Annotated in this window: 79 protein-coding genes, 1 tRNA gene and 2 pseudogenes (2 of these 82 only partly in view); 42 read left to right on the forward strand and 40 right to left on the reverse strand. The window is 72.5% G+C overall.

The window, feature by feature from the left end; all coding sequences use genetic code 11:
- The 6 genes from IPQ09_27445 to IPQ09_27470 all read right to left on the reverse strand — a co-directional run.
- On the reverse strand, window positions 1–436 hold the start of the coding sequence (locus IPQ09_27445) for an SUMF1/EgtB/PvdO family nonheme iron enzyme (GenBank protein ID MBL0197883.1). It extends 1733 nt beyond the left edge of the window; 436 of the gene's 2169 nt are visible here — the first part of the coding sequence; its start codon is at window positions 434–436; the stop codon falls past the left edge of the window.
- Between the two features lie 67 nt (window positions 437–503).
- Entirely contained in the window at window positions 504–2177 is a 1674-nt protein-coding gene (locus tag IPQ09_27450; GenBank protein MBL0197884.1) for a PQQ-dependent sugar dehydrogenase, read from the reverse strand.
- A gap of 129 nt (window positions 2178–2306) precedes the next feature.
- Window positions 2307–4583 carry a TonB-dependent receptor gene (locus tag IPQ09_27455; protein MBL0197885.1) on the reverse strand — a complete coding sequence of 759 codons (2277 nt, stop codon included), beginning with the start codon at window positions 4581–4583 and terminating at the stop codon, window positions 2307–2309.
- 20 nt (window positions 4584–4603) lie between these two features.
- Entirely contained in the window at window positions 4604–5992 is a 1389-nt protein-coding gene (locus IPQ09_27460; protein ID MBL0197886.1) for an HTTM domain-containing protein, read from the reverse strand.
- Window positions 5993–6080: 88 nt separating this feature from the next.
- Window positions 6081–7388: a hypothetical protein gene (locus tag IPQ09_27465; GenBank protein ID MBL0197887.1), complete on the reverse strand. Its 1308-nt coding sequence runs from the start codon at window positions 7386–7388 to the stop codon at window positions 6081–6083.
- Between the two features lie 121 nt (window positions 7389–7509).
- Entirely contained in the window at window positions 7510–9036 is a 1527-nt protein-coding gene (locus IPQ09_27470; protein MBL0197888.1) for a hypothetical protein, read from the reverse strand.
- A 244-nt stretch (window positions 9037–9280) separates the two neighbouring features.
- Here IPQ09_27470 and IPQ09_27475 point away from each other — a divergent pair.
- A tRNA-Phe gene (locus IPQ09_27475) sits at window positions 9281–9353 on the forward strand.
- A 198-nt stretch (window positions 9354–9551) separates the two neighbouring features.
- On the opposite strand, the gene IPQ09_27480 is transcribed toward IPQ09_27475, so the two are convergent.
- On the reverse strand, window positions 9552–11315 hold the full coding sequence (locus IPQ09_27480; protein MBL0197889.1) for a DUF2330 domain-containing protein: 1764 nt from the start codon (window positions 11313–11315) through the stop codon (window positions 9552–9554).
- Window positions 11316–12078: 763 nt separating this feature from the next.
- Here IPQ09_27480 and IPQ09_27485 point away from each other — a divergent pair.
- From IPQ09_27485 to IPQ09_27495, 3 genes are all read left to right on the forward strand, one after another.
- Window positions 12079–12891, forward strand: coding sequence for a hypothetical protein (locus IPQ09_27485; GenBank protein MBL0197890.1), 813 nt, complete (start codon window positions 12079–12081; stop codon window positions 12889–12891).
- Window positions 12892–13302: 411 nt separating this feature from the next.
- Window positions 13303–14793 carry a hypothetical protein gene (locus tag IPQ09_27490; protein MBL0197891.1) on the forward strand — a complete coding sequence of 497 codons (1491 nt, stop codon included), beginning with the start codon at window positions 13303–13305 and terminating at the stop codon, window positions 14791–14793.
- 58 nt (window positions 14794–14851) lie between these two features.
- Window positions 14852–15253 (forward strand): DUF3592 domain-containing protein, encoded by a 402-nt coding sequence (locus IPQ09_27495; protein MBL0197892.1) that lies wholly within the window; start codon window positions 14852–14854, stop codon window positions 15251–15253.
- 152 nt (window positions 15254–15405) lie between these two features.
- On the opposite strand, the gene hppD is transcribed toward IPQ09_27495, so the two are convergent.
- Window positions 15406–16452 carry a 4-hydroxyphenylpyruvate dioxygenase gene (hppD, locus tag IPQ09_27500; protein ID MBL0197893.1) on the reverse strand — a complete coding sequence of 349 codons (1047 nt, stop codon included), beginning with the start codon at window positions 16450–16452 and terminating at the stop codon, window positions 15406–15408.
- Window positions 16453–16457: 5 nt separating this feature from the next.
- Window positions 16458–17567 carry a homogentisate 1,2-dioxygenase gene (locus IPQ09_27505; protein ID MBL0197894.1) on the reverse strand — a complete coding sequence of 370 codons (1110 nt, stop codon included), beginning with the start codon at window positions 17565–17567 and terminating at the stop codon, window positions 16458–16460.
- A 117-nt stretch (window positions 17568–17684) separates the two neighbouring features.
- On the opposite strand from IPQ09_27505, the gene IPQ09_27510 reads away from it, so the two are divergent.
- Window positions 17685–18626 carry a LysR family transcriptional regulator gene (locus IPQ09_27510; GenBank protein ID MBL0197895.1) on the forward strand — a complete coding sequence of 314 codons (942 nt, stop codon included), beginning with the start codon at window positions 17685–17687 and terminating at the stop codon, window positions 18624–18626.
- On the opposite strand, the gene IPQ09_27515 is transcribed toward IPQ09_27510, so the two are convergent.
- The 3 genes from IPQ09_27515 to IPQ09_27525 form a co-directional block, all read right to left on the reverse strand.
- Complete coding sequence (locus IPQ09_27515; protein ID MBL0197896.1) at window positions 18601–19524, reverse strand: alpha/beta fold hydrolase; 924 nt, start codon at window positions 19522–19524, stop codon at window positions 18601–18603. The two genes, IPQ09_27510 and IPQ09_27515, sit on opposite strands and share 26 nt — an antisense overlap.
- Entirely contained in the window at window positions 19521–20852 is a 1332-nt protein-coding gene (locus IPQ09_27520; protein ID MBL0197897.1) for a hypothetical protein, read from the reverse strand. Before IPQ09_27520 ends, IPQ09_27515 begins: the two co-directional genes overlap by 4 nt.
- Window positions 20853–20979: 127 nt before the next feature.
- Complete coding sequence (locus IPQ09_27525; protein ID MBL0197898.1) at window positions 20980–21936, reverse strand: class I SAM-dependent methyltransferase; 957 nt, start codon at window positions 21934–21936, stop codon at window positions 20980–20982.
- A gap of 116 nt (window positions 21937–22052) precedes the next feature.
- Between IPQ09_27525 and IPQ09_27530 the strand changes: the two genes are divergently transcribed.
- The 4 genes from IPQ09_27530 to IPQ09_27545 all read left to right on the forward strand — a co-directional run bounded on the left by IPQ09_27530 (window position 22053) and on the right by IPQ09_27545 (window position 32186).
- Complete coding sequence (locus IPQ09_27530; GenBank protein MBL0197899.1) at window positions 22053–25316, forward strand: PD-(D/E)XK nuclease family protein; 3264 nt, start codon at window positions 22053–22055, stop codon at window positions 25314–25316.
- A 13-nt stretch (window positions 25317–25329) separates the two neighbouring features.
- Window positions 25330–28845 (forward strand): UvrD-helicase domain-containing protein, encoded by a 3516-nt coding sequence (locus IPQ09_27535; protein ID MBL0197900.1) that lies wholly within the window; start codon window positions 25330–25332, stop codon window positions 28843–28845.
- A 63-nt stretch (window positions 28846–28908) separates the two neighbouring features.
- Entirely contained in the window at window positions 28909–31110 is a 2202-nt protein-coding gene (locus IPQ09_27540; GenBank protein MBL0197901.1) for a Zn-dependent oligopeptidase, read from the forward strand.
- Window positions 31107–32186, forward strand: coding sequence for a DUF2330 domain-containing protein (locus IPQ09_27545; protein ID MBL0197902.1), 1080 nt, complete (start codon window positions 31107–31109; stop codon window positions 32184–32186). Before IPQ09_27540 ends, IPQ09_27545 begins: the two co-directional genes overlap by 4 nt.
- Window positions 32187–32207: 21 nt before the next feature.
- Here the strand turns inward: IPQ09_27545 and IPQ09_27550 are convergent, their stop codons facing one another.
- From IPQ09_27550 to IPQ09_27560, 3 genes are all read right to left on the reverse strand, one after another.
- Window positions 32208–33947 (reverse strand): hypothetical protein, encoded by a 1740-nt coding sequence (locus IPQ09_27550; GenBank protein MBL0197903.1) that lies wholly within the window; start codon window positions 33945–33947, stop codon window positions 32208–32210.
- Between the two features lie 69 nt (window positions 33948–34016).
- Window positions 34017–35888 (reverse strand): serine/threonine protein kinase, encoded by a 1872-nt coding sequence (locus IPQ09_27555; GenBank protein ID MBL0197904.1) that lies wholly within the window; start codon window positions 35886–35888, stop codon window positions 34017–34019.
- 98 nt (window positions 35889–35986) lie between these two features.
- Window positions 35987–36952: a hypothetical protein gene (locus IPQ09_27560; protein MBL0197905.1), complete on the reverse strand. Its 966-nt coding sequence runs from the start codon at window positions 36950–36952 to the stop codon at window positions 35987–35989.
- A 129-nt stretch (window positions 36953–37081) separates the two neighbouring features.
- On the opposite strand from IPQ09_27560, the gene IPQ09_27565 reads away from it, so the two are divergent.
- Both IPQ09_27565 and IPQ09_27570 read left to right on the forward strand, forming a co-directional pair.
- The gene (locus tag IPQ09_27565) at window positions 37082–40153 is read left to right on the forward strand and encodes an Hsp70 family protein (GenBank protein ID MBL0197906.1); all 3072 of its coding nucleotides are present in this window, start codon (window positions 37082–37084) and stop codon (window positions 40151–40153) included.
- A gap of 6 nt (window positions 40154–40159) precedes the next feature.
- The gene (locus IPQ09_27570; GenBank protein MBL0197907.1) at window positions 40160–40723 is read left to right on the forward strand and encodes a DnaJ domain-containing protein; all 564 of its coding nucleotides are present in this window, start codon (window positions 40160–40162) and stop codon (window positions 40721–40723) included.
- 48 nt (window positions 40724–40771) lie between these two features.
- Here the strand turns inward: IPQ09_27570 and IPQ09_27575 are convergent, their stop codons facing one another.
- The gene (locus IPQ09_27575; GenBank protein ID MBL0197908.1) at window positions 40772–42550 is read right to left on the reverse strand and encodes a serine/threonine protein kinase; all 1779 of its coding nucleotides are present in this window, start codon (window positions 42548–42550) and stop codon (window positions 40772–40774) included.
- Window positions 42551–42834: 284 nt separating this feature from the next.
- Between IPQ09_27575 and IPQ09_27580 the strand changes: the two genes are divergently transcribed.
- Window positions 42835–43323 (forward strand): CD225/dispanin family protein, encoded by a 489-nt coding sequence (locus tag IPQ09_27580; protein ID MBL0197909.1) that lies wholly within the window; start codon window positions 42835–42837, stop codon window positions 43321–43323.
- A gap of 83 nt (window positions 43324–43406) precedes the next feature.
- On the opposite strand, the gene IPQ09_27585 is transcribed toward IPQ09_27580, so the two are convergent.
- Complete coding sequence (locus tag IPQ09_27585; GenBank protein ID MBL0197910.1) at window positions 43407–44084, reverse strand: hypothetical protein; 678 nt, start codon at window positions 44082–44084, stop codon at window positions 43407–43409.
- A 207-nt stretch (window positions 44085–44291) separates the two neighbouring features.
- The gene (locus tag IPQ09_27590) at window positions 44292–44912 is read right to left on the reverse strand and encodes a hypothetical protein (protein MBL0197911.1); all 621 of its coding nucleotides are present in this window, start codon (window positions 44910–44912) and stop codon (window positions 44292–44294) included.
- 334 nt (window positions 44913–45246) lie between these two features.
- On the opposite strand from IPQ09_27590, the gene IPQ09_27595 reads away from it, so the two are divergent.
- Window positions 45247–46824: a protein kinase gene (locus IPQ09_27595; protein MBL0197912.1), complete on the forward strand. Its 1578-nt coding sequence runs from the start codon at window positions 45247–45249 to the stop codon at window positions 46822–46824.
- Window positions 46825–47035: 211 nt separating this feature from the next.
- Here IPQ09_27595 and IPQ09_27600 read toward each other — a convergent pair whose 3' ends face one another.
- The 6 genes from IPQ09_27600 to IPQ09_27625 all read right to left on the reverse strand — a co-directional run bounded on the left by IPQ09_27600 (window position 47036) and on the right by IPQ09_27625 (window position 56338).
- Complete coding sequence (locus IPQ09_27600; GenBank protein MBL0197913.1) at window positions 47036–47905, reverse strand: Uma2 family endonuclease; 870 nt, start codon at window positions 47903–47905, stop codon at window positions 47036–47038.
- 574 nt (window positions 47906–48479) lie between these two features.
- Window positions 48480–49172, reverse strand: a complete 693-nt coding sequence (locus IPQ09_27605; protein ID MBL0197914.1) for an SDR family NAD(P)-dependent oxidoreductase — start codon at window positions 49170–49172, stop codon at window positions 48480–48482.
- A 64-nt stretch (window positions 49173–49236) separates the two neighbouring features.
- Window positions 49237–49434: a hypothetical protein gene (locus IPQ09_27610; protein ID MBL0197915.1), complete on the reverse strand. Its 198-nt coding sequence runs from the start codon at window positions 49432–49434 to the stop codon at window positions 49237–49239.
- A 70-nt stretch (window positions 49435–49504) separates the two neighbouring features.
- A complete protein-coding gene (locus tag IPQ09_27615) occupies window positions 49505–52432 on the reverse strand; it encodes a hypothetical protein (protein ID MBL0197916.1) in 2928 nt (975 codons plus the stop codon).
- Window positions 52429–55392, reverse strand: a complete 2964-nt coding sequence (glnE, locus tag IPQ09_27620) for a bifunctional [glutamate--ammonia ligase]-adenylyl-L-tyrosine phosphorylase/[glutamate--ammonia-ligase] adenylyltransferase (GenBank protein MBL0197917.1) — start codon at window positions 55390–55392, stop codon at window positions 52429–52431. Before glnE ends, IPQ09_27615 begins: the two co-directional genes overlap by 4 nt.
- A gap of 76 nt (window positions 55393–55468) precedes the next feature.
- A complete protein-coding gene (locus IPQ09_27625; GenBank protein MBL0197918.1) occupies window positions 55469–56338 on the reverse strand; it encodes a radical SAM protein in 870 nt (289 codons plus the stop codon).
- Window positions 56339–56494: 156 nt separating this feature from the next.
- Between IPQ09_27625 and msrB the strand changes: the two genes are divergently transcribed.
- Window positions 56495–56908, forward strand: coding sequence for a peptide-methionine (R)-S-oxide reductase MsrB (gene msrB / locus IPQ09_27630; protein ID MBL0197919.1), 414 nt, complete (start codon window positions 56495–56497; stop codon window positions 56906–56908).
- Window positions 56909–57139: 231 nt separating this feature from the next.
- Here the strand turns inward: msrB and IPQ09_27635 are convergent, their stop codons facing one another.
- The gene (locus IPQ09_27635; GenBank protein ID MBL0197920.1) at window positions 57140–57982 is read right to left on the reverse strand and encodes a carbon-nitrogen hydrolase family protein; all 843 of its coding nucleotides are present in this window, start codon (window positions 57980–57982) and stop codon (window positions 57140–57142) included.
- 94 nt (window positions 57983–58076) lie between these two features.
- Between IPQ09_27635 and IPQ09_27640 the strand changes: the two genes are divergently transcribed.
- The 3 genes from IPQ09_27640 to IPQ09_27650 all read left to right on the forward strand — a co-directional run bounded on the left by IPQ09_27640 (window position 58077) and on the right by IPQ09_27650 (window position 61088).
- The gene (locus IPQ09_27640; protein MBL0197921.1) at window positions 58077–58523 is read left to right on the forward strand and encodes a hypothetical protein; all 447 of its coding nucleotides are present in this window, start codon (window positions 58077–58079) and stop codon (window positions 58521–58523) included.
- 86 nt (window positions 58524–58609) lie between these two features.
- The gene (locus IPQ09_27645; GenBank protein ID MBL0197922.1) at window positions 58610–59887 is read left to right on the forward strand and encodes an MFS transporter; all 1278 of its coding nucleotides are present in this window, start codon (window positions 58610–58612) and stop codon (window positions 59885–59887) included.
- 10 nt (window positions 59888–59897) lie between these two features.
- Entirely contained in the window at window positions 59898–61088 is a 1191-nt protein-coding gene (locus IPQ09_27650) for a matrixin family metalloprotease (GenBank protein ID MBL0197923.1), read from the forward strand.
- Between the two features lie 50 nt (window positions 61089–61138).
- On the opposite strand, the gene IPQ09_27655 is transcribed toward IPQ09_27650, so the two are convergent.
- The 4 genes from IPQ09_27655 to IPQ09_27670 form a co-directional block, all read right to left on the reverse strand.
- Entirely contained in the window at window positions 61139–62227 is a 1089-nt protein-coding gene (locus IPQ09_27655; protein ID MBL0197924.1) for a hypothetical protein, read from the reverse strand.
- 35 nt (window positions 62228–62262) lie between these two features.
- Window positions 62263–64170, reverse strand: a complete 1908-nt coding sequence (locus IPQ09_27660) for a carboxypeptidase regulatory-like domain-containing protein (GenBank protein MBL0197925.1) — start codon at window positions 64168–64170, stop codon at window positions 62263–62265.
- 85 nt (window positions 64171–64255) lie between these two features.
- Window positions 64256–66052, reverse strand: a complete 1797-nt coding sequence (locus IPQ09_27665; GenBank protein MBL0197926.1) for a long-chain fatty acid--CoA ligase — start codon at window positions 66050–66052, stop codon at window positions 64256–64258.
- A 106-nt stretch (window positions 66053–66158) separates the two neighbouring features.
- On the reverse strand, window positions 66159–66632 hold the full coding sequence (locus tag IPQ09_27670) for a hypothetical protein (protein ID MBL0197927.1): 474 nt from the start codon (window positions 66630–66632) through the stop codon (window positions 66159–66161).
- Window positions 66633–66765: 133 nt separating this feature from the next.
- Here IPQ09_27670 and miaB point away from each other — a divergent pair, with 133 nt between their 5' ends.
- Both miaB and IPQ09_27680 read left to right on the forward strand, forming a co-directional pair.
- A complete protein-coding gene (gene miaB / locus IPQ09_27675) occupies window positions 66766–68250 on the forward strand; it encodes a tRNA (N6-isopentenyl adenosine(37)-C2)-methylthiotransferase MiaB (GenBank protein MBL0197928.1) in 1485 nt (494 codons plus the stop codon).
- Window positions 68247–68774 (forward strand): gamma carbonic anhydrase family protein, encoded by a 528-nt coding sequence (locus tag IPQ09_27680; GenBank protein MBL0197929.1) that lies wholly within the window; start codon window positions 68247–68249, stop codon window positions 68772–68774. Before miaB ends, IPQ09_27680 begins: the two co-directional genes overlap by 4 nt.
- Window positions 68775–68803: 29 nt before the next feature.
- On the opposite strand, the gene IPQ09_27685 is transcribed toward IPQ09_27680, so the two are convergent.
- Together IPQ09_27685 and IPQ09_27690 are read right to left on the reverse strand one after the other, a co-directional pair.
- The gene (locus IPQ09_27685) at window positions 68804–70066 is read right to left on the reverse strand and encodes a serine/threonine protein kinase (GenBank protein MBL0197930.1); all 1263 of its coding nucleotides are present in this window, start codon (window positions 70064–70066) and stop codon (window positions 68804–68806) included.
- A gap of 111 nt (window positions 70067–70177) precedes the next feature.
- Window positions 70178–70801: a sigma-70 family RNA polymerase sigma factor gene (locus IPQ09_27690; protein ID MBL0197931.1), complete on the reverse strand. Its 624-nt coding sequence runs from the start codon at window positions 70799–70801 to the stop codon at window positions 70178–70180.
- 231 nt (window positions 70802–71032) lie between these two features.
- Here IPQ09_27690 and IPQ09_27695 point away from each other — a divergent pair, with 231 nt between their 5' ends.
- Both IPQ09_27695 and IPQ09_27700 read left to right on the forward strand, forming a co-directional pair.
- Window positions 71033–71584 carry an excisionase family DNA-binding protein gene (locus IPQ09_27695; GenBank protein MBL0197932.1) on the forward strand — a complete coding sequence of 184 codons (552 nt, stop codon included), beginning with the start codon at window positions 71033–71035 and terminating at the stop codon, window positions 71582–71584.
- Window positions 71585–71739: 155 nt separating this feature from the next.
- Window positions 71740–71958 (forward strand): annotated as a pseudogene (locus IPQ09_27700) (DUF255 domain-containing protein).
- A gap of 182 nt (window positions 71959–72140) precedes the next feature.
- On the opposite strand, the gene coaBC reads toward IPQ09_27700, so the two are convergent.
- Complete coding sequence (gene coaBC, locus IPQ09_27705) at window positions 72141–73373, reverse strand: bifunctional phosphopantothenoylcysteine decarboxylase/phosphopantothenate--cysteine ligase CoaBC (GenBank protein ID MBL0197933.1); 1233 nt, start codon at window positions 73371–73373, stop codon at window positions 72141–72143.
- A 23-nt stretch (window positions 73374–73396) separates the two neighbouring features.
- On the opposite strand from coaBC, the gene IPQ09_27710 reads away from it, so the two are divergent.
- Window positions 73397–74185 (forward strand): hypothetical protein, encoded by a 789-nt coding sequence (locus IPQ09_27710; protein MBL0197934.1) that lies wholly within the window; start codon window positions 73397–73399, stop codon window positions 74183–74185.
- Window positions 74186–74455: 270 nt separating this feature from the next.
- Window positions 74456–75274 carry an acyltransferase family protein gene (locus tag IPQ09_27715; GenBank protein MBL0197935.1) on the forward strand — a complete coding sequence of 273 codons (819 nt, stop codon included), beginning with the start codon at window positions 74456–74458 and terminating at the stop codon, window positions 75272–75274.
- A gap of 83 nt (window positions 75275–75357) precedes the next feature.
- Here the strand turns inward: IPQ09_27715 and IPQ09_27720 are convergent, their stop codons facing one another.
- Entirely contained in the window at window positions 75358–76989 is a 1632-nt protein-coding gene (locus IPQ09_27720) for a VanW family protein (protein MBL0197936.1), read from the reverse strand.
- A 139-nt stretch (window positions 76990–77128) separates the two neighbouring features.
- Here IPQ09_27720 and ychF point away from each other — a divergent pair.
- Window positions 77129–78236: pseudogene (gene ychF / locus IPQ09_27725) on the forward strand (redox-regulated ATPase YchF).
- Window positions 78237–78249: 13 nt separating this feature from the next.
- Here the strand turns inward: ychF and IPQ09_27730 are convergent.
- Window positions 78250–79320: a peroxiredoxin family protein gene (locus IPQ09_27730; protein ID MBL0197937.1), complete on the reverse strand. Its 1071-nt coding sequence runs from the start codon at window positions 79318–79320 to the stop codon at window positions 78250–78252.
- 620 nt (window positions 79321–79940) lie between these two features.
- A complete protein-coding gene (locus IPQ09_27735) occupies window positions 79941–81905 on the reverse strand; it encodes an ATP-dependent DNA helicase RecQ (GenBank protein MBL0197938.1) in 1965 nt (654 codons plus the stop codon).
- A 201-nt stretch (window positions 81906–82106) separates the two neighbouring features.
- On the opposite strand from IPQ09_27735, the gene IPQ09_27740 reads away from it, so the two are divergent.
- The 15 genes from IPQ09_27740 (at window position 82107) to IPQ09_27810 (ending at window position 105855) form a co-directional block, all read left to right on the forward strand.
- Complete coding sequence (locus IPQ09_27740) at window positions 82107–84191, forward strand: hypothetical protein (protein MBL0197939.1); 2085 nt, start codon at window positions 82107–82109, stop codon at window positions 84189–84191.
- The gene (locus tag IPQ09_27745) at window positions 84191–85078 is read left to right on the forward strand and encodes an SPFH domain-containing protein (GenBank protein ID MBL0197940.1); all 888 of its coding nucleotides are present in this window, start codon (window positions 84191–84193) and stop codon (window positions 85076–85078) included. The genes IPQ09_27740 and IPQ09_27745 overlap by 1 nt, the downstream gene beginning before the upstream one ends.
- Entirely contained in the window at window positions 85075–85986 is a 912-nt protein-coding gene (locus IPQ09_27750; protein ID MBL0197941.1) for an SPFH domain-containing protein, read from the forward strand. Before IPQ09_27745 ends, IPQ09_27750 begins: the two co-directional genes overlap by 4 nt.
- 112 nt (window positions 85987–86098) lie before the next feature.
- A complete protein-coding gene (locus IPQ09_27755) occupies window positions 86099–86632 on the forward strand; it encodes a formate dehydrogenase subunit gamma (GenBank protein ID MBL0197942.1) in 534 nt (177 codons plus the stop codon).
- On the forward strand, window positions 86629–88245 hold the full coding sequence (locus tag IPQ09_27760; protein ID MBL0197943.1) for a formate dehydrogenase: 1617 nt from the start codon (window positions 86629–86631) through the stop codon (window positions 88243–88245). Before IPQ09_27755 ends, IPQ09_27760 begins: the two co-directional genes overlap by 4 nt.
- Window positions 88233–91112 carry a formate dehydrogenase subunit alpha gene (gene fdhF, locus IPQ09_27765; protein MBL0197944.1) on the forward strand — a complete coding sequence of 960 codons (2880 nt, stop codon included), beginning with the start codon at window positions 88233–88235 and terminating at the stop codon, window positions 91110–91112. Before IPQ09_27760 ends, fdhF begins: the two co-directional genes overlap by 13 nt.
- A 70-nt stretch (window positions 91113–91182) precedes the next feature.
- Window positions 91183–91452, forward strand: coding sequence for a formate dehydrogenase subunit delta (locus tag IPQ09_27770; GenBank protein MBL0197945.1), 270 nt, complete (start codon window positions 91183–91185; stop codon window positions 91450–91452).
- On the forward strand, window positions 91449–92270 hold the full coding sequence (gene fdhD / locus IPQ09_27775; GenBank protein ID MBL0197946.1) for a formate dehydrogenase accessory sulfurtransferase FdhD: 822 nt from the start codon (window positions 91449–91451) through the stop codon (window positions 92268–92270). The genes IPQ09_27770 and fdhD overlap by 4 nt, the downstream gene beginning before the upstream one ends.
- Window positions 92271–92407: 137 nt before the next feature.
- Complete coding sequence (locus tag IPQ09_27780; protein ID MBL0197947.1) at window positions 92408–98719, forward strand: hypothetical protein; 6312 nt, start codon at window positions 92408–92410, stop codon at window positions 98717–98719.
- A 64-nt stretch (window positions 98720–98783) separates the two neighbouring features.
- Window positions 98784–101456: a serine/threonine protein kinase gene (locus IPQ09_27785; GenBank protein MBL0197948.1), complete on the forward strand. Its 2673-nt coding sequence runs from the start codon at window positions 98784–98786 to the stop codon at window positions 101454–101456.
- Window positions 101457–101799: 343 nt separating this feature from the next.
- Window positions 101800–102015 (forward strand): hypothetical protein, encoded by a 216-nt coding sequence (locus IPQ09_27790; protein ID MBL0197949.1) that lies wholly within the window; start codon window positions 101800–101802, stop codon window positions 102013–102015.
- 210 nt (window positions 102016–102225) lie between these two features.
- On the forward strand, window positions 102226–102843 hold the full coding sequence (locus IPQ09_27795) for an RNA polymerase sigma factor (protein MBL0197950.1): 618 nt from the start codon (window positions 102226–102228) through the stop codon (window positions 102841–102843).
- Window positions 102840–104024, forward strand: coding sequence for a hypothetical protein (locus IPQ09_27800; GenBank protein MBL0197951.1), 1185 nt, complete (start codon window positions 102840–102842; stop codon window positions 104022–104024). Before IPQ09_27795 ends, IPQ09_27800 begins: the two co-directional genes overlap by 4 nt.
- 26 nt (window positions 104025–104050) lie before the next feature.
- Window positions 104051–105232, forward strand: coding sequence for a hypothetical protein (locus IPQ09_27805; protein ID MBL0197952.1), 1182 nt, complete (start codon window positions 104051–104053; stop codon window positions 105230–105232).
- On the forward strand, window positions 105229–105855 hold the full coding sequence (locus IPQ09_27810; GenBank protein ID MBL0197953.1) for a hypothetical protein: 627 nt from the start codon (window positions 105229–105231) through the stop codon (window positions 105853–105855). Before IPQ09_27805 ends, IPQ09_27810 begins: the two co-directional genes overlap by 4 nt.
- A 473-nt stretch (window positions 105856–106328) precedes the next feature.
- On the opposite strand, the gene IPQ09_27815 is transcribed toward IPQ09_27810, so the two are convergent.
- Window positions 106329–106556 (reverse strand): hypothetical protein, encoded by a 228-nt coding sequence (locus IPQ09_27815; GenBank protein MBL0197954.1) that lies wholly within the window; start codon window positions 106554–106556, stop codon window positions 106329–106331.
- Window positions 106557–107090: 534 nt separating this feature from the next.
- Between IPQ09_27815 and IPQ09_27820 the strand changes: the two genes are divergently transcribed.
- The gene (locus IPQ09_27820; GenBank protein ID MBL0197955.1) at window positions 107091–107273 is read left to right on the forward strand and encodes a hypothetical protein; all 183 of its coding nucleotides are present in this window, start codon (window positions 107091–107093) and stop codon (window positions 107271–107273) included.
- Between the two features lie 229 nt (window positions 107274–107502).
- Here the strand turns inward: IPQ09_27820 and IPQ09_27825 are convergent, their stop codons facing one another.
- The 3 genes from IPQ09_27825 to ettA all read right to left on the reverse strand — a co-directional run bounded on the left by IPQ09_27825 (window position 107503) and on the right by ettA (window position 112300).
- Window positions 107503–109428 (reverse strand): hypothetical protein, encoded by a 1926-nt coding sequence (locus tag IPQ09_27825; GenBank protein ID MBL0197956.1) that lies wholly within the window; start codon window positions 109426–109428, stop codon window positions 107503–107505.
- Window positions 109425–110540 carry a 3-phosphoserine/phosphohydroxythreonine transaminase gene (serC, locus tag IPQ09_27830; GenBank protein MBL0197957.1) on the reverse strand — a complete coding sequence of 372 codons (1116 nt, stop codon included), beginning with the start codon at window positions 110538–110540 and terminating at the stop codon, window positions 109425–109427. The genes IPQ09_27825 and serC overlap by 4 nt, the downstream gene beginning before the upstream one ends.
- A gap of 89 nt (window positions 110541–110629) precedes the next feature.
- A complete protein-coding gene (gene ettA / locus IPQ09_27835) occupies window positions 110630–112300 on the reverse strand; it encodes an energy-dependent translational throttle protein EttA (GenBank protein ID MBL0197958.1) in 1671 nt (556 codons plus the stop codon).
- Window positions 112301–112417: 117 nt separating this feature from the next.
- On the opposite strand from ettA, the gene IPQ09_27840 reads away from it, so the two are divergent.
- Window positions 112418–113566, forward strand: coding sequence for a hypothetical protein (locus IPQ09_27840; protein ID MBL0197959.1), 1149 nt, complete (start codon window positions 112418–112420; stop codon window positions 113564–113566).
- Between the two features lie 147 nt (window positions 113567–113713).
- On the opposite strand, the gene IPQ09_27845 is transcribed toward IPQ09_27840, so the two are convergent.
- Window positions 113714–114232 carry a group 1 truncated hemoglobin gene (locus IPQ09_27845; protein ID MBL0197960.1) on the reverse strand — a complete coding sequence of 173 codons (519 nt, stop codon included), beginning with the start codon at window positions 114230–114232 and terminating at the stop codon, window positions 113714–113716.
- A gap of 125 nt (window positions 114233–114357) precedes the next feature.
- Between IPQ09_27845 and IPQ09_27850 the strand changes: the two genes are divergently transcribed.
- A protein-coding gene (locus IPQ09_27850; protein ID MBL0197961.1) for a hypothetical protein crosses the window boundary here: on the forward strand, window positions 114358–115343 show its 5' end (the start). It continues 2122 nt past the right edge of the window; the window shows 986 of its 3108 coding nt (coding positions 1–986); the start codon lies at window positions 114358–114360; the stop codon falls past the right edge of the window.

Consider the following 115343-nt stretch of genomic DNA (forward strand, 5'->3'; position numbering starts at 1 on the left):
CGGGGCCGAGGAGGACGACGGCGTCGAGCAGCCCTCGCGGCTCGATGTCGTCATGCAGCTCGCGGTGCAGGACCGCCTCGAGGGTCTCGCCGTCGAGCCACTCGAGCACCATGTAGGGCACCTCGTCGCCCTGCGGCAGCGCGAGCGTGCCGATGTCGCGGGCCTGCACGATCGCGGTCGAGCGTTCGGACAGCTCGGCGAGCAGCGCGCCTTCGCGGACGAAGTCGTCGAGGAGTTGCTGGCGACGAGCCGGAGGGACGTCACCGAGCGCCTTGAACACCTTGATCGCCACCGGACGCTTCCACACCTGGTGGGTCGCGCGGTACACCACGGCGAAGCCGCCCTCGCCCACGACGGACTCGACGATGTACTTGTCCGCGAGGGTGGTCCCGACGAGGGAGAGCGGATCGAGCTGCATAGGTTCGCTAGGACTCATGGGCGTTGCGCGCGGTGGCGCGATGACCTCCGCTCTACGCACCTATGCGCAGTGCGGTTTCGGGAAATCAGCGCCGGCGACGACGCCGGACCACGGCGGCGCTGAACAGGGCGCCGAGCCCGAACGCCGCGACCGCCGCGCGGGCGCCCAACGCGGGCGCGCCGACGGTCTCGCAGCCGCACCCGCTCGTGTCCTTGGCGGCGGCCTGGCCGGCGTCGGCCCCGCCCGCGTCAGCGAGCGGTCCGGGGCCGCTTCCGCCATCGCAGCAGCCGCCGTCAGCCCCCGCGCCGCTGTCGACCACGCCGCCGTCGGACCCGCCGTCGAGGCGCCCGCCGTCGGGCCCGGCGTCGACACCGCCGTCGGAGCCGGCGTCTGCGCCAGGGACGACGCAGTCGGAGGCCGGCGCGGGCGTCTTCGGGTAGACGCGCACGACGCGGCTCACCGTGGGCGCGCTCGCGTAGAGCACGACGTAGAGCGCGCCGTCCGGCCCCTCGAGCATGTCGGTCGGCCCCTGCCCGGCCGCGCCGTCGAGCGTGAGGAAGACCTCGCGCGAGCCCGCGACGAGACCGTCACGACCCGGGGTGACGCCCATGGAGTAGACCTCGCGGGACAGGTAGTCGGCGAAGAAGTACTTCCCTCGCCAGGCCGGCGGGAAGCGACAGGAGTCGACGATGCGGCCGCCGGTGACGCTGCCGTTCGCGTTCGCCGGCAGGTGCCCGTAGGCGTGCGCGGGCTCGACGCAGCCGCCGGGGTTGGGCGTGAGCTCCGTGCACTTCGCGGCCGTCCACGGCCCCGCGCCCCCCGCGACCTCGCCCTCGATGAACGGCCACCCGAAGTGCTGCCCGGGCCGCGTCACGACGTCGATCTCCTCGAAAGAGGTCTCCCCAACGTCGCCGACCCACACGAAGTTGGTCTTCGGATCGGTCCAGATCCGGAACGGGTTGCGGAAGCCCATCGCGAAGATGTCCTTGCGCACCGGCTCGGTCGTCGTAGGCATGGTGGTCACCCCGTTCACGACCTCGCACACCCCCGACGAGAAGGGCTTGCCGGACACGGAGCCCGTGGTGGCGACCCAAGGATTCGAGGGCGGGATGGCGCCATCGAGCGCGACCCGGAGGATCTTGCCGTTCGCCACGTTGAACGAGGTCGAGCGCAGGTTGCGGTGGAGGCGCGTCGCGGGGATGTTCTCGTTGCAGCCGTTGTCGCCGACGCCCACGTAGAGGAACCCGTCGGACCCGAACGACAGGCCCCCACCGTCGTGGTTGGCGGGCGCCGTAATGTCCCGAATGAGCACGCGCTCGCTCGCCGGATCGACCGTGTCGTCGGCGTCGTTCAGCCGAAACGACGAGACGTTGATGCGGTTCTCGACGGAGCCGCCCGCCGCGTCGGTGCGCGTCCAATAGACGATGATGCGCCGGCTCGTCGCGAAGTCGGGCTGCACCGCGAGGCCGATGAAGCCCTGCTCCGAGGTCGTGGTGACCGGGAAGCTGTAGAGCTGACGTATCGACCCGTCGTTCTCGCGGATCTTGAGGGCGCCCACCTTCTGGGCGATGAGCATGCGCCCGTCCGGCAAGAAGCGGATCGCCGTGATGAGCGACGTATCGGTGCTCACATAGTCGGTGAGGTCGAACAGGTTCGCCGGATCACCCGCCGCGAGGGTGTCTCCTGCGGCAGCCGACGCGACGACCGGCAGGGCGGTGAGAGCGGCGCCAACGAGGAATCCGATCGTGTGCTTTCGCATGGCCGGAGCCTACCACGCGTCCGCGCGAGCCGCGCGCGCCTCCGCCGCCACGGACGCGCCTCCTGTCCCCGACCTCTGACGCGGCCGCCCTCGCGCCGAATCGCCAGGCGTCACGCTGCATGCTAATTCCTAGAACGTCGCCTTGGCCCCTATCTGCACCCAGCGCGGCGCGTTCGGCCGGGCTCCGTAGGGGCGACGGCCGACGATGTTGTGGACGTCGGCCAGGTTCCTCACGTTCGCGTAGATGCGGAGCCACCGCAGCGGGGCAACGTAGGCGCCGACGTCGGCCCAGAGCTGCTCGTCGGTCGCGACGGTCTGGTCGATGGGCTCGGTGCCGGCGATCTCTCGCATCTTGGCCACGTAGTTGACCGACGCGTTGAGGCCCGCGCGCGCGTGCTCCACGCCGACGGCGAGGTTCCACTGGTGCCGGGGGATGTACGGCACCTGGTCGCCCGCCCGCACCGCGCCGTAGATGGGATCCTGCGAGGTGAACGCGCTCCGGAACTCGCCATAGGTGAGGGTGTACGAGGCGGTGAAGGGCACCTTCACGGGGCCGGCGGGCACTTCGTACGTGCCGAAGGTCTCGAGCCCGTAGACGTGCGCCTTCCCGGCGTCGAACTGGCGATCGAGCTGCGCGTCGACGCACCCGCTCGCCATGCTGCACACGTCAGTCAAGTTTGAGTAATTATTGAAGAATCCGATGGCCTCCACGCGCGCTTTTCCGCGCGTGAGCCGGGCACCGGCTTCGTAGTTCACGCTGTACTCCGGGCTCACCTCGCGGCCGCTCCCGGGGGGCGGCGGGCTGAAGCCGCGATACACGCCGCCCAGCAGGCCGAGGTGCTGGGTGAGCGCGTAGTAGGCGCCCACGCCGGGCATGAGCGCGCCAACGAAGCCGTTCTTGGCGGTGCCCGTGAGGTAGTCCTCCGCGCGCGACGCGACAAACTCGGCGCGCACCCCCGGGGTCACCGTCAGGCGCCGAAACGTGAGCGCGTCCGATAGGTGCACCGCGAGCGCGTAGGTGCGGGCGAAGTTGCGAGTGGTCGTGAGCTCGCGCTCGCCCGCGGAGACGAGCTGCCCGCCCTCCATCAAGTAGCCCTGCTCGAGGTGCACGCGGTTCACCTCGTCGTAGTGCAGGCGCGCGCCAGCCTCGATCGCGTGCCCTACGGGGCCGGTGTTGGCGGTCGTCGTCAGCACCGACTGCACTCCCTCGCTCACGAAGCGGCGCTGGTTCGGGCCGATGTACAGGGTGTCGGCGCCGGCGCCGCTCGAGTCGACGTCGCCGCGGAGCACCGCGAAATAGCCCACGTTCGCCGGATCGTTCGGGCTCGCGAGCACGTCGGCCACCGCCGCGCGACCGAGGCGATTGAGCTTCGTCCACGACCGCGTGTAGTCGAAGCGGTAGGCGCTCGTCTTCAGCGTGTACGAGGTCTCCGCCCCCTCCATCGTGTGGGTGAGCACGACGCCCGTGCGGTGGTTCTTCATCTGGTCGAGCGCGCTCGCGGCGTACCGGCGCAGCGGATCGGCCCGAAAATCGGCGTCGCTCTGCCCGACGTAGGTCTCGTTCGAGACCTCGTCGCCGTACGAGAGCTTCACCTGGAAGCGGTGTTTGGTGTCGGCCCGTGGGTCGAGCACGTACCCGGCCTTGACCATCCAGTCGTTGCGCGACGAGCCGGTGTCTGCGCCGCTCGGGAGGCGCGCGAAGCCCGTGTTCTGGAGGCGCACTCCCTCCACGAGGAAGCCCCACTGCTCCGTGCCGGTGCCGAAGTGGACGTGCGCCTTGCCGTAGCCGTACGCGCCCAAAGCGAGGTCGGCCGTGCCGGTGGTGTGCGTGGGCGTCTGGCGGGTCAGAAAATCGATGGCGCCGCCCACGGTCTGCGGGCCGTAGGCGATGGCCGACGGGCCCTTGACGACGCGGATCTGGGTCATGCGCGCCATGAGCGGGAAGTAGTACGCCGCGGGCGCGGAGTAGGGCGCGGGCCCGAAGAGCACCCCGTCCTCCATCAGCGTGAGCTTCTTGCTGCGGTCGGGGTTCGAGCCGCGAATGCCGATGTTCGGGCGGAGGCCGACGCCGTCCTCCCCGCGCATGGTCACGCCCGGCACCTGCAAGAGGGCCGCGGTCGGATCGTCGTAGGCGAAACGCTCGAGCTGCTTCTTGCCGAGCACCTGCACCGAGCCGGGCGTGCGGGCGAGCGTGTTCCCGAGCACGACGACGTCCTCGGCGCGCGGAGGCGCGGGCGCGGGTGGCGGCGGCGAGGCGGCGGCGGCGGCGGGGGGTGAGGTGACCGGCAGCGGATCGGCCGCCAAGGCGGGCGGAGCCACCGTGAGACCCACGACGAAAGCGAGCGCGGCGAGCGGGCGCCCGTGGAGCGCGTGGAGCGCGTGGAGAGAGCGGAGGCGACGGGTCATGGGAGGCTCCGAGGGCCCTTTCAGAGCACGGGGCGAATGGGCGGGGGCGGCCCCGGCGGCGAAGGCGCGATCCAGCGGGCGGGCGCGAGGCCGTCGCGCACGGTGAGCAGATCGACCGCGGGGTCCACGAGCGCGGCGCCACGCCGCGCGTTCAGCGACGAGAGCGCCTCGACGCGCACCTCGACCGGCCCTTCCCGGAGCGCGAAGTCCTCGCCGATGCTGTGCGCGAGCTGCAGGATGAGATCCGGCTGCCCGGACATCTCGTTCTCTTGGTAGGGGGTCAGGTACCTGCGCGGGCTCACGTGCCACACCTTTCCGGTGGCCTTGCTCTTCACGAGGAACGTGGTCGAGCCGCCCTTCGCGCGCACCATCACCCGCCACGAGAAGCGCATGCCCTGCTCGTGCCAGAGGACGTTGCCGCCGTAGAGGAACGTGCGGAGCGGCATCGCGACCTGGAAGACGCAGTACGCGAGCCCGAGACCGAGGGCGAGCCGCTGGACTGTCGTGACGCGCGCGGGCGACTCCCCCGGAGTGGAGACCGCGACGGGAGGCGCGGGCGGCGCGAGGCGGGCCCGCGCGCGCACCCAGCTCACCATGTCGCGTGGCCACGACGGAGGAAAGAACACGAGCGCCGAGGCGGTCATGATCACGGGAAACATCCCGATGTCGAAGAGCGCGCGCGTGAGCGTGTGGAACGTGAGCACGACGAGGAACGCCCACGGCCGCGTGCGCTTCATCGAGAGCCAGAGCACGATCGTGGCGTCGTAAAGGAAGCCCGCCCAGCTCATGGCGAGCGGGACCCCCGGCAGCGTGAAGAGCCGCCCGAGCGCGGGCAGATCGGTGCTCGCGCCGAGCCAGATGCCCAGCGGCTGGCCGTGCACGAGCCAATCGGGTTGCGCCTTCGCGATCGACGCGAACACGTACACCACAGCGATCTGCGTGCGGAAGAGCGCGAGCCACGCGAGCGCCACCTGCGGCCGCGCCGGGCCGTTCGCGCGTCGACGGAGCCGCTGTCCGAGCCACGCGTCGACCGAGTAGGCCCGGCCCGCGGGCGACGCCGCGAAGAGCCACGCGAGCAGCGCCGCGAGGTAATAGTGGTTCAGGTACGTGGAGACGTCGATGAGCTGGATGTAGGTGAGCCCGAGCGCGAAGAGCGGCGCGGTCACGCGGTAGGCGAGCCCCGCCGCCATCGCGAGGCCGAGGGCCGAGAGCCCCCAGAAGAGCGCGTGCATGTGCCCACGCGAGAGCGGTTCGACCCACTCGAAGCCCCAATAATGGAAGCGATATCGAGGAGATACAAGGAGCTCGTCCACCCAGCCGTAGGCGAGGAAGCGCTGCATCGAGACGCCCAACGCGACCCCGAAGAGCACGCGGTACGCGGCGAGCCACGCGGCGTCGACCGGGCGCATCAGCGCGGCCTCGAGCCGGGCGAGGCCCCCACCGACGCCGGGCGAGGCGTGGTGACGGGCGAGCGAGGGAGCGGCGTGGAGCGCGGCCTCAGTCCGTGTCACTGGCGGCGCTCGCGGGCAGCTTGAGGTTGAGGGAGCTCGCCGAGCCGAAGAAGTTGGTCTTCAGGAGGTTCGCGAGCGGGCGGACTTTCAAGTAGAAATCGACGAACTGCGCCTCGGTGGCCTGCTGAAACGGGGGGAAGGCGTCGGCCGCGGCGAGCGCCGTCGCGAAGTGGGCGGCGAGGTCTCGCGCGAGACCGGGGTCGCCCACCGCGACGAGCCAGTCGTCGAAGCCGAGCCCCTCGCCCTCGGGACCGCAGCCCATGAACAGGCTCCGGAACCCGCGCAGGTTCGCGCGAACGTTCTCGACGTCGAGCCGCGCGAACGGGCTCTCGGGGATGGGCGGCGCGGTCTGGAAGCCGGCGTAGCTGCCGAGCTTGAGGTCCTTCACCTGTAGCTCGGGGTAGAGCAGCGACCAGGCGACCACGTTCAGCGCCTCTTGCTCGCTGCCGTAGCCGTCCGCCGCGAGCAGCTTCGCCTTGAAGCTCTCGCCCGTTGGGGTCCACACGGCGTGCAGCGCGGCGGCCCGCGTCGACACGTCGCGCGCGACGGCGACGGCGTAGTCGCCCTTGGCCTTCGCGAGCGCGTCCGGCGACAGCGCGGCCCACGCCGCAGCGCCCGTGGAGGAGGGGGTGCACGAGGTGTCGCGCCCGGGGTAGTGCAGCGCGTATTCGATCGCGAAGAGGCCTCGCGCGCTCGGGAACACGAGGTCGAAGCCTTGCGCGTAGCCTCGCCCCGCGATCTGGGTCTCCACCTGGCACCGGCTCGTGTCCGGCCACGGGTGGACGTACGCCCGCAGTCCGCGCCCATGGTATTTGTCGGTGACCTTCTCGGCGACGGGCCCGAACTGAAAGAGCTCGACCCCCGACCACGCGGCCATGGCCTGTCGGTAGGCGAGTTGCGCGAGCGCGCGGCTCTCGGAGGTGGCGTCCTTGGCGTCAGACGCGACCGTGAGGCTCAGCACGTGCGCGGCGTTCGCGAACGTGCACGCGTGCCACGCTGCGCAGTCGGCCGCGGCGCCGAGGAGCGCACGCTTCGAGAACGGCGCCGTCGTCGCCGGGCGCGCGCCGCACGCGAGCGGCCCCACGGGGAGCGCCGCGGCGTCCGGCGTGAGGCCGGCGTCGATGGGCGGCGGCAGCTCCGGCGTGGCTTGGGCTCCCCGCTTCGAGATCCCCGGGCGCGGGTCTTCGGTCGTGTGGCACGCGGCGAGCCCCGCGAGCCCCGCGAGGTGAAGCGCGCCCACGACGGCGAGCGTCCGAGACGCGCGCGCCGCGAGGCGGTGGCGGAGGGAGGTCATGGGGCGGTGGCTCACGGTGCCTGCGTCTCTTCGTTCGTTCGCGCCTCGTCGTCAACCGCGTCGTCAACCGCGTCGTCGGTGGCGGACGACCCCGACGACCAGGTTCTGCGGGATCGACCCGTCAGTTGCCGACCTTGAGCGTCACGAGCAGCGCCGCGTCGTTCACGGTGCTCGCAGTCGCCGCGAGGCGCTTCTTGTCTGGGGAGAGCGCCACCTTGAAGAACGGCGCCGCGTGCGTGTACTGGAGCTTGCCGCCGGTGCCGAAGGCCGTGTCCAGCGCGCCGTTCTTCGTGAAGACGAAGACGCTGGCGAAGTCGTCGTAGCAGCCCACCTGCACCGTGCGATCGTCGGCGAGGACCACGAGATCCCGGCCATTGTCGCGGAACTTGCGCGCGCCCTTTCCGGCGGCCGGGTCCTTCTCGCTCTGCACGGCGAGCGCGCCGAGCTTGCCATACGACGGATCCAGGTTATCGCGCAGCAACCCGAACGACACGAGGTCGTTCTCGAGCGTGGGGGTGTCGAGGTTCGACGCGCCGTAGCCGGTCGTCACATAGCGGCCGCCCGACTGCTTGATGACGCCGTACGCTTCCGCCGAGCCGCCCGAGGCCTGGAAAGGGTTGAACTTGGTCTGGCCCGGCGACGTCGTGCCGAAGCCAAAGGTCGCGTCGGGCGTGCCGTCGGCCTTCAGCCGAAGGAGCGCTACGCTCACGCCCGTCCCCGCGCCGAAGTCCGTGTAGCCTGCACTTAGAATCGTCCCGTCGGGCTCGACCATGCCGCGGCGGGCGTTGTCCGCGAGCGCCTTCCCGTCCACGTCGGCCGAGGTGGGCTTCCCGCCGTTGAAGGCCGGGTCGTTCGACAGATCGCTCGCGAGCAGGCGGGCCACCCAGCGGTCGGCGTCGGTGCGCTGCACGCCCGCGGCCACCACCGCGGGCGGCCCGGAGGCGAACACGACGATCTTCTCCGCGGCGCCGGAGCTGTCGAGCGCGAGCCCCCACGACCCGTACGCGGGCGTCGCGCCGGCGACCGGCCAGTTCGGGAAGTCGGCGTCCTCCCATCCAAACACGAGCGCGCGAGGCGCGCCGAACGAGTACACCCCGCCCGCGTCCTTCGTGAGCTTGGCGAGCCAGACCTTGCCGCCCGAGACGGCGTGCACGACGAAGCTGCCGTCCTTCAGCGCCAAGAGGTCGTACGACGTCTCGTCGCCGGGGATGGCCACGGTGACGACGCCGTTGGTGCCGAACGTGGGGTCGGGCCGGTTGGTGGTCTTGTCGATGCGCCACACGGCGAGCTGGCGGTCGCCCGCCACCAAGGTCGCGCCCGAGACATAGAGGTGGCCATCGGCGCCCCACACGAGGCCGTACGGGTTCAGCGCGCCCGTGAGCGGCTGCGACGACTCGGCGGCGATGGGCGCGGGAGGCGGCGCCGCGTCCGGTGGAGGGGCGCCATCGGGCGGCGAGGCATCGGCGGTCGAGGAGCCCGTGGATGACGTCGTGGTCGTCGCGGTCGCGCTCGGCGCCGCGTCGGGCGCCCCCGCGTCGGCCGGAGCCCCGGCCGTGTCGCCGCACGCGAGGAGACTCAGAGGGCCAGCGCCCAGGGCCACGAGGGCGAGCGCGAGGCCAGAGAGCGCGCGTGAAGTTGAGGTGTTCATCGTCCTGAAACGTCCTTCTGGGCGGATGCCCGTCTGCCAAGACGGTTGTAGCTTATCGATGCCGCCAATGAAAGTCGCTTTCAACAACGAGCCTAATCTTTTCCGATCCTGCCTCGGCTCAGGCGCCCGTCGCCGCCGCGGACGCCTCGCCGAAAAGAGCCGTAACATCGCGCGCGCGCGTCGCTCTTGACATTCGGGCCGCGTCAGGCGAGAGAAGCGTTCGTGACTCGCGGCGACGCGCGTCGCCCAGGTAGCTCAGTTGGTAGAGCAGGGGATTGAAAATCCCCGTGTCGGCGGTTCGATTCCGTCCCTGGGCACTTCTCGGAGCAGCCCGGCATCTCGCCTCCGGCGGCAGCGGCCCGAACTGACGATTCACCCTCCGTCGAGGCTCACGAGCCGTAGCCCGTCACGGGCGGGACACGAGCTTCCCCGACAACACCGGTCTGGTGCTCCCGTCGCGCGAGAGCCCAGCCGGCCCCACCCTCCGCATCTCGGTCCCTGAACCGCCGAGCCCCTCAGACCTTTCGGCGCGCCCGGCGCCGCCCGCGCCACGCCACGAACGCGACGAAGGGCCACGCGAGGGTCCCGCCCGAGCCCACGGCCGAGCCCACGTCGCACCCTCCGCAGCCCTGCTTCTTCGGCGCGTTGGCGTCGGCCGAGGGGCCGCCAGCGTCCACGGCAGGGCTCCCCGCGTCGACCGCCGGGACCGGCGTGGGCCCCGGAGCGCTTGAGCCGCTCGGCCCCACCCCCGACACGAGGGCGCCCGCCGCCGCGACCCCGAGCTCCGGCGCGTCGCTGCGAAGGAAAGATGCAAGTTGCATGTTTCGGGGTGCGAACGCGAGCCCCTGCGCGGGCTTTGGGCGCGTGTCGCCTTCGATCCCCGCGGGGGGGCCTCCCCAGCGACCGCGGACGGGGTTCGCGCAGGCGATGGGGCCGGTCCACGGGTGACGGACGGCGTAGCGAGCCTGGAAGTTGTTGGCGTAGTCGCTCGGGCGCGAGCGCTCCTCGAGCTTTCCGTTGGTCCCCATGAACTCGCGTCCACCCATGATGGCGGGCGCCGCGCGGAACACGAGGTCTTCGCCGAGCGACTCCTTCGTATACCGAGCGTGGAGGCGCGTGATCACGAAGCCGCTCGGCATGAAGCGCGGCCCACGCATAGGCCCTCCGGGCCGCCGCGGGCTCGGCGTCGCGCCCGGGCTGGGCTTGCCAGGGAGCGCGCCGGGCCGCGTGGGTGGAGGCGGCACGGGCGCGATCGGGCCATCGGAGTCGGCCGGGGCGAGGGCGTCGGCGCCCAACGTCGCGAGCTCGTTGTAGGTGAGCGCCGGCAGCGGGCACGGATCGCAGGTGGACGCGTCCCACGAGTACTCGGTGACGACGGCCCGCGGGTTCTTCTCGAGCGTCCGGTCGAAGAGCGCCGTGTAGAACGAGCCGAAGGACGACTTCGCGTTCTCCGCGACGTCGAGGTTGGTGGGGATGGTGACGTTCGGGTAGTTCGCGACCTCGTAGCGGGTGTTCTTCGCGAGCACGTGAACGATGAGGTCCTGAGGGCCGTTCGCGTTCATCAAGCCGAGGCGCACGGGGAGCGCGAACTTGTCGGAGTCGTAGTGAAACCGAAGGGGCGAGAGGTTCGCCATGCCGCGCTCGAACTTCACCTTCGTGGCGTCGACCTTCGCGACGAAGAACTTGCTGCCCTGCTGCACATAGGGGCGGAAGTAGGGCTCTGCGCCCGGGGGGATCGAGTACTTCTCGCGCCGCAGCCACATGTCGAGCCCGCCCGCGTCCTTCGCCGACAGAATGACGATCTCGTATTCGCCCACCATGAACTGGGCCTCCACGGTGACGCCGAGATCCGCCGAGCGGCGCGGCCCCGCCGCCGCCGGGGGCGCGGGTCTCGGCATTCCCCGGGCGCGCTCCTCGTGGCGCATGCGATCGACCTCGCACGGATCGCGCTCCCAGTATTCGACGAGCCTTGGCGCCGCGAGCTTGTCGAGCTTGTCGAAGATCTCCTTCGGGAGAGTCTTGACGTTCTCCTTCTGGAGAATGACGGGGACGGGGACGACGAGCGCGAAGTTCTCCGCGGGCCCTTCGTAGTTGTTCTGCATCGAGAGCACGGTCCGCGTGCCCTCGCGCATGAGGGCGACCTGCGTCGCGTTGTTGAAGAGCTTCGCGTCGGCCCCGCCGACGTAGAACCCGCAGAACGCGTCAGCGTCCTTCGGGAGCGCGAGCGTCGCGAGCGCGACCAGCGCGGCGGCGGCACATGGGACGGAAGGCTTCTTCATCGGGGCTCCAATCGGCGGAGACGAGCGCCTCCGCGCGACGATTGGACGACGGGACGCGGCCCAGCGCAAGGGGCCAGCGCGCTCGAAATTTCGCAGCCCGTTGATCTACTCCCGTCGGTCCGTCGCCGCCGCATCCCGACCTCCTTCGTTGCGCTCCTGCGGTGCGCGCTCACAAAGAGAACGAGGCTCCGCGCGCTCCTCGGACGCGGCGGGTCGCGCGCACGACGGCAGGCCTCGGTCCGTGAATCGACGAGCCCGGACACTTCATGAGGTCTCCGCGCGAGCCGCCCGGTCCTCTTGCGGCAGCGCGTACTGCGCGCGTCGGTCCTGCGGAGTACGGACAGAACGCTTCGGTCCTGCGGTGCGGAGCGCGAGCCGTTCGCGGCGGCCTCGGGTGCCCGTCGCGCGAACCCATCTCGACCGTCCGCGGGCCGAGGGGAGCCGTAGACGCAGCTCGCCAGGAGAGCACGGGCAGGCAACGCGCGCTCAAGGTAGTGCAGCCCTCGCGGGACGACGACGCGGCGCGCGCGCACGAGGCGAAGGCCGGCGGCGGGGCGGACGCGCGGGTGGACGCGTGCGCGTTCAGGGTGAACCCGCTCGGGGGCACCTCCGAACCGCGAAGAACCCGCCAAGCTTGCGGAAGCCGGCGCTGATCGGCTTGGCACGGCCCTCGCTAGAGGCATCGCGTTCACCGCCGGGCACCGCCGATCGTCATTCCGACGTGGGGGGCCGCGGAGCTCGACAGGATCCCGGAGGACTCAACATGAAGACCCTGACCGCCGCCGCCGCTGTTTCGTTGCTCGCCCTGCTCGCCTCCGCGTGTTCCTTGAGCACGGAAGACGAGCTCACCGCCGACGAAGAGTCGGCCACGGTCTCGTCTGCGCTCGACACCGGGATGAGCGCGTCCGAGCTGGAGAACCTCACCTCCGCCGACGCCTCGCTCGCCGCGCGTTCGCTCGCGGCCGGCGAGACGAAGGACTGCAAGACCCGAACGCTGGACGCCGAGAAGCCCAACGTCGTGCACGTGAAGCTGACCCACTGCTCCGGGCGCTTCGGCCGGCGCGTCGTCGACGGGGACATCACGGTCACGTTCACGGCGAACGCCGATGGCTCTCTCCACGCGGAGCACGTCAGCGACAGCCTCACCATCGACGGGCGCCCCGCGACCCGCGTGGTCTCGGCAGACATCACGTTCACGGCCGAGGGGCGACGCGTCGTGCGCCGCGCCACGAAGACGGGGACGAACGCCCGCGGCCACGCCTTCACGCGGAGGTCCGAGGAGGTCGTCTTGGTCGACCGCGCGAGCCGCTGCCGCACCATCAACGGGGCCGGCGTCGCGAACTTCGAGAGCGGCCGGATCGTCGAGTCCAAGATCACCGACCTCCGCCTCTGCGAGGACGCGGCGGGCGTCGACCTCTGCCCGACCGGCGTGGTCGCGCACAGCAACGCCTCCGCGAACAAGCAGGTGACGCAACGCTTCGACGGCTCCTCCACCGCGCAGGTGGAGATCGTGCGTCCGAAGGGCAATGAGACCCGCACCTGGTCGCTCGACTGCGCTCCGCTCGCCGCGCAGTAGGAGCCTACCACGCGGCGCTGGCGGAGATCGCGGTAGTCGAGCCCATCCCCACGATCCCCACGGCTTCGCCGCCCGGGCCGGGGTCCACTTCGGCTCGGTGATCCTCGGCGAGGACCCGCCGTCGGGCGAGCCGCGGGGCGCCAAGCCGCTCGAGGTCGAAGGGGCACGAGGCTCCCTGAGCGGTGCGCGCGTCGGACGACCCCTCCGTCGGGCGAAGCAGCCGATCGAGTCGCCGCGTCGTGCGCCGCTCGCGCGCGAGTCCACGCACCCGCGTGCGGCGTGCGCGGAGGTCCACGACGTCGAATCGACACCTCCGCGCGCCCGGTTCGAGCGGCCGTTCCCGGGACTCGGCGCCGCGGCGGCGCTCCCGCCCGGCTTGCCAGCGAGCGTGCCTCGGACTAACCTCTCAAGATGACGGTGGTGCAGGGTCGTGGGCTCTCGGCTCGCTTGCTGGCGGTGGCGCTGCTCGCCTCCCCCACCGCCTGCGGTGGCTCCACGGAGCAGCCCACGCCCTTTCAGCCGGCCGGTGCGCTCGATCCCGAGCTCGCTGCCCTCGGCCTGGACATCGGGGCCGACGAGCTCGTCGGGGATGAAGCCGCGAGCGAGGCCGAGCACGACGCGCTCGCTTGGCCCGAGGGCTCGGAGCCTCAAGAGGAAGGCTCATCCCCTGACGACTTGCTGGACACCGCGCCGCTCGACCCGAACATTCCAGACGAGCTCCCGGCGCCCCCGCCGGACCTAGGGCAGGAGTCGGGCCCGGGCTTTCAGTCACTGGGGCTCCTCGATGCCCCGATCGGCGCGGGCCGCACGTGGTGGAGTCGCGCGTACTCCTGCGCGCGAAACCCCCTCCGCGCGGCGTGCGTGTGCCGAGGGTCGCTCTACAACTGCCAATTCCCGAACAACCAACCCGGCCGCAATCGGTACTTGCCCCCCGCGGCCATTCGCGCGCTGCGCGCTGTGACCGGACCGAAGGCTCGCGTCGAGATCATCGAGAAGGTCGGGAAGTGGGGAGTCGAGACCGACACCCCCATCTACGACGGCGCGGGTCATGCAAGAGGCAGAGTGTTCGGCGCCTGCTACTCCTTCGCGGGCGGAGAGGTCCGCAAGGACGAGCGCGGGCACCCGTGCGTGAAGGTGAATTTCGGCCAGCTCAAGGTCATGCAGGTCGACGGCTCGAGCGAGCGGCGCCAGTACGTCTATGCGTTCGACGTGACCATCTCGCCCTCGCCGCGCCCGGGGAACGCCGGCGGGTCCTCATGGATCCCGGCCGCGAGCATCCGCGAGAGCGCCTTCCAGCGGTACGACACGCCGCCCCGCGGGAGCCCATCGTTCGCCACCACCGAGTACGTCGTGAAGTCGGCGAGCGACTACGGGTGCACGCAAGACGGCTACGACTCGACGCGTTGCCTGCCCCCGTGGGCGCAGCTCAAGATTCGCCCTCGAAGTGGGCCCCTCGTGAGCGAGAAGGCGCGCGACTACATGCTGCGCGACGGCAACACTCTGAACCTCGCCTACCAGACGCCGCTCCTCGGCGGCGCCGCCACCGACACCTTCCTGGTCGCGCCCTCCTCGCTCGCTTTTCAGCGCGTTCGGAGCATCGATCCCGATCGTCGCACGTTGCTCCGCATCTCGCTCTTCGAGCTGAACGGGGTGCGCCCGGTGCGGACCATGATCTTCGTCTTCGGGCGCGTCGAGGGTCGCTACGGATGGGTGGCCGCCGAAGCGCTGAAGAGGGGCCGCGTGGCGGCGAGCGCGCTGTGCGCCGGCCGGTCGAACGGCGCCGCGTGTGATCTCGCGGGGACCGGATGGATCACCTGCCGCGACCAACGAATCGTGGGAGCCCAGGCTTGCACGGCTGGCCAGCGGTGTGTCGTCACGTCGGGTATTTCGCAGTGCCGATGATCGAGATGTGCCGCTGTCCCAGGGCTCTCGCCGGGGCGCTTAGCGCCAGCGAGGCCAGGTGAGTGACTTCCACGGGGTGGTGGTCGTGGGCCGGCTCGTCATGGGTCTCGGCGTCGTCGTGGGCGCGCTCTTGCAGCGCCGCGCGATGCGGCGCCGCCCCGCCGAAGGCACCGTGGTGGAGCTCAAGCAGGGCCCGCGCGAGCTGGGTGACAGCCGCCACAGCGGCGGCCTCGCGCCGGTGATCGAGTTCCAGCCGTCCGAGGGCGGGCCGTCCCGCCGCTTCGTGGGCGTGTACTCCACGCCCCCCGCCTACTCGGTGGGCCAGAAGGTGAAGGTTCGCTACGAGCCGACGGATCCCGAGCGCGCGTTCGTCGACTACGGGCTGCTCGGCGTGCTCGGCCCCGCGGCCATCTTCTTCGCGGTCGGTCTCGGCCTCATGGCGCTGGCGTACGCCGACTGAGGGATCCCACCGGAGCGAGCGCGTCGCCCGCGTCACTGCGCGGCGATGGACGGCTCGATCCGTGGCAGAGTCCTCGCGCTCGAGCGGGGGCAGCGCCCACCCCCACGAGTGCCCATTTCGATACTTCGTATTCGCTCTTGCGCCGACGCGGGTCAGATCACGCCGCGACGCTCTTGATCGCGCTCGATCGAGCGGAACAGCGCGCCGAAGTTGCCCTCGCCGAACGACAGGTGGTTCTCCCGCTGGATGAGCTCGAAGAAGATCGGGCCGACGCAGTTCTTCGTGAAGATTTGGAGGAGGTATCCCTCGGGGTCCCCGTCGATGAGCACGTTGTGCGCGCGGATGCGCTCGGGGTTCTCGCGGACGCCGGGCACGCGGGCGAAGGCGTTCTCGTAGTACGAGTCGTCGATGTCGAGGGTCGGCACGGCGCCGTCGATGCGATCGAGCGTGGAGAGGAGATCGTTCGACAGCAAGGCGATGTGCTGGATGCCCGCGCCGCGATACTCCTTCAGGTATTCGGCGATCTGCCCCGTGCCGCCCTTGTCCTCGTTGATGGGGATACAGAACGAGCCGTCGGGAGACCGGAGCGCGAAGGAGTAGAGGCCCGTCTTGTTTCCCTTGATGTCGAAGCTCCGCACGTGCGTGAAGCCGAACACCTCCTCGTAGAACTTCGCCCACGTGGCGAGCTCACCCTTCGCCACGTTGTTCGTGAGGTGGTCGAAGCATAGGAGGCCCCGATCCGGCACCAAGGTCGGGCGCTCGACGGCCGGGCACTCGCGCATCACCGCGCTCTCGCGCCCGGCCGCGACGAAGTAGATGAGGCTGTCGCCCACGCCGTGCACCGCGGGCGCGTCGATCGCCCTCGCGGCGCGCCCCGTGTAAGGCCGCGCGCCCCGGGCCCTCGCCTCCGAGAACGCCTGAGCCGGATCGTCCACGGCGAAGCCGAGCGCGCTCACGCAGGGGCCGTGCGCTGCGCGGAACTCCGCCGCGTGGGTATCGGGCTCGTCGTTCACCAGGAAGGTGGCGGAGCCCTGGGTGTAGACGTCGAGCGCGCGCGACGCGTGGCGGCGCGTGTGGGAGAAGCCAAGCGCGCCGAGCAGGGCGCGGAGCTCGGGCTCGCTGCCGCAGAGCTCGGCGAAGGCGAGCCCCCGCAAGCCGACGGGGTTCTTCGCGGCGTTGGCGGGGCCCGCCTGGTCGATCGTGCTCACTTCGTGTGCTCCTGTCGCGTCCAGCTCTGGTGGTAATCAGGAATGCTCGCGGTCTCGGCCGCGGCGGTGACGGCGAGGGGCCGGCGCGTGTCGATCATGACCGCCTGCTCGTTCGTGCGGGTCTTGCCCTTCGCCGCGGACACGGCGCCAGGCTGCGGGCCGTGGTGGATGCCCTGCGGGTGGAAAGTGACCATGCCCGGGCTGACGCCCGCGCGGCTGAAGAAGTCCCCGTCGTGGTAGAAGAGCACCTCGTCGTAGTCGATGTTGGAGTGATAGAAGGGCACTCGCAGCGCGCCTTCGTCGCCTGTCTCGAGGCCCCGCGGCAGGAAGGTGCAGATCACCACGTTGGGGGTCACGAACGTGGCGTGGGCGCTCGGCGGGAGGTGGTAGCGCTCGGAGAGCACGGGCCGGATGTCGCGCACGTTGAGCCGATAGGGGTAGAGATCCCCCTTCCAGCCCACGACGTTGAGCGGATCGAAGGGATACGTGATGGTCGACAAGCGGCCGGCGCGTTGAACGACCACGCGGTAGGTGCCGTCGGGGCGGGCCTCCGCGGGGCTCGGGACGTCGAGCACGTCGAGGTCGAAGAGGGCGTGCTGCCCGAGGAGCCCTCGCTCGGGGATCTTTACCTCGTCGGTGGACTCGATGACGAGGAACGTGGAGGGGGCGCTCGGCTCGAGGGCGTACGTCACGCCGCGCGGGAGCACCACGTAGTCGCCCTTCTCGTAGGCGAGCGGGCCGAAGTCGGTGCGGAGGGTGCCCGCGCCCGCGTGGACGAAGAGCACCTCGTCGGCGTCGGCGTTCCGGAAGAGATCCGCCATCGGCCGCGACAGCCGCGCCATGTGGAGCGTGACGTCCGCGTTGGTGAGGAACGGCACGCGCGCCGTGGGCCAGGCGGCGCCGTCGACGAGCCCGGGAAGCTCGGTCGCGGCGATCGCGCGGGGGCGCAGATCGCCCTCGAGCGAGGTCCACTCGACCGGAGGCCGGGTGCGGTAGAGGTGCGACGAGCGACCCGAGAAGCCCCCGCGCGCGTATTCTTCTTCGACCGTCCCCGCGGGGAGGTCGACATGGGCTTGGCGGGTCGTGCGGCCTCGTACGTAGTGCATACCCCCCGGGGTACGACCGCGCGCAGGTCCGCGAAAGTTCAACGTTCCGAACGTCTTCATCGAATTTTTCGAAGGACCGGGGGCGGGCGGGGGCACGCCGTGCCACACTGCGTGGCGATGCTGTTCACGCTCGACGCGCTCGAGGTGCTCGACGCCATCGACCGCCACAAGGGTTTCAGCGGCGCCGCAGCCGAGCTGCACCGGGCCCAGTCGGCCGTGTCGTACTCGGTCAAGCAGCTCGAAGAGGGCCTCGGCCTTCGGCTGTTCGACCGCTCCGGTCACCGAGCGGTGCTCACGGCCGCCGGGCGCGCCGTGCTCGAAGAGGGGCGCGGGCTCCTCACCCACGCGCGGCGCATCGAGTCGCTCGCCTCGCAGCTGCACGAGACCTGGGAGCCGCGGCTCGAGGTGGTGGTCGACGGCATCCTGCCGATCGATCCCGTGCTGAGCGCCCTCCGTCGCATGGCCGACGACGCCGTGCCTACCCACGTCCAGATCCGCGTCGAGTTCCTCGGGGGTGTCCAGGACCGCTTCGAGCGCGATCGCGCCGATCTGATGCTGGTGAAGGACTATCTGCGTTCCGACGCGCTCGTCGAGCACGCGCTCGCCGAGGTCGAGGTGGTGCTGGTGGCGTCGCGTTCGCATGCCCTCGCCGCGCTCGGCCCCAGCGGGAGCGTGGGGCCCGCCCCCGCCTCCGCGGGGACCGGCGAAGCGCGCGGCGTGTCCCTCACCGAGCTGCAGCGTCACGTGGAGCTCACCGTGCACGACTCGAGCGAGTCCCATCGCCTCGGGGACACGCGGATCTTCGGAGGCCCGCGCGTCTTCTACCTGAGCGATTTCGCGATGAAGCTCCGCGCGATCGAGCTCGGCCTCGGCTTCGGCTGGATGCCCCTCTATCTCGTGCGCGACGCCCTGCGCGCGGGTTCGCTCGTGGTCGTGCCGTACGAGGGCGGGGCGCGCTACACGTTCCAGCCCGTGCTCGTGCACCCCCGCGAGAGGCCGCTCGGGCGCGCGGGGCAGACCTTCCTCGCGCGGCTCAAGGAGGCGGCGCAGAGCCGCTGAGCGCGCGCGGCTCGTCGACGGATTCGTCGCTCTCGCCGGCCCCGTCGGCACGCTCGGTCGTCGCGCCGACGTCCACACGCTCGACGCCGCCAGGGGCCGCCTCGTGGCGAAGAAACGCGACGATGTGCGCGGCGACGCTGCGAGAGAACAGAATGCCGAAGTGACCGAGGTTCGCGACCTCGACGTCTTCCCCGCCCCGCGCCGCGAGCGCCGAGGTGAGCTTCGGGTGCACGACGTTGTCGTGGCTCGAGTAGACGCTGAGCACGGGCACCGGCGCGCGTGAGGCCTCGTGCTCCCGCACGAGCGCGGACCCCGCGCGCAGGTCCCTGCCCGCCGCGCCGAGGATCGGTCCGCGGAAGACGACGCCGCCGTGGGGGCTCGCGACGGTGACGCAGCGCCGCACGTGGGCGGGATCTTGCCGCAAGAGCTCCAGCGCGACGAGTCCTCCCAGGCTGTGGCACACGAGGTCGACCTTGGCCGCGCCGGTCTCCTCTCGGACGCGCGCGCAGAAGCGCGCGAGGCGCGCCGCGTTGTCTTTCACGCTCGCGAGGAACGGGTAGTTGATGCCGAAGAGCGGCCCGAGCCCCGCCGCGCTCAATGTACGTGCAAGATACACAAAATCGACGCGGTTCTGAAAGTACCCGTGGACAAACACGACCGGCACGCCGTCGCGCGCGCCGCCCATGCGCCTGCCCACGAGGTAGAAGAGCGGGAGCCACGGCTGCACGAGCGCGACGCACACGAGCTCGTAGAAGAGGCTCCGCGCCGCGGTCCCGAGCGGGCGGGGCTCGGCGTGTGGCGTCATCAGCGCGAACGTGACGCCGAGGTAGGCGAACGCGCCGAGGGTGAAGGCCGCGACGACACCGGCGAGGACGAGGAGGACGGTGGCCGTGCTCACGGGCGCACCTCCAGCTCCAGGCGCGTCATGCGCCGCGCGCCGTCGAAGGCGAGCGTCGCGCGCTCCCCTCGTGCGAGCGAGAGCCCTCCAACGACGGTGACCCCGCCGCTCCGCAGGACGTACGTGTGCGCGCCCTCGCCGACGGTGGCGGCGACCTCGTCTCGACCGAGCCGGAGCGTGCGCGTCGCGCGCGGCTCGTCGGAGCCCACCGGGGTCAGCGAGAGCGTGCCGGGCGCGGCCGACGAGGCGCGGACCTCGGGGGTCGCGGCGGCGGCCTCGGGCGCGCGCCGGACGCGATCCACGTCGCCACGGGTGGGCTCGTCGGGGAGGAAGAGCGCGACCTCGGTCGGGGCCGGCGCGTCGGTGCCCGCGACGAGCACGGCGTCATTCAGGACGATGCCCCGTGAGCGATCGAGCGCAGGTGTGGCCAAGACGCGGGCCCCGAACAGGTGCACCCGCAGCACCGCGGTGTCCGGCGGGAGGAACCGCGCGAACCCGCGCGGGCGCGCGTGATCGTGGCCCCACAGGATCGCGATCCGGCGCGGCCCGCCGGGCGCCGCGTCTTGGAGAGCGCGCAGGCAGTGTAGCTCCCGGAGCCGGAGGACCTCGTCGCTCGCGCCGTCGCCGCCCCCGACGAGCGCCTCGCGCACCTTCGATGACATGTCGCACGGCAGGACCCGCTGCCCCGTCGCGCGGGCCGCGAGCACGATGTCCAGCACGTCGCGCTCGTAGCCGAACTTCCACGCCGTGTAGTCGTGCGCGGCGTGCGCGCGCGCGAGGCGATCGAGCGCCCCAAGGTCGCCGCGCTCGAGGAACGCGCGGAGATCCGCGCCGTCGGCGCGCTGGGCGTCCTCAGCGAGGCCACCCCATCGACCGTCCGCCACGAGGTGCTCCAGGGCCACGTCGGTCAGTCGAGTGGGGCGCCTCACGAGCGCCCGGAACGCGCGCACCTGCGCGCCCGAGTCGTGGTGGGTGCCGACGAGCACGTAGGCGTCGCGCGCCCCCGCGCGGGCCAGCCACGCGTCGAGCCAGCCCCGGATCGCGGCTTCCCCCGCGATGGCGTAGTCGAGGCGCGCGAGGGAGCGGCTCGCTAGCGCATCGAGGCTGACCTCGGTGCCACCGTCGGGGGCGCCGGAGACGTCGCGGAGGGTGCACGACGAGATGAGCGCGCGCTGCGCCTCGAGCGTCCGCGGCAGCGCGGGCCACGCGAGCGGGGGCGCCGCGTCGAGCCGCGACGCCGCGTCGATCCCCTCGGCGAGCGCGGACGAGGCGTCGAGGGTCGGGCCTCGTGGGTCGGAGCGGCACGCGCCAGCGAACGCGAACGCCAACGCCAACGCCAACGCCAACGCGAAGCCACACGAAGCGCGCTCCCGCGCCGCGGTCGATGTCGACGCTCCGCGCGAACGCCGGGGACTCACGGCCCGGGTGGCGGCGCCGAGCTCGCCGCGGCGAAGGTCACGCCGGCTTCCGCGCGACGAAATAGAGCTTGTGCGCGAGCAGATCGCGCCGATCCTTGTAGGCCGTGTAGCTCGGGTGCACCGGGGGCAGCGGGTGCGTGTCGGGATCACAGCCGCGCGGGTACCGCCGGTCGACCTCGAGCAGCTCGAACCCCGCCTCGGTCGCGGCGTCGAGGTACGCCGAGGCGCGGAGACGGTTCTGGTAGAGCATGTCGGCGTTGACGAGGTTCCAGGTGCGCTCGTCGAAGCGGAGGTAGTGCCACGAGGTGAGCGAGGCGTCGCTGTGGCTGAAGTGGTCGCTCATGTCCACCTTCGAGACGAAGAGCCCGCCCGGGCGCAGCACGCGCGAGAGCTCCGCGAAGATCGACCGGATCTCCGGGAGCGGAACGTGCTCCAGGGTGAGGCTGCTCGTCACGCAGTCGACCGACCCCGCGGGGAGCCCCGTGCGCCGCGCGTCGGCCGGGGCGCGGTAGTCGATGCCGAGCTCGCGCAAGGCTCCATCGACCTCGAACTCGCTCACCGCAAACGACGTGGGGAGGCGGCCGAGGCTGAGCGCCCCGGCGCAAGGAAAATCGGACGGCGGCGCGGCGACGAACGAGCGCAGGCGCGTGAGCGCGTGATGGACGAGCTCCGGCCGCACGAAGCGGTTCAGGTCGACGAGGGTCTGCCGCCCGACCCCGGCGGCGCGAAGGAACAGCCCCATGCCCAGGTCCCACCCCGCGCCGAACTCGAAGAAATGGGCCGTCGCGAGGTCCATCGTGGGAGCGTGACGGCCGAGCGCCGCGAGGTGCTCGCAGCCGATCTGGAAGCGCCCGAGCAGCTCCTTGTCGGGGAACGGGAGCGAGCGCGTCACGTAGCGCTGGAGCGCGTAGCGCACGTCGGGGCCACCGGGCACCCGCGAGAGCACCTGCGCCACGGCCGCGCGCGCGGCCCACTTGGGGAGGGGGAATGCCATCGCTCGCGAGCGTACCTCGGTTCGTCGCCGCGCGGCGGACTCTGCGCGCCGACCCTCCGCCCCGGTCCGCGCCAGTTCTCGACGAGAGGGCGCGGTGCGATGGTAGCGTGCCCGCCGTGAGCCCGGTCGACAGCGCCCTCCGTCCCGAGCACGACCGCCGGCTCGTGATCTCTCCGTCCGCGAAGGCCCGGCTCGAGCTCGCGCGCGACGCGCTGCTCGAGCTGCCCGCGTCTGCGGAGGCCGTCATCGTCGCGAGCAGCCTCGAGGCCGCGAACCACCTCGCGCGGGCGGTCGCGCTGCGGCGCTCTGCGACGTACGGCACCACCCGCACGACCGTGTCGCTCTACGTGGGCGCGCTCGCGCGGAGGGGGCTCGCGAGCGCGGGTCGGGTCGCGGCCTCGCGGCTCACGCTCGAGGCGGTGGCCACGCGCCTCGCGCAGTCGCGCCCGCGCGGAGCCGATCTCGGGCGGTTCGCGCCCGTCGCGGGCACGCCAGGCTTCGCTCGCGCGCTCGCCCAGACGCTCGACGAGCTACGGCGCGAGGGGCTCGTCCCCGCCGACCCCGCGCTCGCCTCGCTGCTCGCCGCGTACGAGCGGTCCCTCGACGAGCTCGGTCTCGCGGACGCGCGCGACGTCTACGACGCGGCGGCGGCCGAGCTCGCGCGCCCCTCGCCTCGCCCGGCGCTGGTCGTGCTGCTCGACGCCACGCTCGCCACGCGCTGCGAGGAGCGCTGGCTCGCTTCCCTCGGGCACGCCTGCCCCCGGCTCCTCGTCACTCTCCCCGAGGGAGACCTACGCAGCCGGGCGCTCGTGGAGCGCGCGCTCCCCTCCACGACGCTCACCGCCGCGAGCGCGCAGGGGCCTCTCGAGCCGCTCAAGCGAGCCCTCTTCGGCGAGCGCGCCGAGCAGGCCGCGGAGGCCGAGGGGGCCGCGGCGCACGTCCGACTCCAGTCGGCGCCCGGCGAGAGCCGCGAGTGCGTCGAGATCGCCCGCGCGGCGCTCGAGCGCGCTCGCGGGGGCGTGCCGTTCGATCGCATGGCGATCTTGCTGCGCGCACCCGAGAGCTACGTCACCCACGTCGTGGAGGCGCTCCGCCGCGCGCGCGTGCCCGTACACTTCGCCCGGGGCCTGCGGCTGCCCGATCCGTCCGGGCGCGCCCTCCTCGCGCTCCTCGCGTGCGCGGCCGAGGGCCTCTCGGCCTCGCGCTTCGCCGAGTACGTGTCGCTCGGCGAGGTGCCCCGTCGCGACGAGAACACCGTCCACCCGAGGGTAGGCGCCGACACCTACGCGCCCGCCGACGACGACGAGGCGGAGGCCGCGCTCGCCAGGCTCGACGGCGAGGCCCTGATCGCCGAGGCGCGGAGCGAAGCGGAGGAGGACACGGGGACGCTACGGGCCCCCTACCGGTGGGAGCGGCTCGTCGTCGAGGCGTCGGTCATCGGGGGCAAGGACCGGTGGGAGCGACGGCTCGGGGGCCTCCGCGAGGCGCTGCGTCACTCCCATGCACTCTACACTCATGAGGGCGATCCGCGGGCCGACCAGGCGGCGAGGGATCTCGCGTCGCTCGGGGAGCTCGAGGCCTTCGCCCTCCCGCTCCTCGACGAGCTCCAGCGCCTCTCCGTCCCCGCCTCGTGGCCCGAGTGGCTCGCGCGCCTGACCGCGCTCGCCGAGCGCGCGCTTCGGCGGCCCGAGCGGGTGTTCTCCGTCCTGTCGGAGCTGTCCCCGCTCGACTCCGACGCGACCGTGAGCCTCGCCGAGGTGCGCTCGGTGCTCGAGCCTCGCCTCGCCGAGGCGCGCCAGGCGACCCGCGGCAGGCGCCTCGGCAAGCTCTTCGTGGGAGGCATCGAGGACGCCCGGGGTCTCTCGTTCGACACCGTGTTCGTGCCGGGGCTCGTCGAGAAGTCGTTCCCCAAGAAGGTCCTCGAGGACCCGCTCTTCCTCGACGACGCGCGCGCGGCGTCGTCGCCCGAGCTGCGCACGAACGCGGAGCGCTCGCAGCACGAGCGCCTCATGTTGCGCGTCGCGAGCGGGGCCGCCGAGGAGCTGCTCGTCTACTCGTACCCGCGGGTCGACGCAGAGGCCGGGCGCCCGCGCACGCCCTCGTTCTACGGGCTGGAGATCCTGCGCGTCGTACACGGCGCGCTGCCCACGTACGAGGCGCTCCGACGCATGGCCGACACGTCGTCGCGCGCGCGGCTCGGGTGGCCCGCGCCCGAGCGCCCCGACGACGCCATCGACGACGCCGAGCACGACCTCTCCGTGCTGGCGGGCCTGCTCTACGACGACGAGAGGAAGCACGTGGGCGCGGCGCGCTTTCTGCTTGGCGCGAACCCGCACCTGCAGCGCGCCCTCCGCGCGCGCGCGCACCGGTGGCGGCGCGGCCCCTACGTGGAGTGGGACGGCCTCGTGAACGTGCCGCCCGGGGCCCGCGCCGCACTCGACGCGCACGCGCTCTCCGCGCGGAGCTTCTCGCCCACCGCGCTGCAAAACTTCGCCGCCTGCCCCTATCGGTTCTACCTCTCGGCGCTGCTCAAGCTCTCGAAGCGCGAGGAGCCCGCGCCGCTCGAAGAGCTCGACCCGCTCCAGCGCGGCACCCTCGTCCACGAGACCCAGTTCGCGCTCCTCACGCGCCTCCGCGCCCAGGGGCTCCTGCCCGTGCGCGCGAGCAACCTCTCGCGGGCCCAGGACATGCTCGAGAGCACGCTCATGGAGGTCGCCGGGGCCCACGAAGACCGGCTCTGTCCGGCGATCCCGAAGGTCTGGGAGGACGGCATCGCCCAGGTGCGCGCCGATCTCCGCGAGTGGCTGCGGCGCATGCCCGCCGAGACCAGCTGGACCCCCAGCCACTTCGAGCTCTCGTTCGGCCTCGTCGAGCACGACGACGGGCGCGACGCGGCCAGCGTGAAGGAGCCGGTCGAGCTCGAGTGTGGCCTGCGCCTGCGCGGCTCGATCGATCTGGTCGAGACCCACGCCGACGGGCGCTTGCGCGCGACCGATCACAAGACCGGCAAAGTGCGGGCCGAACCAGGTTCGGTGGTGAGCGGCGGCGAGATCCTGCAGCCCGTGCTCTATGCCCTCGCGATCGAGCGCATTTTGCCCGGAGAGGTCACGAGCGGGCGGCTCTACTACTGCACGTCGACAGGCGACTACACGGCCATCGACGTGCCGCTCAACGACGCCGCGCGCGCGGCCGCCCAGACCGTGGCGACCGCCGTCGGCCACGCGCTCAGCGTCGGCATGCTCCCCGCCGCGCCCAAGGAGAGATCATGCACCTACTGCGATTTCCTCGACGTGTGCGGCCCGTACGAGCCCGCGCGCGTGCGCCTGAAGCGCGACAAGAAGGCCCTCCCACTGCTGACAGCGGTGCGCGAGCTGCCATGATCGGGCCTGGCCGATGAGCGCACAGCTCGCCGATCACGAGGCGCGCCGGGCCATCCGGGAGGACCTCGACGCGACCCTCGTCGTGGAGGCCGCGGCGGGGGCCGGCAAGACGACCGAGCTCGTGCGCCGCGTGCTCGCGCTGCTCCAGACTGGACGCGCGCGGCTGTCGACCATCGTCGCGGTCACGTTCACGGAGAAGGCCGCGGGCGAGATGAAGCTCCGGCTGCGCACCGCGATCGAGCGCGAGCGCATCCGCGCCACGGACGCGGAGGTGCGCGAGCGCCTCGAGGGCGCGGCGCGCGAGCTGGAGGTCGCCCACATCGGGACAATCCACGGCTTCTGCGCAGACCTGCTCCGTGAGCGACCCGTCGAGGCCGGCATCGATCCGCTCTTCACCGTGGCGGACGAAGGCGAGACGCGGCGGCTCTACCGCGAGGCCTTCGAGCCGTGGTTCCAGGCCGTGCTCAACGGGGACGCGGAGGCCTATCCCGGGGTGCACCGCGTGCTGCGGCGGCGCAGCCGCGACGAGAGTCCCCACGACATGCTGCTCGACGCCGGGTACCGCCTCGTCGAGCAGCGCGACTTCGACGCCCCGTGGACCCGGCCAGTGTTCGATCGCGTGCCCGCGCTCGACGAGATTTGCGCGGCGCTCGCCGACCTCGGGGCCCTCGCCCTCGACGCCGACGACATGTCGATCGACAAGGAGAACAAGCCCAACTGGCTCTACATCTCCCTCGACTCCATCGCGCGCTTCTCCTCCGAGCTCGCGCGCAAGGAGGCGGCGCGCGGCGGAGAGCGCGACTACGACGGCCTCGAGGCGGAGCTGCGGCGGCTCGCGCGCGAGCGCCACTGGGCCTGGGGCGGGCGCGGCAGCCCAAACTACTCCCGCAAGAAGGGCCTCTCTCGCCAAGACGTGGCCGACCGGCGCGCGGCGCTCAAGTCCAGGCTGGACGCGCTCCTCACCACGACGGACGCGGACTTGGCCGCCTGCCTGCGCGAGGAGCTCCGGCCACTGGCGGGCGCGTACGAGGCGTTGAAGGCCCGCGCGGGGAAGCTCGATTTCCTCGACCTCCTCCTGAAGACACGCGACCTGCTCGACGAGAACCCGGGCACCCGCCGCGCGCTACGTGCACGGTACACGCATCTGCTGGTGGACGAGTTCCAGGACACCGACCCCCTCCAGGCCCACATCCTGTTCTCGCTCGGCCGCGCGGCCGACGACGACGACGCGCGCGACGAGCGCGGCGCCGCGACCGCTGCCCCTGCGCCCGGCAAGCTCTTCTTCGTGGGCGATCCGAAGCAGTCGATCTACCGATTCCGGCGAGCCGACGTGGCCTTCTACGAGGCGACCAAGCGCCAGCTCGTCGCCAATGGCGCGCGCCTCGTGCACCTCACGACCAGCTTCCGCAGCACGCCCGACGTGCAGAGCGTGGTGAACGCGACCTTCGCGCGGGCGATGGTCCAGACCGAGGAGGGCAGCCAGGCCGCGTACGTGCCCCTCTCGGGCCACCGGGCCGCGGGTCCGGAGGCCCAGCCCGCCATCGTGGCGCTGCCCGTTCCCCGCCCGTACTCGGCGAAGATCGGCAAGATCGCGAAGTACTCGATCGAGGAGTCGCTCCCCGACGCCGTGGGCGCCTTCGTCGACTGGCTCGTCCACAAGAGCGGCTACACGGTCCAGGAGCAGCGCGACAACCGGCCGGTCGAGGTGCCCGTCACGGCGGGCCACGTGTGCCTCTTGTTCAAGCGATTCTCGTCGTTCGGCGGCGACGTCACCCGCCCGTACGTGCGGGCCCTGGAGGCGCGGCACGTGCCCCACGTGCTCGTCGGCGGGCGCGGGTTTCACGAGCGCGAGGAGGTGCTCGCCCTGCGAAACGCGGCGACCGCGATCGAGTATCCGTTCGACGAGTACGCGGTCTACGCGACGCTGAAGGGGCCGCTCTTCGCCCTGCCCGACGCGGCGCTGTTCGCGTACCGCGCGCTCGCCCGCTCGCTCGACCCACGCCGGCCACCGCCCGACCTCGACGCGCTCACCGCGCCGGTGGCGGAGGCGCTCGCGGTCTTGCGCGAGCTCCACGGGTCGCGGAACCGACGCCCCTTCGCCGACACCCTCGCAGAGCTCCTCGAGCGCACGCGCGCGCACGCCGGGTTCGCCATCTGGCCGACCGGCGAGCAAGCCCTCGCCAACGTCCTCCGCGTGCTCGACGTCGCGAGGAAGGCCACCCACGCGCCGGGTGTGCACTCGTTCCGCGCGTTCGTCACGGCGCTAGACGAAGACGCGAGCCGAGGCAACGTGTCCGAGGCGTTCGTCGCGGAGGAGGACGCCGCCGGGGTCCGAATGATGACGGTCCATCGAGCAAAAGGGCTCGAGTTTCCAGTAGTCATACTCGCAGACCCGACCGCGAGACCCACGCACACGGAGCCCTCGCGCTTCGTCGACGCGCAGCGCCGCCTGTTCGCGGCGCCCCTGTGCGGCGCCGCGCCCCTCGAGCTGTCCGAGCACCGCGACCGCGTGCTGGCGCAGGACCACGAGGAGGCGGTGCGGCTGCTCTACGTGGCCACGACCCGCGCGCGCGACATGCTGGTCGTCCCGGTGGTGGGCGACGAACCGCTGGCGGACAGCTGGCTCGAAGCGCTCGGCCCCACGGTGTACCCGCCGCAAGACCGGCGCGCGCGGCCGAGCGACCTGAAGCCCACGCCGCTGCCCTTCGGCGCCGACTCGGTCCTCGATCGCCCCGAGAAGGTGTGGAACGCGCGGCCGGTACGGCCCGGGTGGCACGCGCCTGCGGCGGGCACGCACGAGGTGCTCTTCTTCGATCCCGCGGCCCTCGGCCTCGGCAAGGAGGACGAGGCGGGGCTCAGACAGCAGAAGATCCTGGCGGCGGACGACGGCGGCGGCGACCGCGCGGCGCAGGCGCGCTACGACGCGTGGGTCGTCGCACGCGACGCCCTGCGCGAGACGGCGAGCGCGCCTTCGGTGCGGGTGGTCACGCCTACCGAGCTCAAGGACGCGCTCAACCTCGCGACGCCGGCCACCGTGGAACCGCTGCCCGCGCTGCCCGTGCACCGCACGGTGACCCCGCGCGAGGGGCGCCCCCACGGGAAACGCTACGGCGTGCTCGTGCACGCCCTCCTCGCCGAGGCGCCGCTCGACGGATCGCACGGGGCCCTCCTGCCCGCGCTCGCGCGCGCCCACGGCCGCTCGCTCGGGGCCACGGAGGAGGAGATCGCCTTCGCCGCGCGCGCCGCCGGGGCCGCCCTCGAGCACGAGCTCCTGGCGCGGGCCCGCGCCTCGACCGACGCGCGCCGCGAGGTAGGGATCACCCTGCGGACACCCGACGGGCGCCTCGTCGAGGGGGTCGTCGACCTCGCGTTCCGAGAGGCCGACGGCAGCACCACGGTGATCGATTTCAAGACCGACGTCGACGAGGGCCCGCGCCTCGCGAGCTATCGCGCGCAGCTCGCGCTCTACGCGGAGGCCATCGCGGCCTCGACGGGCGCGCCGGCCCGCGGCGTCTTGCTCCTCGTTTGATCGCCGCGGCTCGGCGCAATTTTTTCCGCGCCCGCCGCTGGCCTTCAGGCATTCTCCCGAGCCATGCGCACACCGGCTGGCCTCCTCTCTTTCGTCACCCTGGTCTCCCTCGGCCTCGCGGCCGTGAGCGCCGGCTGCGGCGCCCCGCCGCCTCCTCCCGCGCAGCCCGTGACGAAGGTCACCGTGCAGCGGGCGCCCGTGCCCACCGAAGCGCCGCCCCCGCCGCCGGCGATGCTCCCGCTCGACGTCGACCCCACCCTGCACTTCACGTCGGCCGACTCGATGCGGCGCCTGTGCCGAGAGAGCCTCGCGCAGGCCCAGAACAAGCTCAACGAGGTTCGTCTCCTCGCCAAGGCCGACGACGCCGCGCTCACCGCCGAGGCCGTGCTCGGGGGGCTCGACGACGCGCGGCTCGCGACGAAGAACGCCGGAGACTTCAGCGCGCTGATGGCGGTCGCCCACCCCGAGGAGGCGGTCCGCAAGGCCGCCGAGGAGTGCGAGCCCCTCGCGGGCACGTTCGAGACCTCGTTCTACCTCGACGCCACGGCGGCGCAGGTGGTGAAGCGCTTCGACGCGCTGCGAAAAGCCCAGCCGAACCCGCCGCTTTCCAAGGAGCACGCGCGGATGCTCGAGCACCTGCTCCGCGACTACCGGCGCAACGGCCTCGAGCTGCCCGAGGCTGGCCAGGCGCGCTTGCGAGAGCTGAACGCGCAAATCACGAAGCTCGGACAAGAGTTCGACAGCAACCTCGCGGGCTCGACCGTGACCGTCTCGGCCACGGCCAAGCAGCTCGAGGGGCTCCCGCCAGCGTACATCGAGGCCCACAAGCCCAGTCCCGACGGCAAGATCGCGATCACCACGGACTACCCCGACTACTTCCCCGTCCTCCAGTACGCGAGAGACCGCGCGTTCGCGCTCGAGCTCTCGAAGCAGTTCGACAACCGCGCCTCGGACAAGAACGTAGCCTTGCTGGAGAAGCTGCTCGCCGTGCGCGAGGAGAAGGCCAAGCTGCTCGGATACCCCACATGGGCCGACTACGTCCTCGAGCCCCGTATGGCCAAGACGCCGAAGGCGGTGGCCGACCTGCTCGACGGGCTCCGCGCCCACGTCGCCAAAAAGGGCGAGCAGGAATTCGCTGAGTTTCGAGCGATGCACGTCAAGCTTGGCGGAAAGAAGACCGACTCGATCCCCCCCTCCGACCGCACCTACCTGGAGGACCGAGTGCGGAAGGAGAAGTACGGACTCGACTCAAAAGAGGTGAGTGAGTATTTCGAAGTCGGGCGCGTGAAAGAGGGTATTCTCGCCATCACCTCGCGCTTGTTTGGCGTGACCTACCGGCCCGCGAACGTGCCGAAGTGGCACCCCGACGTCGAGCCGATGGAGGTCGTCGACGCCAAAGGGCAGGTGATCGGGCGCTTCTACTTCGACCTTTACCCGCGCCCTGGGAAGTACAAGCACGCGGCCGTGTTCTCCATTCGCGACACCAAGCGCATGGCCGACGGCAAGCGCCTGCTGCCGATCGCCGCCATCGAGTGCAATTTCCCGCGGCCCGCGCCGGGGAACCCCGCGCTCATGAGCCACTCGGACGCGACGACGTTCTTCCACGAGTTCGGCCACGTCCTGCACCACCTGCTGAGCGAGACCGACACCGTCACCTTCGCGGGCACGAGCGTGCCCCGCGACTTCGTGGAGGCGCCCTCGCAGATGCTCGAAGAGTGGGCGTGGGACAAGTCCACCTTGGCGCTCTTCGCGAAGCACTACAAGACCGACAAGCCCATCCCCGACGCGCTGCACGCCAAGATGGTCCGCGCGCGCGGCTTCGGGCGGGCCCTCGCGACGCAGCGGCAGCTCTTCCTCGCGGCGCTCGACCAGGCGTACCACACGCGCCGTACGCCGATGGACACCACCGCGATGCTCGCGGAGATCCAGTCGAGGTACACCCCCTTCAAGCACGTGGAGGGGACGCATTTCCAGGGCACGTTCGGGCACCTCGTCGGCTACGACGCGGGCTACTACGGCTACCAGTGGGCGCTCTCGATCGCGAAGGATCTGCTCACTCGTTTCGACGCCGCCGGCCTCCTCGACGAGAAGACGGCGCGCGACTACCGCGGCGCGATCCTCTCGCGCGGCGGCAGCGAGGAGCCGGCCGAGCTCGTGCGCGCCTTCCTCGGGCGGGCCCCGAGCGACGAGGCGTACAAGCGCTTCTTGGTCGGCGCGCCGAGCGGCCCCGCGAAGGCGACGCCGCGGGCGAAGAAGGGGCAGTGATGCGCCTCGGCCGCGCTCTGGGGATCGCGATCACCGCGTTCGTGGTAGGGCGGTCCGCGCCGGCGCGCGCGTGTATGCCCGCGCCCCCCGAGCACCATTGGGTGCGCATCGCCGAGGAGCAGGCGGTCATCACGTACGATCCGGCGACGAAGGTGGAGCACTTCCTCCGCCGCGCGAGCTTCGAGTCCGACGTCGCCGACTTCGGCTTCATCGTCCCCCTCCCCTCGCGCCCCACCCTCAAGGAGGCCGATCCGAGCGTGTTCGCCCGCCTCGACGAGCTCACGCGCCCCAAGCTCGTCTACAAGGACCGCCTCTCCGGGATCGACCCTACCCCCCTCGTGCTCGCCACGTTCCTGATGCGCAGCGCCGCGGTGGCCACCGCCCCGGGCGCGGTGCAGGTGCTAGACCAGGTGACCGTGGCGGGGTACGACGCGGCCGTGCTCGCGGCCGACTCGGGGGAGGCCCTCGCGGAGTGGCTGCGCGCCCACGGCTACGCGAACGGCCCCGAGGTGGGGGCGTGGGTGGCGCCTTACGTGGCGAAGCGGTGGGTCTTCGCGGCGTTCCGCATGGCCGTCCCACCCGCGGACGGGGGCGGGCCCGCGACCCCGGAGAAGCGCATCGGCTCCGGCACGGTGGACATCGCGTTCACGACCGACACACCCTTCTACCCGTACCGCGAGCCCGAGAGCATGCGCGCGCCGGGTGCCAAGGCGCCGCGATCGCTCGCGGTGTTCTTCTTGGGCCCCGACCGCGTGGGTGGCACCCTCGGAGAGAACGGACCGTGGGTAGGCGCGCCCACCTACGCGCGGCGCCTCGACGCGGACGTCGCGGGGGTGCCTGGCGCCTCGCGGGGGCTCTTTCTCTCCAAGTTCGTCGACCGCTCGTCTCCGCGGCCTGGCACCGACGAGGTCTTCTTTCGCAAGCTTGAGGTCCAGTCGGAGCTCGTGCCCGACCCCATCGAGATCACCGTCGCGCGCAAGGTGCCGATGCCCATCGACGTGGTGTTGGTCTTCGGCGGCGCCGCCCTGCTCGTGGGGCGGACGGTGCGGCGGAGAAGGCAGGGCGGCGACGGCTGAGCCGGCGCCGCGCGCTCACGCTCAGTGGGTGAGAAAGTCGCTCAGCAGGCGCTTTTGGAACGCCCCATACGCCTCGCCGGACATGTCGCCGTAGAGGCGCTCTTCGATGCCGGGCTCGGTCCCCGAGGCCTGGATCTGCGGGATGGTGATGCCCTTCCAGACCTTGTCCTTCGCGGCGTACTTGCGCGCACCCGACGGCAGGACGAGGGCGCCCTCGAAGTGGAAGGTGAGGCCCATGATGGTGGCCCGTGGCTTGCGCGAGGTGTACGTGTGGCCGGACCAGTCCGCGCCGTGGAGCACGAAGAGCGTGGGCACGGTCACGGCCGGGAGCGGGTCCTCGAAGCGCGCGGTGTCGGGCTCGGCCGCGCTGGCGACGACCGTCACGATCTCGGGGTCGAAGAGCGACGTGAGGCCCGCGACGAGCCCCTTCGCCAGGGCCTCCTCGCGCGCCTTGTGGTGCGCGGCGTCGAAGTAGCGCGTCAGGTACGACACCGGACCGTTCCATGTGGGGGTCTTGGCGATGGTCTTGTCGGCGAGGCCGAATCGCCCGCCCGGGCGGCGCCGGAAGCGCACCTCGACCGTGGGGCCGAGGCGCTCGACCGCCGCGAGCAGCTCGACGACGGCGGGCTCGGTCTGGGCGCGCGCGGCGGCCGGGAGCGCGGCCGTGATCCGCGCGCGCTCTTTCATGTAAATTGCATGCTTCGCCGCGCCGAGCTCCTTCGCGAGCCCGTGGTCGGGGTAGGCCTTGGCGAACGCGGTGAGCGCCGAGAGCTTGCCGACGGTCTTCGCGCGCTCGAGCTCGGCGAGCATCGCGACGTGGAGCGCCTGCTCGACCTCGGGCTCGATGTCGGTGTCCGAGAACGCCGTGCGGAACTCGCGGATCGCCTCGACGGTGGACCGCGCCGACGCCTCGCGGAGGGCGGCGCGCGGCAGGAGCGTGCGCTCGACCTCGCGCGCGTGGGTGGTGCCGTAGAGCAGGTAGGACCGGTAGCTCGCGGAGGTGTCGTCGCGACGGGCCCGCGAGAAGCGGAGGGCGTCGCTCGTGGCGTTGCGCATGAAGAAGGTCGTGCCGCCGAACACCACGCCGACGCCGAGCCCGATGGCCCAGCCGAGGCGCTCCCACGAGGGGACGCGCAGCCGATAGGCCGCGCCTGGCCCGACGGGGCTGGAGAAGCGCGGCTCGAGGAGCGGGTCGAGCTCGGCGAGGCGATCCTGATCGTTCGCGGCGAGCGCGGCGGAGAGGACGCTCTGCGCGGCGAGCGACGCGCCCGCGAGGTCGGGTGGGCCCTTCGCGTCGGCCGAGAACGTGAAGCGCTGGCCCGGGAACGAGGCGGTCACGAGAGGCCCTGCGCCGGAGAGCTGGCCCTCCGTGAGCGGGTAGACCCGAAGATCCGCGGTCGTCGCGTCGACGACGCACGCCGGGAACAGGTAGACGCCTCGTGGCACGGGAAACGACGCGACGACGGAGAGGTGCCTCCGCGCGGCGACGTACGCGAACACCGCCGCGGCCGGCAGCGCGACGTAGAGCGCGAGGGCGGCGAACCCGTGCCGCGAGAGGGAGCTCGTGAGGCTGCCGTAGCCTGCGATGAAGAGCAGCAGGACGCCGAGCAAGGCGAGGCCCGCCGCGCCGAAGCCGATCCGCTCTCGGCGCGGACCGCCGGCCCGACGCGCGAGCGGCGCGGGCGCGAGCCCCTCGACGATCGCGCCGCGGAGTCGGTCCTGGAGCGTTCGGGGGAGGGTGTAAAAGGAGACTGTACGCATGGCGGCTCGCGGGCTGGCCATCGTACGGTGGGACACCGCGCCTTGCGAGGGTTTCCGGCTGAGGCGAGGTCAGCGGGGAAGCGCGAGCAGCGCGTCGAACGCGTGCCGCAGCATCCACGCGGCGTCGTGCGGTGACGCTGCGCGGGCGCGCTCGGCGATCGTGCCGAGCCACGCAGCGACCGGAGCTGCCGCAGGATCACGCCCACACTCCCCGACGATGGCGTCGGCGGTGAGCTGGTACTCGCGCGCGCAGCCCGCGTGGTCGCCCGCGTTGTAGGCCGGCACGCCCTGGCGAATGGCGCGGAGGATCGCGCCCCTCACGAGATCGCTGACGAGCGCGATGGGCGGGCCATGGCGCGTGGGCGCGGTGGCGAAGGCCTGCGCGGCGGCCTGCGGAGAGGGCTGCCGCAAGCGCTCGAACGCCTCCGAGAGCGCGGCGGCGACCGCGTCGCCCGTCGCCCGGCTCGCGACGGCGAGCGCGCGGTCGAGCGCGGGGAGCTCGGCCTGGCGCCCGGGCGCTCCCTGAGGAGCGGCGGCAGCCTCGCGGAGCAGGGTCGCGAAGCGAAGGTGGATCGGGCCCGCCACGTCCGCGCGCCCGAGCGCGTAGGTCCGCGCGGCCACCGCCTGGAAGACGTCGATGGCGAGGTCGAGGGCGTCGCGCACGGGGAGGTTCGACGTCGGTGCGGCGCTCGCGAGCTCGTCGAACGCGTGCCGAAGCGTCCACGCCGCGTGCGTGGGGCTCGGCGCCGCGGCGGCTTGCTCGTAGGCCACGAGCAGGCGCGCGCGCTCCGCGAGGCCGAGCGGGGGCGTGCGTTGCGGCGAGAGGGCGGCCGCGACGCACTCTCGATAGAGGGCGTAGCAGCGCGCGTGGTCGCCCGCGTTGTAGGCCGGCGCGCCAAGCTCGATCGCGGCCCAAATCGAGCCGAGCAGCCCGCGCTCGACGCCGATCAGAGCTGGGCCGACGCGGCCAGACACCGGGTGGCTTGGAGGAATGGAGGGCACAGGCGCGGGCGGGGGCTCCAGCACCCGGCGGGCCGCCTCCACGAACGCGCGTGCGGACGGGAAGCGGTCCTCCTTGCGCTTGGCGAGCAGGCCGCGCGAGAGCTCCTCGAGCCCCAACACCAGGGGCGACGTGCCGAGCACGGGGGCGAGCGGCGGTGGCGGCGCGGTGAGGTGCAGGCGCAAGAGCTCGAGCGGGTTGCTGGAGTCGAAGGGCAGCGTGCCGGTGAGCAGCTCGTGGAGGGTGACGCCGAGCGCGTAGAGGTCCGCGCGACCGTCGACCTCGGCGCCGGAGAACTGCTCGGGCGCCATGAACGCCGGAGTGCCGTGCACCCCGCGGCTGCCGGTGAGGCGCGCGCCGTGGCGAAGCCGGGCCACCCCGAAATCGAGCACTTTCGCGACGTCGACGTCGTCCTCGCGGATGACCATCACGTTCTCGCTCTTCAGATCGCGGTGGACCACGCCGCGCTCGTGCGCGTGCGCCAAGCCGCGCGCGACCTGCACGGCGAGCTCGAGGGCGCGCCGCGGCTCGACCCTTCCCGCCCGCCTCACCAAATCGGCGAGGGTGTCTCCGGCGAGGTGCTCCATGGCCAGATACAGCAGCCCCGAATCCGACTGGCTGAAGTCGACGACCCGCACGATGTAGCGGCTCTGCAGGAGGCTCGCGACCTCCGCCTCGCGCTCGAAGCGCGCCCGCATGGGCTCGTCGTAGGCGAGATCGCCGTAGAGCACCTTCACGGCGAAGAGGCTCGCGATGCGCGTGTGCGCCGCCCGGTAGACCTGGCCCATGCCGCCCGACGCGAGGTGGTCGAGCACCCGATAGCGCTCGCCGAGCACGGCGCCGAGGAGGGGATCCACGAGATCGGCGCGCGTGGGGACGCTGTCACGCGGGCAGGAGCGGCGCTCCTGGAACGCCGCCCGACAGACTTCGCAGTACCTCACGCGCAGAGCTTACCCGCACTCGGGCGCGCCTGCTCAAGTGCCGCGCCTCGGGCACGCAGAGCGGACCATGCCGAATGACGATCCGCGGCGCTCGGCGGTCAGCCCTCGACCACCACGCTGACCGGTCCCTTGAGGTTCGTGGAGCCCCAGGCCGGGTAGAAGACGCGCACGCCGAACGGCTCGAGCGAGATCGGGCTCCGCATGATGACCCGCTGCGTGGGCTTCTCGACGCGCTCGTAGTCGACCGACTTCTTCATGTAGTACTCGACCCGCCCATCGGGGAACGTCGCCTCGATGGCCACGGGGGTGAGCTGCCGCAGCAGCCCGAGCAGCACCACCTTCGAGGCGCCGAGACCGCGCAAGAAGCGCTGTGGCGGGGAGTCGTCGGCGAAGAAATTGCCGAGCGCGATCGTGAACGCCTTGTGCGAGAACGCGAAGGTCTCGCGAATGAGCCGCTCGTTCTCGGGGTGAATGTAGTTCGTGCTCCGCCCCCGGGACACCGTGTACGCTTGCTCGGGCGTGAGGCCGTCGAAGCCCTTCACGACGCGCACGTCGTTCGAGGTAGGAGGGCGGCCGAGGTTGTCGGGGATCTCGAGGAGGGCGCGGTCCGGCGCGACCAGCTCGCCGCCGTCGACGTAGCCGTTCGCCTTCGCGTAGGCGCCGACGCGCGCGTAGAAGGTCTTCGTGGTGCCGCGCTGCTTGTCGAGCTCGGCTAGGCTGAGAAACCAGCCGTCGTCTTCGGGCCCGGCCGTGGGGCCCGCGCGGAACGCGAGGAGCGACTTCGTGGCGGTCGCGGTGACCTTCACCGCCGATTTCAGCGCCGTCGTGTCGAGGGCTCGGTCGTTCGCGACGAGCAGGATCGCGGCCTCCTCGGGGGAACCGGCGACGATGCCGGCGGTGTCTTTCCCGGTGACGAGGTCCTCGCTCTCACCGAGCTCGTCGACCAGCTCCTCGTCGGGCGCGGCGGCGGAGCAACCCGCTACGAGGGCGCCGACCACGAGCGGCACGAGCCGGAGGCGGGCGGAGTTCTTGAAGGAGGCGAGAGCGAGCGCGACCGTCTTCATTGGGACACATCCTTAGCCTCCCCAGGCGCGGCAGGCAACCGCGAGCGGCGCTGGGCGCGGGCTCGGGCGCCGCGCAGCCACGGAGCGACGGCGGTTGTCTGTTGGCGCCCACGAGGATAGAACGGAGCAGTGAGTGTAGTAGGCATCGATCTCGGGACCACCAACACCGTCGTGGCGTCGATGCGGGCTGGCCGCGTCAACGTCCTGGCGGACGAGACGGGCCAACGGCTCCTGCCGTCGGTCGTGTCGTTCCATCCGAACGGCGAGGTGCTCGTTGGAGGGCCCGCCAGGGCCCGTCGCGCGATGGATCCGCGCAATACGGTGGCCAGCCACAAGCGGCTGCTCGGGCGCTCGTGGAACAGCCCCGAGATCGTACAGGCCCGCGCGCGCGTACCCTACGAGCTGCGGGAGGGCCCGGCGCAGGGGCCGCTCGTGCACGCCCGCGGGAAAGACTACACGCTCCCCGAGATCAGCGCGTTCGTTCTGAAGCGCGCCAAACAGATCGCGGAGACCGCCCTTGGCGGCGCCGTTCAGCGCGCGGTCATCACGGTTCCCGCCCACTTCAACGAGCTGCAGCGCGCGTCCACGAAGGTCGCTGGCCGCGTCTCCGGGCTCGAGGTCCTCCGCATCCTGAACGAGCCCACCGCGGCCGCCCTCGCCTACGGCCTGGGCCGGGTCGGCTCGGAGCGCATCGCGGTCTACGACTTCGGCGGCGGCACGTTCGACTGCACCCTGCTCGACCTCAACAACAACGTCTTCGAGGTCCTCGCGACCGCGGGCGACACCTTCCTCGGTGGTGACGACGTCGACGCGGCCATCGCCGAGCGCATGGCGGAGAAGCTGCTGAAGCAGCACCGCGTGGACGCCAACACCGACCCTGGCGTGTGGGAGCGCCTGCGCGCCGCGGCCGAAGAGCTCAAGATCACGCTCTCCACCCGCGACAACGCCCAGGTCACGGTCGGGGACCTCGGCTACGGCGTCGGCGGCGCGGCGCTCTCGCTCCAGTACAGCCTGTCGCGGGGCGAGCTCGACCAAGTCATCCAGCCGCTCGTGGAGCGCACGTTCCGTGTCACGCAGGACGCCCTCGGCCTCGCCCGCCTCACCCCCACGTCGTTCGACAAGGTCGTGCTCGTTGGCGGCAGCTCGCGCATCCCGCTCGTGCGTCGGCGCGTGGAGGCGTTCTTCGGTGCGCCGCCGATGGACCGCATCAACCCCGACGAGGTCGTCGCGATGGGGGCCGCGATCCAGGCGTCCGCGCTCACCGAGGGCGCGGGAAAGCGACCGATCCCGGCGCCACCCGGCGTGCCCTCCGCCAAGCCCCAGACGCTGCGCGGCCTCCAGAGCGAGGAGTTCACCTCCACGCAAATGAAGATGCCGTCGGCGCCCGCCTACGCGCGTTCGGGGTCCGCTCCGCCGCCGATCGGTCGCACCGACTCCGCGCCCCCGTCGAACCGCAGCCTGCCGGCCGCGCCCGCGTCCACGCGCAACGTCGTCGACATGTCGAGCGCCGCGATCCACGACGTCAAGCGCGACGACGAGCCGAGCATCCCTTCGTTCCCCGGAGCGGCGGTCCCGCCCCACTCCGAATTCTACGACTCCATCACGGCCGCGAAGCAGCGCGAAGCAGCGAAGCGCTCGACCGACGAGTTCACCGACTCCGGCTGGACCGAGGACGAGCCCACGATGGCGGGCAGCCACCCGCCCCCGGCCAACCCGGAGCTGCCGTTGGCCCTCCAGAGCGGCGGGTTCGGCGCGCTCGACGAGCCGCCGTCGCTCGTGAGCTCGGTGAGCGCCGTGGGTCTCACGCACGTGCCGAGCTTCTCGGACTACGAGGACAGCACCTCCGCGACCGAAGCGGTCCCCGGGGGCACGTTCGGCGAAGTCCGCGATCTTAGTCTCATTTCCAGCTCGGGGGTCTCGTCTCCGGGCACGGTCCCTGGCGTGCCTGCGAGCTGGCACGACACCGCGTCCTCGCCCGAGCCGCACACGAGCCAGCAGGCCGCGGCCCCCTCACCGGGCATGAGCGGCGCACCGCCCGAGAGCACTCCGAGGGTCCCCTTCGGGCCGATGAGCGACCTCGGCAAGGCGCCCGCCGACCCCAAGAAGCGCACAGATCCGTACGGCCCGTTCGAGGGCAAACGCACGGCGGCGATGTCCAACGCGCCGCCCCTCCCGAAGGCCGCGCCTCCGCCCGCCAAGGCGCCCCACAAGACCACCGATCCCTTCGGCGATCGCGCCCCCGCGGAGGCGCGCCGACCGCCCCCTGCGCCCCCAGCGGCGCCCGCCGGGCGCGCGGCACCGCCCGCGCCACCCGCCCAGCCAGCTCCCGCGCGCGGCGTGGGCGTGGGCGCAGGCGGCGGCGCGAGCGCGTTCGCCGGTGCCTCGGGCGCGTACCCGGCGCAGGGCAGCGGCCAGTACCCCGCAGAGGGCAGCGGCCCCTACCCCGCCGTCACGCCCGACTACCCCATTCAGCACGCGGTGATCCAGTCGGCGCCCCCGCCGGCCATGGCGCCTCCAGCCGCGCCGCCCATTTCGCACCAGCCGCCGCCCATGCCCGGCCTCGGCTCCACCATGGAAATGCACGCGGCCCCGCCGCTCCCGCAGGGCTTCGCGCCCACCATGCAGCCCATGCAGCCCCCCGTGAGCTACGGGGCGCAGGCGCCCATGGGCTACGGGCCCCCAGCGCAGGCGCCCATGGGCTACGGCCCACCCGCGCAGGCGCCCATGGGCTACGGCCCCCCCGCGCAGCCGGCCATGGGCTACGGGCAGGCGCCCGCGCAAGGTCGGCCCTACGCGCCGGTCCTCGTCGACGTGACGCCGCGGGCGCTCGTGGTCGAGACGGCCGGCGGGTTCTGCGACACCGTGATCCCTCGCAACGCGAAGATCCCGTGCGAACGCACGAGAAAGTTCTCGACCGGCCGCGATCAGCAGACCGTCGTGCGCGTCCGAGTGGCCCAGGGCGAGCACTCGACCTTCACGCAGAACACCTATCTCGGCGAGGTGGAGCTCAGCGGCTTGCGACCGGCGGGACGCGGCGAGGTCACGGTGGCGGTCACGTTCGAGCTCGACGCCGACGGGACGCTCAACGTGCGCGCGTCCGACAGCGCCACGGGCCACGAAGCCCGCGCGTCGCTGCGCCTGCTCGGCGTGGCCGACGAAGAGTCCGTGCTCGACATGGTCCACCGCATGGGCAAGGCCTAACCCACGATGGACGAGGCGGCGATCGCGGGGTGGCTGGCCGTTCTGGACAAGCTCTCCTATTACGCCGTGCTCGGCGTGGAGTCCCGCGCGACCCACGACGACGTGAGGGGCGCGTTCCACGCCTTCGCGGAGACCTTCCACCCCGATTCGCACCATGGGCGCTCGCGCGACGAGCGCCGCGCGATCGACAAGATCTTCAAGCGGGGCGCCGAGGCGTTCCGCGTGCTCTCCGATCCGCAGCTCCGCGCGCACTACGATCAGACCCTCGCGCTCGTGTCAGACCACGGCCAGGCGCGCGCCGCGGTGGCCCACACGCGCTCCCCGGCGAACCCGAGCCTGTCGGCCCCCACCGGACGCCTCGTCGACTCGGTGAAGTCGCCCGGCGCGCGGCCGTTCGTGCTCCGCGCAGAAGAGCTGAAGAAGAAGGGCGACTTCAAGCAGGCCAAGATCCAGCTGACGCTGGCGCTCCACATGGAGCGCGGCAACGCGCGCCTCCAGGAGTTCGCCCGCTCGCTCGACGAGGGCGCGCGCAAGCAGGCCGAGCAAGAGAAGACCACCTGGAAGAAGTGACGCGCGCGCCCCGGCAGGTCGCGCGACGCGCGAACGCGCCGCGCGGCGTCAGGCGGCGAGCACGATTCCGTCGCGCAGGACGCGCGCGAGCTCGCTCGAGACGCGACGAAGCGCCGCCAGGGATCCCTCGAGCGCGCCGGTGACCTCGCCGAGCTCCTTGTCGAGCTCGTCGTTCTTGTCGTCTAGCTGCCGCTGCAGCGCCTCGATTTGGTAGCCGAGATCGACCACGACGCCGGCCATGCGGCGCTCCTCCTCGACGAGCGCGCCGAGCTCCCACGCGCGACCGTCCTCGGCGGGCGGCCGGGTCGCGTTCGCCAGATCGCTCTCGGACGGGCCCGCCTCCATCGCGATCCGGCGCGCGCGCACGGCCTCGAGGTGCGCCCGCTCGCGCGAGCGATCGCGCAGGAGGACGTCGATCGCGTGCCCGAGCGTGGAGCGGAACTCGCGCCCTCGGGCCTCGAGCCTGTCCACGCGAGACTGCAGCTCCGCCACGGCGCGGCACGAGCGCTCGACCCGCGGGATCATCTCGCCCGCCATGATCGCGAGCTCCGCCGCGCGGGCCGCGGCGTCCCCGCCGCCCCGCCTCCGGGCCTCGCCGATGCGCTTCTCGAGCTCGGCGAGCGCAGTGCGCCACTTCGTGGCCATCTCCGGCGTCGCCAGGTGAGGCAGCAGCACGGAGGGGCGCGCCGGGTCGTCCGGAGCGGCGCTCGATCGCTCGGCGACCGGGACCGCGACGGCCGCGCTCGACCGCTCACCGCTCCGTGAGAGCGCGGGCCGAGAGAGGACCATCACCACCGAATCGGGGCGGTTGTCGTCCACATCCGGCTGGGTCACGGCGAGGTCCGCGCGCGGGCTCCGCGCCGAGGTCACCGCGATCGCGGGGAGCGAGCTGCGCGAGATCGACCCCGCGCTGCGCAGCAGGTCGACGAGGGCGTCGTGCACGATGAAGGCGTCAGCGGGGCGATCCTCCGGGTGACGAGCGAGCATCGCGAGGATGAGCGCCTCGAGCCCAGACGGGATCCCCTGGACGCGGCGGCTCGGCGGGACAGGCGGCGTGGTGAGCGGCTTGAGGAGCAGATCGGCCTGCCCCTCCCACTCGTACGGCAACACCTGCGTGAGCAGCTCGTACAGGACGACTCCGAGCGAGTAAATGTCGGCGCGCTCGTCGCACTCGACCCCTTCGACGTACTCGGGCGCGATGTACCCGGGCGTGCCGAAGAGCTGCTCCGAGAACGTGAGGCTCGGCAGGTCCATGATCTTCGCGATGCCGAAGTCGGTGAGCTTGACGATGTCCCGGCCCTCGTCGTCCTTCACGATGAGGACGTTGTCGGGCTTGAGGTCGCGATGAATGACCCCCATCTGGTGCGCGCGGGCCAGCGCGCTCGCCATCTGAACGCAGATGCGCGCGGCGCGCTGCCACTCGAAAGGCCCACGCTGGACGAGGGCCGCGAGGGACTCGCCCTCGACGTACTCCATCACCAGGTACGCGACGCCGTCGGCCTCGCCAACGTCGCTTATCTCCACGATATTTCGATGATTGATGCGGTTGACCGCCCGCGCCTCGCGGAGGAAGCGCTCTCGGTGCGACGGGTTCAGCCCGAGCTCCTTGCGGAGGATCTTGAGCGCGCTCAGCCGGTCGATGATGACGTGCCGCGCGAGGTAGACGCTCGACATGCCGCCGAGGCCGAGGCGCTTGATGAGGCGGTAGCGCGACGCGATGGTGCGGCCGAGGTAGCGGTCGTTGCTCTTGTCCAGGCCGGCGCCGTCGTAGGGACAAAAGCCGGCGTCGTCGGGAAAGAGCTCGGAGCAGCGGGGGCAGATCTTCACGTGGCAAGGCTCCGGTCGGTGCGGCCGAGACGCCCGAGGCCGAGCTCGCGCGCCAGCGCAAGGCGCAGGGTACCAAGGTCTCGCGCCGCGCGCGTGGGTTCCGCGCTCCACGTGGCGCCGATCCCCAGAACGGGCACCAGAAACAGCATAATCCGAGGGCCAGGGCGGCGGCGAACGTCACGGCGAGCGCCTCGGGGCCGGGCGGCGGCGAAGGTCACGGCGAGCCGGGAGCGCGTCGCGATCCTCGGCGACACGACCCGGTTCTCCTGCGAAAGTACGACGCGATGACCCCGACCGACCCTTCTCTCGCTCCGCCCTCGACGCGCGCCGCGGGCTTCGGGCCTCCCGCCGGTGGCGGCGCAGCCCCTCCGCCAGGTGGCTACGGCGCCCCTCCGCCGGGCGGCTACGGCGCCCCTCCGCCGGGCGGCTACGGCGCCCCTCCGCCGGGCGGCTACGGCGCCCCTCCGCCAGGCGGCTACGGCGGTCCCCCAGGCTCAGGCGGCGCGCCCCCGGGCGGCCCGCTCATGCCGGGCGCCGGGGGCGACATCAACACCACCCTCCCCCTCGTGCTCAGCGTCTTGTCGCTGTTCTGCTGCGGCCTCGGCACCGTGCTGGGGATCATCGGCGTCGTGCTCTCCGTGCAGGCGAGCAACGCAAAGAACAGGGGCGACCTCGAGAGCGCGCGCGGGAAGGCGAAGATGGCGGTCATCCTCGCCTCCGTGGGCATCGCGCTCGGCCTCCTCGGCGGCGTCGTGTCTGCCCTCGCGGGATAGCCTATCGCCCCGGGGGGCGAAAAATGGCCACGCGGCGCAGAGCCCACGGGCGCCGCGCCGCGACATGCCTTGGAGCGGCGCGACTACTGCTTGGTGTAGGTCGCCGAGAACACGTACGGCGCCGCGGCGTAGAACGTCATCGTCGTGGCCGTGGCCGTGTACGTCGCATAGGGAATGTTGGTGTCACCAGCGACGGACTCGCACGTCTGGGTCGTCGTCGGCACGTTCCCAGCCCTGGTGAACGTGAAGCTCTTGCGCTTGGTCGCGCCCGCTTGGTCGTTGACCAACTGGCCGACACTCCCACCGCCGCACAGCTCGAGGGTCTGCCGCATCACGAGCGTCGACGGGACACCCGTGCCGGGATACGTCGTCAGGTTCGTCAGGAAATAGCGACCGTCAACCACTGTACCGCCCGTTCCGATGGGCAGGGCGCCCGTTCCCACGGTAACGCTGACGTCCGTCGCGCCGTTCACTACGGTGTTGCACTGAGCGCCGGCGTCCGCCCCAGAGCAGGTCGTGGGCGTCGACGAATCCGGCGGAACCGCAGAGTCGGGCTTCGCAGCGTCAGGCGTGGCGGAGTCGGGCGTCGCGGAGTCAGACGTCGCGGAGTCGGGCGTGGTCGCGTCGACCGGCGGGGTCGCGCTGTCCGTGACCGCGGCGTCGGTGCCGCCGTCGGCGGCGTCCGGCGTGCTCGAGCAGGCTGCCGCGCCGAGGAGAGCGAGCACGCCGAAGATAGAGACCGAACGGACGAGGTTTTTCACGGAAGCTCCAAGATGGGGGAAAGAAACTCGAGACTTGCTTTGCAACGTAGCTGAGCCGCATGGCGACGCTACGTTTCTTGTGGCGGCGGATGCATCGACATCGTCACGCAGGGCCTATCGCGCCGCGGGCGACACTGGGACGGGTCGGGAGCGAAACCGGCCACGCCGCCGCTTCCCTCGGGCCGGTGCGCGGCGCCACATATGCACCTACAGGCAGCGGCCCTCGTTGTGGGCCTTGTAGAGCTCCACGTAGGGCTGACCGTTGAGGCTCTTTCCGAGGGTGAGCGTCTGCGCGTCGAGGGTCACGATGAGCCACGACTCGCCGCGTATCCGGACGACCGCGGCGTTCTTGTCCTCGAACCGGCCGATGGACTCGACCACGAGCGTCCCGAACGACTTGCTGTCCGAGGTCGCCCCCCAGAACGTGTACTCGAGCTGGCCGTAAAACACGTATTGCTGGGTGGACCCGCTCTTGAACCAGCACTGAGCGTTGGTCATCACGGTCCACATTTCGTTGGCGATCGTGTCGCGATCTGGGGCCTCGAGCGCGACGTACGTGTCCTTGGGCGCGTTGCACGTGCCGAGCACCTTGATGCCCTGTCCCGGGCACGGGGTTCCCGTCGCCGGGGTGCCTGTTCCGGGCGAGGACGAGCCCCCGTCGCCAGTCGGTGTGCCCGAGCCGGTGCCGGGCCCCGTAGTGACCGTACAGCCCGCGCCCGCGAGCCACGCGGTGGCAAGCGCCACGCGCGCGAGCGACGTCCCAAGGCCGAGACGAAGGGTCGAACGCTCGACGAGCAGGTTTCGAATTTCGACGAGGCGGCTCCCCATGCGCTCAAGAATGGCTCAGGCCAGCGTCGATCGCCACCCCTGAAAGCGCTCCGCTCGAGCGCTCCGGCGCGCTCGGGTTGGTGTTGCCGGAGAAGTGCGCGGGGCGGACCTCACTCCCGTCGCCCACCAAAGAACGCGGGGCTAGCTAGCTAGGGGAAGTCGACGTGTCTCTCGACGGGCTCCACGGCGCGCGGCGGGCCTGGCGGTCCCAAATTGTTAACCGCAGAGTGCGCGAGTTGGTACCCTCTCGTGACATGCCGCCGCGCCCCGACGTGGAGATCCTGTGCCGCCGCGCGTCGGTGTCCGGCGGTCTCGAAGAGCGAGAGCTCCGCGCGTGAGCGACGAATGGGACACCGTGCCAGGGGGGCCCTTCCCCAGGGGGACGGCCTTCGGGAGCTACGTCGTCGAGGAGCTCATCGGCGAGGGAGGCATGGCGGCGGTCTACCGGGCGCGTCACGCGAAGCTCGGTCGGGACGTCGCGCTCAAGGTCATGCACTCGTCGCTCGCGGCGAGCGACGGGCACGTGCGCCGCTTCATGCAGGAGGCGCGCTCCGCCGCGTCGCTCAAGCACCCGAACATCGCGGACGTCACGGACGTAGGCGAGCTCGACGGTCGCCCCTACATCGTCATGGAATACCTCGAGGGTGAGTCGGTCGCGGCGCTGCTCGCCCGACGCGGACGCCTCACGCCCCTCGAGATCGCCGACCTCGTGTTGCCGCTCGTCTCCGCGCTCGGAGCCGCCCACAACGCGGGCCTCATCCACCGCGACATCAAGCCCGAGAACGTCTTCCTCGCGCGCGAAGCTCGCGGCGCCGAGCGCCCGGTGCTGCTCGACTTCGGGATCTCGAAGCAGCTCACGTCATCGGAGAGCCGGCTGACCCAGGTCGGGCAGTTCGTCGGAACTCCGTATTACATGTCGCCCGAGCAGATCCAGATGAACGTCCAGATCGACGGGCGTGCGGACGGCTACGCGCTCGGGGTGATGCTCTACGAGCTAGCGACCGGCGTGCTGCCGTACCGCTCCGACCAGTCGCTGTACGTGCTGCTCGCCGAGATCGTGCTTGGCCGGGCGGAGCCGCCGTCGCTCCACGAGCCGACGCTCCCGCCCCAGTTCGAACGCGTCGTGCTTCGCGCGATGTCGTGCGATCGAGAGAAGCGCTTCGCGACGGTCGAGGAGCTAGGGAGCGCGTTGCTGCCGTTCGCGAGCCCCCAGGTCCAAGCGGTGTGGGCGGACGACTTCGAGGACAAGCCCCTACTAGCGGACCGCCCGATGTCTGTGCCGCCGGCGAGGATGCCCTCGTGGCGAGCACCGGCCGCCGAGCTCACGCGGCCTGCGCTCCCCACCTCGGTGGTCCTCTCGGCCCCCGACCTGCGCGTAATCCCCGACCTCGACGGGTGCCCCCAGGCCGAGCTCGACACCTTCCTGCTGGCGGTGGGGGCGTTTCGCTACCCCGCGGGCGCCGTCCTCTTCGAGCAGGGCGCGGAGGCGGACGGCTGCTTCGTCGTGCTCGAGGGTGAGGTCGAGATCGTGAGGGAGTCTCACTCGCGACGGGACGTGCTGGCCGTCATCGGCCCGGGCGAGTTCGTCGGCCAGGTCGCGCTCGTGGAGGATGCCCTGCGTTCGGCGTCGGTCATCGCCCGGAGCGACTCGCTCGCGCTCTGCATCGGTCGAGACGTGTTTCACCGCCTGCTCGCGTCGGGCTGCGGGATCGCCGCCCAGCTCCAGCGCATGCTCGCGGTGTCCGGGATCCGCCAGCTCCGCACGGCGACGCGGCGGCTCTCGAGGCTCCTCGAGGAGCGCGCGATCCAGCGCGACGACACGGATCAGACCCCGCGGCTCGAGCGTCTCCGCGCCGCGATCTCCGAGTGGTCCGTGGCGATCGACACGCTCCCGCCTCGCCCCGACCACTGATCGGTGCAGATTCTTGTTTATTATCAATAATTTAACCAACCGTAGCCTTCAAGCGGCGAGAGGGGCCGCCAGATCGCCTACCACGCGCTCCACCAGGTCGCCCCTCACCGACTCCCACGCGCGGATCCGCGGGCCCTTGGGGACACGCCACCGCCGACCTTCGCGAGCTCGCGCACGGGAGCGGCTCGACGCGACGTCACGCACGATCGACTCAGCCCCGCTGCCCGCGAAGCTTCGCGAGCTCCGCCTCCGCGGCGTCCGCGCGAGCGGCCTCTGCGGCGCGGGCCTCGGCCTCTGCGTCCGCGCGAGCGGCCTCCGCGGCGCGCCCCTTGGCCTGTGTATCAGCCCGAGCGGCCTCCGCGGCGCGGGCCTCGGCCGCCATGTCCGCGCGAGCGGCCTCCGCGTCCGCCCGGGCCGCCTCACGCTCGTCCGGAGTGGGGACGAGGGCCTTTCCCTCCGCGTCGTGCGCGAGCCGCAACGCGGCCTCGAGCCGCTGGAGCTCGTGCCGCCCCTCCGCCAAGTACGGCGCGACCACGAACCACTTGCCCAGCACCACGCTGAAGGTGCTCTCGCCCTCCACCACCCGCTCCACCAGGTCCCCCCGCACCGACTCCCACGCGCGGATCCGCGAGCCCTCGGGCGCGTCGACGTTGAACGTCACCACCTCGCGCACTCCCATGGCCTCGAAACGTTGGAGCTTCTCGCCGAGGGCGAGCTTCTCTTCCGTATCCGCCGGACTCAAGACCTCCACGCACAGGTCCGGCGCTCCCTTCTCCCACGTCTTCCAAGAGGCGATCGATTCCGCGGGGACTCCCACCTTCACGAACGCGTCGGGTGCGCACTTCCGGTGCGGATCGCGCGGATCGAAATACACGAACTGGTCGGCGCCGAGCGCGGCCTGCCCTCGAGGCAGCACCTCGCTGAGGACCTGATACAGCACCTCGCACAGCCGCAGGTGTCGATGACTCTGGCCCATCTCCCACTCCGGATCGCTGACGGGGAAGTGCAGCGGCCGGATCGGGCGGACGTACTTGACGTCCGGCCGGGCGGCGTCGTCACGACGCAGAGGTTCGATCGTCATGAGGGACATCGTAGGCCACCGAGCCGCGGGCTGCATGCCGACCTCCTCTGCAGCGCGCGTGCCGCCCCGCGAGGGCCGCACTTCTCGAAGAAGCGAGGCCCCGCTCGCGCCCCGGACGTCCGGCCGGGTGTCCCGGGACACGCCACCGCCGCCGCCGACCCGGGCGCTCCCGCTCGGCCCGCTCCTCGAGGCATCGCGACTCACGTCGATGAGAGGTGCCGACCGGGATGCCGGATCCGTTCAGTGGCGCGACTCGGCACCTCGCGGCGAGCGACCGGCGCCTCCCTGCGGTACCTGCGACGAAGGAACGCGCAGGGCGCGCGGCGGAAGGCCGAGCCGCCGTGAGCCGCCCGGACCTCAGCGACACGCCGGCCGAGGTCGACCCCGCCAAAGAACGCGTCCACCACGGTCTTCCACGAGCGCGCCTTCTCCTTCGGCCCACACTTGAAGGGAGCCCCGGTCGCTTCGACGTGAGGCCGAGGGCCGCGCGCTCTTGGTCGAAGACGCGTGTCGCGAGCTCGGCGGCATAGCCAAGGACGAGGAGACTCCTCGGACAGGTTGACGCGCGGAGCGCCTACGCGCGGCCGTACACGGGCACGCTCGCCCCGGAGATGTCGCGGGCCTCCTCGGAGAGGAGAAACGCGACCACGCCGGCGGCCGACTCGGTCGACACCCAGCGAGTGGGATCGGCGTCGGGCATGCCCTCGCGGTTCGCCTCCGTGTCCATCGTGCTGATGAGCACCGAGTTGACCCGCACTCCCGACGAGAGCACCTCCGCCGCGGCGGCGTGCGCGAAGGCGACCGCGGCGGCCTTGCTCGCCGTGTAGGCTGCCGAGCCCTTTCCGGACCACGGGCGCTCCACGTTGCGGGATCCTACGATGACGACGGCGCCGGCTCCCCGCGCCACCATGCCCGGCAGCAGGCCGGCCAGCGCGGCGTGCACGCTCAGGGTGTTGAGATCGAGCATGTCGGCGAGCTCGTGTGCGCCCTCGTGCACGAGCACGCCGCCGGCCCACCCGCCCGCGACCAGCGCCGCGCACGACACGGGCTCGCCGGCCGCCGCCTCACACTCGGCGAGCGCGCGGGCGAACTCCGCGGACGAGGAGTCCGACACGTAGGCGCTCACAGCCGCGGCGCCGAGCTCGGCGCCGAGGGTGGCGAGCGACGGCCGACGCTCCACCAACGCGACCCTCTGGCCACGACCGACGAGCAAGCGAGCGACGGCCGAGCCGAGCGCGCCCCCCGCCCCGGTAATGAGGGTCAACATCCGACGATGCTACACGGATCGGAGGGCCACGACTCCGTGAACCGTGCGCCGACCCGACCCCGTGTCAGTGCTGCGGCTGACACACGAAGCAGTCCCCGCCGGCCACACACTCGTCGCGGTTCACGCACGTGCCGAGCTTCCCAGGGGAGACCTCGCACGAGTCGCCCATGCGCGCGCACGGCTTCTGCGGAGCCTGCGTGGGACACCCGAAGAGAGGCGCGGCGAATGCGATCAACGCGACCACGGTGGAGCGGCGGAGCATCAACGCACCCTACCAGGCCCGGACCACGGCGTCCGCCAAGGCCAGCGCGTCGTGCCATCGCCCGCGCCGTTCAGTGAAGGGCGCAGCGCGCCCCCTGGCGGAGCTCGAAGCCCGCGCCGATGGTCACGTAGCCCGCGAGCGGCCGCGGCAGCGCGCGGTGGACGACCCAGCGCTCGAGCTGACGGCCGGTGTCGGAGCGATCCGCGCCCGCGGTCGTGCCCGCGCGCAGCTCGAGGCCCTCGAGGCAGACGCGCGCCTCGCCCCACCGCACCCGCGCGAGCGCGGTGCCGTGGCCCTCCCTGCGGGGCTCGCCGTCGAGCGCGAGCCAACCGTCGAGCTGCACGGTGGCGCGGTAGCCGGCCGCGTCGCCACGGCACGCCGGATCGTCGGCCGGCGTGAGGGTCGACCACGGGGCGAGCGTGACGACCTTCCCGTGCGGCAAGAGGAGGCGCGCGGGGTCCTCCCGAGACGCCGGCTCGAGCCCACTCGCGAACCGCACGACGCCGAGCTCGCCGCGCGGGCCCACCGCCACCGCGTCCGCGATGAACGGATAATGATCGGTGAGGTCCGGGCCCGCCCAGCTCATCACGGTGGAGAGGGTGCCGCTCGCCGAGACACGTTGGAGGAGACTGCGCGCTCCATCACTGCGGAGCAGAGCGAGCTCTTCCCCCGAGAGCTCGGCAGCCGAGAGGACCACCTCGGGCGAGTCCTCCGGCAACAGCACCACGCGCGTAGCGCCGGCGCGCGACCAAAACGCGAGGCGCTCGCCCGTAAGGAGCAGACCGCCGGGCGCGCCTGGATCCAGCGGCGTAATCGGCACGGCTCGCGCCACGGCGAGGTTGCTGGCCACGTCGTGGGCGGTGGAGCCTCCCGTGCCGAGCGCGCGCGCCACATCGGCCAGGGTGAGCGTGACCGTCCGGCGCACGGCGAGCGGATCGAACGGCGCGACGTAGGTCGCCGCCATGCGGAACGGGTCGGAGACCTCGACGACCACGGCGCGGCGGGAGGACTCGCTGCCGTCGGAGCCCTCGTCCGTGCGGACCGGATGGGGAGTGGCGCGCCCCAGCGTCGCCACGACGTTGAGCCCCTTCGGCGCGGTGACGGCGCCGAGGTCCGAGTCCTCGGCCGCGGGCAAGACCCTGCCCGCCACGGCGCCCGAGGCCTCGCAGCGAACGGGGATCGGCGGGGCAAACGAGGCGGCCTCCGCGGGAGGGACGGCGTGTGCAACGAGCGGCTTCGGGAGCGCGGGGTCCTCCGGGTAGCCGACGCGCAGCCACCCCCCCAGCGCGCAGCCGAGGTCCCCACACTGGACTGACGAGATCGGGCGGTGCATCGTGGACGAAGGCGTGGGGTGCGATGGGGGGGGCGCCACCTCGCTCCACGTGGCGCCGCGATCGGTCGTCTGGAACAGGCGCCCCGCGGGCGCGATCCCTAGGGCGCGAGGACCCGCCGTGCCATAGAGCGCGGTGTCGCCGACGAACACGTTCGCCGTGGGCGCACCGGTGGGCGGGAGCGTGACCGCCCTGCCGCCGAGCCACCCGCGCAGCACGCCGTCGGGACCGTAGGACCAGTCGCGGTGAATGAGGCTCGGGCGGCCCCCGACGCGACCCGCGGTGACCAGCGTCGCGCCGGTGAACGTGCGCGCTTCGCCCGTGACGAGGTCGAGAGCGGTGGCCTCAGCCCCGCTGAAGGTGAGGCTCGTCGCCCCGCCGTCGGCCCGCGGGACCACGTAGCCGAGGGCTCGAAGGGCGCCACCGTCGCCGACGCCGCTGCGCTCGACCCAGGAGCCCGACGTCCCGCGGACACAGACGACGCCGTCGCGCGCGGGGCCCGAGCATGGTCCGGCGTATGCGAGGGCTCCGTCGTCGGAGGCGGAGAAGGCCAGAGCGCTCGGGAAGGTCTGCTCCACGCGAACGGGCTTCCCGAACAGCGTACCCGACACGACGAGGCGCTCGCTGGCGCGGCGCGCGCAGACGAACACGGCGTCGTCCGAGGTCCGAACGGCCTCGCAGGTCACGTCGGGCGGGAGCTTGCCTCGCTGGACGGAGACGAGCTCGCCGCTCCGCAGGGACACCCGCACGAGATCGCCCGCGCTGGCGATGATCGCCACGCCCGGATCCTCGGCCGGTACCCCCGCGCGAAGTGCCGCGCGCAGCGGCGCCTCGCTGACGCGCCAGCGCGGATCGCGCTCCACCTTGGGCTCCTCGGGGAGGTGCTCCACGCGCGCGATCCGGCCATCGGGCCCCAGCCGCGCGGGCGCGGAGTCCGCCACGGTCACGTAGAGCGCGTCCGCCCGCTCGACCAAGCCGCTGGGGGCGTCCTTCAGGTCAGCGGTGACGTCCCGCCAGCTCTTCCCCGCGTCGCGCGTCGCGAGCAGGCGCCCGCGGTCGGTCGTCGCGAGACCTAGGCCGTCGTCGCGCGTGAGGATCTCGACGAGGCCGGGTGGCTCCACGGGGACACGCTCACCGCCAGGGAACCGCAACATCCACCGCCGCCCGTCGGTCGAACGCACCAGCACGCGATCGAACGCGGGCCGCGCCTCGAGCAAGCTGCCGCCCGGGAAGTACGCGACGCCGGTCAGCGCGCCGTCGAACTGTGACGCGTGATACAATGCGACATCATTCAGGAAAATAAACCCTCCACCGAGCCGAACGGGCAGCGCGGAGACGTACTGGAGAGGGCTCGGCACGACCTCGCGCGCGACGCGCAGGCGCGCGCCGCTCGACACCACCCGGACGCCGCCGACCAGCGCGCCGAGGTCCTTGCCGAGCTCGACCGTGCCCTTGGCCCGGGCCCCACCCCACTCGGCGGCGACCGTGTACGGCGACATGGCGGCCTCGGGCTCCGACGACCCCGCGACGTCGTCCGCGGCCACCGCCGGCCGCGGGCGATCACCACCGGGCACGACCGCGAGCTCGCGCGGACCGCACGCCGCGGCGAGCGCCACCGTGAGCCAGACGAGCCGCCCCCCGGCGGGCCGCGCGCGCTGCGCGCTCACGACGACCTCGGCGACGAGGGGCTCGCGGGCAGCACGCACCGCGCGAGCACGTCGAGGTACGCCGCGCGGACGTCTTTGTTGAGCGCGCGCACGTGGGCGAAGAGGGCCTGCGACGCCGTCCCCGTAGGACCGTCACGCATCCCGAGCCGCCGCGCGAGGAGCGGGAGCGTCGGCTGGCCCTCCTCGAGCACGGTCGCTGCGGTCCCCGTGGACACCCGCAGCGCCTGCTCGAGTCCCCGCATGCTCCGGTAGCCCTCGCGCAGCACCGCGGCCGTGTGGGGATCGAGGTGACCGGCGGCCGAGAGCGCGTCGAGGGCGTGCTCCGTCTCGGGGGTCCGGACCGAGGGATCTCGACCGTGCGTCATCTGTAGGTATTGCACGGCGAACTCCACGTCGACGAGGCCCCCGTAGCCGAACTTGAGGTCGATGCGTTGTGGCCCACCCTCGTCTCGGCGCTCGCGCCCTAGCTCGCGCTCCATCCGCATGCGGAGATGTTGGGTACGCGCGGGCTCGGGCGCGCCACGCTCGTAGGCCGCCTGGGTCGCGATCGCCATCACGGCCTCGCCCAGGGCGGCGTCGCCAGCGACCGGGCGGGCGCGCAGCAGGGCCTGTCGCTCCCACCCCGCGGCCTCGGGATCTCGCCCGGCGCGTTCGGCGTGGTAGCGGCGAAACGCCTCGAGAGAGACGACGAGCAGACCATGGTTCCCCGACGGGCGGAGGCGCGTGTCGAGCTCGTAGCCCGGCCCGTCGCCCTGGGGCATGCTGACGAGGCGGAGCACGCGCTGCGCGGCCCGCACGTAGCGTTCGGCGGCGTCCTCGTCGTCACGGATCGACTCGTACACGAAGAAGACGTCGAGGTCCGAGCCGTAGCCGATCTCGCGGCCGCCGAGCTTGCCCATGCCCACGACCACGAGTCCCCCGACGAGGCCGCGCTCACCGAGCGCGAGCCGCACCGCGCTCTCGAGGGTCTCCTCGGCCACCGCCGTGAGCACTCGCTGGGCGTCGCGCGAGCTGAGCTCACCCGAGAGCTCGGCGAGCCCGACCTCCATCGTCACGCGGCTCTTCGCGCGGCGCAGCGCGCCCACGCTCGCGTCCGTAGGGTCGTCTTGCAGCTCCTCGACGGTGAGGCTCGCGAGCTCGTCGCGCACCTCGGCGCGCGCGGTCTCCGGCGTGGGCACCCCCTTCACGAACAGGAGGCGATCGACGAGCTCCGGGTGCCCTGTGAGGAAGCCGCCGAGGAACGCGCTCGCCCCGAAGAGGCCCACGAGCCGGGAGAGCACAGGCACGTCGGCGGCGAGCGCGCGAACGTACACGCCCGGCGTACGGAGGCGGGAGAAGAACGCGCACAAGAGGCGCGCGGCCTGCTCGGGATCGCCGGCCTCCGACAGCGCGCGCACGGTCTCGCGCGCGACCACGGGGAAGCCGTCGCGCGTGGCGGCGCCCAGCGGATCGTCGCGGCGCCGCGCGAGCGTGAGGAGGTGGCGTGGCAGGTCGGGGGCGAGCCCGAAGCCCGACGGGAGCACCTCGCGGACGCGCTCCTCGTCGCCCGAGTCGAGCGCTGCGTAGAGCCGCTCGAGCTCGTCGGAGCTCGCGCCCTCGTCGGCGATCACCACGGAGGCGAGGCGGCGCGCGACGCGGGCGCGCGTCGCGGCGAGATCGGCCTCGAAGCGCGCGGCGTCCTCGAAGCCGAGGCTGCGGGCGATGACCTCGAGCATTCGGCCGCGCGGGAGCTCGTGGGTCTGAAGCCCGGTCGCGTTCTGGACGCGGTGCTCGACGCGGCGGAGCGTGAGGTACGCGTCGCGTACGTCGCGCGCCTCTCGCTCGGTCACGAGGCCGCGAGAACGTAGGCGCACGAGGGCCTTCAACGTCGACGACGCGCGGAGCTGCGGCTCGCGCCCGCCCCAAATCAGCTGGAGCGACTGCACGAAGAACTCGGCCTCGCGGATGCCCCCGACGCCGTGCTTCAGGTCGCGCTCCGGGTCCGCCGACAGCTCCGACCGCGCACGCACCACGAGCTGCGCCATCTCCGCGGCGATGGCGGGGTTGACGACGCGGCGCCACACGAACGGCGAGAGCGCGGCGAGCAACCGCGCTCCGAAGCCGGGCGCCCCGGAGCGGCCGACCTCGCGCGCTCGAAGGAGCGCGGCGCGCTCCCACGTGCGGCCCCAGCTCTCGTAGTACCGCTCGGCCGCGCCGAGAGAGTTGACGAGCGGCCCGCGCGAGCCCTCCGGCCGGAGACGCAGGTCGACCCGCCAGACCACGCCGTCCTCGGTCGCGTCGTCCAGGGTCGCGGTGAACCGCTGGGTCACGCGCGTGAAGAACTCGTGGAGCGTCACGTCGGTGGGGGCTCCATCCCGGGTGAGCTCGCCCTCGTCGGTCTCGTAGAACGGGAGGAGATCCACGTCGCTGCCCGCGTTCAACTCCTGGCCGCCGAGCTTGCCCATGCCGAGCACGGTGAAGCCGCACGGCTCTCCGTGCGCGCCGCGCGGCTCCCCGAAGCGACGGGTGCCCCAGCGCACCGCCTCGTCCACCGCGAGCGCGACGCACACGTCGGCGAGGTCGGAGAGCTCGCGCGCGGCGACGTCCACGTCCCCGAGCGTGGGGAAGAGCTCGCGCGCGGCGACGCGCAGCTTCTCGCGGCGAGCGAACACGCGGAGGCCGCGGCGCACGGCGTCCTCGTCGTCGAGGTCGGGGCACGCCTCTCGGGCGAGCCGGCCGAGCGTCGCGGCGTCGCGGCGAAGACTGAGCCCCGAGCGCGCGACGTACACGAGATCGTCCGGGTGGGCCTCGATGGCGTGACGCGCGGCGGGGTACGCGGTGCACAGCAGGCCACCGAGCGCGCAGGTGTCCTCGTCAGCGGCGAGCCCCCGCCCGGCGAGCATGGCGCGCACCGCGTGGGTCGCCTCCTCGAGCGGCGATGGCGGACCGACGAGGTCGTAGTGCGACCGTGGCAGGTTCATCGCGCCCAAGTGTACACGGGCCTGCACGCCGGGCGGGCTCCGGCGGGGTACCGACCGACATGCCCCTACACGCTATTCACAGCCCCCGGTGACGCTCTGGGCGCAGCGGCACGCGACCGGCGAGCGCCGCGTCGATGACGGCCAGGATGCGATCGCGGTCGCGCGGGAGCTCACCCCCCAGCGGCAGATAGTTCGACGCGTGGTTCGTGCGAAACACGGCGTGGGTGGGGCGCGTGTGCTCGAGGAACGTCCGCAGCTCGCCGAGGAGCGCGGGCACCTCGGGCACGACGAAGCGCCCGCGCTTCGCCAGGGTCGCGAGCGGCGTGCCGGGCACGACGGTGACCGTGAGCGCGGCCACGAACTCGGGATCCATGCGCGTGACGAGTCGCGCCGTCTCCCGGGCGTGCTCGTCCGAGCGCTCCATGGCCACGCCGAGCAACACGATGACGCTGAGCGCGAGCCCGGCGCGCCGCGCGCGCGCGGCTGCCTCGACGTGCGCCTCGTGGTCGTCCCCCTTCGCGATCCGCTTCAGCGTGGGGTCGTCCCCCGACTCAGGGCCGATGTAGAGTACACGGAGTCCGAGGGCCCGGAGCTCGGCCAGCTCCTCCTCGGTCTTCGCGAGCACGTTGCGCGCCATCGCGTAGCACGAGACGCGGCGCAGACGCGGCAGCTCCGCGCGCGCGGTCGTCAGGAGCGAGCGCCAGCTCTCCATGGGCATCGCGAGCGCGTCGCCGTCGGCGACGAACAGCTTCTCGACGTCATCCCCGAACGCGGCCGCGGCGCGCTCGAGGTCTTCACGCACCTCCGACGCGTCGCGCACACGGTAGGCCTTGTCGCTGTACATGTCGCAGTACGTGCAGTGGTTCCACGAGCACCCGATCGTGGCCTGCACGATGAGCGAGTCCGCCTCCGACGGCGGACGGTACAGGCGACCTTCGTAGCGCATGCCCGCCAGCATGCCTCGAAGCCGCGTCCCGCGCGGGACGATCGCGCGTGGAATCGGTCCGCGCTCCTCTCGAGCGATACGCCTGCACGGCAGAGCTACCCCGTCAGGCCCGCGTTCCGTTCGCTCACGAGCGGGAGCGGCAGGTACACTCGCGGCATGACGCAGAAGCTCATTCTCTCGGACGCGGAGTGGCGCGCGAGGCTCTCACCGGAGGCCTACGAGGTCCTCCGCCGCCACGGCACCGAGCGGCCGGGCAGCGGCTGCTTCCTCGGCACGCACGAGCCGGGCACGTACGTGTGCGCCGGCTGCGGGACGCCGCTGTTCGCCTCGGGGGAGAAGTTCGAGTCGGGCACCGGCTGGCCCTCGTTCACGAGGCCGGTCGCGGCCGAGAACCTCACCACCATCGAAGATCGCGCCTACGGCATGGTGCGCACGGAGGTGCGCTGCGCGGGGTGCGATGGGCACCTCGGCCACGTGTTCCCCGACGGCCCTCCGCCCGCCGGGCAGCGCTACTGCATGAACTCGGTCGCCATGCGGCACGTCCCCGCCGGCGAGCCCCGCGACCCCTGACAGCCCGTTGATGAACTCACGTCGCCCGCGCGCCGCCGCATCGGCACGGGCTGCGTTGCGCTCCTCCGGTGCCGGCTCACCGAAAAAAGTAGGCTCCGCGGGCTCCTCGGATCGCGCCTCGCCCGATGGCGCGCGGACGACGCGCGGGCTCGGTCCGTCGATCAACGGGCTGCTGAGCGGAGGGCCGCTCGCTTCCCCGCCGCTCGGGAGCGGGCAAGTTCGCGCGGGGAGTCAGAGGCGCCGGTGCTCGAGGCAAGGGAGCGACGCGCGGACCCTCTCGAGGTACTCGAAGTCGAGGGTGGCGGTCGCGACGCCCTCACCCTCGCCCGCCTGCGCGAGCACGTCGCCCCACGGGTCGACGATGAGGCTCTTGCCGTAGGTGCGGCGCCCTCCGCCGTGCGCCCCATGCTGCGCCGGCGCGAGCACGAACACCTGGTTCTCGATCGCGCGAGCGCGGAGCAGCACGTGCCAGTGGTCCTTGCCCGTCGTGAGGGTGAACGCCGCGGGCACGGTCACGAGGGTGGAGCCAAGGTCGACAAGCCTGCGATACAGCTCCGGAAAACGGAGATCGTAGCACACCGTCATGCCGAGCACCTGGCCGAGCAGCGGCGCGACACACGGCTCCGCGCCCGCGAGCGTTGCGCGGCTCTCGCGCAGCTCCGTGCCGTCCGCGAGGCACACGTCGAAGAGGTGCACCTTCCGGTAGCGGGCGACGAGCTTGCCCTCGCGATCGAAGCACACCGAGGTGTTGTAGGGCCTCGTCGCGTCGGGGCTCCGCTCGGGCATGCCGCCGCCGACGATCGCCACGCCGTGGGAGCGCGCGAGCTCGCGGAGCGCCGAGACGATCGGCCCTGGCTCGTCGTGCGCGAGCGACTCCGCCACGGCCTGCTTCCTCGCGTCGTCTTGCGCGTCACCGCCGCCGAGGAACGCGAAGTTCTCCGGCAGGGCGACGAGCTCGGCGCCCTCGGCCGCGGCGCGCCCGACCCAATGCGCGACGCGAGCGAGGTTGTCGTCGACGCGGGCTTGGCTCGAGAGCTGAACGACGGAGACGCGCATCGCTCGCTCATAGCGCATCCCGGCGCGGGGCGGACCCCGCGGCCACCAGGGCGCCGCCCACCTCGCAATTTTGCTTCCGGCGCTCGCCACCAAATGAAAGCCTGCCTGTACGATGACGCGCCCTCACGCTCCCGCTCTCTTCGCGTCTGCGTTCGCGTTCGCGTCGACGGCCCTGCAAGGTGCCACGCTCAGCGTCGCCTTCGCGCTCGCGGCGGCGGTCGCTGCCTTCGACGCCGCGCTCGCGGCCCTCCCGGGAGACGCGCGCGCCCTCTCCGAACGCGGCTACGCGCGCCTGCTCGCGGGCAAGCTCGACGCCGCGCGCGCCGATCTCCGCGAGGCCGAGGCGCGCTCCAAGGACGCGCGGCTCCTCGCCCAGATCCGCTTCAACCACGGCCTCGTCGCCGAGAAGCTCGGCCGCGCCGACGAGGCGAAGGTGAGCGTCGCGCGCTCGAACGCGCTGAACCCCACGAAGGCGGCCGCCGCGAAGCTCGCAGGCGCGGCGTGCGAGGCGCAGGTGACGCTCCGGACCGAGGCGACGTTCATCGCGGGCAGCTGCTGAGCCGTCATGGACGAGCTCCCGCGATTCACCGAGGACACCTCGGCCGAGCGGCCGCTCCACGCCGGCGCGCACGCCGAGATCAGACCATGACCGCGGCGGGGCGAAACCCGTGGCTGGTCGCGATCGTGGCGACCCTGGCGATGAGCGTGAGCTACCTCGATCGCCAGACGCTGGCGGCGATCGCGCCTACGATCCGCGCCGAGCTTCACATCTCCCACGAGCGCTTCGGGTGGCTCGGGTCCGCCTTCGCGCTCGCCTACCTCGTGTGCGCGCCGCTCTCAGGGGTCGTCGTCGACCGCTTCGGCCCGCGACGCACGCTGGCGCTCGCGGTGCTCGCGTGGTCGCTCGTGTCCGCGGCGCACGCCGCGGCATTCTCGTTCGGCGCGCTGCTCGTGCTGCGCCTGCTCCTCGGCGCGTTCGAGGCCCCGTCGTTCCCGTCGACCGCGCGGACCATCCAGACCACGCTCCCGGCGCGGCGACGCTCCGCCGCCATGGGCCTGCTGTTCACGGGCAGCTCGTTCGGCGCGATGGTGGCTGCGCCGCTCGCCGCGAGGGTCGCGCACGACCACGGCTTCCGCTTCGCGTTCATCGCGACCGCCGCGCTCGGGCTCCTCTGGCTCCCCTTCTGGCTCGCGTTCGCGCCCGACGACGGCGCCACCGCGAGCGCCAGCCCGAAGCGCGCCGACGCGAGCGACACCGGCGACATGCGATGGCTCCGCGCCCTCGCCGCGCTCGCTGGCCGGCCCGCGGTGCTCCGACAGGCCGTCGTGATCGTGGGCTCGGCGCCGGCCCTCCTGGTGGTGCTCGGCTGGTACCCGCAGATGCTGGTCGAGGCGGCGGGCGTCCGGCGCGAGGACGTGGGCCACACCTTGTGGCTGCCTCCGCTCGTGTTCGACGTGGCGGCGGTTGGCTTCGGCGCCGCGGCCAGCGCGCTCGATCCCCCTTCGCAGACCTCGTCCCCTTCGCACGGCGCCCACCCGTCCCATCGCGGCCTCATGGCGCTCGCCGCGTTGCTCACGGCGACGCTCGCGCTCGTCCCCTGGGTCGAGGGCGCCTGGCCTCGCGTCGCGCTCGGTAGCCTCGCCATGGCGGGAGGTGGGGGAATGTACGTCTTGGGCACCGCCGACATGCTCCGGCGGATCTCTCCAGGCGAGGCCGCAGCGGCGAGCGGCCTCTCGGCGGCCGCGCAGTCGCTCGTGCACATCGCGGCGAACCCGGTCTATGGCGCGTGGCTCGACCGCACGCACCGCTGGGGCCCCGTGCTCGCGGTCGGGGCGCTCGCGCTCCCTGCGGCGCTGATCTGGGCGGCCACCGGCCCTCGCGCGGCGCCGACCGCGCGAGCGCTCAGCGCCCACACCCCGTAGTATTCCAACGTTGCCGCCCCTCGATCTGCCGCCCCCTGTCGTGCTCGTCGCGCCTGCGCCCTCGCCGCACAGCGCGTCGACGCGCGGCGCGACCCCGCCGCAGCGAGCCTTCACGCGCGGCGCGCCGCCCGGTCTGCTCCCCACCTTCCCGCACACGATCACGCTGGCGCTGCCGTTCGGCGCCTTCTCGCGGGAGGTCGCCCTGGCGGAGGGCGAGGTCGCGGCGCGGGCGTGGTCGGAGCTGCCGCGCACGGCGGTCCGCCTCCGAGTGGTCGGCGTCGACGGCGCGAGCGTGACCTCGGGCGACGGCTCCTCGACCGTCCGCTTCCACACAGAGGAGTGGCCTAGCGAGCTCGTGCCTCGAGCGCTCGCCCAGACGGTGCTCGTGGTGGACGGATCGGGCCGCATCACCGACGCCGACATCCACGTGAACGGGCGCGACTACGTGTACGCGGTGGACGGGCTCGAGGCTCCCGGCGCCGTCGATCTTCGCGCGGTGCTCGTCCATGAGCTGGGCCACCTGCTGGGTCTCGGTCACTCCGCCGACCCGCTGGCGACGATGGCGCCCTCGGTGTCCGGCACGCGCGCGCGCACCCCGGAGCGCGACGACGAGCTCGGCGTGGCGACGCTGTACCCTGCCCCCTCTGGGGCCGCGCGATGCCCGGACATTCCCTGTCCACCCGGCTTCGCGTGCCTCGCGGGTGCCTGCGAGCGGCGGGGCACACCCAAGGTCACGTGCGCGCCATGCGCGCGCGCCGCGGGAGCGTGCGACGGCGCGGGCGCCGAGAGCCGCTGCGTCGACGTCGACGACGGCGCCGCGCGCGTCTGCGCGCCGCGGTGCGACCCGGCTCACCCCTGCGGCCCGGGCTTCGTCTGCGAGGCGACGACGAGCGCCGGCGACGAGCAGTGCGTCGCGACCGACGGCTGCCGCGGGTTGGGCGTGGCGTGCTCGAGTGACGCCGACTGCGGCGCGTTCGTCTGCCGCAGCGGTCGGTGTGTGGGCGCGGGCGACCCGCCGGCGAGCGGCGCCGACGCGGGGGCGGCGAGGCCCGACGCGGGAGCCGGCCCCGCCGAGGTCCCGCCGCCGCGCGGCTGCGTCAGCGCGGGCGCGGGGCAGACGGCCGCGGCGCAGACGGGCGCGACGGCCTTCGCGCTCGCGCTCGCCTGCCTCCTTGGGGCGCTCGTCCGGCGGAGGACGTAGGCGCACGCGGGTGGGCCGCGGAGCTCGCGTGGTCTTGGTCGTGCAGCGGGCTACGGCGGCGCGCCGAGGCCGAGGATCCACTCGCGCACGGCGGCGCGCCCCGTGTCGTCGACCACTTTGGTGCCGAGGGGCGGCATCGAGTTCACGTCGCGCAGGCCCATCCTCACCCACAGCTCGCTCTTCTCGGGCCGTCCGGGCGCGACCGCCACGGTGATGTCGGGTGGGAACACGTGCTGCATCTTCACGTCCACGGTGGTCCGGTGGATCTGGGTCAACTTCGGGTCACGCTCGCCCACCAAGAGCCGCAGGCGCATCGGCGACTGCGTGGACAGCCGCGGCGCGCGCTCGTTGTGGCAGTGCCCGCAGTTGCCGTGGAGGTAGCCGAGCGCGGCTTGGACGGCGCCCGCGCCCGGCGGCGTCACGTCCACGGGCGGCGTCGTCGTGAAGCGGCCCTCAGCCGCCCACTTCGCGAGCGTGAGCCCCTCGGACAGCTGGATCGCGCCCACGCCCGCGAGCGCGTCGCGCACGTCATCGTGGCAGGGGCCGCAGGACGCCTGCGAAGGCACGTCGTGCGAGGTCCCCTGCGCCGCCGGGACGCCGCTCACGGTCGCGTCGGCGTCCGAGCCGTCGGGGCGCCACGCGTACGCCATCATCCACCACGCGCTCCCGCCCTCGCGCGCCGCGCGCTTCCAGAGCACGCGCGTCTCGACGAGCTTGCCGTCCACGCGAAACTCCTTCCACGCCCGCGTGCCCTCCGGGAAGGTCCACTCGTCCATCGCGGCGGTGTCAATCCGCGCGCCGGGCGGGAGCCACATGTACCGCGCTTTGTCGGCGGCGTCCGACCAGAGCGGGAACCGCACGCTGTAAGCGAAGACCCCCGGGGCGAGCGTGCGCGTCTTGATGTCGGCGTAGAGGCCCGTCTCCGACAGCAGGGCTGGGCCGGTCGCGCCCGCGTCGGGGCGCGGAGGCGGTGGCGGCGGCGGTGGGGGTGGCGCGGAGTCCGCATCGGGCCCCGCGTCGAGGACGGGAGGCGACGCGTCGGAGGCGGAGGGGACGCTCGCGCCACCGCACGCGCCGACCGTGAGCGTGACCGTGAGCGTGAGCGTGCGGCACGCAGGCGCCGCGACGAGCTTCAGCATCCGACCACCCTACCTCCGCGCACACCGCGGCGCCATCAGAGGCCCCGGTTGGAGCCCGCACCACGACGCCGTGACGCCGCGACACCGAGCGCCAGCGTGAGGCACGCCGACGCGAGCGCTCCGGCCCCGCCACCGTCGACGGGCGCGGCGCGGCACGCGCAGCCGCCCGTGGAGCCCGCGGGGGAGGTGAGTTCCACGGGCGGGACGCCGCCCGCGTCGGCCTGCGGGCCCGCGTCGCAGCCCGCCCCGGCGCAGGCGCCGTCCGCGGGGACCGTCGCCTCGGCCTGGGCCATGAGGTGGCCGAAGTTCGGCGCGGTGACGTCCTCGAGCGGCGCGCCGTGCCCGTCCTTCGTCCACGACTTCGCGTCCACGAGCGCGCGCCACGAGCGGCGGTAGATGACCCGCGCGCGCACGCGCACCTCGCCGTCTGCGAGGGGCGCGTCGAACGTGTACTTCGTCGCGTCGACCCCGAGCGCCGGGATCCGCGTGTCCCACAGGATGCTGGTCGCGTCAGTAAAAAAGGTCGGACCTTTTCCGTTGACGTCGCCATTCACCTTCGCGAACAGCTTGCCCGGGAGCCCGGCGAAGTAGCCCTTCCGCGGGTCGCCGACCCCGCCGAGCTCGTGGACGACCTGCGCGCCCGTGTGCTTCAACGCCGCGCCGTCCCGCGCGCGGGTGGCCTCGACGAGCAGGACCATGTTTCGGATCGTCACGCCCGTCGGCACGTGGTGCCCCGTCTTGTCGTTGCGTACGGACACCTCGACGGCGACCTCGCCGCCGGCGCGGTTCGCGGTCAAGGTGAGCGACACGGCGGCCTCGAGGAACTCGGCCGACGTGCCAGGGAACGCGTGGCTCCGCACGTCGCCCGGCGGCCGCTGAAGCGGAGGGAGCTGCACGCTGCAGGCTTGCGCCTCGCCCGTGGGGCGCATGTGGCAGTCGACGCAGGTCGCGTAGCGCCGGTCCGAGGGATCGGCGTACGGCGACGCCTTCCACTCGAGGTACGTGGGCTCGGAGATCACGCCGCGGGGCGACTCGAAGTCGCCGTTCTCGTCGGGATCGTTCTTGTCCTGGTGGCACGCGGCGCAGACGTCGGCGCGGAGCTGGGGGTTGTACGCCGCGCGCATCGAGCCGCTGAGCTGATAGCTCACGTCGCCGAGGACGCCGAAGATGGCCTTGTCGCCCTGCGCGGGGCGCGCCACGGTGACGACGCCGGGCCACAGGCCCGGGTAGTTGGGCTTCGTGGCGTCGACACGGGCGATCGTATGGCAGACCGCACACGAGACCCCGTGCGCCACCACCGCCGTGCCGCTGCCGATGGGGTCCAGTGGGGCGTACGGGGTAGACCACCACCGCTCCGGCTGGTGGCAGCTCGCGCACTCGCTGGCGGGGTTCTTCTTCGCCAGGACGCTGTCGCGCGTGTAGACGAAGCCGCCGAGCCCCGCGCCGCCTTTCGCGCCGGTGCCATCGTACACGTCGTACACCCACGTGTTGGTGCCGGCCTTTCCCATCGGAGAGGCCTTCCAGTCCGTGTAGAACGACGGATGGCACGAGCCGCAGCTCTCCGGTGTGCCGTGGTCCACGGCGGGGTTGTCGACCGCGGTCGCCGAGGTGACGACCAGGTCGACTCCCGTCGCCGGGGCGACGACCGTCGCCGAGCCGTAGTAGGAGCCAGGCACCGCCGCGACGACGACCTTCCCCGCCCCCGAGACGGCCGGCAAGACGAAGGCCCCCGCGCTGTCGGTGATCGCCTCGACCTTCGTCGCCTGGAGGCGCACCCGCGCCCCAGGGACCGGGAGACCGCTCGCGCCGTCGCGCACGGTCCCGCTCACCTGGGCTCCGGCGCCGCGCGGCGTGAGCACGAGCGCCAGCGCGAGCGCGAGCTTGACGGTGACGCTGGAGGTGAGCGTGCGCCCACGCACGGTGCAAGCGAGACGTGTGCGCATGCACCATCCTCGCGCTGCCGCGCCTGGCGGAGTTGACATCCCGCAAGTCCCCCCTTCGATGCGGGGCGCCTCGCGAGCGAGACCGCTACGCCGTGGCCGCCGCGCCCTCTCTCGACTTCTTCTTGGCGTAGATGGCCTCGATGGTGGGCTTCCACTTCTCGAGCACGGCGCGGCGCTTCAGCTTCAGGCTCGGCGTGAGCATGCCGTTCTCCGTGGTGAAGTCCTCGAGGGTGAGGGCGTAGTCTTTCACGTCCTCGAAACCCTTGAATTTGCCCGCGTATTTATCGAGCTCCGCCTTGAACAGCGCGCGCACCTTCTCGTGGGCGATGAGCTTCTCGTCGCTCGCCTCGGTGACGCCGTTCTCGGCGCCCCACGCGCGCACCGACGCGACGTTCGCGACCACGAGCGCGACGTTGTAGGGCTTGTTGTCGCCATAGACCATGACGTTGGCGACGTAGGGCGAGAGCTTGATTTGCTCCTCGAGGGGAGTGGGCACGACGTACTTGCCGTTCTCGAGCTTGTACTGCTCCTTGATGCGGCCAGTGATGAACACGAAGCCCTTGTCGTCGACGCGGCCCATGTCGCCCGTGCGGAAGCCGCCGTCCTCGGTGAAGACCGCGGCGTTCTCCTCGTCGCGATCGTGGTAACCGAGCATGACGTTCGGGCCGTGAACGATGAGCTCGCCCTCCGGCGACACGTCGATGCGAATGCCCGGCAGCGGCTTGCCCACGCTGCCGATCTTGCGGGCCCCGGGGTAGTTCGCGCACGCGATCGGGCTCGTCTCGGTGAGGCCGTAGCCCTCGTAGACGGTGATGCCGAGCCCGTCGATGAACTCCGCCACGTCCGTGGAGATCGCCGCGCCACCGGAGAACGCGTAGCGCAGTCGGCCACCGAAGCGCGCGCGCACCTTGGAGAACACCACCGCGTCGGTGAGCGCCAACACGAGGCCCTCGCCGAGCTCGAGCTCCTCACCCGCGCGCTGCTTGTTGCGCGCGGCGAGCGCCGACTTGACCAGCCCCTGCACGAAGCCCGGGCGCGCCGAGATCTGCTTCTGCACGTTGGCGTAGATGCGGTTGAAGATGCGCGGGACGCTCATCAGCACCGTGGGCTGGGTCTCCGCGAGGTTGTCGATGATCTTCTCGACCGACTCGCACAGCGCGAGGCCCGCGCCCATCGAGAAGAGCGCGTGGAGCTCGCAGGTCTGCCCGAAGACATGCGCCCACGGCAGGAAGGACAGCGAGCGGTCGGACGCGCTCATCGGAAACACGTCGTGCACCGCGCTGATGTTGCTCGCGATGTTGTTGTGGGAGAGGCGCACGCCCTTGGGGTTGCCCGTGGTGCCGCTCGTGTAGATGAAGCCGGCCACGTCCGTCGTGGCGGGGCGCACGCTCCGGACCGTTTTCTTCTCCTTGAGCAGCGAGGCGTACGAGACGACCTTGTCTCCGGCCGCCCCCGCCTTCGTCGCGGGGTCGAGGCTCACGATGTGGGTGATCGAGGGCACGCTGTCGAGGAAGCCCTTCGCCTTCTCGCAGATGGCGTCCGTCGCGGCGACGAACACCTTCGCTTGGCAGTCCTTCGCGATGAACTCCCACTCCTTCGCGAGCTGCGCCTCGTACATGGGCACGAACGCGGCCCCGAGGCCGTAGCATGCGTACGCCAGCGCCGCCCACTCCACGCGGTTGTTCGACACGATGGTCACGCGATCGCCGCGCTCGACGCCGAGCGCCGCGAGCCCAGCGCGGCAGGCGTCGACCTCTTTCCCGAACTCGAGGTAGGTCGTCCACACCCACTCGCCGTTCTTCTTCGTCCCGAACAGGTCGTTGTTCGGGTACGTGCGGATGGAGTTCTCGAAGATGTCGACCAGCGTCTCGAATTTGGCCATGGGATTGCGCACTACCGTACCGGCCCTCGCCGAAAAGGAAAGGCTCGCCGAGCGCGCGACGGCGCGCGCAAAGCTTGCGCGCGACACCCTGTTGTAATTTACATACTTACGGTGCGCTCTTCGTGAACTTGCCGCCGAGCTCGGGGCTCGTGCAGTCGCGCTCGGCGTCCGCGGGGGTGTAGCCCGTGGGGCTCGCGGACGCGCCGTAGTAGTGCTTCACCTCGCCGTCGGCGAGCGCGCAGCGCCCCACCTCGTTCGCCGCCGTGCACCCCGCGCCGGCGCCCTCGACGTAGCTGCCCTTCAGGCCCTGGCACAGGCCGCGCTCGAGCCCCATCGAGAGCTTGGCCCACTCGGTGCAGCTGCCCACGGCCGAGATCATCTCGCACGAGGCCGCGACGCCGGCGCGGGCGACCGGCGCCGAGGCCGCGTCCTTTGCTACGTCCTGCTTGGGCGGGTCGTTCTTGCAGGCCGCCAGCGCGAGCAGCAGGCAGCCCGCGGCGAGCGTGGCAGGGCGCGTGGCAGGGCGCGTGGCAGGGCGCGTGGCGGTTCGCGACACGGACGGCGTTCGAGCGGACTTCATGGCGGACTCCAAGCCTCGCCGCGGCGAAGCGCGCCGGGAGCATAGCCGGCCCGCCGCGGGAGGCGCGGAGAAATGCGCCCTCGCGCGGCCGGCCGCCTCGTCCGCACCCCGGCGATCTGCTAGACGCTCGCCGATGCCGGGCCGCTACGTCGTTCAAACCTTCGGCTGCCAGATGAACGTGCACGACTCCGACCGCATGGAGGAGGTGCTCGGCGCGCACGGGTGGCGGCCCTCCGCCGACGTGGAGACCGCCGACCTCATCGTGTTCAACACGTGCAGCGTGCGCGAGAGGGCGGAGCAGAAGCTCCGCAGCGAGGTGGGCAAGCTCGCCCCGCTGAAGCAGCAGCGGCCCGAGCTCGTCATCGCCGTCGCCGGGTGCGTCGCGCAGCAGGAGGGCGAGAAGCTGCTCGCGCGCATCCCCCACATCGACCTGGTGGTCGGTCCCGACAACCTCGGCGAGCTCCCCGCGCTCGTGAACGACCACATGTCCGGGGGCGTGCGGCTCGCGCGCACGGTGTTCGATCTCGACGCGCCGCGCTTCCTGGCCGCCGAGCCCCGGCCGGGCGAGGCCCCGGTGTCCACGTTCGTGACCACCATGAAGGGCTGCGACGAGCGCTGCTCCTTCTGCATCGTCCCCACCACGCGCGGCCCCGAGCGCTACCGGCCAGCCCGCGAGATCGTCGAGGAGACCGCGCGGTGGGTCGCCGCGGGAGCACGCGAGATCACGCTCCTCGGCCAGACCGTCGACAGCTTCCGCGATCCGCTCTTGCCGCCTCCGGAGAGCGACGACCCCGACGAGAGCCAGTTCCCCGAGCTGCTCCGCCTCCTCGCGCGCGAGGTGCCGGGGCTCACGCGGCTGCGGTACACGAGCCCGCACCCGCGCCACGCCACGGCCTCGCTCGTGCGCGCCCACCGCGATCTCGACGTCCTCGCGCGGCACGTGCACATGCCTGTGCAGTCGGGCTCGAACCGCATGTTGCGTCGCATGATCCGGCGCTACACCCGCGAGGAGTACCTCGAGCGCACGCGCGCGCTCGTGGGCGCGCGGCCCGGGATCACCCTCTCCACCGACATCATCGTCGGGTTCCCCGGGGAGACCGAGGCCGACTTCCTCGAGACACTCTCGCTCGTGCGCGAGGCCGGGTTCACGTCGCTCTTCGCCTTCAAGTACTCGCCGAGGCCCGGCACGCCCTCGACCCGACTGCCGGACGACGTGACCGAGGCCGAGAAGTCCGACCGCCTCGCGCGCCTCTTCGCGGTGGGCGAAGAGTTGGGGCGGGCGCACCTCGGCGCGCTCGTTGGCACGCGGCAGGAGGTGCTCGTGCACGGCGCGAGCAAGGGCAAGAGCGGCACGTTCGAGGGCCGCACGGCCCAGAACGAGATCGTCCACGTCGAGGTGCCCAGCAGCGTGGGCCCCTCGGTGGTGGGCGCGCTCGTCGAGGTGACCGTCACCGCGGCGTACAAGCACTCGCTGGCGGGCGCGCCCACGGCCGCCGCGCTCGCCAAGCTCGCCGAGCTCGCGCTACGCGCCCCGCGCCGCGTGCCCGAGAAGCGGCGGCGGCTCCTGCCCCTCGCGCCGCCGCCCGCGGCCGTCGACGTCACGCCCGGCGAGCCATGATCTACCGCTACAAGGACGCGCGACCGAGGCTCGGCGAGCGCGTGTACATTGCACCCAACGCCGCGGTGATCGGCGACGTCACCCTGGGCGACGACGTGAGCATCTGGTTCTCCGTCACGCTCCGCGGCGACCTCGAGCCCATTCGCGTGGGCGCGCGCACGAACCTCCAGGACAACTCGGTGGTGCACGTGACCGGCGGCAAGGCGGGGGTCAACATCGGCGCAGACTGCACGTTCGGCCACATGGTGCTCGTGCACGGCTGCACCATCGGCGATCGGGTGCTCGTGGGCATGGGCAGCACCATCCTCGACGGCGCCGTCGTGGGCGACGACGTCATCATCGCGGCAGGCTCGCTCGTGCCGCCTCGCATGGTGGTGCCGCCCATGACGATGGTCATGGGCCGCCCGGCGAAGGTGGTGCGCGAGCTCACCGAGCGAGACCTCGCCTGGGTGAAGAGCACCGTCGCGGCGTACATCGAGGCCGGAGCGACCTTCCGCCGCGACGTGGAGCCCATCGCCCAGTGAGCGCCGCGTGAGCGCCGCGTGAGCGCCCTTCAGATCTTGTCGAAGGCGAACGCGGCGAGCAGCGCGCCCGTCACGACGAAGAGCAGCGCGAGGCCCACGACGAGGGCCGCGAGCCCACGGGCCGCCTTCGGATCGGGCGCGGGAAACGTGGGGAGCGGCGGCGCGGGAGCCGCGGGCGCGGGAAACGTGGGCTGAGGCGCGGGCGGCGGCGCGCCGCTCGGAAGAGGTGGATCACTGGGCGTGACCGTGGTCTTGGCCACGTCGGTCGCCTCGCGCCCTTCGACGCTCGCGGCCGGCGCCGGCCGCTGCGCGGGCAGCGACCCAACCCGGACCCCGCGGAGCGATCCACGCGGCGCGAGCGCTTCGTGCCCCGAGGCGGCCAGCGCGAGACCGAACGCGAGCCACATCTCGCCGAGGTCCTGGTAGCGACTCTCGGGTGAGACGCGGAGGGCGCGGAGGAACACGGCCTCCACGGCGTCGGAGACCTCCAGCCCGTGACCTCGGGGGCTCGGCCGCACGCGCTCGTTGGACGCCGCGCGCGCGAGCTCGAGCAGGCTCTCGCCCTCGAGCGCCTCCCGGCCGAGGAGCACTTCGACGAACACGAGGGCGAACGCGAACACGTCGGTCCACGGGCCGGTGCCGCCGAGGGTGCGGTCGAACTGCTCGGGCGCGGCGTAGAGCGGGGTGAACGACGACCGCCCTGTCGTCTTGCGGAAGTCCTCCTTCGCCGCCTCCTGCACGACCTTGGCGATGCCGAAGTCAAGCAGCTTGACCTTATGGTCGCCGTCCGCGTCGCCCACGACGAATACGTTCCCGGGCTTCACGTCGCGGTGCGCGATGCCCTTCGCGTGGGCGAGCGCGAGCGCCTCGGCCACGGGCGCGAGCAGCGCAGCCGCGGCGTCGAGTGAGCGCGGGGTGCGCCCCGCCACGCGCTCGCGGGCGAGCAGCGCCTCGAGGGTCACGCCGTCGAGCCACTCGAGCACCATGAAGGGCACGTCTTCGCCGCTCGGCAGGGTGACGGTCCCGATGTCGCGCGCCTGCACGATGGCGGTCGAGCGCTCGGAGAGCTCCACGAGCAGGCTGCCCTCACGGACGAAGTCGTCGAAGAGCTGCTTGCGGCGCGCCTCGCGCACCTCGCCGAGCGCCTTGAACACCTTCAGCGCGACGGGCAGGTTCCAGACGAGGTGGGTGGCCTTGTAGACCACCGCGAACCCGCCCTCTCCCACCACGGACTCGACGCGGTACTTGTCGGCGATCGTCGTCCCGACGAGGGCAAGCGGGTCCGAGTCCATTCGCGCCCAGAGTGGTCCATCGGGAGACGAAACGCGAGCCCCGAGCGCACGCTGGGCGCGCTCGGGGCTTGTTTTCTTGCTCGCCGCGGGCGGTGGCGGCGGCGCCGGCCCTCAGGCCGCCATCTGCGAGAACGCGGCCTCGAGGCGGGCCTGGATCTTGTGCTTCTTGGAGTACACGGTCTTGACGCTGATGTTCATGACCCGCGCGACCGCTTCGGGCTCGAGGCCCTCGACGAAGTAGAGCTCCGCGAAGGTGCGGTCCTTCTCGCTGAAGGCGGCGAGCGACTCCGAGGCGATGCGGGCGCGCTCGCGGGACGCGGTCGCCTCGAACGGATCGGGAAGCTCCGACGCGAGGTCGAGGTCGTCGCCGAGGATCTCCTTCAGCGGCTCGCGCTTCACCGAGCGCAGGTGGTCGTAGGCGCAGTTGATGGCGAGCATGCCGAGCCAGCTCGAGAAGCGGTGACCGCGCGAGGCGTCGAACGAGCGCACCTTGTGCATGTCGTTCGCGAAGAGCGACACCATGAAGGTCGCCTCGATCTCGCGGACGTCCTCCTCGGAGACGCGCGACGAGAAGCGGCGGGTCACCTTCGCGATGCAGCGGGTCACCATGCGACCGTAGCGGGTCTGAAGCTCACGCCACGCGCGGGGCTCCTTGGCCACGAGCCCCGCGACGAGGGCTTCGTCGCTCGAGAACGCGTCCACCGGTGCCACCTTGCTGTTGAGTGCGTGAGCCATTGGTCGAGTCCCTCCGTGCCGAGCGCCACTGTGACGCCGCACTGACCCTTATGCAGACGCCATGCCAGCGACCACAACACCTTCAAAACATTGATATTGCTTGTTTTCTGGTGTTACAGGTCGTCTCCGGGAGCGCAACACCGGGCGTAACAGCCCCGCGAGTGTTACGCCGTCTGTTACGCTCCCTGTCGTGGCGTGCGCCGGCCGACCTCCGCTGTTACGGTCGACCGTATGGCCGCCCTCGTCAGGCCGAGCGTCCTCGCGAAGGCGTGGGGCATCCACCCGCGGACCGTGACGGCCTGGCTCCGCACGGGGAAGCTCCCGGCCGTCAAGACGCCGGGCGAGCACTACCGCGTGCGCGCCGAAGATGTGGTCGCGTTCTGCGAGGCCGAGGGGCTCCCGATGCCGGCCGCCGCGAGCCCACGCGAGCTGACCGTGCTGCTCGCGAAGCGCGGCAACCTCGACATCCGCCCGCTGCGGCGCGCGCTGCGGCCGCTCGACGTGGAGGTGGTGGTGACGACGAGCGGCGCGGGGGCGCTCCTCGCAGTCGCGACGTCTCCGCCGCGCGCGCTGGTGCTCGACGCCCTGCTGCCCGGGATGGACGTGCTCGAGGCCCTCCTCGCGCTCGCCGCCGCGTCGGCCACCTCGAGGCTGCCGGTCTTCGTCTGCGAGGCGCCGAAGGCGAAGGTCGCGAGCTACCTCGACGCGGGCGCTCGGGCCGTCACCGCCAAGGGCGCCCTCACGTCGCTGGCGCCAGAGCTCGCGCGCCTCGCGCAGCCGTGAGGGCGGCGCGCGCGACCGACGCCGTCTGGAGAGCCCTGGCGACCGGCGTGGTCGGCCTCGCGCTCTCGCTCGGCGGCGGCTCGTCGTGCGGCCGCACCAGCGCCAGCGCGCCGCCGACCGAGCCGACGGAGACCGCAGACGGGGTGCTCGCCAGCGTGTCTCCCTCGCTGGCTGCGAAGCTCGCGGAGGCCCTCCGCGCGAAGGGCCCCTCGTACGCGCCGCGCACTCGCCACAAGAACGCCGATGGCTCGCCCAAGTACACGAACCGCCTGCTCCTCGAGACCAGCCCTTACCTCCTGCAGCACGCCCACAACCCGGTGAACTGGTACGCGTGGGGCGACGAGGCCTTCGACACGGCGAGGAGGCTCGGGCGACGGCCCCGAGCGCGCGCGGCTCGAGCGCGTCGCGCCGCTCGTGACCGGCAAGACCGCCCGCAGGGGCCAGGCGACCGCGTACGTGTGCGAGCGCGGCGCGTGCGAGCTGCCGACGACCGATCCCGAGGTGTTCGCGGCGCAACTTCAGAAGAAGCGGTGACCCGTTCGAGCTCGCGCGCCCTTCAGCGCGCCCGCGACAGCGCGAGCGCGCGGTCGAGGATGCGCTCGGCGAGGGCCTCTTTCGTGGCCTCGGGCAGCCACGTAGCGCCGTCACGGCCGATCAGCGCGACGCGGTTCGTGCCGCGCCCGAGCGACTCGTCGGCCCGATTGGCCACGACGAGATCGACGCCCTTGTCGCGGAGCTTTCGCTCTCCATAGGCCGCGATCTCCGGGTCCTCTCCGGTCTCGAGGGCAAACCCCACGAGCACCGCGCCGGCGTGCCCGCGCGCCGCCCGCCGGGCGCCGAGGCCCGCGAGCAGGTCGGGGTTCTGCGCGAGCTCGACCGAGGGGGGCGGCGCACCCGCGGCCTTCTTGATCTTGCGGTCGCTCGGGTTGGCCGGGCGAAAGTCGGCCACCGCGGCGGCCATGACCAAGAGGTCGACGCCGTCGACGTCTGGCCCGACCTCCGCGTCGATCGCAGCGCCGAGCTCGAGCGCCGTCGTGACGTCGACCCGGCGAACGCCCGCTGGCGTGGGCTCGGCCACGGGCCCCGCCACGAGCACGACCTCGGCGCCTCGCGCGCGAGCGGCCTGCGCGACCGCGAAGCCCATCTTGCCGCTCGACCGATTCCCCAAGAAGCGCACGGGGTCGAGCGCCTCGTGTGTGGGACCGGCGGTGACGAGCACCTTCATGCCGGCGAGATCGCGAGGGCCGAGCGCCGCGCCGACCGCCGCGACGAGCGCCGCCGGTTCGACCATGCGACCCTGACCCACGTCTCCCGAGGCGACCTCGCCGAACGCGGGGCCGACGAGCGTCACGCGGCCGTCTTCCGCGAGCGTACGCGCGCTCCGCTGCGTGGCCGGGTGGTCCCACATGCGCGGGTGCATCGCGGGCGCCGCGAGCACGGGGCCGCGCGCCGAGAGCACCAGCGCGGTGAGCAGGTCATCGGCTCGACCTGCGGCGAACCGCGCGAGCGCGTCCGCCGTGCACGGGGCGACGAGCACGCAGTCGGCGCGGTCGGCCAGGGCGACGTGGAGCTCTCCCGGCGTGGAGGGGTCCCACATGTCGCGGAGCACGGGCCGCCCGGTGATCCCCGAGAGGGTCACCGGGCCGAGGAAGCGCTCCGCCGAGCGGGTCATCACGGCCTCGACGCGCGCGCCCGCCTTCAGCAGCAGACGCGCGACCTCCACGGCCTTGTAGGCCGCGACGCTCCCAGTGATTCCAAGCACGACCGTCCGACCTTCGAGGGCTGTCACGCCGCCATGGTACCGTCCTTTCCGTGCCGCTGCTCCCGATCGATCGCGTGGTCGCCCTCGCCCCGGCGCGCCTCGCACGCGCCGCCCCGCGCACCTCGCCGCCCCCGCGCGCCGCCGCGTTCGCGTTCGCGCACGGCTTCGCGTTGACGTGTGGCCTCACCCTTGGCGCGCTCGGCTGCTCGAAGCCCGCGCGCCTCACCGGCACCTTCACGGGCCCCTGCACCTTCGCGGGTAGCTACCGCGGCGGCGGGCGCGCCGACTCCACTTGGACACGCACCTGCACCCTCACCCTCGAGGACCGCGGCGAGACCGAGGTCGCCATGCGCTTCGACTCGGGCGACGCGATCGAGTGCTACGGCCACGCGACTCAGCGGGGACAGGTGGGCACGCGCGCCGCGAGCTTTGCCGCCAACGACCTCACGTGCCGCGCGAAGACCCTCCCGGCGCCGGTGAACATCGCGGTCGAGCAGTGCGCCATGCCCGGCACGTTCGAGCTGACGGAGAAGCCGCAGAAGAACGGCAAGGTCAGCCTGACCGTCGAGGTGGCGCTCGCGATCGCCGACAAGCGCGCGTGCGTGGTGTCGTACCTCGAGAAGGTGCGCCTCGACGCGAAGCTCTCCGCCGGTGGCGCGCCCGTGGAGCTCGAGGCGTTCACCGACGCCGGCATCCCCGCGGCGAGCCCGGCGGGCCGCGAGCCGCCGCTCGCGCCGTCGCTGGCCCCGCCGCTCGCGACGCCTCGCGACGCGGGAGCGACACGCGACGCGGCGACCCCGCGCGACGGGGCGCCGGCCGGGCAAGGGCCGGCGAAGTAGGCGCGAAGTCGCCCTACTCGAGGAACCGCGCGACGGCCTCCTCGCGCGGCACCGGGCCGAAATGACCGACGAAGTGGTCGCCGAGCGAGCCTCGAGCACGAGTAACCTTCCGATATTACGGGCATTTCCTGGCACGTCGCACATGTAGAAATGGAGCTCCGCGCCCGTGCCCACGAGGCCGCCGCGGAGCAAGTCGCCGACGAACGCCCCCGTGCCCGCGACGACCGCGAGCGAGCCCGGTGCGGTCGGAGGTGGTGGTAGGCTCGCGGGATGCCAGACCTCGGCGACGCGCGCGATCCCGAGTTCATTCGCCGACACCTCGACACGCTCGCGGCGTGGGTCGAGCGCTATCACCACACGGAGGTCGAGGGCCTCGAGCGCGTCCCACGTGGGGCGGCGCTCGCGGTCGGGAACCACAACGGCGGCATCATGTCCCCGGACATGTTCGCGCTCATGGTCGCGTGGTGGCGGCACTTCGGGGTCGACGAGCCCGCCTACGGATTGGCCCACGACATGGGCTTTCGAGTGCCCGGGGTGCGTGAGCTGCTGCTGCGCGTCGGGGCGGTGCCCGCGCGGCAGGAGAGCGCCATCGCGCTCCTGCGCCGGGGGTGCAAGGTGCTCGTGTATCCCGGCGGCGACATCGACGCGTTCCGGCCTGCGTCCCGCGCGGGCGAGATCGTGTTCGGCGCGCGCCGCGGGTTCGTTCGCGCGGCGCTGCGGGCGCAGGTGCCGGTCGTTCCCATCGTCTCGGCAGGCGCACACGAGGCGTTCCACGTGCTCAGCGACGGGAGCGATCTCGTGCGGCGCCTCGGCCTCAAGCGGCTCACCCGCATCGAGGTGTTGCCCCTCGTGCTCTGCTTGCCGTGGGGCGTCACGGTGGGTCCCATGCCCTACCTCCCGATGCCGGTCCGCATTCGCATTCGCGTGCTCGCGCCGATCGCGTGGGATCTCCCCGCGCAGGCGGCGGACGACCCCGAGGCGGTCGCGAGGTGCAGCGACGATGTGGTGGGGGCGATGCAGGCCGGGCTCGACGCGCTGTCGCGCGAGGGTGGCCATGGCCGACGTGCGCGACTGCGCGCGCTCTGGTGACCCCCCGCGCCCCTGCAGGACTTCGGCCGCCGTGACCGCCCGACCCGAGCACCCCCGGCGCGGCCGACGCGGTGGTCGGCGTGTCAGTCTACCCCGGGGTTCTGCGGGTCCTTCGGCTCGCCGCGGCTCTTCCCCTCGCGCGGCTTGATTTCCTTGGTGAAGCCCTCGCGGACGGTCCACCCGTACGAGCCGTACTTCCCCGCGACGCGCGACTCGACCGTGGCCCCGCCGCGCTCCGCGCTCCCGGGTCGGGCGCTCGGCCCCTGCATGATCGTGAGGAGCTCGTCGGCCACGTACTCGGGGTGGCCGTCGTCTTTCGCCTCGAAGCTCTTGTCGGGCTCGCCGGTCCCGACGCGCCAGATCTGCACCGTGGGCGGGTACGAGTCGATCGACTTCTCCCGCGCCGCGAAGGGGCCGTCGCGCACGATGCGATACCGCGTGACGTAGAACCCGGGGATGCCGCGCTGAGTGAGCACGCGCTCGCCCCTCGGGATCTTCGGGTCGTGAATTTCCTTCTCCTTGAAGGGCGTCGCCTGGCCGATCTTGCGGAAGAAGGTCACGTCGCGCGTACGTGGGGGACCGAGGATCTCGGCGCGCACCTCGCCGTTCTCGACCGTCTCGTGGAGCACCACGGCGAACGGGAACGGGTTCCGGAGCTTCAGCGTGATGGTGGGGTACACGACGGTCGAGTCGAGCCCCATCTTGATGTAGCCGCTCGGCCGCGTGTGCGGGCGCCGGTCCACCACCTCGAGCCCCGCGAAGAAGGCCGCGCCATGGAGCGTGCCCGACACCTGGCAGGTGCCGCCGCCCATGCCGTCGACCAGCTCGCCCTGCGAGATGACCGTGGCGACTTTGTAGCCGTGCGCCTCGTCGCGCGAGCCGACCACCTCGTTGAAGTCGAAGGTCTCGCCCGGCATGAGCACGTGGCCGTCGAGCTTGGAGGCCGCGATGCGCAGGTTGAAGGTGCGCGCCTCGTGGGCGTTGTCGCGCGCGTATTTGGTGAAGAAATACCCAAGGACGTCGTCGTACCGCACCTCGCGGATCTGCTCGGCGGTGCGCGTGGCGGGGATGGTCTCGACCACGGCCGAGACCTCGCCCTCGCCCTTCAGCACGGCGGCGTCGAGGCGCGCGAGCGTGGCGTACACGTCGACCCGCTGCCCGGGCTCGTCGGGCAGCACCTTGCGCGCCTTGAAGTCGAGCCGCGCGTTCCGGGGCGCGTGATCGAGCTCGTCTTTCACCTGCAGCAGCGCCGCCTCCGCGCGCGCCGTGTCGACCCCCACCGGGAGAGGCAGCTCCAGGGGCTTGTCCCGCGCGACCTGGTGGTGCGCGCGGCGCATGGCCGAGCGGGGATCGCGCAGCTGCGCCACGACCGCGCGGAGCCGCTCCGGGTCGACCCGCGCGCCGAGGTCCGAGCGAGGTCGCGTGATGGACCGACCGCCCTCGACCTTCACCGTGAGCGGGAGCGCCACGTAGTCGCGCGCGATCGAGCGCGCCGCCTCGAGCGTGCGGTCGGCGTCACCGTCGAGCGGCAGGGGCTTGCGATCGAGGAGGACGACGGGCGTGGGCGTCGGCGCGCCTCGCGGCGCCGTCTCGCGCGGCGGCACCGCGAGCACCGCGGCGAACACGCCGAGGAGCGCGCACGCCGACATTCGCGCGAGGTGCACGCGACCGTCGGGGCCGCGAAACTGCTGAAGCGCTGGGCTCGCCTTCCCCACGCCCCTTCTTCGAGCGCCCGTCGAAAAAAATCAAGGCGCGCGCGCGGAATTGCGAGGCTGGAGACGGCCCCAGGACGAAACGTACGAGGCGCGGGGCGCGCGTTGCGCGCGAGCGCCTCGGCGTGATAGTCGCGGCGCCATGGCGCTCTCGGTCGGCATCGTCGGGCTCCCCAACGTCGGGAAGTCCACCCTCTTCAACTCGCTCTCGTCCGCCAAGGCCGAGGCCGCAAACTACCCGTTCTGCACGATCGAGCCCAACGTGGGCGTCGTGGTGGTGCCCGATCCGCGGATGGCCGCCATCGACACGGTGATCCACGCCGACAAGCTCGTCCCCACCACGGTGAACTTCGTCGACATCGCCGGGCTCGTGCGCGGCGCCTCGAAGGGCGAGGGGCTGGGGAACCAGTTTCTCTCGCACATCCGGGAGGTCGACGCGATCGTGCAGGTCGCGCGGTGCTTCGAGGACGCGAACGTGGTGCACGTCGAGAACCGCGTCGACCCGGTGAGCGACATCGCCACGGTCACCACGGAGCTGTGCCTGAAGGACCTCGACACCGTGCAGAAGCGCCTCGATCGCGCGCGAAAAATGCTGAAGGGACAGAACCCCATCGAGAAGCTCGCCGCCGACATGTGCGAGCCGCTCGCCAAGCACCTCGACCTCGGGAAGCCCGCCCGCACGTTCCAGCTCCCCGACCACAACGACGCGGCGACCGTCCTCCGCGACATGCAGCTGCTCACGGCGAAGCCCGCGTTCTACGTGGCCAACGTCGACGAGGGCTCGCTCACGAACCTCGAGGGCAACAAGCACTACATGGCGCTGAAGGCCCACGCCGACGCCGAGGGCGCGCCGATCGTGGCCGTGTGCGCGGCGCTCGAGGAGCAGATCGCCGAGCTCGAGCCGGCCGACCGCCCCGCCTTCCTCGAGGCCGCCGGCCTCTCCGAGCCGGGCCTCAACGCCGTGATCCGCGCAGGATACAAGCTGCTAAATTTGCTTACCTTTTTCACCGCCGGCAAGGTCGAGGTGCGCGCCTGGACCACGAAGGTTGGCGCGCGCGCCCCGCAGGCCGCGGGCGTCATCCACACCGACTTCGAGAAGGGCTTCATCAAGGCCGAGGTCATGTGGTGGGAGGACCTCGTGCGCCTTGGCAGCGAGGCCGAAGTGCCGCGACGCAGGCAAGCTCGCGATCGAGGGCAAGGAGTACGTGATGCGCGACGGCGACGTCGTGCACTTCCGCTTCAACGTTTAGCCCGTCGCGCGTCTCAGAACGCCCAGGTGGTGCCCACGTCGATCGTGAAGCGGAGCGTGCTCGTGTCGCGGGCGCCGTAGGTGCGCGCGAACGTCGGCCCGCCCTGCAGGTACACTCCCCACGATGGCCGCAGGAGGAGCTGATCGCCGAGCTTGGCGCCCACGTTCCAGCCCACCCCCTCCGCGCGCTCGAGCGGCACAGTGAGCCCGCCTGAAGGCGCCAGGTAGAGCTCGTCGAGGCCGTCCAGGAAGAGCGCGCGAACCTTCACAGCGAGGTTCGTGTCGACCGCGTGCGGCGCGCCAGAGAAGCGCACCTCGGGCCCGATCAGCGCGCGGGCGCCGAGCGGCGCGAGCGCGGAGAGGCCCACGCTCCCGGAGAGGACCGAAGGCGCGCTCCCGACTGCGTCGGACGAGGTGCCGGCCCCGAGGTCGAGCCGGAGCTGCGCGCGCTCCTCGGGCGCGAAGCCGCCGCGGCGCCCGCCGGCCGGCAGCGTCCGCGCTCCGGGCGCGCCGGCGAGGGCCGCGAGGAGCGCGGGGCTGTGGACGCGGTCGGAGGCGTTCTTGCCGAGGTGGCGGAGGACGAGCGTGCCGTCCGCGCCGATGACGAAGACGCCCGGCATCGAGTAGCCGGTCACGTCGAGGCCAACATACTTGGCGGAGACCGCGCCCCCCTTGTCCTCGAGGAGGTCGAACGGCAGGTCATAGGCACGCGCGAACGCGACCGAGTCTTCGTGCGGGTCGACGCTGACCGCCACGACGATGGCGCCGCGCTCGGTGATGGACGCGTACTCGTGGGCGATCTCGCCGAGCTGCTCCTTGCACCAAGGGCACCATTGCCCTCGGTAAAAGACCACGATCACGGGTCCCGCGCGCAGCGCGTCGTGGAGCGCGACGACGCGGCCGGTGTGCGAGGTCAGAGAGAAGTCCGGCGCGCGCGTCGAGGCGGTGTCGAGGCGCGGGCCCGCCGCGCGCTCCAGGTGAAACGGGGCGCAAGCGGCCCCTCCGTGGACGACCGCGAGCGCGCAGGCGAGCGCGGAGAGCCGCGCCCGAGGGGCCTTCGTCGTCGCGCTCTTGTCTGCTGCCATCGTCGCGCCTCTCTCTCCGCGTGTGGTGACGCGTGGGTCCTCTAGCACTACTGCGAGAGGTTCCCTCTCGCGGAGCTGTTCGCTGCGCGAACGGCAGTAGCGCTAGTCCCCTGGAGTCGTGGTTCGTATCAGAAGTCCGGTCTTCGGTGTCATGCCGAGGAGCGAGGGGGTGCCCCGTTTTCGGCGGCGGCGGGCCCGTCCTCAACTCGGACGTCGTTCCGCGCGGTGGAGGCGGCGCTTTGCGCTCAGGGGACAGTGCTTTCGGGTGTGACCGCGCGAGAACGCCGACCCTCGAACATGAGTATCCTCCCACCGCCGCCGAAAACGGGACACCCCCTCGCTCCCTTGTGGCGAAAGGCCGAACCCGCGCGACTTCTGGAAGGGATCACGCTTCCAGGGGACTAGCCCTGTCTCGTAGGGGGCGCGGCGCCCCCTCTCGGCCACAAAGCTGGCCGATTCACCCCTCCGGCTCGTCCGCTCCGCGGCCAACTACCACCACTGCGAGAATGAAGTCTTGCAGGTGTGCTAGAGCACCGATCGGGTCGAAGGACCGAGGATTTCGTCCTTGGCCGAACCTCGACGCGCGGGGCGACCACGGGACCTCTCTGCGGCGAGCGGGCTCACGAGGGCGGCTCGCCGACGGCCTGGAGGATCGCGTCGCCATAGGCCTCGAGCCGGCTCGGCCCGAAGCCGCTCACCGCCCCGAGCTCGGCGAGCGACCGCGGCCGCACCCGGCTCACCTCGGCGAGCGCGCGATCGGGGGCGACGACGTACGCGGGGACGCGGCGCTCGCGCGCGAGGTCGGCGCGCACGGCGCGGAGGCGCTCGAAGCACGCGCGGTCGTCGGCGTCGATCGAGGGCTCCATGCTCGGCGCGCGCTGTCCGCGGGGCCGGCCGGCGCCTCGCCGCGCCTCGACACCACGGGGTGGCAAGAGCACTCGCGCGGGCTCCTGGCTCCGCAGCACCTCCCACCCCTCGCGGGTCACGCGCGGTACGGGGTGCTCGGTCGGCGTGAGATCGATGTATCCCGCAGCCAACAGCGCGCGCAGCAGCGCGAGCGACCAGGGCTCACCCTCGCCCCTCAGCAGGCCGAACGTGCTGAGGCGGTCGAAGCCAAAGCGCTGCACCCGCGCGTCGACCTTCCCGGCCAACATGGCGGCGACCGCGGTGAGGCCGGCCCGCTCCTTGGCACGAGCGACGCCGGAGAGCGCCTTGCGCACGGCGAGCGAGGCCTCGGCCTCGGTGGGGGCGCCCTGCGGGCCGCGGTCTGCCAGCGCGTCGAGCCGCTCGCACACGTCGCAGTGCCCGCAACCTCCGAGCGTCTCGCGCTCGTCGCCGAAGTGGCGGAGGATGAAGTCGTGGCGGCAGGAGCCCGCGTCCAGATACGTGAGGACTGCACGAAACTGCCCCCACGCCCGACCCGCGAGCTCGGGCTCGGCCTCGGCGCCGCCTCCGTCGAGCGCGGCGAGGCGGCGGCGCACGGCGATGTCGGCCGACGAGCACAGGAGCAGCCCGTGCGCCTCGTCGCCATCTCGGCCGGCGCGCCCCACCTCTTGATAATACGCCTCGACGGACCCCGGGGGCTGCACGTGCACCACGAGGCGAATGTCGGGGCGATCGATCCCCATGCCGAAGGCGTTCGTCGCGACGACGACGTCGAGCTCGCGCGCCGAGAACGCCGCGGAGACTCGCGCGCGCACCTCGCCGTCGAGGCCCGCGTGGTAGGTCGCACATCGATGGCCGAGCTGCTTCACCACCTCGGTCCAGGTCTCGGCGGCGCGGCGCGTGGCGGCGTAGACGATCGCGCCTCCAGCGGGCGCGGCGCCCCGCCCGCCGAGGGCCCGCGTGAGCGCGTCGACCGTGAGCTCGCGCGCCTGCTTCGGCCCGTCGACCGCGCACGCCGCGAGGTGGAGGTTCGGGCGGGCGAACCCGCGGAGGATCTCCTCGTAGCCCGGCCCCTGGTCGAGGCCGAGGCGCGCGACGATTTCGCGCCGCACCGCGAGGGTCGCGGTGGCCGTGCACGCGAGCACGCGCGGCGGGGCGAGCACCCGCAAGAGCTCGCCGATGCGCAGGTAGTCGGGGCGAAAGTCGTGGCCCCACTGGGCGATGCAGTGGGCCTCATCGATCGCGACGAGCGCGATGTCGGCGCGCGCCAGCCGCGCGAGGAACGCCCCTGAGCCGAGCCGCTCGGGCGCGACGAACACGAGCTTGTAGTCGCCCCGAGAGAGCCCTTCTTCCCGCCGGCGACGCTCGTCGATCTCCAGGGTCGACGCGATGAACGTGGCCGACACGCCGCGCGCAGCGAGCCCGCGCACCTGGTCTTCCATGAGCGCCACCAGCGGGGAGATCACGAGGGTGGTGCCCGCGAGCACGACGGCGGGGAGCTGGTAGGTGAGCGACTTTCCGCCGCCGGTCGGGGCGACCACGAGCACCCGCCCGGGCCCCTCGAGCAGCGCGGTCACCGCGTCCCACTGCCACGGGCGGAACTCTCGGAGCGCGAAGACCTCGGAGAGCGCAGCGCGCGCAGCGCGCGTGGGGGAGCCCGCGCGAGAGTCGGCGGCGCGCGTCGGTTCGGTCGAGCCCATCCTCGGCGCGGAAGCTAGCACGCGCCCGGACGACCCAGGCCGCCGTGAGCATCTCTTCGGGGAGCTGGGTGTCGGCGGCGCGCGCTCGCCTCCACTCCACTTCGCCACCAGGGCCGCGGGGCCGCGCTTACGGCGCAGAGGCCGCGGGTCGAGCCGCGAGGGCCACTGTACAGCGCGTGGTACTTTCGCTAGCGTGCCGCGATGGCCCGCGTCACGTCGCCCCCCGCGCCCGTCCGTCCGCGAACGAACGCGATGGAAATGTGGCTGAGCTGGAAGGAGAAGTGGGCCGACGTCTTCAAGGGGAAGGCCTCGGCGGACCTCATCGCGGGCGTGACGGTCGCCGCGGTCGCGCTCCCGCTCAACGTCGGGCTCGCCGTCGCCTGCCGCCTCCCCCCCGTGGCCGGGCTCATCGCCGGAGCGCTCGGCGGGGGCATCGCCGCGCTCGCGGGCGGCTCGCCGCTGCTCGTCACCGGCCCCGCCGCGGCGCTGAGCTTCATGGTGCTCGAGCTCCAGGGCTCGTTCGGCGCTTCGGGCGTCGCGCTGGCCGCGCTGCTCATCGGCATCCTTCAGGTGGTGCTCGCGTTCACGGGCGCCGGGAAGCTCGTGGCGCGCGTCCCGGAGTCGGTGCTCGCCGGCTTCACCACGGGCGTCGGGATCAAGCTCCTCGACAACCAAGTCCCTGAATTCCTTGGCTTTCCCGACGTGCTCGACGCCACCGGCAACTCCACCGGCAAGCCCATCTACCAGCTCGCCGACGTGGCGCTGATGATGCACCAGCCGAAGTGGCTCCACCACGTGTCGCTGTACTCCGTGGTGTGCGGGCTGTTCGTCGCCTTCCTCGTCGTCACGCTCGCCAAGTGGAAGCGCATCCCCGCCGCGGTCATCGGCATCGCGCTCATCACCTTCGTCTCGAGCTACCTCCACTGGGACATCGAGCGCGTCGGCGACATCCCGAGCGTGCTGCCGCCGTTCAGCGTCCCGAAGATCGCCGACGAGGCCTGGCTCGACCTCCTCGCCAAGGCGGCCCCGCTCGCGCTCCTGGCCGCGGTCGAGTCCCTGCTCTCGGCCCGCGCGCTCGACCGCATGACCCCCGACATCAAGGCGCACAACCCGAGCCTCGAGCTGTTCGGGCAAGGCCTCGCGAACCTGGCCGTGGGGTTCTTCTCCGGCATGCCGGTCACCGGCGTCATCGCGCGCTCGGGCGTCAACGTGCAGAGCGGCGGACGCACCCGCCTCGCGAGCCTGGTCCACGCCGCGCTGCTCCTGCTCTCGGTGCTCTACCTCGGGCGATTCATCGCCGTCGTGCCCATCGCCGCGCTCGCGGGCCTGCTCTGCGTGGTGGGCTACCGGCTCGTGGAGGTGAACACCTTCCTCGAGCTCGCGCGCTCCGAGCGCCTCGAGGCGATCGCCTTCGCGCTCACCGCGTTCGGGACCGTGTCGGGCCACCTCATGTCCGGCATGGTGGCCGGTCTCGGGCTCCACGCGCTCAACCTCTACCTCCACCGTCACGAGCGAGCGGAGGACGAGCAGCTCGCGCGCGAGAAGGCCCGCGGGATCCGGGCGACCCTCAAGAAGCTCGAGCACGGCGAGGCGCGCAGGCACGCGGCCGCAGAGCCCGCGCCCAAGCACCACGCGTGGCTCACGAACATTCGCGAGGGCAGCCTCCGCGCGCGCTCCGCGTACGTGCACCCGGCGGCCACCGTCATCGGGCGCGTGGTCATGGGCGAGCACGTGCACGTGGCCGCCGGCAGCAGCGTCCGCGCCGACGAGGGCTCGCCCTTCTTCATCGGCGCGAACACGAACATCCAAGACGGCTCGATCCTCCACGCCCTGAAGGAGAAGCGGGTCGTGGTGGGCGAAGAGGAGTGGGCGATCTACGTCGGCAAGAACGTCTCCATCGCGCACGGCGCGATCGTCCACGGCCCCTGCTACATCGGCGACGACTCCTTCGTTGGCTTCAAGGCGGTGGTGCACGACTCGGTGGTCGGCGCCAGGTGCTTCATCGGCATCGGCGCGGTGGTCGTCGGCGTCGAGATCCCCGACGGGCGGCACGTCCCTCACGGGCGCATCGTCGACACCGCCGACGCCGTCGCGGCGCTCCCCCACGCCACCCACGTCCACGGCGAGTTCAACGAGGACGTGGTCGACGTGAACCGCGGCCTCGCCGTCGCCTACCAGCTCGCCGACGACGGGCACCGCGAGCGCGAGCGCGAGCGCCTCGCCCCCCGGCCCGTGACCAGCTGGGGACCCGACTGGGCCCTCCACACCGACAAGGATCGCTTCTGATGCTGCTAGGCTTCGCCGCGGGGCTGGGGCTCTACCTCGCCTACCTCTTTTTCCACTGCTGGTTTCGCGTGAAGGAGGGCCACCTGGCGGTGGTCACCGAGTTCGGCGCGGCCCGAAAGAAGCCCGACGGCAAGCAGCTCGTCACGGACGGCCCAGGCCTGCACATGAAGCGGCCCTGGGAGCACGTGGTCACCGTCACGATGATGGAGCAGAACCTCGACCTCTCGGGCCAAGAGGGCGGCAGCGCCGCCATGGCCGAGGACGGCACGGTGCTGCGGCTCGACTCCATGCTCCGCTACGTGCCGCACGAGGCCGAGCTCGAGGGCTACCTCTTCGGAATGAAGAACCCCACCGAGCACATCACGGGCCTCTTCACCTGTCTTTTACGCAATGAAATCGCGAACTTTCGAAAGGATTCCGGCGACGCGCTGGCGCTCCCCGGGGCGGGCTTCGACTTCGCTACGCACGCGGGCTCGTACGCCCTCATCCGCCGCGAGCGCGGCCTCCTGAACCGACGCATCGCCGAGTTCTGCCGCACGCAGATCGGCGACCGGTACGGCGTCCGCTTCAACGCCGTGGACCTCACCGACATCCTCCCGCCCGACGAGCTCGCCGACGCGCTCAACGCGGTGATCCAGGCGCACACCGACGCCGAGGCGCGCTACTTCCGCGCGGAGGGCGAGAGCCAGCAGCGCATCATGGCGGCCGAGCGAGGCGTGGCGATCGCGTCCGCGCGGGCCGCGGCCATCGAGACCGAGATCCGCGCTCTCGGCGCGTACCTCTCGGAGCTCTCGGCGGCCGGCACGCTCGCCCCCTACGTGGCGAGGCGGCGCGCCGAGGTGCTCTCGGAGTCGCGCGTCGTGTATCTGAAGGAGGGCGGATCATGACCGACAAGATGGCGATGGTGGTCGGGTTGGTCGTGGGGCTCGCGTGCCTCCCCCTCCTGGGGCTGCTGTTCAAGCGGCTCACCGTGAGCGTGGAGGACGGCGAGGCCGCCGTGGTGACCCGCTTCGGGAAGCTCGCGGCCACGCTCGACAAACCGGGTCTTCACTGGCTCCCGGAGCGCCTCTTCCCGTGGGTCGAGGTGCACGTGGTGTCGCTCAAGCGCGACTTCCGCCACTTCCAAGACGTGCACGTCAACGACGCGCGCGGCACCACGGTCATGGTCGATCTCTGGCTCGAGCTGCGGGTCGAAGACCCCGTGAAGGCGCTCTTCCAGGTGGCCGACTGGAACGCCTCGCTCCAGAACCTCGTCCTGCACGCCGCGACGAGCATCCTCGGCAACCTCGAGTTCCAGAAGATCCTCTGCGACCGCACCGAGCTCGCGACGGTGCTCCACCGAGACATCGCCCAGGAGACCAAGCGCTGGGGCATCGACCTCGAGTTCGTGTTCATCCGCAAGGTGAACCTGCTGCCCGCGGTGTCTCGCCAGATCTTCGAGACCATCGCCGCGCGGCTCGAGCGCACGAAGGCCGACATCGACGAGGCGGGCCGCCTCTCCGTGGCGGAGCTCGACGCGAACACCAGCGTGAAGGTGGCGAGCCTCGTCGCCGAGGCGAAGGGGCAGTACCCGCTCGCGGTCGGCCGAGCGTTCGCCGCGCTGAAGGCCGACCCGGCCGTGTTCGACGCCTACAACGAGCTCTACGGCTTGTCGCTCGTGCGGCCGCACCGCACCGTCGCGTTCCGCGGCTTCGCCGACGGCGAGCTCCGGGCAGGCGACGCGGCGATGATCCCGCTGGCCGAGGCCCCCGGCGCCACCATCGGCCGCGACGACACGCCACACGCGCCCCGCTGAGCACAGAGCACGGCGCTTCCCACCCGCGCGCCCGCGGCGGTACGATGCGCCTATGATCTCGTGAGCCCGTGACGCGCGACGTCGCGGGTACGCGGTCACGGAAGGAGTGTTCGTGCCGCATTCTCCCCCCGGCGAGCCCCGCTCGCCCGAGCCGACGACCGACGTGATCGGCGAGGTCCTCGCCGCCTTCGGGCCCGACGGGCGCACCCCGCGCGCCGACCTGCTCTTGCCCATGCTCCACGCCATCCACGACAGGCTGGGCTACTTGCCGCCGGAGGCGACCCCGCGCCTCGCGCGCGCGCTCAACCGCTCGAACGCGGAAGTGCATGGAGTCATTACCTTTTACCACGACTTTCGCGCCGCTCCGCCTGGCCGCCACGTGCTGAAGTTGTGCCGCGCCGAGGCCTGCCAGGCGATGGGCGGCGCGGCGCTCGAGGCCCGCGCGAAGCGGCGCCTCGGCGTCGACTACCGCGAGACCTCGGCCGACGGCGCGGTCACGCTCGAGGCGGTCTATTGCCTCGGCAACTGCGCGCTCTCGCCCGCCGCGATGGTCGACGGGCGCCCGGTCGGGAGGCTCACGGCCGCGAGGCTCGACGCGCTGCTCGCCGAGCTCGGCGTGCACGCGGCGCCGGAGCGCGCCCCGTGACGCGCGCGACGCGGGTGTACGTCCCGCGCGACTCGGCCGCGCTCTCGGTGGGCGCCGACGAGGTCGCGAAGGCCATCGCCGCGCACGCGGCGGCCGCCAGGGTGCCGCTCACGCTCGTGCGCAACGGGTCGCGCGGGATGTTCTGGCGCGAGCCGCTGGTCGAGGTCCAGACGCCCGCGGGCCGCGTGGCCTACGGCCCCATCACCGTGGCGGACGTGCCCGGGCTCTTCGAGGCGCAGTTCCAGCGCGGCGGCGAGCACCCCCTCTTCCTCGGCCTGACCGAGCAGCTGCCCTTCCTGCGCGCCCAGGACCGCCTCACCTTCGCGCGCGTGGGCGTCACGGATCCGCTCGATCTCGACGACTACGCCGCGCACGGCGGGCTCCGCGGGCTCCGCGAGGCGCTCGCGCTCGCGCCCGCGCAGATCGTCGACGCGATGATCCGCTCGGGCCTGCGCGGGCGCGGAGGCGCCGCGTTCCCAGCGGGCGTCAAGTGGCGCACCGTGCTGGAGGCGCCGCTCGCCGAGGGGCAGACCAAATACGTCGTGTGCAACGCCGACGAGGGCGACTCGGGCACGTTCTCGGATCGCATGATCCTCGAGGGCGATCCGTACCTGCTCCTCGAGGGCATGGCCATCGCCGCGCGGGCCACGGGCGCGACGAGGGGCTTCATCTACCTTCGCTCCGAGTACCCGCACGCCGAGCGGGTGCTCCTCGACGCGATCGCGATCGCGCGTAAGGCGCGGCTGCTCGGCCCGAGCGTGCTCGGCAGCGACCTCGCCTTCGACGTCGAGCTCCGCCGCGGCGCGGGCGCGTACATCTGCGGCGAGGAGACCGCGCTGCTCGAGAGCCTCGAGGGCAAGCGCGGCATGGTGCGCCCGAAGCCGCCGCTGCCGGCGCTCGCAGGCCTCTTCGGCGCGCCCACCGTCGTGAACAACGTCATCACCCTGGCGACGGCCCCGGTCATTTTAGACAAGGGCCCTGACTACTACGCCTCGTTCGGCGCGGGGCGCTCACGGGGCACCCTGCCGTTCCAGCTCGCCGGGAACGTGAAGCAAGGCGGCCTCGTGGAGAAGGGCTTCGGGCTCTCGCTGCGGCAGCTCATCGACGACTTCGGCGGCGGCTCGGCGACCGGCCGACCGATCCGAGCGGTGCAGGTGGGCGGGCCTCTCGGCGCCTATTTTCCGCAGTCGAAGCTCGACACGCCCCTCGACTACGAGCCGTTCGCGGCGGCGGGCGGCCTGCTCGGTCACGGCGGCGTCGTCGTGTTCGACGACACGGTGGACATGGGCAAGATGGCCCGCTACGCGATGGAGTTCTGCGCGCTCGAGTCGTGCGGGAAGTGCACGCCGTGCCGCGTCGGCTCGGTCCGCGGCGTCGAGGTGATCGACGCGCTGCGCGCCGAGCGAGAGCCCGCCCGCCGGGCCGCGAAGCTCACGCTGCTACGCGATCTCTGCGACACGCTCCTCCACGGCTCGCTCTGCGCGATGGGGGGCATGACGCCCTACCCCGTGCTCAGCGCGGTCGACGCGTTCCCCGAGGACCTGGGCCCGGCCCCAGACGACCCCGCCGAGCCCACCCAAGCTGCCGCAGCGGAGGCCGCATGTACTCAGTGAAGGAGCCCGACGCGGGCACGCCCGCGCGCGAGCAGACCCCCGGGGAAGAGCTCGTGTCGCTCGAGATCGACGGCATTCTCGTCCGCGTCCCGCGCGGCTCGTCGGTCATGCGCGCCGCGGCGGAGGCGAAGGTGCGCGTGCCCCGGCTGTGCGCCACCGACTCGCTCGAGGCGTTCGGCTCGTGTCGCCTGTGCCTGGTGGAGATCGAGGGCAAGCGGGGCTACCCGGCCTCGTGCACGACGCCGGTCGAGCCGGGCATGAGGGTGCGCACGCAGTCGGACCGCCTCGCGAAGCTCCGCCGCGGCTCCATGGAGCTCTACATCTCCGACCACCCGCTCGACTGCCTCACCTGCTCGGCCAACGGCAACTGCGAGCTTCAAGAGATGGCCGGCGTCGTGGGGCTCCGCGAGGTGCGCTACGCTCCTGGCAAGAACCACCTGTCGGCGGAGAAGGACCTCTCGAGCCCGTATTTCACCTTCGACCCGAGCAAGTGCATCGCCTGCGCGCGCTGCGTGCGCGCGTGCGACGAGATCCAGGGCACCTTCGCCCTCACGCTCGCCGGGCGTGGGTTCGACACCGCCGTCGCCGCCGGGCCCACGAGCTTCCTCGAGTCCGAGTGCGTCTCGTGTGGCGCCTGCGTGCAGGCCTGCCCGACCGCGACGCTCATGGAAAAGTCAATCATCGAGGCTGGCCAGCCCGACCGCGCGGTGGTCACGACCTGCGCCTACTGCGGCGTCGGCTGCTCGTTCCGCGCCGAGCTCAAGGGCTCGGAGGTGGTGCGGATGGTGCCTCACAAAGACGGCCACGCGAACCACGGGCACTCCTGCGTGAAGGGCCGCTTCGCGTGGGGCTACGCGACCCACCCCGACCGGGTGCGGTCGCCGATGATCCGCGGGTCGATCTCCGAGCCGTGGCGCGAGGTCTCGTGGGAAGAGGCGCTCGCGTACGCGGCCTCCGAGCTGCGTCGCATCCAGGAGAAATACGGGCGCGGCGCCATCGGCGGCATCACCTCGTCACGGTGTTCCAACGAGGAGACCTACCTCGTCCAGAAGCTCGTGCGGACCGCGTTCGGCAACAACAACGTCGACACGTGCGCGCGCGTCTGCCACTCGCCCACCGGCTACGGCCTGAAGACCACCCTCGGCGAGTCGGCCGGCACGCAGGACTTCGACTCCGTGCGGCAGGCCGACGTCATCGTGGTCATCGGGGCGAACCCCACGGACGGGCACCCCGTGTTCGCGTCCCAGCTCAAGCGACGCCTCCGCGAGGAGCCGCGCGCGAAGCTCATCGTGATCGACCCGCGCGGCATCGATCTCGTGCGCACTCCGCACGTCGAGGCGGCCCACCACCTGAAGCTCCGACCGGGCACGAACGTCGCGATCATCAACGCCCTCGCCCACGTCATCGCGACCGAGAACCTCCACGCGAGCGCGTTCATCGCCGAGCGCTGCGAGCCGGAGGCGTTCGAGCGGTGGCTCGCGTTCATCCGCGAGCCGCGGTGCTCGCCGGAGGCCACCGCCGCCGAGACAGGCGTGCCGGCGGCCACCGTGCGTGAGGCCGCGAGGCTCTACGCCGCCGGCGGAAACGGAGCGATCTACTACGGTCTGGGCGTCACCGAGCACAGCCAGGGCTCGACCATGGTGATGGGCATCGCCAACCTCGCGATGCTCACGGGCAACCTCGGGCGCCCCGGCGTCGGCGTGAACCCGCTCCGCGGCCAGAACAACGTGCAGGGCTCGTGCGACATGGGCTCGTTCCCTCACGAGCTCCCCGGCTATCGCCACGTCTCCGACCCTGCCGTGCGCGCGCTGTTCGAGACGGCCTGGGGGACCACGCTCGAGCCTGAGCCGGGCCTGCGCATCCCAAACATGTTCGACGCCGCCTTGGACGGATCGTTCAAGGGCCTTTACGTGCAAGGCGAGGACATCGCGCAGTCCGACCCCGACACCCACCACGTGGCCGCCGCGCTCGGCTCGCTCGAGTGCCTCATCGTCCAAGACCTCTTCATGAACGAGACGGCCAAGCTCGCGCACGTCTTCCTGCCGGGCTCGTCGTTCCTCGAGAAGGACGGCACGTTCACCAACGCAGAGCGCCGCATCTCGCGGGTCCGCAAGGTGATGCCGCCGCTCGCCGGGAAGGCGGACTGGGAGACGACCGTGGGCCTCGCGGCCGCCCTCGGCTACACCATGAGCTATTCGCATCCATCGGAAGTCATGGATGAAATCGCGAGACTTACGCCCACCTTCCGGGGCGTCAGCTACGCGCGAATCGACGCGCTCGGCAGCCTGCAGTGGCCCTGCAACGACGAGGCGCCGGACGGCACTCCGGTCATGCACGTGGGCGAGTTCGTGCGGGGCAGGGGGCGCTTCGTCGTCACCGAGTACGTGCCCACGAGCGAGCGGGTGACGCGCAAGTTCCCGCTGCTGCTCACCACCGGCCGCATCCTCTCGCAGTACAACGTCGGCGCGCAGACCCGTCGCACGCTGAACGTGGTGTGGCACGACGAGGACCTCCTCGAGATCCACCCGCACGACGCCGAGCACCGCGGCATCCGCGAGGGCGACCGGGTGAGCCTCGCCAGCCGCGTGGGCGACACAGTCCTCCGCGCCACGGTGACCGAGCGCGTGCAGCCCGGCGTGGTGTACACGACGTTCCACCACCCCGAGTCGGGCGCGAACGTCGTGACGACCGACAACGCCGACTGGGCCACGAGCTGCCCCGAGTACAAGGTCACCGCCGTGCAGGTCGCGCTCGTGACCGAGCTGTCAGGGTGGCAGAGGCGCTTCGAGCGCGACAGCGAGGCGCAGCACGGGCTCGTCCAGCTCCGAGCTCGCCGTGAACGCAGCGGCGGGGGCGGCGCCTCGTGAAGCCGAACGTGGGCCCCGAAGGGACGAACGAACGTCGATGGCGACCCCGCGCCGGAGGCGAGGTGTCGCCGTGAAGACCGAGAAGCTCGTCCGGATGGCGAACGACATCGCCACGTTCTTCGAGTCCGACCCCGACCTCGCGGCCGGCCGGGCGCAAATCGCAGCGCACCTCACGAGGTTCTGGGACCCGCGCATGCGCCGGGAGCTGGTCGCCCACGTCGACGAGCGCGCGGGCGAGGGGCTCCGCCCGAGCGCGCTGGAAGCGATCCTGGCCCACCGAGCGACGCTCGTCGGCCCGGCCGCGCCGGCGGACCGAGATGGGGCGGTGGGCGGCTCGTGAGCGCCGTCCACGAGCTCGACGTCTACGCGAGCGCCAACGGGGAGGCGCAGCGGTCGCGCGATCGCGTCGCCGTGGAGGCGCCGCTGCTCCTGCGCCTTCGCCGCGCCGGCGTCGACGCCGGCGAGGCGACGCTCCTGATGCGCACGCCCGGGCACGACGAGGAGCTCGTGCGCGGGTTCCTCTTCTGCGAGGGGCTCCTCCGAGGCGAGCGCGATCTGCTCGGCATCGAGCGCCCCGAGGGGCTCACCGGCGACGAGCGAGGCAACGTGCTCGTGGCCGACCTCGCCTCCGACGCGCCGGGCTCACTGGCGCGCTTCTCGATCGGCTCTTCGAGCTGCGGCGCTTGCGGAAAGACCTCGCTGTCGTCGCTCGACGTGGAGGGCGATCTGCGCGCCGCCGCGCTCACGATCGCGAGCGACGTGCTGCGGTCGCTCCCAGCGCGCATGGCGGACGCCCAGCCCACCTTCCGCGCCACCGGCGGCGTCCACGCCTCGGCGCTCTTCTCACCTGGCGGCGATCTCGTGCTCGCGCGTGAAGACGTGGGCCGCCACAACGCGCTCGACAAGGTCGTCGGCTGGGCGCTCCGCGCGGGGTCCTTGCCCCTGTCCTCGCACGTGCTGCTCGTCTCCGGTCGCGTGAGCTACGACCTCGCGCAGAAGGCGATTTTGTGTGGCGTGCCGGTGCTCGCCGCGGTCGGCGCGCCCTCGTCGTACGCGGTCTCGCTCGCCGCGCGGGCGGGGCTCACGCTCGTGGGGTTCGTCCGACCGGAGAGCCACGTCGTGTACACCGCGTCGGAGCGCGTCGCCTCACCCACCTGACCGCCTGACGGCCTGAGGCGTGCGGTGGAGGGCCCCTGCCGCCGGTGGGGTGGACACGGGTTCGAGCTGCGCGACGTCGGGGTGGCTCATCGATGGAACGCGCGCTCTTCTGCCCGCGTTCGTGCCATCCTCCGCGCATGGCTGAAGCCCCGAAGCCCGGAACGCCGAACGTGCCGCCCAACGCGCCGCCGAGCTCGGCCGAGGTCGACGCGATCGAGGTAGAGCTCGACGACCCGCTGAGCGTCGATCGGCTGCTAGAAATCACGGGCGACAGCTGGTCCATCGACGAGCAGGTCGGGGTCCTGCAGGAGGCGACGCGAGGGCCGAAGCCGCCGCCCCTCCCGGGCACGAAGGGCGCGAAGCCCGGCGCCGCGACCGACGCGCGCCGTCCCGGGCCCAAGTCCGCAGGCCCACCCCCGTTGCCACCGGCCGCCTCGGCCGCGGCGCGCGCGCGGGCGGCCCTCGGTGACGAGGGCCCGTCGATCACCGCCCCCAGGAGCGCTGCGCCTCCCCCCCTCCCGCCGGGCGCGCTCTCGCCCTCCGCAGCGCCGCCTCCGCTCCCCGCCGCCGCGAAGGCGTCCGCCCCGCCGCCACCCCTGCCCGGCCCCGCGTCGGGGCGACCCCCGCCGCTCCCGGCGTCCGCGCGGGGCTCGCGGACGTCACGTCGGCCGGGCTCGATACCCGATATTTCTCACGAGCTGACCACGCTGCCCATCGAGGTCGACGTCGAGGTCGACCTCGGCCCCGTGCCCGCAGGTCTCGCCGCTCCCCCGGCCCCGCTCGCCGCTCCCCCGGCCCCGCTCGCCGCTCCCCCGGCCCCGCTCGCCGCTCCCCCGGCCCCGCTCGCCGCTCCCCCGGCCCCGCTCGCCGCTCCCCCGGCCCCGCTCGCCGCTCCCCCGGCCCCGCTCGCCGCTCCCCCGGCCCCGCTCGCCGCTCCCCCGGCCCCGCTCGCCGCTCCCCCGGCCCCGCTCGCCGCTCCCCCGGCCCCGCTCGCCGCTCCCCCGGCCCCGCTCGCCGCTCCCCCGCCCTCACCACCGCACGCAGCCCTCGCCGCCCCGCCCGCGCTCCCTCCGCCACCCGCTCCCCTGCCTCCGCACCCCGCGCAGGAGGCGCGGTTCCGACCCTCAGCCTCCGGCCGAGGGGCCGAGCCCCGCCACGGCGGGCGACCGTCGACGGCGCAACGGCGCGAGGCGGCCCCACGTGGGCCCGCGCCGCCCGCGGAGCACGCCACGCCGCTCGTCCGCAAGCTCGAGGCGCGCGTGCGCGCGCTCGAGGCCGCCGATGACCAGGTGGGCCTCTTGCGGGCGCACATCGAGCTCGCCATCGTCGACGAGACCATCGGCGACGAGACCCGGGCGAACGACCACGCCGAGCGCGCGCTGCTCGCGGACCCGCGGTCGCCGACCGCCCACGGCTTCCTTCGACGGCGGAGGTTCGGCGCGGGGCTCCTCTCCGACGCGCTCGAGCACCTCGAGGCCGAGCTCGCCGGCGCGACGAGCGAGGCCGCACGCGTCGCGCTCCTCGCCGAGCGGGCGCGCTTGCTGGCCGCCGAGCAGCCGCCATCGTCCGACACGCGGGCCGCCTGGGAGCAGGTGCTCGTGCGCGCTCCGCACCACGCCGCCGCGCTGAAGGGCCTCGAGGCGACGCTGTGGGAAGAGGCGAACAGCCGCGCAGGGGTCGCCGAGTACGAGGCGCTCGTCGCGCACCTCGCCGCGCTCGCCGACGCCTATGCAGGACAGCACGACCTCTCCGCGTGGCTCCACGTCGAGAGGGGCCTGCTCCTCGAGCGGCGCCTAGGCCGGCCGCGCGCGGCGCGGAACGCGTTCGAGCGAGCCCTCGCGATCGATCCCACCATCGGCGCCGTGCGCAGCGCGCTGGTCCGCCACGTGGCCGCGACCGGCGATTTCGGAAGCCTGGCCATCCTTCTGGAGGAGGAGGCCGCCCTCGAGAGCGAGCCGTGCCGGGCGTCGCGGCTCGACGTGGACGCGGCGTGCATCTACCGCGAGCGCCTCGCCGACGACGCGCGCGCCATCTACCTCCTGGAGCGCGCCGCCGCGCGCATCCCCACGGAAGACTCGATCGACCAGCGCGTGCTCATCGAGCTCGTGGAGCTGTACGAGCACGGGGGGCAGCTCGCCGACATCATCCGCGTGCGCGCCCTCCGCGTGCGTTACCTACGCGAGCCGGCGCTCATCGCGCACGAGCGCAAGCAGAGCGCCGAGCTGCGGGAGAAGCTCGGCGACTACGACGGCGCGGTCACCGACGTCCGCGAGGCCATCGAGCTCGACCCCGACGACGCCCGCCTCTACGACACGCTCGACCAGCTGCTCACGTCGCTCGGCCGACACGAAGAGCGCGTGACGCTGTGGCTCGGCCGGGCGGCCGAGTCGGAGGCCGCGCAGCCGCGCACGCGCGCGCTCGCCCGAGCGGCCTTCGTGCTCGAGCGCGACCTCGGGCGTCCGGACGAGGCCATCGTCCACCTCAAGGCCGCCTGGGTCGCGACGCCCGGCGATCCCGAGGTCCTCGAGGCACTCTCTCACCTCATGGGGCCAAGCACGGCGGAGGCCGCGACCGGCGAGCTCCGCAAGCTCGTCGAGCTGTACACGCAGGCGGCGCAGACGGCCCGCGACCCCGGGCGCAAGGTCGCGTTCCTCGAGAAGGTCGCCATGCTCTGGGAAGAGCTCCTGGGCGATCCCGCGCGAGCCGCGCGGACCTACGAGCGCATCCTCGACCTCGAGCCGGGGCGCCGCGGCGCGATCCTGGGCCTCCACCGCACCGCGAGCCGGCAGGGGAACGACCGCGCCCTCGCGCGCGCGCTGCTCGCGGAGGCCGCGACCTGCGAGATTGGCGCGGACGCTCTCTCTCTCAAGGTACGTGCCGCGGAGGCACTCTCACGCGTCGACGTCGCGCGCGCAGTGGCGGTCATCGACGAGGTGCTGGCCGAAGACGACGCTCACGCCGCCGGCCGGGCGCTCGAGACTCGCCTCCATGAGGGCGCAGGCAGGTGGGAACGAGTGGCCGAGTCGCTACGCGCGCGCATCGAGTGCGCCACCTCGGTGGCCGAGAAGGTGAACCTCTGGCTGTCCCTCGCCCGAATCTGCGACGTCCGGCTCGGCGACACGGGCGAGGCCGAGCGCGCCCTCGAGGCGGCGCGCGCCCTCGATCCGAGCCACCCCTTGCCGCCGCTGGAGATCCCCCGCGTCCTAAGAAAATCGTGCAAATTCGAACGCTTACGCGCAGCCCTCGAGCGCCTTGGCGACGACGCGCCGACGCGCGAGGAGCGCTCGCGGTACTTCGTGCGCGCGGCGGAGCTCGACGAGCTGCGCCATGACGACGACGCCGGCGCTGCCCGGCTGTACGCGCGGGCGCTCGCGGAGACTCCCGAGGACATTCACGTCGCCGACCGCCTCGAGCGCGTGCTCGCGCGCCGTGCCCTGGCGAGCGCGCCGGTGCGCCGCCACGACGACGTGCGGGTCGACGTCGAAGGGCTCTCGCCCATCCTCGACCTGCTCGACGCGCGCCTCCAGATCGCTCGGTCCCACGAAGAGCAGCTCACGCTGAGCTTCGACCTGGCGGCGCTGCTCGTCGAGTGTGGCAAAGACGGCCCCCGAGCCGCGCGCCTGCTCGCGACCGTGCTGGAGGTCCTCCCGAACCACGTCCCCTCGCTGCGCCTGCTCGAGGTGCTGTCGCGACGGAACCCCTCCGCGGCGCCCCTGGGGCAGGTGCTCCAGCGCGAGGGGAGCGTATTCACCGACGCGCGCGCGCGCGCCGGCGCGCTGTGGGACCTCGCTTGGCTCGAAGACTGGCGCGGGCGCTCGACCCGACCCGAGGCCTCCGCGACCTACGCCTCGCTCCTCGAGCTCGACCCCACCGACGCCTGCGCCCTCGAGGCGCTCGTGCGCCGTGAGCACGGCGCGGCGCGGCGCGGGGACGCCTACGCGCGCCGCGCGGTGAAGACCTGCTTGAACGCGCTGTGCTCGCTCTCCACCGAGGACGCACCGATCGTCGCGCTCCTGCTCCGGCTCGGGCTCCTCACGGAGGCGGAGTCCCTAGAGACGGGCGAGGAGCGCCTCGCCTCTCGAGCCCTCGAGCGTTTCCGCGCGGCGCTGGACATCGATCCGACGAGCGTGACCGCGGCCATGTCGCTGGCCAGGCTCTCGGCGCGCCTCGGCGATCCGGGCGGGGCCCTAAGCGCCGCGGTCGCCCTGGCCGAGCTGGAAGAGAGCCCGCAGCTGCGCGCCGCGCACCTCGTCGCGGCGGCCGAGCTCCTGCTCGCGACGGACCCGAGGGAGGACGAAGCGGCGGCGGGCGCGAGCGCGCTGGGACCGGCAGAGGATCGCGCGGAGCGCGCCGGAGCCCACCTGGAGGCCGCCATCGCCGCCGACCCCAACTCCCGCGCGGCCATCTCGCTCCTCGCGAACGTGCGCCGCGCGCAGGAGCAGGCCGAGCGGCTCGTCGACGTGTTCTTCCCCGCACTCTCGCGGGCGACCGACGCCGAGGCGATCGTGCTGCTCGGTACGGAGACCGCGAAGGTGGCGCGCGACGAGCTTCGCGAGCTCACGCTCGCGATCGACGCGATGCGAAAGGTGCGCGAGGTCGCGCCCAACTCGATCCCGTCGCTGCTCATGCTCGCCGAGCTGTGCATCACCCAGCGCGCGTGGCCCGAGGCCATCGACGCGCTCGAGGACGCCTACAATCGGTCGCGTGAGCCCGCGCCGCGACTGACCGCGCTCTTCGCCCTCGCGAGCGTCTTCGAGCGCGTGCTCGCCAGGCCGGAAGACGCCGAGGGAGCCCTCCGCCGCGCGCTCGCGGTCGATCCCGAGAACGCGCGCGCCCTCCGCGCGCTCGTGCACCGCCTCGTCGCCAAGCAGACCGAGCTAGGCCCCACGGGCGAGCCGCCGCAGAAGCTTCCGATCCGCCTCGAGATCGCGTCCTTGCTGGAGCGCCTCGCGGCTGCGACCGCAGAGCACGACAAGAAGAGCGAGATCTTCCTCCAGCTCGCGGAGGTGCGCGGCAGCGTGAAGGACGCGCGCGCCGCCGAGCGCGCCATCATCGAGGCCCTCGCGCACACCCCTGGCCACCCGAAGGCAGAGGAGCGCTTCGAGCGCTTCTATCGAGGCGGCGACGGCGAGCTCGACGCCGTGGGGTACGCGCGCGGGCTCACCGCGCTCATCGGACGCGGCGAGGCGCTCGGGCGCCCCGACGCCACGTGGTACTTCCGCCTCGGGAAGGTCGAGGCGTCGGAGCTGTCACGGTTGAAGGACGCCGCGACGCGGCTCCGCCAGGCCTTCCAGCGAGATCCCGAGCTCCACGACGCGAGGGTCGAGCTGGCCGCCTGCCTCGCACGGCTCGGCGCCCACGACGAGGCCGGCGCGACCGTGCTGGCGATGCTGACGCCCTCGGCGCGACCGCTCGTCTCCGCGACCGACACGAGCGGCGCCCTCGAGATCCTCGAGCGCTCGCTCTCCTCCGACCGCAGGCCCGAGGAGGCCATCGTGGCGAGCGAGCTCCGCGCGCTCATGGGCGACCTCGACGAGGGACGGCGCGGGTGGCTCCGCGCGCGACGCCTCGGTCCGCTCGGATCGCACCACATGCCGCTCGATCGCGCGGCGCTCTTCGCGCACGTCGTGCCCGAGGCCGCTCGCCACCCGCTGACCGACGTCGCGGCGGCGGTCTTCGGGCTCGAGGGGCGCATGCTCCGCGGAGACCTCGCCGACGTCGGCCTGACCCCGAGGGACCGCATCGGCAAGCGCAGCGGCCACCCGCTGCGCGCGCTGCTGGAGCGGCTCGGGAAGGCGCTCGGCCTCGGCGACGTCGAGCTCGCCGTGGCGGCCACGCCCGCGCAGGGCCGGCGCGTGCGCGTCCTCTGCCAGGACGTTCCGTGGATCGTGGTGCCTCTTAGCCTGGTCGAGGCGTCCGAGCCGGTGCAGCTCGCCGCCCTCGCCCGCGCTGTCGGCCGCATCGCCCTGGCCGTGCCCTGGCTCGAAGAGCTTCCCCCACGGCACGCGCTCGCCTACCTCATCGCGTGCGCTCGCCAGGTCGTGCCGGGGTACGGGCGCGGCGGCGACGACGGCGCGCTCCAGCCGCTCGTGGCGCAGTACGAGGCCGCGGTGGCCAAAGACCTCGCACGCAAGCAGCGCCAAGCCCTCGAGCGCATCGCTCCGTCACTCTCGGTCCCGAGCGGCGCGCCGGGTCCCATCGAGCCCCTCGTCGCCGCGCTGGCCTCGGCGGAGCTCCGGCTCGCGTACCTCCTCACGGGCGATCTCTTGTCGCTCATCGAGGAGCTCCGAACGCTCGACCCGATCCTCCAGACCGCGAGCGACACGCCGGGCCGCGGGGCGCTGGCGGCCGTGCTCGACCACCCGTACGCGGGGGACGCGGCGCGGTTCGCGCTCGGCACCGAGGCGACGGCCCTCCGGCGCCGCGTGGGGGCGACGTGGGCCGGATGACCGACGGGGACACGTGCACAGGCGCAAATTCCCATCTACAGGCTACGGTGAGGGGGACTGATCCGTGATGCATATCGGCGACAAGGTAGGGAAATACGAGCTCCTTTACCCCATCGGTGAGGGGGGAATGGGCGAGGTGTGGGTGGGGCGCCTGCGTTCGCTCGGCGGCTTCGAGTCGTACGTCGCCATCAAGGTGATCCACGGGCGCTTCGCCCGCGAGAAGCGCTTCCGCGACATGTTCCTCGACGAGGCCCGTGTCTCGGCGCTGATCTCCCACCCCAACGTCGTGAGCACGCAGGACGTCGCCGTCGAGGGCGACATGCTCTACCAGGTCATGGAATACGTCGACGGCGACGCGCTGGCGGGGCTCCAGGCATCCATGACGGAGCACAACGAGCGCATGCCGGTCCCCGTGGCGCTCCGCATCGCCGCCGACGTGTGCGCCGGCCTCCACGCGGCGCACGAGCTCCGCGGGCCCGACGGGCGCCCCCGCGGGATCGTTCACCGCGACGTGTCGCCACAGAACATTCTGGTCGGCGCGAACGGCGCGGTGAAGCTCATCGATTTCGGTGTCGCGCTCATGCAAGATCGCCTCGCCGAGGACTCGCAGGGCACCCTGAAAGGCAAGCTCCGCTACATGCCACCGGAGCAGGCCACGGGCGCGAAGGTCGATCGGCGCGCCGACGTCTACGCCCTCGGGGCGGTGCTGTACGAGATGGTCGCGGGCTACCTCCCCTTCGACGATCGCACGGAGGCCGTCTACTTTCGGGCGCTCATCCAGGGCGACGCCCCGGCGCCGCTGCCCCCCGAGATCCCGCAGGACGTCGCCGACGTGATCGCGCGCGCGATGGCGACGAACAAGGAGGACCGCTACGCGACGACGGAGCAGATGGGCGATGACCTCGGCGTGATCCTTCGCAAACGCCCTGCGAACATCGCATCGTTCGTCGAAATCCACCTCTCGCCCCACGCGCAGCGTCGGCGGACGGCGATCAAGGAAAGCGCCGCGGACGCCGTGGGCGCGACCAGCCCGGCCCTCGCCCTCGGCGATCGCGGCCAGCAGAGCACGGAGCCCGAGGGGGCGGCGCCCGCGGAGCGGGTTCCGCCTGCGCCCGCAGCCGCGAGCGCGCCCGATCTGAATCGCTCGGTCTCACTCTCCCTGGCGTACCCGACACCGGGCCCGATGGAGCTGTCGACGGCCGACTTCATGACCGGCTCGCACGACGCGACCGACGGCACAGGGCGCGGGGCGCACGCGCCCTCTCTCGACGTGCCGTCTCTGGACGTGCCCGCCGCCCGGGCCCCGGCCCCCGCGCGACCGCGGCCCGCGGCCGCGCTCGAGCTCGAAACGGAAGACCCCCGCGTCTCGGGCCGCGACCTCCAGCTCGGCGGCCCGCCCCCCCACGATCTCGACGACCCCACGCGCGCGCGCACGCGCGGGCACGCGCGTCCGAGCCCCGCGGCTCCGCCCGCGCGCGGCACCCCGTTCGTCACGGGCGCCGTCGGTGTGATCCGGGAGGCACCCCGCGAAGGCCCGAAGCTCGGGCGGGCGCTCGCGATCCTCGGGGTGGTCGTCGCGATCGTCGTCGCGGGGGTCCTCGCGGCGCCCGCCGTGGCGAAGGTGCGCATCACCCGGGCGGCGGCGGCGAGGGGCCTCGACCTCGAGATAGAGCGCGCCAAGGTGAGCTTCTCTGGCATCGAGCTGGAGCGCGTCCACGCCACGGGCGCCGGGTTGCCCCTCAAGACCGCGACGGCCGAGCGCGTCCATATCTCGTTCAGCGGGAACATGGGCATCGAGGGCCTCCAGGTCTCCATGCTGGGCGCGGCGAAGGATCTCCCCGCGGCGCTCGATCGGCTCGGCGCGGACAGCGCGGGCACCTACGAGCTCGAGGCGACCGGCGTCCAGATCGAGTGGCGCGAGCCGTTCGGCAAGGGCACGATCCTCGAGACCCACGACTGCAGGTTCGGCCTCGCCCACCAAGAGGGCGTGAGCGAGGTGCGTGGCCTGAGGCTGTACTCCGCAGACCTCACCCTGCGCGCCCCCCAGGGCAAGGCGGGACCGTTCACGCTCAACATCGACGAGAGCGAGGCGCGGCGACGCGCGCGGCTCGTGTTCGAGCCGGGCAAGCTCGAGGGACCGAACGTCTTCCTCATCCTCGGCGGGACGACCGCCACGACCCACGTCAACGCGCGGATCCCTCGCACGACCCTCTCAGCGCTCCGAGTTCCCGCGCCGTTCGTTGGGCTCCCCGCGGGGGTCGACCCGACGCTCGAGGTGAACGCTGGCGTCTCGTTCGAGCCCGACGGGCGCGTGCGCGGCGAAGGCAAGGCGATGGTGGCGGGCCTCGCCCTCGCCGGCAACCGCGCGAAGACGCCGCTCGAGCTCGACTTCTCCCTGGTCGGCAACAGCGGGAAGCCGGTCGAGATCTCGCGGGGGGTGGCGACCTACGGCCCCATCACCGGCACGTTCGGAGGGCAGTTCACCCGCGATCCCGTGCGCGGCGAGCTGCGCTTTGCCTCGCGGGCGCTCCCCTGTCGCTCGTTCGTCGCGGCGGAGGCGCGGGCCAGCCTCGGCGCCGCCGGCGCGCTCGCGGCCGAGCTGTTCAACAACGTCGTGCCGGTGACCGGCGCGGTGAACGTGAAGGGCACGGTCGCGTTCGATCCGCTCGAGCTCGGGGCGGCGAAGGTCTCGTTCGACGTGAAGGACACGTGCGGCGTCGCCTTGTTCCGCCCCTAGCAGCCTGTTGATAAACGGACCGAGCCCGCGCGTCGTCCGCGCGGCATCGGGCAAGGCGCGATCCGAGGAGCCCGCGGAGCCTGCTTTTGCAGGTGAGCAGGCACCGGAGGATCGCAACGAAGCCCGTACCGATGCGGCGGCGCGGGGGCGACGGGAGTTTATCAACGGGCTGCTGGAGCGCCGAACCGCTTGATTCGGTCGCTGCGCTCCAGCGCTCGGCGTCGCCAAGACCCCTGCGCCGCCTTGGCAAGCCGTGTGGATCGTTTCTCCCCTTCCCGCCGCGGCAGAAGTTGCTAAAGAGGGCGTCCCTCGATTTCCGAGGGACCCCACTCCGGAGAGTGTCATGCGTGGTTTCCTGAGCCCTGCCCTTCGCCTCAACCCGACCGAGCTCCAGGCGCGCTTCGCCGGCTACTCGCGCGGGCGCCGCGCCAAGCTCGCCGCGGTGGCCCAGACCACCCTCATCAAGGCCGATCAGTGGGCCCGCGGCGGCTCGGTCGACGCCCCCATCGCCGACGCGCTCTCGGCCGCCGTGACGCAGCCCAAGCCGAAGAAGAAGTGACCGGACCCGAGTCCGAGGGCGCCACCGGAGGCGCCTGAAGCTCCGAGGCCTCGCTCTCGGCGGCGCTGCTGCGCGCGCTGGTCGAGCCCTGCAGCGTCGACGCCTGAACGCCTCCACCGCACATCCACCTACAATTCGACGGGCGCGAGGCGGCGGTGGTGATCGCTTTCCGTTGCAGGGCCCACGAACTCAGGGACGATGTCCTTGCCCATGTTGGCCCCTCCCCAACCAGCGCCGCTCGACCCTGAAAAGGCGGCGATGCTGGAGCTCGCCCGCGAGGCGGCTGCCGGCGACGGCCGGGCGACCGCGCAGCTGCTGCGCGCGGTCGCGCCGCTCGTGACTCGGGTGGTCCGCGCGGTGCTGGGCGGTGGCCACCCCGACGTCGCCGACGTCGTACAGCAGTCGCTCATCGGCCTCGTCCGCGCCCTCCCCGCGTTCCGCGGCGACTGCGCCCCGGAGGGGTACGCTCAGACTATCGCGATGCGCACGGCGCTCCTCGCACGGCGCCGCACGCGCGTCGACCGGTCGCGCCGCGACGACGACTCCGAGACCGACGCCGCCCCGTGCCCCAACGAGACCCCCGAGCAGGACGCCCTCACCACCCGACGCCGGGCGCTGCTGCGCGAGCTCCTCGCCGAGCTCCCCGTCGAGCAAGCCGAGGCCCTCGGCCTTCGCATCGTGCTCGGCTGGTCGCTCGACGAGGTCGCGACCGCGGCCGGCGCGCCGCTGAACACGATTCGTAGCCGGCTCCGCCTCGCGAAGGAGGCCCTTCGGCGCCGCATCGAGGCGGCACCTGATCTCTTGGCCGCGCTGGAGGTGGGAGCATGAGCCTCACGCAGCTTCATCCGGAAGACCTGTTCGACAAGGAGGCGCGAGGCGCGCTCACCACCGACGAGCGAGCGCGGCTCGAGCTGCACGTCGCTCAGTGCGCGCCCTGCAAGCTCGAGCGCCTCCTGCGCGCCGACTTCGAGGCCGAGAACGAGGCGCCGCTCTCCTACTCGGATCTCGTCGCGGGGGCGCTCGGCGCGGTCGGCGCGCAGCACGCGGCTCAGCGGGCGCCCCACGCTGGAGCGCCGGAAGTGCCCGAGCTGGGCGAGGCCCCCGAGGCGCCCGCGCCCATCGAGGCGAAGCCCAAGCGGCGGTCGAGCACCGCCTGGCGTCGCGTCGCCCTGCTGATGGCTGCCGCCTTCGCGCTCGTGTGCACCGCGGCGGTCGCGTCGCCGCAAGGGCGCTCGTTCGTGCGACGCGCGGGCACGCTCTTGTCGTCGGGCGAGGACATCCGCGATCGTGAGGCGACCCCCCGGGATCCCGTGAAGGTCGCGACTTCTCCGCTTAATCCGACGGTGCACGGCGCGGCCGCCCGAGCGGTGACGCCGGCCCTCCCCGAGGCGCCCAGCGCGCCCGAGTCCCCGGTGAACGCGCTCGTGGCTCCGGTCGCTCCGGTCGCGGCTCCCCTCGCTCCCGCCGCTCCCGCCGCTCCCGCCACTCCCGCCACTCCCGCCGGACGGGCCGCGCCCGCGGGCCAGACCGCGGGCGCGCACCACCCGAGCGCCACGCTCGCAGCGAGCCTGGCGAGCGCCGGCCCGACGCGGACCGTCGCCGCGCCGGCGCCCGCACCGGAGCCCGTGGCGGACGCGGCGGCGCTCTTCGCGCTCGCCAATACGCGGCGGAGCGCCGGCGACGTCGCGGGCAGCCTCGCGGCGTACCGCGAGCTCACGAGCCGCTATCCGGCGAGCCGAGAGGCCGCCACGGCTCACGCGCTCTCTGGGCGCGTCCTGCTCGCGAGCCGTGACGCCGGCGGCGCCCTGGCAGAGTTCGACGCGTACCTGCGCACGGGCCGAGGCGAGCTCCGTGAGGAGGCGATGGTCGGGCGCGGACGCGCCCTTGGGCTCCAGAATCTCCACGAGGCCGAGGCCAACGCGTGGCGGGCGCTCCTCGCCGCGTACCCGTCCTCCGCGTCGGCCGAGCACGCGCGCCTCCGCGTCCAGGGCCTGAGCGGCGCTCGCTGATGACCGCGAGGCTTCGCGGAGCGCGCTTGACGCTCCTCGGCCTCGCGATCGGCGGCGTCGCCGTCGGGCCTTTCGCGCGCCCCCTCGACTGGGAGGCGCGCGCGGCCGAGCGCCCCGCGCGGCCCGCGCGCATCATCGTCGAAGTGGCGCGCGGCCAGGGGGCGGCGCGCGAGCAGGAAGAGGCCGTCGTGCGCGGGGTGGTCCGCGTCGGGGCCGAGGTCGACCTCGTCCGCGTGGAGCAAGCGCCCAGGCTCGGGGGGCCACGCTTTGCGCGGATCTTGGTCCGGGCTGGCGATGGGAAGGTCGAGCTCGACTTCACCCTCGACGGCGCGGCAGCAGGCCCGCTGGCGACGCGAGCGCTCGCGCGCACGGGCTCGGCCGCAGTCCAGAGCGAGGAGCTCGCGCTCGCGGTCGAGTCGGCCTTGGAGTCGGCCCTCGACGCCGCCTACGAGCGCGCGAGACCACCGCCACCCCCTTCGGCGTCCGCGCCAGCCGCCCCGTCAGCGTCGGCTCCGTCACCCCCCGCACCGCCCCCTTCGGCGCCCGCGCCACCGAAGGCGACCGAGCCGCGCGAGCCGACCGGGCTCGCTCTGCTCGCGGGCGTGCACGGTGGCGTGGGCACCTTCGCCCAGAGCGCCAGCGCCGTGGGGCGGATCGGCGCCGAGGTCTCACTCGCGAGGCGCAGCCCACGCCGCCCCTCGCTCGGACTCCGTGTAGGTTACACCCCCGGGTTCGACGCTGGCGAGCGACGCGCCGAGGCCCACGCGAGCGCGGTGAGCCTGCGCCTCCTGCCCTCCGCGATGATCCTCGACAGCCCGCTCGCGTCGCTCGGTCTGGGGCTCGGCGTTGGGGTCGATCTGATCTCGGTGAACGGGACCTCTGGTGTGAATGGCGCCGGCCTCGCCAAGAGCCCGATCTTCGCCGATCCCGTCGTGTCGCCGACGGTGATGGCCCGCCTGCCTCTCTCGCCGCTGCTCACCGTGACCGGGAGCTTCGCGGTCGACGTCGGGTTCCGCTCGCTCCACTGGATCGCGACCGAAGGCGGACGATCGACCGAAGTGTTCGCCCCATCGCACGCTCGCCCGATCGGCCTGCTCGGCCTCGAGCTCGCCCTCTGGGACAGCGCGCGCGACAACACGAGGGACAACACGCGAGACAACGCTCGCGACGAGGCGTCGGCCAACACGCCCGAACCGAGGACGCCATGAAGCGTGCGGCCCTCGCTCCCGTCCTCGTCGCCGGCGTCCTCCTCGGCCTGGTGAGCGCGCTCGCCTCGTGCGAGCGCGAAGAGATCCTCCTCGTCGCGCTGCCCGACGCCAGCCCGGACGTGCCGACCCCCTCGGGTCCGCGCTGCACGACGAGCGACTCATGCGGCGACGGCGGCTTCTGCGCGCGGGTGGCGTGCGGCGACCCCGAGGGGCGATGTGAGCGGCGCCCGACGTTCTGCGGGGAGGGCGCCCCCGCGCCGACCTGCGGCTGCGACGGCGTCACCTACTGGAACGATTGCCTGCGCCGCGCGCGCGGGCAGACCGGCGCGACGCCCGGTGAGTGCTCGCTCGCCGAGGCGCTCACGTGCGACCGCGGCCGCTCGTGCCCTCCCGGCAACAGCTGCGCGCGCATCGCCGGAGGTGGCCCGCTCTGTCCCCGCGACGTCCCCGGGGTGTGCTGGGCGATGCCACCCGTGTGCGCCGGCGCCGCCGGCATCGACCGCTTCGTGCGCTGCGAGGGCCCGGGCGGCCCCCCCGGACCGCCCGACGCGGGCACCTGCGTGAACCTCTGCGAGGCGCTCCGCTCGGGCGAGCCGCACACACGCGCGCTCGCTTGCCCGTAGAAAGCGCCGGTCAGCACGTCCGGGGAGCAGCGACCGCCCCGCCGCGCCGTCGGCGCGCGTCGCGAAGGGCCACGATGTCTTTCGTGCCGAGCGCCGAGAGAGCCAGGGGCCCCCTATCATCTCGGCGGGCACACCCACCACCCGGCAGCCGGGCGATGCGATTTCGAGGGTCGACCTCGACGGCGCCACGCAGCGTCTCTCCGCGAAGGCACCCGCCCCGTAGCGGCGAACGCCATGCTCAGGCCGCGCAGAAATGCCCGTGGAGCCAGGCGCCGGCACGGTAGCGTGGGACGCCAGAACGACGCTCTGGATCGTGATCCCAGCGCAGGTGGCGGCGGCGGTGCGTGGCGTCCGGGGGGCCGCGTGAGCGACAGGCGTTCGGCTGCCCGGCGAGCGTCGGCCCGAACAAAAAGGCGCCGAGCGGCCGCCGCGGGGTGCGCGGGGCCGCTCGTGACAGTTCGTCTCGCCTCGGCTCAGTTCGCGCCGGCGGGCGCCTCGACGCCCTCGGCGCAGCGAGCGACCACCTCGGCGGGCGCGTCGGCCTGGAGGGACGCGCAGCGCTCCGCGAACGCGGCCTGGTGAGCGGCCCTCACGCAGGCGCGGCCGGTCGCGAAGCAGTCGGCACGATCACCGCCGCCGTCGACGCAGGTGCGCGTCGCGTCGTGGCAGGCTCGCACGGCGGCCGGCGGGGGCAGCGGCACCCTTCCGCAGAAACCCGGTCGCTCGTCTCGAGGCGGCTTGGGACCGTCGCAGTCGCGACCGCCCGGAGGCGGACCGTCGGGGCGCGCGCTCCCGCTGCCAGGAGGCGGAGGCGGAGGCGGAGGACCCTCGGGGCCCGCGCTCCGCTGCCAGGAGGCGGAGGCGGAGGCGGACACTCCGGACGCGCGCTCCCGCTGCCAGGAGGCGGAGGCGGGCCCTCGGGGCGCGCGCTCCCGCTGCCGGGAGGCGGAGGCGGAGGCGGAGGCGGACACTCCGGACGCGCGCTCCCGCTACCAGGAGGCGGAGGCGGGCCCTCGGGGCGCGCGCTCCCGCTGCCCATCGGAGGGGGCCCGGGCGGACGTCCGCCGCTCGCCGCGCCGCCAGGCCCACCGCGATCGCCGTCGCCACGCCCCTCGCCGTCGCGACCACCGCAGCGCCGGGGGGGCGGCGGGGTGTCGGGCAGACAGGCGTCGAGCGCGCTGCGACAGGCCGCCATGTCGGCGCCGGCAGCGGCACGGCACGCGTCGAAAGCGGTCTTGCACGCATCGACCTCGGCCTTGTGGCTCGCGAAGCTCTCTTGCGCGCCGGCGAGCGCCTGCGCCTCGTCGCTGACGGCCGCAGAGGTCGTCGACGACGTGGTGGCGCCACCGCACGCGATGAGCGAGGCCACCGGCGCCACGGCAAGAAGGAACCCGAAGCCGCGAATGAACTGGGATTGAATGGACATGCTCTCTCCTCCGGCGACGGGCTCTCCGTCCTGCCTCGCTAGAGAACGTGCTGGGCGCGCGAAAGAAGGATCACCAGCGAGTGAAGATTTCTCGATCCTTGCGTCGACGTCAGGCGCCGAGCGAGGCTCGGGTCGCGAGCTTCGCCTCAGCGCGCGGGGGGCTCCGCGGCCCGCGGGGCCGAGCCGCCCGGCCTCGGCGCGGCACGCCTCGGGGTCCGCGCTCAGCGCGGTGGGCGCTTGCGATCGCGGAACCACGCACGCACAGCCTCCATGCGCGCGCGCTGCTCGGCGGGCGCCCGCGCGCGACACGTCGCGTGCTCGTCGGTGCCGGCCTTCGCTCCCCAGCGGTGCTCGACGCAGTCGTTCGGGTTGTACGCGGTCTGGAACGCCTCGGCGCGCGACACGATCTCCGCGAGCGAGAGCTCGAACGGCTGCCCGTCGGAGCGTGCATATTGCACCTTTCGCTCGGCGAGCGCTCTCGCGAGCTCCTGCTCGAGGCGTACCTTGGTGTCGGCTGAGGCGCCGAGATAACGTCCGGGTCGACGCGCGACGCGCGCCGGGAACCCCGTCGCGACGTCGATGGCGATGAGCAAGCGGAGGTCGCGTGAGGGCGTGGAGAAGTCCTCCCACGGGCCCTGCGCCTCGAAGATCTTCGCCCCCTCGGGCATGGGCGCCGACGGCCCGCGCTTGTCGAGGAACTTGCGCCCGTTCTCGACGGAGATGACGCGTGTCCGCACCTGCTCGTCGAGCGCCACGACGATCTCGCGCAGCGCGCTCGAAGGATCGCGCGGCGTGGGCGACAGCACGTCGTCCATCGCGTCGTAGAAGGCCTCGAGGTCGAGCGACGCCTGCTCGACTGAGAAGTGCCAGCGCGGATCCACAGCGAGGCGCGCGTCCGCCGCGCGCGAGACGACGCCCGCGCGGAGCGACAGCGGCCGAAAGCGCTTGAAGCCGGGGCCTCCGAGCGCGGGGTCCTTCGCGAACAGGAAGTTCCCGCGCCAGAAGCGCTTGCGGCCTACGGTGCCGTCCGGCTGACCGTCGACCGCATAGAGGACGCCGCCGCGGTCCTGGGTCTCGCGCAGGCGCTTGGCGACGACCAGCACATGACCGTACGGGTCGGCGAACACGGCGCCGGGCCGGAGCGCGTCCCACGAGAGCGCGATGGGGTAGTAGTCGCTCTCGGCGTCGGCGAACGGCGTCCGCGCCGAGCCGGAGTGTACGCGATCGGCCAGGGTGACCCGCACGAACGTGCCGAACGCCTCCGCCGGTGGCGAGCGCTTCCGCGCCGCTGGCTCCGACTGGGTCTCGAGTCCGTCGCAGTCGGGCGGCGCGCCGCCGCCCCCCCTGGAGCACGCAGCCATCGCGAACGGCAACCCGAGCTTCCACGCGAAGGTGGCGCGGAGCACGTAGGGGAGGTCCGCGCAGTCCGGGCGGATCACCGGGGCGTGGCTCGAGTCCTCGCCGTACCCGAGGTGATCGTAAAGGAAGTTTCGCTTGGGGTCGCGCAGCACCTCGTGGAGCGCCGCGAAGCTCATCGCCTCGCCCTCGGGTGCGTCGAACAGCGCCTCAATCCATGCAGAATACAGATTCTCGAGCTCGGGGTCCCACGAGCGGCGCGCGACCCACAGCGCGCCGTCGGGCGCGCGGGGGCCTGGGTAGGACCGCGGCGCGAGCGGGATGGCCAGCGATTTCTCCCCCGGCGCGCCCTCGCAGTCGCCCTCGACGAACCGAGCGGTGAGCGCGTCGTCGCTCGACGACACCTCGGTCGTCCAGAAGTACGGCGGGCCCCCGCGACGGGTCTCCGCGACGGCTTCCGGCCTGCCATTCGCCGCGCCGCGCACCTCGAGCCGACCGCCGAGCGCCCCCTCCGAATACGCGACCACGCGCACCGGTGCGCCCTTCGCAGGCGACGCCGGCGACACGAAGAGCGTCACCCCCGCCGCTCCGGTGCACGCGGCGCGAGGCGGTGGCGGCGGCGCAGGCGGAGGGCCCGCCTCGACCGGGGCGGACGCCGTCGCGACCGACGCCCGCGGCGCGGTGTCGCTCGGTGGCGCGGGGGTCTTGGTCGCGCAGCCGCCCGCGACCAGCGACGCCGCCGCGGCGGCGAGCGCCACCACGTGCAGGACACGGCGCGCGCGAGGGCTCACGCGAGGCAGGTTCGGTGAAACTCGCGCATGAACGACGCGAGCGACTGGGCGGCGGCCACGGGGACCGCGTTGTAGAGCGAGGCTCGCACGCCCCCAACGCTGCGGTGCCCCTTCAGGCCGACCATGCCGCCCGCGGCCGCGTCGGCCACGAAGCGCGCCTCGAGCTCCGCGGTCGGGAGCCGGAAGACGACGTTCATGAGGGAGCGACTCCCGAGCTCGACGGGGCACCGGTAGAAATCGGGAGCGCGATCGATCTCCGCGTACACGAGGCGGGCCTTCTCTTCGTTCTGGCGCTCGATGGCCTCGATCCCCCCCTGCCCCTCGAGCCACAAGAGGACGTTGCGCACCAGGTAGATCGCGAGCGTGGGCGGCGTGTTGAAGAGCGAGCCGTGCTTCGCGTGGACCGCGAACCGAAAGATGTCGGCCACGTCGTCACGCGCGCCCGCCATCAGCTCGTTGTCGGCCACGACCACCACCACGCCGGAGGGGCCGAGGTTCTTCTGCGCGCCGGCGTACACGAGCGCGAAGCGCGACATGTCGAGGCGGCGTCCGAGAAAATCACTAGACATGTCGCACACATGCGGCGCACGTGAGCTGGGAAATGGCGTCTCGGGGGTGAGGCCGAGCTGCACGCCGTGGATGGTCTCGTTGCTGGTCGTGTGGAGGTACGCCGCGTCGTCGCTCAGCGTGAGCTCCGTCGCGCGAGGCGCCCGCGTGCCCTTCCGAGAGCCCTCCCACGGGACCTCCCGCGCCGACGCGCCGAGGGGCCCCGCGAGCTGGGTCGCCTCCCCGAGCGCCTTCTCGCCCCACACCCCGGTGACCACGTACTCGGCCTCGCGCCCGCGCCGGAGGAGGTTCATCGGCACGGTCGCGAAGCACTGCGTGGCGCCCCCCTGAAGGAGCAGCACCGTCTTGTCGGTCCCGATCTGGAGGTGCTTCGCGAGCAGCGAGAGCGCCTCTTGATGGAGCCGCTCGTAGGCCTTCCCGCGGTGGCTCTGCTCCATCACGCTCATGCCGGTGCCTTGCCAGTCGAGCAGCTCATCGCGAGCGCGGAGCAGCGCCTCCTCGGGGAGCGCGGCGGGGCCCGCGCTGAAGTTCATGACTCTGGCCATGGGTCGGTCTCTCTCCGCGCAGGTCGCGCGATCCTCGATCATCCCTACGCCCGCGCCGCGCGGGCTGTTCCGCGGCGCGGGCTGCGCGCTCAGTCGCGGAGCTTCCTGTACTTGATGCGGTGGGGCTGATCGGCGGCCGCGCCGAGGCGCTTCTTCCGGTCTTCCTCGTACATGCGGTAGTTGCCCTCGAACCAGTCGACGCGGCTGTCGCCCTCGAACGCGAGGATGTGGGTCGCGATGCGGTCGAGGAACCAGCGATCGTGGCTAATCACGACGGCGCAGCCCGGGAACTCGACGAGCGCGTCCTCGAGCGAGCGGAGCGTGTCGACGTCGAGATCGTTGGTCGGCTCGTCGAGGAGGAGCAGGTTGCCGCCCTCCTTCAGGAGCTTCGCGAGGTGGACGCGGTTCCGCTCTCCGCCCGAGAGGTTGCCGACCTTCTTCTGCTGCTCGGCGCCCTTGAAGCCGAACCACGAGCAGTACGCCCGCGACGACACCTCGCGCTTGCCGAGCGCGAGCTTCTCCTCGCCGCGGGAGATCTCCTGCCAAACGCTCTGCTCGGGGGAGAGCGCCTCGCGGCTCTGATCGACGTACGCGACCTTCACCGTCTCGCCCACGCGCAGGGTGCCGACGTCGGGCTTCTCTTCGCCCAAGATCATGCGGAACAGCGTGGTCTTGCCCGCGCCGTTCGGCCCGATCACGCCAACGATGCCGCTGCGGGGCAGCCGGAACGAGAGGTCGTCGAAGAGCAGCTTGTCGCCGAAGGCCTTCACGAGGCCCTCGGCCTCGAGCACGACGTCACCCAGGCGCGGCCCCGGCGGGATGCTGATCTCCGCGGCGTCCGCCGGGCCCTTGCTCGCGTTCGCCATGAGCTCGTCGTAGGCCGAGAGCCTCGCCTTGCTCTTCGCTTGTCGCGCGCGCGGGCTCTGCCGAACCCACTCGAGCTCTTGTTTGAGCTTACGCTGCCGCGCGCTCTCCTGCTTCTCCTCCTGCGCGAGGCGTGCGCCCTTCTGCTCGAGCCAGCCGCTGTAGTTGCCCTTGTACGGGTAGCCGCGGCCGCGATCGAGCTCGAGGATCCACTCGGCCACGTCGTCGAGGAAGTAGCGATCGTGGGTGACCGCGACCACCGTGCCCGGGTACTCCTTCAGGAAGCGCTCGAGCCACGCGACGCTCTCGGCGTCGAGGTGGTTCGTGGGCTCGTCGAGCAGGAGCATGTCGGGGCGCCCGAGGAGGATGCGGCACAGGGCGACGCGGCGCTTCTCTCCGCCCGAGAGGTGGGAGATCTCGGCCTCGCCCGGCGGACAGCGGAGCGCGTCCATCGCGACGTCCACGCGCTGATCGATGCTCCAGGCGTCGGCCGCGTCGAGCTTGTCCTGCAGCTCGCCCTGCTCGGCCAGCGTGCGCTCCATCTCGTCGTCGCCCATCGGCTCGCCGAGCTTCGCGCTGAGCTGCTCGAACTGCTCGATGAGGGCGCGCACGTCGCCCACCGCCTGCTCCACTGCCTCGCGCACCGTCGTGGCGTCGCCGAGGTCCGGCTCTTGGGCGAAGTACCCTATCCGCACGCCGGGGTGCGCCTTCGCCTCCCCGTAAATCTCCTTGTCGAGGCCCGCCATGATGCGGAGCAGGCTGCTCTTGCCCGAGCCGTTGGAGCCGATGACCCCGATCTTGGCGCCCGGAAAGAACGCGAGGGTGATGTTCTCGAGAACCTTCTTGTCGGGCGGGTGAACCTTCGTCACCTCCCGCATCGTGAAGATGTAGTCCATGCCCCCCCTCTCCTAGCGGAGTTGGGCGCCGGCGAGAACGGCGACCGCGCCGATTCCGGAAGATGTTCCTTCTGACGGCCAGACTTCGTACACTCGGCGCCACGCAAAGGGGTATCGATGAACATTCGTTTCGCGTTGATGTTGGGCCTCGGCGTGGCGCTCGCCACGACCGGTTGCAAGAAGAAGGGCGCCGCGGGCGCCGACGCCGGCGGCGGGGGCGAGGGCACGGAGGCGCCGGTCGCGGCCACCACGCTCAAGCAGAACCCTGCCGTCGTCGAGCATCTGAAGAAGCTCGCCGACGGGTGCACCGTGTCGGTCGACTCCGCCTCGGTCTACTCCTGCAAAAATAAGGAAGACTCGGCCTTCTACGACTGGATCCGTGCGAACCGCCCGAAGGACCTCTACGAGACCTACGCGTCGGTCATGGCGGGGACCGACGCCAAGGCGAAGGCGGTCGCTATCTCCCAGGCGAACAACACCTTCAGCACCCTGGACAAGGACCTGAAGAAGGCGAACGCCACGAAGGCCGTCGCCAACGCGTTCTTGTCCGAGCTCGAGAAGGACGACGGCTACGCGGTGCGCCTGGCGGCCCCGGCGACCGACCTCGCGTTCATCGCCGGCCAGAAGGAGCGCCTCTTCAAGGTGACGGACGGCCTCCACAACACGCCGGCGCGAAACACCGCGTACCGCACGTTCATGGAGTTCGGCCGGCTCGACGCGTTCGAGAAGCTGAAGGAGGTCGCGAAGGACAAGGACTTCACCGTCGCCGCCCTCGCCGCGCCGCGCAACATGTACGACTGGACCGGCCCCGAGAAGGCGGCCATCTGCCCGTGGGCCAAGTCGTTCCTCGACAACGCCTCACTCCCTATCGCGGCCGAGGCCGGCTACGACGCGATCAAGTGCAAGGGTGAATACGTCGACGCCCTCCAGGACGAAGGCGACAAGCGCCTGAAGAACAAGCAGTTCGACGAGCCGTTCGCGATGGTCTTCCGCGAGATCTGCTTCGAGTTCATCGGCGGCATCACCGGGCAGGCGGGGGCGAACCCGCAGTGCAAGCGCAACTACGCCTTCCTCGAGCGCGTCACGAACGACGAGAGCGTCAAGCCCGAGGTCCGCGGCCGCTCGCTGTGGAACATCTACTACCAGCGCCGCGACAAAGAGAGCCTCGCGCTCATGCGGAAGTACGAGAAGCACAAGAACCCCGAGATCGCGAAGCGCGCGAAGGAAGCGATCCAGTCGCTCACGACGACCTACAAGCTGAAGTAGCGTCTCACGCCGCGTCCCACGCGCCGAGGCCCGCTCCGGTCACCCGGGCGGGCCTCGCGTCATTTTGGGGCTGTGGACGGCGAGACCTCGCCATCGGCTGGGCTGGCACCCGCGTTCACGCCGCGGCGCCCTACGCGCCGCCGGGCATCACTTCTTCGCTTCGACGATCTCTTCCTTCAGCGACGCGATCGTCGACACGAGGTCGGCGAGCTCGGTCTCGCCGATCTGCTTCTCTTCCATCGCGGCCTTGAGGTCCTCGAGCAGGGTCTCCCACTGCGCGGCGGTCACCTTCAGGCCCTTGAACGCCTCTTTCCACGGCTTGCCGGCATACTTGCAGTCGCCGCCCGCCTTCTCGCACATGTGGTCGAAGAGCATGTCGCGGAACTGGTCGATCTTCAGGGTCTTGGAGAAGATCTTCGAGACCTTCTTGTCGCCCTGGACGTTCTTGGCGAACACCTCGAGCACGGCCTTCAGCTTGTCTTTGCCGCCCAGACGCTCGATGAGCGGCTTCGGCTCCGGGGGCGCGGCGTCGACCTCCGCGGGGGGCGCGGCGTCGGCCACCGCCTCCACGACCGGGGGCTCCTTGGGGGGCGGCTTCGCGCCACAGGCGACGGCGAGACCGGTGGCGCAGGCGAGGGCGGCGATGGCGAAAAGGCGGGTCTGCATGGCGCCCGCGACGATAAGCGCTTCCGCGGCCCGAGGGCAAGAGAAGGCGCCGCTCACCCCACCACGTGGCGGCGGGGAGGAACGCGCACTCGACGCTGGGGGCCGGCGCGCTGTACCCTCGGCGCGTGGGCAGCTCCTCGCTATCGATGGCCGGCCGTCTCCTCGTCACTGCTGAGGGTGGCCCGTTTCAGGTCGAGTACGCGCTCTTCGACGCCGGGGAGATCGCGCTCGGGCGCAACGCGCTTGGGCGCCCATTCGAGCAAGGCTACGCCACGACGGCGGGTGACGCACGGCACCGCCTCGCGCAGCTGGGGGCCACCCCGCAGCTCGCGGACACGTGCGTCGACGTCATGCAGCCGACCCTCGTACGGGCGTACGCGCGCGGCCCGATGGTGCGGAAGCTCGCGACGATGCTCGACACCCAGCTGCTCTTCGAGAGCGGCCGCTACGAGGTCGGCGCCAACCACGCGGGCGCCTACGAGGGCACCTTCCTCGATCTCGCGGCGCTCGCGCTCGACCTCGGGTACCCCTCGATCGGGGCCCTCTTCCACGCGCTCTACCTCTCCGTCGTGCTCGCGAGCGCCCCGACGGGCGCCCCGGTCGAGCTCGACACCCGCGAGCTCACGCTGAGCCTCAAGCCGGGCGAGCGGACCCATCGGCGCGTCACGCTCGAAGGGCTCGTCGAGCTGCCGTCGCTCCTTCAGGATCTCGCGAACCGCGGCGGCGGGCGCGGCGCTCGGGGCCGCGAGCTCTCCCGCGAAGCGCTGCTCACGCTCCTCGACGAGCGGGCGACGCCAGGCACCGACACGGACGCGTACCGGACGGCGCTCGACACGCGCGAGCTGCCGACGCGCGGTCCGCTGGCGCGCGCCGACCTGTGGGAAATCGAGCTTCTCCTCGACGCCGGGGACCGCGGCGGCGCACACGAGCGCCTCGAGCGCGTCGAACGCGCCGGGGGCCGATCCCCCGCGACCGCGTACCTGCGGGCCCGCCTCGAGTTCCTCGCGGCCGGGGAGGACCCTGCCGTGCTGGCCGCGCGCGTCTCCGCGCTCGCGCTCTCGATGACCTCGTTCGTGGAGCTGGGCCTCCTTGCGGGCGAGGCGTGGATGGC

This window comes from Myxococcales bacterium (genome assembly GCA_016720545.1).
Classification (GTDB): Bacteria; Myxococcota_A; Polyangia; order Polyangiales; family Polyangiaceae; genus JAAFHV01.

Bases quoted from the DNA above. Each gene is read 5' to 3' on its own strand.
- IPQ09_27450 (MBL0197884.1), bottom strand. From the start codon at position 2,177: ATGCGAAAGCACACGATCGGATTCCTCGTTGGCGCCGCTCTCACCGCC.
- IPQ09_27455 (MBL0197885.1), bottom strand. From the start codon at position 4,583: ATGACCCGTCGCCTCCGCTCTCTCCACGCGCTCCACGCGCTCCACGGG.
- IPQ09_27460 (MBL0197886.1), bottom strand. From the start codon at position 5,992: ATGCGCCCGGTCGACGCCGCGTGGCTCGCCGCGTACCGCGTGCTCTTC.
- IPQ09_27465 (MBL0197887.1), bottom strand. From the start codon at position 7,388: ATGACCTCCCTCCGCCACCGCCTCGCGGCGCGCGCGTCTCGGACGCTC.
- IPQ09_27470 (MBL0197888.1), bottom strand. From the start codon at position 9,036: ATGAACACCTCAACTTCACGCGCGCTCTCTGGCCTCGCGCTCGCCCTC.
- IPQ09_27480 (MBL0197889.1), bottom strand. From the start codon at position 11,315: ATGAAGAAGCCTTCCGTCCCATGTGCCGCCGCCGCGCTGGTCGCGCTC.
- IPQ09_27485 (MBL0197890.1), top strand. From the start codon at position 12,079: ATGAAGACCCTGACCGCCGCCGCCGCTGTTTCGTTGCTCGCCCTGCTC.
- IPQ09_27490 (MBL0197891.1), top strand. From the start codon at position 13,303: ATGACGGTGGTGCAGGGTCGTGGGCTCTCGGCTCGCTTGCTGGCGGTG.
- IPQ09_27505 (MBL0197894.1), bottom strand. From the start codon at position 17,567: ATGCACTACGTACGAGGCCGCACGACCCGCCAAGCCCATGTCGACCTC.
- IPQ09_27510 (MBL0197895.1), top strand. From the start codon at position 17,685: ATGCTGTTCACGCTCGACGCGCTCGAGGTGCTCGACGCCATCGACCGC.
- IPQ09_27525 (MBL0197898.1), bottom strand. From the start codon at position 21,936: ATGGCATTCCCCCTCCCCAAGTGGGCCGCGCGCGCGGCCGTGGCGCAG.
- IPQ09_27535 (MBL0197900.1), top strand. From the start codon at position 25,330: ATGAGCGCACAGCTCGCCGATCACGAGGCGCGCCGGGCCATCCGGGAG.
- IPQ09_27540 (MBL0197901.1), top strand. From the start codon at position 28,909: ATGCGCACACCGGCTGGCCTCCTCTCTTTCGTCACCCTGGTCTCCCTC.
- IPQ09_27550 (MBL0197903.1), bottom strand. From the start codon at position 33,947: ATGCGTACAGTCTCCTTTTACACCCTCCCCCGAACGCTCCAGGACCGA.
- IPQ09_27560 (MBL0197905.1), bottom strand. From the start codon at position 36,952: ATGAAGACGGTCGCGCTCGCTCTCGCCTCCTTCAAGAACTCCGCCCGC.
- IPQ09_27570 (MBL0197907.1), top strand. From the start codon at position 40,160: ATGGACGAGGCGGCGATCGCGGGGTGGCTGGCCGTTCTGGACAAGCTC.
- IPQ09_27580 (MBL0197909.1), top strand. From the start codon at position 42,835: ATGACCCCGACCGACCCTTCTCTCGCTCCGCCCTCGACGCGCGCCGCG.
- IPQ09_27590 (MBL0197911.1), bottom strand. From the start codon at position 44,912: ATGGGGAGCCGCCTCGTCGAAATTCGAAACCTGCTCGTCGAGCGTTCG.
- IPQ09_27600 (MBL0197913.1), bottom strand. From the start codon at position 47,905: ATGACGATCGAACCTCTGCGTCGTGACGACGCCGCCCGGCCGGACGTC.
- IPQ09_27605 (MBL0197914.1), bottom strand. From the start codon at position 49,172: ATGTTGACCCTCATTACCGGGGCGGGGGGCGCGCTCGGCTCGGCCGTC.
- IPQ09_27610 (MBL0197915.1), bottom strand. From the start codon at position 49,434: ATGCTCCGCCGCTCCACCGTGGTCGCGTTGATCGCATTCGCCGCGCCT.
- glnE (MBL0197917.1), bottom strand. From the start codon at position 55,392: ATGAACCTGCCACGGTCGCACTACGACCTCGTCGGTCCGCCATCGCCG.
- IPQ09_27625 (MBL0197918.1), bottom strand. From the start codon at position 56,338: ATGCGCTACGAAGGTCGCCTGTACCGTCCGCCGTCGGAGGCGGACTCG.
- msrB (MBL0197919.1), top strand. From the start codon at position 56,495: ATGACGCAGAAGCTCATTCTCTCGGACGCGGAGTGGCGCGCGAGGCTC.
- IPQ09_27635 (MBL0197920.1), bottom strand. From the start codon at position 57,982: ATGCGCTATGAGCGAGCGATGCGCGTCTCCGTCGTTCAGCTCTCGAGC.
- IPQ09_27640 (MBL0197921.1), top strand. From the start codon at position 58,077: ATGACGCGCCCTCACGCTCCCGCTCTCTTCGCGTCTGCGTTCGCGTTC.
- IPQ09_27645 (MBL0197922.1), top strand. From the start codon at position 58,610: ATGACCGCGGCGGGGCGAAACCCGTGGCTGGTCGCGATCGTGGCGACC.
- IPQ09_27655 (MBL0197924.1), bottom strand. From the start codon at position 62,227: ATGCTGAAGCTCGTCGCGGCGCCTGCGTGCCGCACGCTCACGCTCACG.
- IPQ09_27660 (MBL0197925.1), bottom strand. From the start codon at position 64,170: ATGCGCACACGTCTCGCTTGCACCGTGCGTGGGCGCACGCTCACCTCC.
- IPQ09_27665 (MBL0197926.1), bottom strand. From the start codon at position 66,052: ATGGCCAAATTCGAGACGCTGGTCGACATCTTCGAGAACTCCATCCGC.
- IPQ09_27670 (MBL0197927.1), bottom strand. From the start codon at position 66,632: ATGAAGTCCGCTCGAACGCCGTCCGTGTCGCGAACCGCCACGCGCCCT.
- miaB (MBL0197928.1), top strand. From the start codon at position 66,766: ATGCCGGGCCGCTACGTCGTTCAAACCTTCGGCTGCCAGATGAACGTG.
- IPQ09_27680 (MBL0197929.1), top strand. From the start codon at position 68,247: ATGATCTACCGCTACAAGGACGCGCGACCGAGGCTCGGCGAGCGCGTG.
- IPQ09_27685 (MBL0197930.1), bottom strand. From the start codon at position 70,066: ATGGACTCGGACCCGCTTGCCCTCGTCGGGACGACGATCGCCGACAAG.
- IPQ09_27690 (MBL0197931.1), bottom strand. From the start codon at position 70,801: ATGGCTCACGCACTCAACAGCAAGGTGGCACCGGTGGACGCGTTCTCG.
- IPQ09_27695 (MBL0197932.1), top strand. From the start codon at position 71,033: ATGGCCGCCCTCGTCAGGCCGAGCGTCCTCGCGAAGGCGTGGGGCATC.
- IPQ09_27715 (MBL0197935.1), top strand. From the start codon at position 74,456: ATGCCAGACCTCGGCGACGCGCGCGATCCCGAGTTCATTCGCCGACAC.
- IPQ09_27730 (MBL0197937.1), bottom strand. From the start codon at position 79,320: ATGGCAGCAGACAAGAGCGCGACGACGAAGGCCCCTCGGGCGCGGCTC.
- IPQ09_27735 (MBL0197938.1), bottom strand. From the start codon at position 81,905: ATGGGCTCGACCGAACCGACGCGCGCCGCCGACTCTCGCGCGGGCTCC.
- IPQ09_27740 (MBL0197939.1), top strand. From the start codon at position 82,107: ATGGCCCGCGTCACGTCGCCCCCCGCGCCCGTCCGTCCGCGAACGAAC.
- IPQ09_27745 (MBL0197940.1), top strand. From the start codon at position 84,191: ATGCTGCTAGGCTTCGCCGCGGGGCTGGGGCTCTACCTCGCCTACCTC.
- IPQ09_27750 (MBL0197941.1), top strand. From the start codon at position 85,075: ATGACCGACAAGATGGCGATGGTGGTCGGGTTGGTCGTGGGGCTCGCG.
- fdhF (MBL0197944.1), top strand. From the start codon at position 88,233: ATGTACTCAGTGAAGGAGCCCGACGCGGGCACGCCCGCGCGCGAGCAG.
- IPQ09_27780 (MBL0197947.1), top strand. From the start codon at position 92,408: ATGGCTGAAGCCCCGAAGCCCGGAACGCCGAACGTGCCGCCCAACGCG.
- IPQ09_27790 (MBL0197949.1), top strand. From the start codon at position 101,800: ATGCGTGGTTTCCTGAGCCCTGCCCTTCGCCTCAACCCGACCGAGCTC.
- IPQ09_27795 (MBL0197950.1), top strand. From the start codon at position 102,226: ATGTTGGCCCCTCCCCAACCAGCGCCGCTCGACCCTGAAAAGGCGGCG.
- IPQ09_27800 (MBL0197951.1), top strand. From the start codon at position 102,840: ATGAGCCTCACGCAGCTTCATCCGGAAGACCTGTTCGACAAGGAGGCG.
- IPQ09_27810 (MBL0197953.1), top strand. From the start codon at position 105,229: ATGAAGCGTGCGGCCCTCGCTCCCGTCCTCGTCGCCGGCGTCCTCCTC.
- serC (MBL0197957.1), bottom strand. From the start codon at position 110,540: ATGGCCAGAGTCATGAACTTCAGCGCGGGCCCCGCCGCGCTCCCCGAG.
- ettA (MBL0197958.1), bottom strand. From the start codon at position 112,300: ATGGACTACATCTTCACGATGCGGGAGGTGACGAAGGTTCACCCGCCC.
- IPQ09_27840 (MBL0197959.1), top strand. From the start codon at position 112,418: ATGAACATTCGTTTCGCGTTGATGTTGGGCCTCGGCGTGGCGCTCGCC.
- IPQ09_27845 (MBL0197960.1), bottom strand. From the start codon at position 114,232: ATGCAGACCCGCCTTTTCGCCATCGCCGCCCTCGCCTGCGCCACCGGT.